Here is a 113,747-nt window from a genome sequence, read left to right on the forward strand (position 1 = left end):
CGGCCACCGCGCCGAGTATCGCGAAGACCCAGAAGGATCGGGCGGGCCGTTCCCGGGTGCGGAGCACGACGGCCACCGCGGTGGCGGCGGGCAGCAGGCCGATCACGACCGCGCCGTGGCTGGCCGGGGCCGTGGTCAGCGCGAACGAGGTCAGCAGCGGGAAACCGGCGACGACCCCGCCGGCGACGATCGCGAGGCGGCCCCACTGCGTCATCGTCGGGGGGCGCTGGCGGGTCGCGGCCAGGGCGATTCCCGCGAGGAGGGCGGCGACGACCGCGCGCCCGGAGCCGATGAACAGCGGTGAGAGCCCGCCGATCGCGATGCGTGTGAACGGGAGGGTGAAGGAGAAGGCGAAGACGCCGAGAAGCCCCCACCAGAGGCCCGCACGAGTCGATAGCACTGTCGATCGCTGAGCGATAACGCTACTGTCTAAATTCATGAGCAAGGATAGCAGTGACCGGATCGTCGCCGGAGTGCGTGCGTGGATCGCATCCGCTTCTCCGGGCGCGCGAGTCCCCTCGAATCGTGCGCTCATGGCGCAGTACGGCGCGAGTCCGATCACCGTGCAGAAGGCGATGCAGCAGCTCGTGCGACTCGGTCTGGTCGAGTCCAGGCCCGGCGCGGGTACGTTCGTGCGGGCCGTGCCCGCCGCCCGTTCGGTCGACTACGGCTGGCAGACGGCCGCCCTCGGCACGGCGCCCGCGGGACTCATCGGCCTGTCATCGACGCAGCGCACCGTCGCCCCCGACGCGATCGGACTGCACTCGGGCTACCCCGCGGTCGACCTGCTGCCGCAGCGGCTCGTGCGACAGGCCCTGGTGCGTGCCGCTCGGTCGGACGCGGCGCTGACCCGTTCGCCCGCCGCAGGCCTTCCCGATCTGCAGGCGTGGTTCGCGGCGGAACTCGCATCCTCCGCCCCCGCGGGGGTCACCCCCGCATCGGCGCGCGATGCCCTGATCATCTCGGGCAGCCAGAGCGGGCTGAGCTCGATCTTCCGTGCCGTGGTGGGTGTCGGCCAGCCGCTGCTGATCGAGTCGCCGACGTACTGGGGCGCGATGCTCGCGGCCGCGCAGGCCGGCGTCGTGCTGGTGCCGATCCCCTCCGGGCCGCACGGCCCCGATCCGGATGACGTCGAGCGGGCGTTCGCGCAGACCGGAGCCCGCGCGTTCTACGCGCAGCCGACCTTCGCCAACCCGACCGGCGCGCAGTGGCCGGTCGCGACGGGGGAGGCCGTGCTCGAGACCGTCCGTCGGCACGGGGCCTTCCTGATCGAGGACGACTGGGCGCACGACCTGGGGATCGACGCCGACCCGCGCCCGGTCGCCGCGTCCGATGACGACGGACACGTCGTGTACCTGCGCTCGCTCACGAAGAGCGCCTCGCCCGCCCTCCGCGTCGCGGCCGTGATCGCGCGCGGACCCGCGCGGGAGCGCATCCTCGCGGATCGCGCGGCCGAGTCGATGTACGTGAGCGGGGTGCTGCAGACCGCGGCCCTCGACGTGGTCACCCAGCCCGCGTGGCGCACGCACCTGCGCGGCTTCCGCGAGCACTTGCGCGCGCGCCGCGACCTGCTGGTCTCGAGCCTCGCCGCGCACGCCCCCTCCGCGCACGTCGAGAGCGTTCCGGTGGGCGGCCTGAACCTGTGGGTGCGGCTGCCGGAGGGGACGGATGTCGCGCGGGTGGTCCGTGAGTGCGAGGTGCGCGGTCTGATCATCGCCCCGGGCTCCGAGTGGTTCCCGGCGGAGCCTTCCGGCTCCTACGTGCGCCTCAACTACGCGAACGCCGACACCGCCCGCTTCGCGGAGGCCGCCGGCATCCTGGGCGCCGTGCTGGACGGGTCCTGAGGGGTCGCTCAGCCCGCTCCGGTCGCAGTTCCTGTCGCCCGCGAGCCGAGGAGGCGGCAGCAACTGCGACCGGAAGGCGGATCTCAGGCTTCGGGGGCGCCGTCCTGCGGCGGGCCGGCGGGGCGGTGGGCGCGACGGCCGGCCACCACGACCGGACGACCGGCACGTTCCTGACCGGGCAGCGGACGGGAGCGGCGGCCGTAGATGAGCTCCGACGAGTCGAGCAGCCACGGCACGAGCGTGATCGACACCCCGTGCACGAGCATGAGCTGGTTGGCGAGACGGCGCGCGCGGCGGTTGTGCAGGAACGACTCCCACCAGTGGCCGACGATGTACTGCGGCAGGTACACCGTCACGACCGACGAGCCGTGTTTCTCGCGGTACTGCTTGATGAACTGGGTCACCGGCTGCGCGAACGAGCGATACGGCGACTCGACGATCACGAGCGGGATCGGCACCAGGTGGTCGGCCCAGTCCTTCTGCAGCTGGGCCGCATCGTCGGAGGCCACGGCCACGTGCACCGCCAGCGTCTTGCCGTGCTTGGCCGCGATCGCGTAGTCGATGGCCTTCACGACGGGCTTCTGCAGTCGGTTGACGAGCACGATGGCGAGGTCGCCGGTCGCGCCGAACTTCGTGGTGTCGTCGATCGCGATCTCATGCTCGACGTCGCGGTAGTACCGCTTCACCCCCAGCATCAGGAAGGCGAGGATCGGGATCGCGAAGAAGACCAGGTATGCGCCGTGCGTGAACTTGGTGATCGTCACGATGACCAGCACGAGCACGGTCATCGCGGCGCCCGTGGAGTTGATGATGAGTCCGACCTTCGCCGAGCGGCGGTCGGATGCCGAGGCGCCGTCGATCCCGGAGTCCTTCGTGCCCTCGACCGGTCCGCGCAGCACGCGTCGCCAGTGCCGCACCATGCCGATCTGTCCGAGCGAGAACGAGACGAACACGCCGATGATGTACAGCTGGATCAGCGTGGTCAGCTTCGCCTGGAAGATCACGAGCACCGCGATCGCCGCGATGCCGAGCAGGATCATGCCGTTCGAGAACACCAGGCGGTCACCGCGGGTGTTGAGCGACTTCGGCGCGTAGCCGTCGCGGGCGAGCACAGCGCCCAGCAGCGGGAAGCCGTTGAAGGCGGTGTTCGCGGCGAGCAGCAGCACGCACGCGGTCGCGGCCTGCACGATGAAGAACGCGATGCTGCCGCCGCCGAAGGTCGCTGCGGCGATCTGCGCCATCAGGCTGGGCTGCGGATTCGTGCAGTCGAAGCCGACGAGGTCGCACGGGTTCTCGGCATAGTGCACCCCGGTGATCAGGGCGAGGGCGGTGAGGCCGGCGAACAGGCAGATGGCGATCGACCCCATCAGCACGAGTGTCGACTGGGCGTTGCGCACCTTCGGGGCGCGGAAGGCGGGAACGCCGTTCGACACGGCCTCGACACCGGTGAGGGCAGAGCATCCGCTCGAGAACGCGCGCAGGATCAGCAGGATCACGGCCGCCTGGCCGAGGCTTTCGGCCTGCACCGAGAACTCGGCGCTCGAGGCGACAGGGGCGTCGCCCAGGAAGGTGCGGATCAGGCCGGTCACGATCATGATGCCGACCGAGCCGATGAACACGTACGTCGGGATCGCGAAGACCAGGGAGGCCTCGCGCACCCCGCGGAGGTTCACGACGATGATGAGGATCACGAAGCCGACGGCGAGCTCGACGCGGAACGGGTCGAGCCCCGGCACGGCCGAGATGATGTTGTCGACACCGGAGGCGACCGACACGGCCACGGTCAGCACGTAGTCGACCAGGAGCGCCGCGGCCACGATCACACCGGGGATCTCGCCGAGGTTCTTCGACGCGACCTCGTAGTCCCCACCGCCCGAGGGATAGGCCTTGATGAGCTGGCGGTAGCTGAGCACGACCACGATCAGCAGCACCACGACCGCGATCGCGACGAGCGGCGTGAACGACAGGAAGGTGAGCCCGCCGATCAGCAGGATCATCACCAGCTCCTGCGGGGCGTAGGCCACCGAGCTGAGCGCGTCGGACGCGAAGATGGGAAGAGCCATCCGCTTCGGGAGCAGCTGGTCGTCGACCTGCTGGCTCGTCAGCGGTTCTCCGATGAGGATGCGCTTGGCGAGCGGCGGTGAGTCCGCGCCCTCCCTGTTTTCGTCTGACACGTCCGGCGACACTACGCCTCCTGATGGCATCCTCACGCGATCCTCACGGAATCCCTACGGTGGGATGCGCGGTCCTCACGGAATCCTTACGCGCAAAGCTACACTGGCACGCGGTGGAAAATCAGGTGCTGCTCGGATTCATCGCGATCGCGATGGGGGCGGCTTTCGGCATCCTCCTGTTCGTGCCCTTCGTGGCGGTCAGCTATCGCCGACGCGGGCGACTCGGCCTCGGACGCACGCTGCTCTGGCTGTCGGCCCTGATCTATTTCTGGGCGGTCTGGACCTACACCCTGCTGCCGCTGCCCGACCCCGACACGATCCGCTGCGTCGGAGCGATCATCGATCCGATGTCGGTCGTGCGCGATGTGCAGAAGGCTTTCGCGGCCCCGGGCAATCCGCTGCGTCAGCCGGCTCTGCTGCAGCTGGTCTTCAACGTGCTGCTGTTCGTGCCGCTCGGCTTCTTCGTCCGAGTGCTCGCCGGTCGTGGGGTGCTCACGGCGCTCGCCGCCGGCTTCGGCCTGTCGCTGCTGGTCGAGACGACGCAGCTGACCGGCGTGTGGGGCGTGTACCCGTGCGCGTATCGCTTCTTCGACGTGGGCGACCTCATGACGAACACCCTCGGCGCGGTCATCGGCTGCATCGCGGCGATCCTCGTCCCGCGATCGCTGCGCGGCGTGAAGGTGAGCCCGGACGCTGATCGTCCCCGTCCGGTCAGCCGCGGCCGCCGCCTGCTCGCGATGCTGTGCGACTTCCTCGCCTACGGGTTCCTGAGCGTGGCGGCCGGGGTGACCGTGCAGGTGTGGCTGGAGTTCGTCGTGGACGACCGCGCCGCGGTGCTCGACGGCGCCCTCGCATCCGCCGCCGCCACCGTCGTCCCCTCAGCACTGTTCCTGGTGCTGATCCTGGTCGGCGGGCGCTCGGTGGGCGACATCGCGGTGCAGCTCCGATACGCGGGATCGCGCCTGCCCTCACCGTTCGCGCGGCTCCTGCGCTGGGCGGGCGGCATCGGCGGGATCAGCGCGCTGCAGCTGCCCGGCGGGTTCTTCGGCCTCGCGGCGGCAGTGCTGTTCCTCGCCGCGATCGTGCTGCCGTTCACGACACGTGACGGTCGCGGACTTCCCGGCGTCGTCTCCGGACAGCACCTCGTCGACGCGCGGGCGGGTGCCGCAGGCGCTGCGCCGAGCGCGCCCGCATCCGCTTCCCCTCCGCGCGACGCATGACCGACTGAGGGTCCGATGCACGCCGCGGGCTCAGCTCTCCGTGTGGGGACGCGGCATGTACCACTCGGTGAACTCCGTCGCCCGCCCGTCGGGAGCGAGCCGGATGATCCAGAGGTTGAGGTAGTCGCGTTCGGCCGGGTATTCCGTGCGCCCCTGGACGACCACGAAGCCGCCGACCTCGTGCAGGACCTCCCACTCGAACGTCCAGGAGCCCGGTTCATCGCCGTCGTCGATCCACCCGGAAACGATCGCCTCGCGCCCTACGCGCGGCTCCGAATCGGGGCTCGTGAGATATCGGGCGTCGTGCGTGAAGAGCGCTCCGATCCGCTCGGGATCGTTCGATCTCCATGCCTCGATGTAGGCCCCGGTCCAGTCCTCGCCTGCGGTCGTCATGTGCTCCGTTCTAGGCCGCGGGGAGGCCGCGTCAACCCGTTCGCGAATCGTGAGGACATCGGGGATCCACAGCGGTTTCCGATCACGAACCCGTAACGTCGATGGCATGACGACTGTTCACGTCACCGAGGACACGATCAACCAGGCCCGCGAGCTGCGCGATGAGCTGCAGCGGTTCCTGCGCGAGTACGAGTTCGGGATGCGCGAGGTCGAGACGAAGATCTCGATCCTGCGCGACGAGTTCACGCACGACCACGCGTACAACCCGATCGAGCACGTGAAGAGCCGACTGAAGTCGCCGGACAGCATCGTCGAGAAGATCGCCCGCAAGGGCATCGACGAACCCGACTTCGACCGCATCCGCGCGGAGATCACCGACATCGCCGGTGTGCGCGTGACCTGCAGCTTCGTCGCCGACGTCTACCGCCTGTTCGATCTGCTCACCGCGCAGGACGACGTCACGGTGCGCACGGTGAAGGACTACATCGCGCAGCCGAAAGCCAACGGCTACAAGAGCCTGCACGCGATCATCGAGGTGCCCGTCTTCCTGTCGACCGGTGCGCTCTCGGTACCGGTCGAGGTGCAGTTCCGCACGATAGCGATGGACTTCTGGGCCAGCCTGGAGCACAAGATCTACTACAAGTTCTCGAACCAGGTGCCCTCGCATCTCGTCGACAGCCTGTCGGATGCCGCGGATGCCGCCGCCGAGCTCGACAGTCGCATGGAGCGCCTGCACCGGGAGGCGCACGGCGTGCCGCAGCGTCAGCTCGCCCCGCCGCCCCCTCCTGCCCCGCCGTCGATCCCGGACGCCCCGCCGGCGATCCCGGACGCCCCGACCGGCCCGCGCGTCGTCGGGGTCTGACCGAAGACGCGCCGAGCACCCGTCCACAACTCCGGAGAAGCTGCGGACGGGCGGCTCCCTGCGTGGCGGTGTTGCGACGGAGCCGCGGTGCTGGGAGCATCGGCGGGTGGTGAGAACGCAGGAAGCCGTGTCCGTGGACGCCGAGCACGACGTCGACGAGTTCGCGCGCGTCGACGACCTCGCCGGGCTCGATCGCGACCGGCAGCGGTGCGAGTGCGATCACGGCGACGACGACGGCTACCAGCCGTGCGGACGCAAGGCCAAGTGGCGCGTGACGGTCGACTGCGTCTGCGGCGAAGGCCACCCACGCCGGGTCGAGATCCTGTGCTCCCGATGCATGCGGACATTGCGGAAGTTCCAAGGACGTGAGGCCGTCACCGTGCGCCGCCTCTGACCGTCGAGCCCGTCTGCCGCGGGATCGTCCCATCCGATCGTGGTTCCGCTCCGAACAACGGGGGATCACACCGGCGACGGTGTCGACGTGATGTCGGACAGGAGACGACCATGGTGCAGCGCCGCAGTGGCAAGAGGTTCCTCGTCTGGGCCGCCCTCGCGGGCGTGATCGGCGGGGGCGTCTTCCTCGCCACGGCCGAGCTGTTCGCACTGCTCTTCGCGCGCGCAGCCAGTCCGATCCTCGCCGTGGGCGGGTTCGTGATCGACATCGTGCCGCAGCCCTTCAAGGAGTTCGCGATCGCCACGTTCGGCGAATACGACAAGATCGCCCTGCTCGCCGGCCTCGGACTGGCTGTGGTCATCGCCTCGGCGATCGCCGGCATCCTGCAGTTCGTACGGCCGCCGCTCGGCGTGATCGCTCTCGTGATCGCGGGCGCACTCTCGACCGCGGCGATCGTGACCCGGGCCGCCGTCGCTCCGCTCGCCTTCCTGCCCCCGGTCCTGGGAACCGTCGTGGGGTCGTTGGTCCTCGTGCTCCTGTGCCGTCGCCTGCGCGGATGGAGGGATTCCGTCGTCGGCGTCGAGAGCGAACGGAAGAGCGACACGTCGACCGCTGGAGACGAGATCGTCCGTGCCGACGACGAGGGCGAGTCCGTCCGCCCCGGAATCGACCGCCGCCGCTTCTTCGTCCTCGCCGCGCTCGCCGGGGTATCCGCACTGGTCGTGGGCATCACCGCCCGCACCGTGAGCATGGCGGTGTCGTCGGTCGAAGCGATCCGTGGTGCGCTCAAGCTGCCCTCCCCGAAGACCACGGTGACCGTGCCGCAGGGCGCCGAGCTCGACATCCCCGGGCTCAGCAAGCTGTTCACCCCGAACAAGGACTTCTATCGCGTCGACACCGCACTCACGGTGCCCTCGATCGATCCGGACACCTGGCGTCTGGTGATCGACGGGATGGTCGACCAGCGTGTGGAGATGAGCTTCCAGGACATCCTCGACATGGGCCTCGATGAGTACGCGATCACGCTCACGTGCGTCTCCAACGAGGTCGGCGGTGAGCTCGTCGGCAACGCGAAGTGGCTGGGGGTGCCGTTGCGCGACGTGCTCAAGAAGGCGGGAGTGAAGTCCGGTGCCGACATGGTGCTCTCACGGAGCGTCGACGGCTACACCGCGAGCACGCCGCTCTCGGCGTTGACGGACGACGACCTCGACGCGATCCTCGCCGTCGGGATGAACGGTGAACCCCTGCCCCTGGAACACGGATTCCCGGTGCGGATGGTCGTGCCCGGCCTCTACGGATACGTGTCGGCGACCAAGTGGCTCACCGAGCTCAAGGTCACCACCTTCGCCCAGGACGAGGCGTACTGGACTCCCCGGGGCTACAGCGCGGAGGCCCCGATCAAGTTCGCCTCGCGCGTCGACACCCCCAAGATCGGCGAGGCGGTCGACGCCGGGAAGATCCCGATCGCCGGAGTCGCCTGGGCGCAGTCGGTCGGTATCGAGCGCGTGGAGGTCAGCATCGACGACGGGGACTGGATGCCGGCGACGCTGTCGACCCCGATCAACGACGACACCTGGGTGCAGTGGTTCATGGAGTGGGATGCCACGCCCGGCACGCACTACGTCGCCGTGCGTGCGATCAACAAGAACGGCGATCTGCAGATCCAGGAGCGTGCGCCGATCGCACCGAACGGTTCGTCGGGCTGGCAGCGTTCACTCATCCGGGTCAACTGAGAGCCGTGCGCGGTCGGCGGCTCGGGCCTAGTGTGGGAGCCATGGGCCCGCTCCCCGCACTCGTGATCACCGTCTCGGACCGATCATTCTCCGGAGAGCGCGAGGATCGCGGAGGTCCGATCGCCGTGGGCCTGCTCCGCGATGCCGGATGGCACTGTCCCGACGCCGAGATCGTCGCCGACGGCGCGGGTTCGGTGGCGGACGCTCTGCGCCGGGCCGTCGCCCGCGGCATCCGGCTGGTGGTGACGACCGGGGGAACCGGTGTCGGTCCTCGTGACCTGACGCCCGAGGGGACGCGGCGCGTGATCACCCGAGAGATCCCCGGGATCGCCGAGGAGCTGCGTCGCAGCGGGCTCGCCGACACCCCGCTGTCCGTGCTGTCACGCGGGCTCGCCGGCATCGTCGATCCTGACGGCACGCTCGTCGTGAACCTTCCCGGTTCGCCGCGGGCCGTCGCCTCCGGCGTCCCCGTGGTGCTCGGCGTCGCCGGGCACATCCTGGATCAGGTGAAGGGCGGAGACCACTCATGAACGACGTGCGCATCGCAGCGGTATCGGAGGAGCGACTCGATCTCGACGCGCACCTCGCCGCGGTCGAAGACCCTCGACTGGGGGCCGTGACGACCTTCGTCGGGCGGGTGCGCGACAACGACCCCGACGCCGAGACACCCGTGGTCGGGCTGGAGTACAGCGCTCACCCCGATGCGGAGGCGACGCTGCGGCGGATCGCCGAGCAGGCCGGTGCCGGCGCGGAAGCCCCCGCCGTGGTGGCCGTGAGCCATCGCATCGGACGCCTCGACGTGGGCGATGCGGCCGTGGTGATCGCGGTCGCCTCCGAACACCGTGCCGAGGCTTTCGAGGTGTGCCGGGCGGTCATCGAGGCGATCAAGAGCGACCTCCCCGTCTGGAAGCGTCAGCTCGAGGTCGACGGGACGTCGTCGTGGAAGGGCATCGGCGGCTGAGCCGCGGGGCCAGCCGTCGTACCTGACGCGCCAGCTGCATGAGCTCTTGCCGCGTGCAGGAGGAAACGCCGGTCATCGGTCCTGCATGCGGCCAGCGTTCCTGCAGGCGGCGTGTGGTCATCCACCCGCGAAGGGCGGGAGCACGTCGATGAGGTCCGCGTCGTCGAGGACGAGGTCGCCGTCGGTGCGCACCCCGTCGACGAGCACCGCGCAGCGCGGCAGGATGTCGACGAGGGCCGGATGCTCGGCGACGACCGCCGCGCGCAGGGCGACGAGTGACCGCTCCCCGCGCTCCTCGACGTCGGTTCCCGCAGCCTCCGCAGCAGCGGCGAAGTAGCGCACCCGCGTCATCGGGGGTCTCCGGGGTCTGCTTCGCCCGGACGGACCCAGTCGCCGGAACGGCCGCCCGACTTCGCCACGATCCGCACGTCTTCGATCACGACGGCGCGGTCGACGCCCTTGATCATGTCGACGATCGCGAGGGCGGTGACCGACACGGACGTCAGCGCCTCCATCTCGACACCGGTGCGGTCGGCGGTGCCCACCGTCGCCTCGATGCGCACGCCGTCGTCGACGATCTCGAGGTCGACGCTCGCCCGATGCACGCCGATCACGTGTGCCAGCGGCAGCAGCGCGGGGGTGGACTTGGCCGCCTGGATGCCCGCGATGCGTGCTACGGCGAGCACGTCGCCCTTCGGCACGGTGCCATCGCGGAGGGCGGTGATCACGTCGGGGCTGCAGCGGACGAAGCCTCGGGCCGTCGCGGAGCGCACGGTCGGCTGCTTCGCGGTCACGTCGACCATGTGCGCGCGGCCCGCCGCGTCCAGGTGAGGAAAGCTCATCCGACCAGCATGACATCGATGACGTCGCCCACGGCCACGGTCTCGACCTCGGCCGGCACGATCGCGAACGCGTGCGCACGGGCGAGTCCGCCCGCGAGGTGCGATCCCGATCCGCCGGCGGTGGCCGGGCGGACGGTGCGGGCCGCGAGGTCGACGACGGCGGGAAGGTACTGGCGTCGGCCCGGCGGCGGCGTCCATGATGCGTCGGCGGTGAACGCGGCGCGCGGTCGGTGGATCGCGGAGCGCCCCTGCATCGCGAGCAGGGCGGGGCGCACGAACACCTCGAACGACACCGCCACGCTCACGGGGTTGCCCGGCAGTCCGAATACCAGAGACCCGTTCTCGAGCACCCCGAAGGCCTGCGGTTTGCCCGGTTGCATGGCCACCGCGGCGAATTCGACTTGTCCGCCGCCGTCGAAGGCCCCACGCACCGGCTCGTAGGCGCCCGCGCTCACGCCGCCGGTGAACACGATCACATCGGCTCCGCGCGCGACGGCCTCGGCGGTCACGGCTCGGACGGCGTCGGCCTCGTCGGGAACCCGCGCGACCAGCACCACCTCGGCGTCGGCTGCGGCGACCAGCTGTTCGAGCAGGGGACCGTTCGAGTCGGGGATGCGTCCGCGGGCGGGGGCTTCGCCCGGCGCGAGCAGTTCGCTGCCCGTCGACACCACGGCCACGCGCGGAGCCCGCGTCACCGAGACCTCGACGATGCCGGCCGCGACTGCGGCGGCGAGCTGGAAGGGTCCGAGGCGCTCGCCGGCGTGAACGACTTCGTCGCCGGCGCGCAGGTCGGCTCCGCGTCGGCGCACGAACACTCCGGGCTTGGCCGGTGCGTGCAGCACCGTCACCTCGCCGAGGGAGTCGGCGAGACCGCCGGCCGTGTCCTCGAAGGGCACGATCACGTCGGCATCGGTGGGGGTGGGCGAGCCGGTCATGATGCGTGCCGCTTCGCCGACGCCGAGAGCAGGGTCGAGGGCGACTCCGGCGGGCAGGTCGGCGACCACGCGCAGGGTGACCGGATTCTCCTCGGACGCGTCGGCGACATCCGCACGTCGTACCGCGAAGCCGTCCATGGCGGAGTTGTCGAACAGGGGGATGTCGTGGGCGGCGGCTGCGGCAGCGGTGAGCGTGCGCCCCGCGGCAGCCGCCACCGGCCGTGTCTCGTGCTCGATGACGTGGACGGCATCGAGCACGCGCGCGAGCTGTTCCTCGACCGTGCGGCGGCCGGTCATGCGCGGGCCCCCGCGGTGGCCTCCGGGGTCGTGGCGGTTGCCGGGCGGATCACGATCTCGTGCTGCCGGGACGTGAGCGCATCGACCATCGCGAGTCGTCCGAGCAGCGGCTCGCCTGCGCCCGTCACGAGTTTGATCACCTCGCCGGCGAGCATCCCGCCGACCTGCACGCACAGGGCGCCGAGCACACCGACCTGGGCGCAGCTGGGGGGTTCGCCCTCGGTGCCGACCGGGAAGAGGTCGGCGAGCACGACCGGCTCTCCCGCGGGCGGGTCCGACCAGAAGACCGTGGCCTGCGCGTGCCACTCCTGCACAGCTCCCCACACGAGGGGAAGTCCGAGCGCTTCGCAGGCGGCGGCCACCTCACGACGGGTCGCGAACGTGTCGCTCGTGTCGACCACCACGTGGGCGCCCGTGAGCAGGCGCTCGGCATTGGACGCATCCAGGCGCTCGGGGACCGGGGTCACGACGGTGTGCGGGGCGAGGGCGGTGATGGCGCGTGCGGCCGATGCGGTCTTGCGCGTCCCGATGTCCTCCACCCGGTGCGCGAGCTGACGCTGCAGATTGGTGAGCTCCACCACGTCGTCGTCGATCACCGTGAGCGATCCGACCCCGGCGGCGGCCAGGGCGAGGAGCACAGGGGATCCGAGTCCGCCAGCGCCGACGATCGTGACGTGAGCGGCGTTGAGGCGGCGCTGTCCCTCCTCGCCGATGCCGGCGAGCACCGCGTGCCGCGCCGTACGGACGAGTTCTTCCGGCTCCAGCACGGGAGCGGGGGCGACGAGAGGCTGCATGGACTCAGCGTATGCCCGTCGGATCGCGACGTCGCGGCTCGCCTGATCGTGCCGCGGCGGATGTTCTGACATCCTCGACTGCAGGGGCACGCGGTACCGCGGCCGACATCGGTGACGATCTTCGAGAGGTGTCGGATGGTGGACTGCGGCGAGAAGACGGGCGCGGAGCAGGGGACCCTCGCCCGCATGCCGCAGGAGTACCGGCGGTCGATCTGAGTGATGTCCGTGCGCACGATGATCGAACGGCTTCCGCCCGCGGGATTCTCCTTCGTGATGGCGACCGGCATCGTCGGCACCTCTTTCGTCGCGATCGGACTGTCCCCGATCGGGGCCGTGGCGTTCGTGCTCGCCGTCGGCGGGTATGCGCTCCTGCTGATCGCCACCGTCGCGCGCGTGCTCCTGGCGCCGGCCGCCGTGCTCCGTGACGCCGGTGACCCGGGCCGCGCATTCGGGTTCTTCACGATCGTGGCGGCGACCGGGGTCACCGCCACCTTGGGTGCGTCGCTCGGGGCCGAGGGGATCCTCCCCGTCGCCCTCGCCCTGGAAGCGCTGCTCTGGGCGCTTCTGACGTACGGGATGCTGCCGTGGCTCGTCACGCACGCTTCCCGGCGGCCCCTGCTCCGCACGGTCGACGGCGGGTGGTTCCTCCTCGTCGTCGCCACCCAGTCGCTGTCGGTCCTGACGAGCGCGACCGCCGGAGGGCACCCCCTGCTGGGCCTTGCGGCGTTCGCGCTCTGGTGCCTGGGGATCGTTCTGTATCTGCTTCTCATGGCGGCGGTGACGGTGCGGCTGCTCGGCCAGGAGATCGCTGCGATCGACGTCGCGCCGACCGCATGGGTGCTGACGGGATCGACCGCGATCTCCACACTGGCCGCCGCGCGTCTGCTGACGGCAGACTCCGCCGTCCTCCCCGGCACGGAGGGAGCGGTCACCGTCGTGGCGATGGCGCTCTGGTCGTTCGGAACGTTCCTCATCCCGTTCCTCGTGGGGCTCGGCATCCGGGATCTCCGCACGCGTCCGGGCGCGCGTCGGTTCACCGTGGGGTGGTGGAGCATCGTCTTCCCGATCGGCATGTACGCCACCGCGACCATCGCCCTCGGCAGGGCCGCAGGCGTCGGGGAGCTGGTCGCCGTCGGCACGCTCGCGGTGTGGTGCGGTGCTGTCGCCTGGGTGCTGGTCAGCATCCTGGCGATCGGTCTCAGCGTCGAGCGTCTGCGATCGAACCGAGCTGCGACGGGTGGGTGAGGCGCCACCACTCGGACGGCTGCTCAATGCTCCCCTTGATCTCGACCGGAGCGGTGACCGTGTTCGGGCCGGCGGTCCAGGTGACGGTGCCCACGGTGGAGCCGTCCCGATAGGTCGGCGGCGTCTCGATGTCCATCGTCACGGTGATCGGCGTGTCCGACCACGTGAAGATCGACGCCGCCTCGCCGATGACCAGGCGGGCGGAGGAGCCCCACGGCGTCGAGATCGTCCCGACCTCCTGGTCGGGGGTGGCGACGGGCACCTCGTGGAAGCCGGAGCGGACGCCGTCCAGGGCGGCGAGCACACCGGCATTCACCGAATCGCGTGACGACCCTCCGAGGATCACGCCGGTCACGGCCAGCGGATCGGTGGTGCCCACGACGAGGGTGGCCGTGTACAGCAGGCTGTAGGTGCCTTCGCCGAGGGTGCCGGTCTTCAGTCCCGTGATCCCGCTGGTGCCGAGAAGGCCGTTGGTGTTGTAGAGCAGGCCCGCTCCGGGGAGCGTGATCGACGGGGTGGCGACGATCTGGGCGATCACCGGGTTCGCGGCGGCGAGCTTTCCGATGGCCACGAGATCGACAGGCGTGCTCGTGTTGCGCGGGCTGATGCCGGTGGGTTCGGTGATGGTCGTGCCGGTCAGTCCTTGGGCGGCGAGCCAATCCCGCGTCGCGCCCAGGAACGCGCTCTGCGACCCGAAGACGTGCGACGACAGCGCCTCGGCATAGTTGCTCGCCGAGGGGATCAGCATGGCCGCCAGGGCATCGCGCAGCGACATCGACGTGCCGGTGGGCATCGGCGCGATCGTGGCGCCCTGCACGTAGTACCGGTCGTAGAGGTCGTGGTCGGCCTTGCCGAACGTGATGGTGGGGCCGGGGTCATCGACGGAGGCGAGCGGCGACGCGTCGAGGATGACGAGTGCGGTGATGAGCTTGGTGATGCTCGCGATGGGCAGGGGTTCGCCGGTCCCGCTCGACGACCAGATGCCACTCGCCCCCTCGCCCAGATAGGCGTCCGCGCCGGCGATGCTGATCGCTGACGCACCCGCCGGTGGCGTGGTGATCGCCGCCGCATCGACGGCCGGGACCTGCGGCGTCTGCGTGGTCACCGCCGGCGGATCCACGGGCGCGGTGAGCGCCCACCCGATGTAGCCACCGGCGGCAGCCAGCAGCAGGAAGATGCAGGCCCCGGTGATGATGAGCCCCCGCCGCCTGCGCTTTCGGCGCACCTCCGGATCGATCCGATCACGGGGGGAGAGGAACTCCTGCTCGTGGGACATCAGTTCAGCGAACTCGGAGAGGTCGTCCGCCGGTGGATTCGGTGCCGTCATGGTGACACTCATCTTGGCCGACCCCTGCCGCACGCGCTATCGGCCATTCGGGGGACACAGGAACGGTCCGTCGACGTGCGGAGCGGAAGGGGTATGGATCATTGCAGACTCGGAGATTTTCGAGGAAAATCTCCGCTTCTGCGGTAGATTCTCTCCATGCAGACGTATCGGATCGCTCGCGCAGCGCAGCTGCTCGGCGTGAGCGACGACACCGTCCGGCGTTGGATCGAACAGGGGCTGCTTCCGGTCACCGATGCCGTGCCCGCCGAGATCCCCGGCGATGCCGTCGCGGAACGGGCCGTCGCGCTCGCGGAGGAGGCGAAGAGTGCCGGAGATGTGCTCTCCAGCGCGCGCAACCGCTTCGTGGGAATCGTCACCCGGGTGCAGATCGACGGGCTGATGGCGCAGGTCGACATCCAATCCGGTCCTCATCGCGTGGTCTCGCTGATGTCTGCCGAGGCCGCGCGCGAACTGCACCTCGGGGTCGGCGCGCTCGCCACCGCCTCCGTCAAGGCGACCCAGGTCGTGGTCGAAGTACCGAAAGGCTGACATGAACCGCACGCTCCGCGCCGCCGCCGTCCTCGCCGCCGTCCTCGCCGCCGCCGCGCTCGCCCTCACCGGCTGTGCGGGTGGCGCCGCGAGCACTCCCTCCCCGTCGGCGACGGCGGAGAAGAGCGGTGTGAGCGGAGAGCTCACGGTCTATGCCGCCGCATCGCTCAGCGGGGCTTTTGATGCGATCGGCGAGGCGTTCATCGCCGAGAACCCCGACGTGCGGTTCACACCCGTCTACGACGGCTCGTCGACCCTCGTCACGCAGATCCTCGAAGGAGCACCGGCTGACGTGTTCGCGTCCGCTGACGAGGCGAACATGGACAAGGCGGCGGATGTGGCGGTCGATCCGACGCTGTTCGCCTCCAACACCCTCGTGATCGCGGTGCCGGCGGGCAACCCGGGCGAGGTGGAGACCCTCTCCGATCTCGCCGACGTGACCACGGTGCTGTGTGCGCCCGAGGTGCCGTGCGGTGCGGCTTCCGCGAAACTGCTCTCGACAGCGGGCGTGACGGTCGACGCCGCCAGTCTCGAGCAGAACGTCACGGCCGTGCTCACGAAGGTCGCCGCCTCCGAGGCCGATGCCGGACTCGTGTACGCCACCGATGTGATCGGACGTGACGACGTCGAGGTGATCGTGCCCAACGGTGCCGACGACGTCGTCAACCACTACCCGATCGCCGCGCTGGCCGATGCGCCGAACGCCGAGGCGGCCGATGCGTTCGTGACGTTCGTGCTGTCGGACGCGGGTCAGAAGATCCTGGCGGACTTCGGCTTCGGGGCTCCATGAGCGTGACCGGCGCACGCGGATACGCTCCGCGCGCGCTCGCTGTTCCGGCCCTCATCGGACTGTCGTTCCTCATCCTGCCGCTGACCGCACTCGTGGCGCGGGTGCAGTGGTCGACCTTCCTCGCCGATGTGACGTCGGAGGCTGCGCTCTCGGCGCTCCTGCTGTCGCTGGGCACCGGCCTGCTGGCCACCGTGCTGTGCATCGTCGTCGGGGTGCCGCTCGCGCTCTACATCGCCCGCTCCGGGCCCCGCCTGGCCGCGGTGCTGCGTGCCGTCGTCACGGTGCCGCTGGTGCTGCCCCCCATGGTGGGCGGCGTCGCGCTGCTCTACCTGTTCGGGCGCGCGGGGTGGCTCGGCGGGCTCGGCCTGTCGTTCAGCACCCCGGCTGTCGTGCTGGCACAGACATTCGTCGCCCTGCCCTTCCTGGTGCTGGCCGTCGAGGGCGCGGTGCGCACCTCGGGCGTGGACTACGAGCGCACGGCGGCAGCGCTCGGAGCCGGACGATGGACGATCCTGCGCCGCATCACCCTGCCGCTCGCCGCGCCGGGCATCGTCGCCGGCGTCGTGCTGTGCTTCGCGCGGGCCATCGGCGAGTTCGGCGCGACGGCGCTGTTCGCCGGGAACCGGCCGGGAGTCACCCAGACGATGCCGCTCGCGATCTACACCGCGTTCAACGGTGCCGGAGTGTCGCAGGGCACGGCGGTCGCCCTCGCCCTGCTGCTGCTCGCCACCGCGATCATCGTGCTGCTGCTCGTGCGCGGCTGGCGACCGGGGGCGGCGCGATGACCCTGGCGAACGGTCTGCCGGCCGAGCGCCGCGCCGCCGTCGAACCGGGACTTCGCGCCGACATCGTGGTCGAGCGCGAGCACTTCGCCGTCGAGGTCGCCGTGCAGGCAGCGGTCGGCGAGACGGTCGCCGTCATGGGACCGAGCGGCGCGGGAAAGTCGACGCTGCTGCAGGCCCTCGCGGGACTCGAGCCACTGACCGCCGGGCAGATCGATGTCGCGGGACGCGTGGTCGACCGCGTGTCCGCGCCCCGCGTGCGGACCACGCCGATGAACCGGGGCATCGTGCTGCTGGGACAGGATGCGCGGCTGTTCCCGCATCTCTCGGTGCGCGAGAACGTGGCCTTCGGCCCCCGAGCTGCAGGGGCGGATGCTGGCTCGGCGCACGACCTTGCGGACGAATGGCTCGCGCGCGTCGGACTCCGCGGTGCCGGCGGACGGATGCCTCGCGAGCTCTCCGGCGGGGAGGGGCAACGCGTCGCGGTCGCCCGGGCTCTCGCCGCGTCCCCACGCGCGGTGCTGCTCGACGAGCCGCTGGTGGCGCTCGACCCGGCGACGGCCGGCGACATCCGACAGATGTTGCGTGATCAGCTGGCCGGGATCACCACGATCGCGGTCACGCACGATGCCGCGGATGCCGTCGCACTGGCGGAGCGGCTCGTGATCATCGAGGCCGGTCGGGTCACACAGAGCGGACCGGTGCGCGCCGTCCTGTCGGCTCCGGCTTCCGGGTTCGTCGCGTCGATCGCGGGGGTCAATCGCGTGGCGGGGGTCGCCGCGGGCGGCGCCTGGCGGAACGGAGATCTGCACCTCACGACCGCGGATGCCGGCTCGCTCGCGCTCGCCGCAGTCGACGGCACCCCTCTCGCTGCGGTCTTCCGCCCCGAGCACGTGCGCGTCGTCGACGCCGCGGATCCGGATGCCTGGCGCACCGAGGTCACGCGACTCGAGCCCACCCTCGCCGGTGTGCGCGTGCAGACCGCGGGATGCGCGGTCGATGTCTCCCTCGCCGACGCTGCCGGGCTCGCGCCGGGAGATGCGGTCCACCTGCGGGTAGACCCCGCGCACGTGAGCTTCGTGCCCGTGCTCTGACGAAGTCGCCGCCGACGCTTCCGGACACTGGCAATCTGCCGGTCGTCGCCACGAAACCGGCCCTGCCCCGGTCGTCGCGGGTTACTCTCAAAAGATGACGGGGAGTGGGGAAGCGCCATGGCGGCCGTACCGGTCGTGATCGGTGTGCGCGCGCCGCGCGTCGATCCGTCTCCGCAGGCCGCCTCTCTCGCAGGAATCGGCGGAGGTCTCGTCGACACGCACGGCCGGGTGCATCGCGATCTGCGCATCTCGCTCACCGATCGCTGCTCCCTGCGCTGCACGTACTGCATGCCCGAGCAGGGCAACGAGTGGCTCGCCCGCACGAGCATCCTCTCCACCGACGAGATCGTCGAGGTGGCCGAAGTGGCCGCGGCCCTCGGCATCCGCACCTTCCGGCTCACCGGCGGCGAGCCGCTGCTGCGGACCGACATCGTCGAGGTGGTGAGGCGAATCTCCCGCATCGAGGGGGAGGGGGGCCCCGTCGAGGTCGCGATGACCACCAACGGCATCAGCCTCGCCCAGAAGCTCCCGGCCCTGATCGATGCCGGGCTCACTCGCCTCAACATCAGCATCGACACGGTCGATCGTCAGCGCTTCGCCGACCTGACCCGGCGCGACCGCCTCGACGATGTGTTCGAGGGCATCGCGGCGGCTGCGGCATCCGAGCTCCGCCCGCTCAAGCTCAACGCGGTCGCGATGCGCGGCGTCAACGACGACGAGCTGGTCGACCTGGTGGAGTTCGCGATGAGCGTCGGCGCGCAACTGCGATTCATCGAGCAGATGCCGCTCGACGCCGGACACACCTGGGACCGGGCCTCGATGGTCACGCGCGAGGAGATCCTCGCGTCGCTCGGGGAACGCTGGCGTCTCGATCCGGTCGAGGGTCGGGGAGGCGCACCCGCCGAGAAGTGGCGGATCGACGGCGGCCCGCATGAGGTCGGTGTGATCGCCTCGGTCACGGCCCCGTTCTGCGGCGCCTGCGACCGCCTGCGGCTGACGGCAGACGGCCAGCTGCGCAACTGCCTCTTCTCGCTCGCCGAGTACGACCTGACCGGGCTGCTGCGCGGAGAGTCGGCCTCCGCCCCGGGCGAGCGCGCCGATGAGATCGCCGCACTGCTGCGCTCGTGCGTGCACGGAAAACTGCCGGGACACGCGATCGACGACCCCTCCTTCCTGCAACCCGCTCGCGGGATGAACGCGATCGGCGGCTGACCACCGCGGCTCCCGTGCAAGGGGTCGTCGGTTCCGATTCGCGCTACGGTCGATCTCGATGACCACCACCACTGTCACCCCCGATTCCCGGATCGACGAAGAGCTCGACGAACTGCCGGTGCTCGATCGCGGCGACCTGCGCTGTGAGTGCAACCACGGCACGGGTGACGACTACCGGGCGTGCGGAGACAAGGCGAGGTGGCGGGTCACGATCGTGTGCACCTGCGGTGGCGGGCACCCGCGTCGGGTCGAGCTGCTGTGCACGCAGTGCCTGGCCAATCGGCGCCGCGATCTCGAGCGCGAGTCGATCACGATCCGCCCGGTCTGAGCGTGGGGCCGCAGCGGCTTCCTATTTCGTATACACACATCGGTGCGGCTCGACGCATCCGCCATCGCCGCCCTGACGGCGCGCGCTGAGGCCGAGGAGTCACCACGCGCTCTGAGGCGATTCGCGCCGCGGTGCGCGAGTGGGCACACGTTACCTGAACTGCACGGATCAGCCCGCAAGCACTACCGACGTGACCAACTCGACGAACTCCAAGTCGTCCCCGCCATCGTCATGTCCGGGGTGAGCGCATCGCCCCGGCCCTCTACGCGAGGAACTCCCGGGCCGCGGCCGACAGCGCGGTGACGCCGACCTCGATCGTCGGGTGGATCTCCGGTGCGAAGAACGGCGAGTGGTTGGTGGGGATGTCCTCGCCCAGGCGGCCCGCGGCGACCGCCTCGGCGAACCGGGCGGGGTCGATCCCGCCCCAGAACCAGAACACGAGGGGTGCCCCGGCGTCGCGGGCGAACCAGGAGACGTCCTCGCTGCCGGTGAACATTCCGGGGTCGATCACGGCCGCCTCGCCCAGGGCGCGCTGCAGCGCCGCGGTCACCCGGACGGTGGCGTCCTCGTCGTTGATGGTGGCCGGGAGGGTGTGGTCGGTGCGGATCTCGGGCTCTCGCTCGGCGCCGGAAGCGGTGGCCTCTGCCCGCACGATGCGCTCGACGCTCGCGAGCACCTTGTCGCGCGTCTCCTCGTTCGGATAGCGCAGGCTGAGCTCGAGCTTCGCCTCGGCGGGGATGATGTTGTTCTTGAGGCCCGCGTGGATCGATCCCACGGTCACGACGGCGACGCCCTGCGGGTCGATCTCGCGCGAGGCGATGGTCTGCAGGCGCATCACGGTGGCGGCGGCCATGACGACCGGGTCGATCGTGGCATGCGGGCGCGAGCCGTGTCCGCCGCGGCCGTGCAGGGTCACGGTGAGTCCGTCGGAGGCGGCCATCTGCGTGCCGCTGCGCACGCCGATCACGCCGGCGGGCAACGGGGTCACGTGCTGGCCGAGCACCACGTCGGGCTTCGGATAGCGGTCGAGGATCCCGTCGTCGAGCATCGCCCGCGCTCCGGCGCCGTACTCCTCGGCAGGCTGGATCAGCACGACGAGGGTCCCCGACCAGTCGGATCGCTCGGCGACGAGCTTCTCGACCGCACCGATCATGGCGGTGACGTGCATGTCGTGACCGCAGGCGTGCATGACGGGAACGGTGGTGCCCGCGGGGTCGACGCCCTTCGCCGTGCTCGCGTAGGACAGACCGGTCTGCTCCTCGACGGGCAGTGCGTCCATGTCGGCTCGCACCCAGACGACCGGGCCTTCGCCGTTGCGCAGCACTCCGACCACGCCGGTCACCCCGACGCCCTCCTCGACCTCGAGTCCCAGATCGCGCAGGTGCTGGGCGGCGATGCCGGCGGTGCGCGTCTCCTGGAACGAGAGCTCAGGATGCTGGTGCAGGTCGATGTAGAGCGCTTCGAGGTCGATCGTCATGGCCCGAGCCTAGCCCGGCCGGCGGTCGTTGCCGAGGGCCCGCGATCGAGGGATCAGGCGGGGTGCACGTAGGTCGGCAGCGCCGGCCCGGGGTGCAGCACGGCGTTCACGATCGCCTGGATCGCGAATTCGCTGGCTCCGCCGAGCTCGACGACGTCGGGGTGCAGGAGCCATTGCAGCTGCAGACCGTCCATCACCGCGAGGATCGCGGCGGCGGCTGCGGCGATCGTGTCGGGATCGCGCACACCCTCCTGGGCGCACAGCTCGTGGAACGCCGCCGTGACCTCTCGACGCAGGGTCGTGTAGCGGTCCTCGAAGAAGTGCCGCGCCGGGTGGTCGTCGGTCACCGACTCGGCGGACAGCACCGTGTAGGCCTGCACGATGCCGGGCCGCTTCTCGTTCGCGAACGCCGTGCGCACCAGGTGCAGGAACAGCTCAGGTCCGTCCGGGATGTGCTTCTCGGCGAGCTCGGCGACGTCGGCCTGGTCGCGATAGGCGAGAACCTCGAGCAGCAGCTTCTGCTTCGAGCCGAAGTGGTGCAGGACGCCGGCGTGGGTGATGCCGACCTGCTCGGCAACGTCGGCGAGAGTGCCGTTGGTCGAGCCCTTGTTGCCGAAGATCTCGACGGCTGCTTTGAGGATCTGCTCGCGTTTCGCGAGGGTCGCCGGGCGCACGCGCACTGTCTGGTCGCTGTCTACCACCGCGGCCTCCTCTCCATCGTCGGGCTGTGCTTGCGATCAAACTTACTACTCGGTAACCTCACGAGAGCTTACTTTCTCGACAGTAAGCAAATCACGACAGTCGGTGGACTCCCGTCCTCCGGCGACGCAGCACAAAGACCCGTGCCCTAGGAGAAGCAATGAAGCTCAGAAAGTCTCTGATCGCCGCGACCGCGATCACCGCCCTCGGCGTATCGGCCCTCGCCGGATGCTCGGCAGGCGGTGGATCCGACGATGGCGCCGGTTCCGCATCCCTCACCATCGCGAAGCCCGACGGCGCGATCACCACCGAATCCAACAACCCCTTCGTCGGCGACTCGTCCGCCTCGAAGTACGGCTACGGCAAGGTGATCTTCGAGACCCTCGCCCTCGTGAACCAGACCGGCGACCGCGGCGTCACTCCGTGGCTCGCCGACAGCCTGGAATGGAACGACGACTACACGGTGCTCACTGTCGTTCCTCGCGCCGACGTCACCTGGAGCGACGGCGAGCCCTTCACCGCCGAAGACATCGTCTACTCCTACGAGCTCGCCTCCACCCCCGCCCTCGACACCGCGGGCCTCCAGCTCGACAGCGCTGCCGTCGACGGCGACAAGGTCGTGCTGACCTTCGCCGCGTCGAAGTACGTCAACCTGGCCCGCGCCCTGCACGTGCCGATCGTCCCGAAGCACATCTGGGAGAACCTCGACGACCCGGCCACCGACCCCGTCAAGGGCGACGACCTGGTGGGCACCGGACCCTACGTCCTCTCGAACTGGTCGACCGAGTCGGTCACGCTCGACGCCCGCGACGACTACTGGGGCGGCGATCTGGCCGTGCCCGAGCTGCACTACGTCTCGTACGGCGACAACACGGCTCTCACCACGGCCCTCGCGAACGGCGACGCCGACTGGGCGCAGGCGTTCATCCCGCAGATCGAGGAGCAGTTCCTCTCGGCCGATCCCGAGCACAACAAGTTCTGGGCGGCTCCCACCACCGGTTCCGCGACGCTGTTCATGAACCTGCAGCAGAAGCCGTTCGACGACCCGGCCTTCCGTCAGGCGCTCGCCTGGGTGATCGACCGCGACGCCTACGTCGACATCGCCCGCGAAGGCGCCAGCGAGGCCGTCTGGTCGGTGACGGGACTCTCCTCGATCCTCGACGACGAGATCCAGCCCGAGTTCCAGGGCAAGGAGTACGCGGTCGACGCCGAGAAGGCCCGCGAACTGCTCACCACCGCCGGGTACACCTGGAAGGACGACGCGCTGATCGACCCCGACGGCGCACCCGTCTCGTTCACGCTCTCCGTCCCCTCCGGCTGGAGCGACTGGAACACCGCGCAGGAGCTGATCGCCGAAGACGTCACGGAGGCCATCGGCGCCGAGGTCAAGATCGACATGCCCGACTGGGGCGGCTGGGCCGATCCCCGAGACAACGGCACGTTCTCCGCGATCATCCACTGGCTCGAGGACAGTGGCACGGCCTACGGCCTGTACACCTCGACCATGGACCCGCGATGGATCTCGGACGGGAAGGCCGGCTTCAACTTCGGTCGCTTCGACGACCCGACGGCGACGGCCGCGCTGAACTCCTACGCCAACGCCTCGTCGGACGAGGAGCGCACCGCCGCGGTCGACACGCTGCAGACGATCTTCTCCGAGCAGGTGCCGGCCATCCCGCTGGGCGCGCACCCGCTGCTGGGCGAGTTCAACACCCGCAACTACGTCGGATGGCCTTCGGAAGAGGACCCGTACGCGTCTGCCGACCCGACTCAGCAGAACATCGTGCAGATCCTCACGAAGCTGAAGCCCGCCGAGTAAGCAGCATCCTGCCGGGGAGCCCGCCTCGACGACGGTGCGGGCTCCCCTGATCAGGTCGACGAAGGACACCCTCATGCCAGACCCCCTGCTCAGCGTGCGCGACTTCTCGGTCGTGTACGACGTCGATCCGCCCGTCGAGGCGGTGAAGAACGTCACCCTCGAACTGCAGCGCGGCGAGATCCTCGGTCTCGCCGGTGAGAGCGGATGCGGCAAGACCACGCTCGCCTACGGTGTGCAGCGCCTGCTGCGGGCACCCGCGGTCATCACCGGCGGCAGTGTGACCTTCCACGATGTGACCGGGGTCGACATCGACATCAACGCCCTCGGCGTGGATGCCATGCAGCGGTTCCGCTGGGACAAGGTCTCGATGGTGTTCCAGGGGGCGATGAACGCCCTCAACCCGGTGGCGACGATCGGTTCGCAGCTGGAGGACGTCTTCGAGATCCACCGCCCGGACATGAACCGCAAGCAGCGGCGCGCCGAAGCCGAGGAGCTGCTGGAGATCGTGAAGGTCGGACGCCAGCGCGTGCGCTCCTTCCCGCACGAACTGTCCGGCGGCATGCGCCAGCGCGTGATGATCGCGATGGCCCTCGCGCTGCGTCCGCAGCTGATGGTCATGGACGAGCCGACGACCGCCCTCGATGTGCTGGTCCAGCGGGAGATCCTCAAGCAGATCTCGCAGCTGCGGCACGAATTCGGCTTCTCGGTGATCTTCATCACCCACGACCTTCCGCTGCTCCTGGAGATCAGCGACCGGATCGCGATCATGCGGGAGGGCGAGATCATCGAGCTCGCGACCGCGGAACGCATCTGGACGCAGCCCGAGCACGAGTACACGAAGACACTGCTGTCGTCGTTCCCCCGGCTCACCGGGGAGAGAGGGGTGCTGGTGCGATGACCACCCTCGAATTCCGCGGTGTCACCAAGGCCTACAACGTGCGCGGGGCGGGCCAGATCAAGGCCCTCGACGACGTGAGCTTCACCCTGACCTCCGGGCGCACGATCGGGCTGGTCGGCCAGTCCGGGAGCGGCAAGTCGACGATCGCGAAGATCCTCACCCAGCTTGAGACCCCGACCAGCGGAGAGGTGCTGCTCGACGGCACGCCCATCCCTCGTCGTGGCAAGGGGCTCCGGAAGTACCGGCAGCAGCTGCGCATGGTGTTCCAGGACCCGTTCGCCTCGCTCAACCCGTACCACTCGATCCGCTATCACCTGGAGCGGCCGATCCGTCTCGACGACGTCGTGCCGAAGAAGCAGACGGAGGACGAGGTGCGCCGGCTCCTCGCGCGCGTGCGCCTGGACGCGGACGCGGTGATCGATCGACGCCCGCACGAGCTGTCGGGTGGCCAGCGGCAGCGCGTGGCCATCGCCCGTGCCCTGGCCTCGCGCCCCTCGCTCCTCGTCGCCGACGAGCCCGTGTCGATGCTCGACGTGTCGATCCGCCTCGGCGTGCTGAACCTGCTCGCCGATCTGCAGCGCGAAGAGGGGCTCGGCGTGCTCTACATCACCCACGACCTCGCGACCGCCCGCCACTTCAGCGACGAGATCATGGTCCTCAACCAGGGCCGCGTCGTGGAGTACGGCGCCGCCGACGACGTGATCCTCAACCCGCAGGACCCGTACACGCGGGAACTGCGATCCGCTTCCCCCGACCCGGACACCTTCTTCGCGCAGGCCGCATCGAACGGAGGCACCCTGTGAGCACCGCATTCCCCCAGCTCGACGACAACGACCTGGTCGCCCGCGACGCCCTGGAGGTCGGCACCACCGCCACCGCGGCGGAACGCGGACGGCGACGTGTGCCGTGGCGCTTCTTCGCCGGCCGAGCCGCCTTCTACCTGTTCACCCTGTGGGCGGCCATCACCATCAACTTCTTCCTTCCGCGCCTCATGAAGGGCGACGCGGTCAGCTCGTACCTCGCGCGCAACCGCAACGTGAGCCCCGAGGCCGCCGATGCGCTGCGCATCCTGCTCGGCATCGACACCGACAAGTCGATCTGGCAGCAGTACCTCGAGTACTGGGGGATGCTGCTGCGCGGAGACCTCGGCATCTCGACCCTGCACGGTCTGCGGCCCGTGGCGGAGGTGCTCGCCGCCGCCCTCCCGTGGACACTGGGTCTCGTCGGCATCGCGACCATCATCTCCTTCACGATCGGCACGATCGCCGGGGCCGTCGTCGGCTGGAAGCGCGGCAGCAAGCTCGACGCGATCATCCCGGTGACCACGTTCTTCAACACCATCCCGTACTTCTGGCTCGGACTCATCGCGATCGCGATCTTCTCCTCGACCCTGAAGTGGTTCCCCTCATCGCACGCGTACGACAAGGGTCAATCCCCGGAGTGGAGCTTCGACTTCATCGGCCAGGTGATCATGCACGGCACGCTGCCGGCGCTGACGATCGTGGTCGCCTCGCTGGGCGGATGGGTGCTCGGCATGCGCAACATGATGCTGACCGTGCTCGACGACGACTACATCACCGTGGCTCAGGCCAAGGGCATGCCCAACAAGCGCGTCCTCTGGGGCTATGCCGCTCGCAACGCCGTGCTGCCGCAGATCCAGAGCTTCGCGCTGTCGATCGGCTTCATCGTCGGCGGCACGATCGTGATGGAGATGGTGTTCAGCTATCCGGGCGTCGGCAAGCTGCTGCTCGACGCGACCAACGCCAAGGACTTCGCTCTCATGCAGGGCGTGTTCCTCGTGATCACGCTGTCGGTGCTCGTGGCCAACATCCTCGCGGATGTCGTCTACGCCTACCTCGACCCGCGCACGCGCCAGATGGAGTCCTGACATGACCGTTCCCACCACCGCCGCGAGCACCGCGCCCGACGGGTCGGCCGTCGTCTCCGGCATGCCGGAGACCGCGACCCTGCGCACCCCACCGGCGGGCGCTCCGCCTCGCAAGACGTTCTGGTCGCAGCTCGCCCAGGCGTTCGCGATGTTCCGCAACCCCAAGTCGATCGCCGGGCTCATCATCCTCGGAGTGTTCGTGCTCATCGCGATCCTCGCGCCGTGGATCTCACCCTACGGGCCGACGCAGAAGGATCGCACGGCGTTGCGGCAACCGCCCTCCTGGGAGCACTGGCTGGGGACGACCCACATGGGGGAGGACGTGCTGAGTCAGATCATCTACGGCACCCGCGGTGTGATCGTCGTCGGCTTCCTCGCCGCCTTCATCGCCACGATCATCGCGATCACCATCGGTGTGATCGCCGGCTACGTACGCGGCTGGAAGAGCGAGTCGCTCTCGGCGCTGACGAACGTGTTCCTGGTGATCCCCGGCATCCCGCTCATCATCATCATCGCTTCGCAGTTCGAGAACCCGCCGCTGATCGTGATCGCCGCGGTGCTCGGCATCACCGGGTGGGCCTGGGGCGCTCGCGTGCTGCGCGCGCAGACCATGTCGCTGCGCAACCGCGACTTCATCCAGGCAGCACGCGCGAACGGCGAACCGCTGCGCCGCATCATCACGGTCGAGATGCTGCCGAACCTCATGGCGCTCATCGCATCGAGCTTCGTCGGCACGGTGACCGCCGCGATCCTCGGCCTCACCACGCTGGCGTTCATCGGGGTGATCCCGGTGAGCAATCTGAACTGGGGCACGATCCTGTTCTGGGCGCAGCAGAACGGCGCCTTCCCGCGTCTGTGGTGGTGGTACGTGCCCGCAGGGCTCTGCATCGCGATCATCGGTGTGGCCCTCTCTCTCATCAACTTCGGCATCGACGAATACGTCAACCCGCGCCTGCGCTCGGCCGGCGAGCGGGCCAGGGCGATGAAGAAGAAGGGGCTGAACGTGAACGACGCCGTCACGGCCGTCCGCAGCGTGCCCCTGCCGAAGACGACCTCCGATCCCGTAACGTCGGCGACCTCGCCGGACACCTCCGATTCCTCGAAGACCTCGACCCCGAACTCGACCCAGAACTCGACCCAGAACACGAAGTGATGACCTCTCAGACCCTGACCACCCAGCTCCCGTACCAGGACCCCGCACTCTCGATCCCCGAGCGGGTGGCCGACCTCCTCAGCCGCATGACGCTGGAGGAGAAGGTCGGGCAGATGCTCCAGCTCGATGCCCGCGACGACATCGACGACCACATCGCCCGCCGTCACGCCGGATCGATCCTGCACACCTCGCCCGAGCGCATCCTGCGGGCGAACGAGCTCACCGCGCAGACCCGGCTCCGCATCCCGCTGCTGGTGGGAGAGGACTGCATCCACGGCCACTCGTTCTGGCCCGGTGCGACGATCTACCCGACGCAGCTCGGCATGGCCGCATCGTGGGATTCCGACCTCGTCGAACGCGTCGCCCGCGCGACGGCCGAAGAGGTCGCGGTGACCGGCATCCACTGGACCTTCTCGCCGGTGCTGTGCATCGCCCGCGATCTGCGCTGGGGCCGCATCGACGAGACCTTTGGCGAAGACCCGTTCCTGATCGGAGAGCTGGCCTCGGCGATGGTGCGCGGCTACCAGGGCGACGGACTCGACGACCCGACCGCGATCCTCGCGACCGCCAAGCACTTCGCCGGGTACTCCGAGACCCAGGGCGGGCGCGATGCGAGTGAGGCCGACATCTCACGGCGCAAGCTGATCTCCTGGTTCCTGCCGCCGTTCGAGCGCGTCGCCCGCGAGGGGTGCCGCACGTTCATGCTCGGCTACCAGACCACCGACGGAGTGCCGATCACGACCAACGATTGGCTGCTCAGCGATGTGCTGCGCGGCGAGTGGGGCTACACCGGCACGCTCATCACCGACTGGGACAACGTCGGGCGCATGGTGTGGGAGCAGCGGATCCAGCCCGACATCACGCACGCGGCTGCTGCGGCCGTGCGGGCGGGCAACGACATGATCATGACCACGCCGGCCTTCTTCGAGGGTGCGCTCGACGCCGTCGCTCGGGGCATGCTCGCCGAGGACGCCTTCGACGCTGCGGCCGCCCGCATCCTGACCCTGAAGTTCGAGCTGGGCCTGTTCGAGAACCCGCGCCTGCCGGGCACGGAACTCGACGCCGTGGTGGGCAGTGCCGCGCACGCCGAGCTGAACCTCGAGGTCGCCCGCCGTTCGCTCGTGCTGCTCGAGAACGACGGCGTGCTGCCGCTCGATCCCACCTCCGCGCTGAAGGTCGCGGTCACCGGTCCGCTCGCCGACGACGCGCAGACGCAGCTCGGCGACTGGGCCGGCGGCTCCGGGCAGGCGGGCTGGCTCGACGGTCAGCCGCGCGAGATGATCACCACCGTGCTCGACGGGCTGCAGGCGATCGACGGTTGGACCGTCACGCGCGCCCGCGGCGCCGACATCCTCACTCTCGAAGAAGACCCGCAGGGGCCGTTCTTCCCCGACAAGCAGCCGCGTCCGCCGGTCGTGAAGGCTTGCGAGCCGGATGCCGCGATGATCGCGGAAGCCGTCGCCGCGGCATCCGAGTCCGACGTCGTCGTCGCGGTCGTGGGTGATCGGATCGAGCTGGTCGGCGAGGGGCGCTCCACCGCGACGCTCGAACTCATCGGCGGGCAGAACGCCCTGATCGATGCGCTCATCGCGACCGGCACGCCCGTGGTCATCGTGCTGCTGGCCTCGAAGCCGCTCGTGCTCCCGGCATCGGCCTCGAAGGCTGCCGCCGTGATCTGGGCGGCGAACCCCGGCATGCAGGGTGGCCGTGCGCTCGCCGACATCATCTCCGGCGCGGCCGAGCCGTCCGGGCGCCTGCCGATCTCGTTCGCGCGCCACGTCGGTCAGCAGCCGACGTACTACAACCAGATCCGCGGACAGCACGGTGACCGCTACGCCGACCTCACGCAGTCACCGGCCTGGGCGTTCGGCGAGGGGCTGTCGTACACGACGGTCGAGTACTCCGACCTGACGCTCGAGGCGACGACGCTGGGGGAGTCCGACACGATCGTCGGTCACGTCACGGTGTCGAACACGGGCACTCGGCCGGTGCGCGAGACCGTGCAGGTGTACGTGCGCGACTCCGTGACGAGCGTGAGCTGGACCGACAAGGAGCTGAAGACCTTCCGCCAGGTCGACGTCACCCCCGGCGCATCCGTGCGGGTACGCCTGGAGCTGCCGGTCGCCGACTGCACCATCGTCGACGCCGCGGGCAACCGCATCGTCGAGGCCGGCGCGTTCGAGCTGCTGGTCGGCCCGAGCTCCCGCGAAGAGGTGCTCCTCTCCGCCGACTTCGAGGTGCGCTGACCCGCCGCGGCGGGCGAGCGCACCTCGCGATCGACCCGGTCTGCTCGGTTCAGGCCTTCTGGAAGTCGGAGGGCTTCCAGGTGCCGTCGAACGCGGGGGCGCCTGGGCCGTAGATCCGGAAGTAGGCGAACCACTGCGAACCGGGGGTGGTCTGCAGCCATGGCACCTCATCCCGGGGTCGATCGGGACCGAAATGAAGGGTGATCCCGCCGGATCCGTCGGGCGCGAGGTCGTCGCGCAGGCTTGTCAGCACGGGCTTGAACTGCGGGGTGTTGATCTCCGAGCGGGTGTCGAGGTCATAGAGGGTGACAGACCAGAACTGAGCGGCGGGCACGGGTGCGGGAACGGTCAACGTGTACGACGTGGCCCCATCCAGTGCGGCCCCGTCCGCATCGACCGCGGCGAGCCAGTAGAGCGAGCCGGCGCCCTCCTTGTGCATGAACATCTTGTCGGTTTCGAGGGTGGCCTGGTAGAACCAGCGCTCCCGCACCGAGAGGTTGAGGAAGTTCTTCTCGTAGTACCCGAAATCTCCCTCGGAGTAGACCACCCACTCCCAATTGCGGTCAGGCCAGACGAGCCGTTCCGGTGCGTCGTCGGCGAACGCCGCCACCACGAGCTGCTCGTTCCCCTTCTCGGCTGCCTCGGACAGGATCGAGACGAGTTCCGCGTCGGGCGCGAAGGGGCGGTCTGCCCGCAGGCCGAGGTCGGCGAGCATGCCGTACTGGTTGTAGAGCGCGGGGGACGGCACATCGATGTCGAGTGCGCGCTTGAGGGCATGCCAATAGTCGATGGTTCCGTCGACCACGCAGGGGTTCGCGACGGCCTTGCGGTCGGACATGTCCACGAACACGTTCGGTGCCGGGTTCTCCGCGTCGGCCCAGGGGTAGACCTTCAGCGTGCGCAGCAGGGCCTTCCCCTTCTCCGGGTCGGGGAACGGTGCGCGCGCGCAGATCAGGAACCTGTTCGTCGGGGGGTGCTTGACGATGTAACCGGACTCGGGCAGGGGTCCGTCGTACCCCGGGGGGACGAACAGGTACTTGGCGCCCTTGCCCTCGTCCTCGCCGACGACGCCCATGTTGGTGACGAACTGGAAGTTCGTGTCATCGATCACGCCGATCAGCGGACCGGCGGGGAGCTCGACGACGACGGGGCCGTCGGTCGTGTCGCCCAACCCGAGTCCGTAGGGGGTGTCCGAGTTCTGGGTGAGGGTGACGAGGTCCGGCGTGGTGAGCTGGATGAGGAGACCGCGGTTGGCGGGCGCCCCGAGCTCTTCGATGGACTCGAAGTTCAGCACCATCGACACCGTCGGATAGAAGAACTTGTACGCCTCGACAGCGCGGTTGAGCAGCGCGTCGCGGCGGATCCTGACGATCTCTTCGGTGGTGGGGAGCTTCTTCATCGGCGGTGTCCCTTCATGGCGTTTCCGCGATCATGTCAGAGACCGTCCGCGCGGGAAAGAGGCGTCAGTCCCGCAGGCGCTGGGGGCCGGCGCCCTGGGTGCCCAGGGCGTCGTCGGGGTTGAGCAGGCCGCACGCCTTCATCGACAGGCACCCGCAGCCGATGCATCCGGTCAGTTCGCGCTCGAGGCGCTCGATGCCCTCGCGACGCTTCTCGAGCTCGCGCTTCCAGCGTCTCGACGCCCGTTGCCAATCGGCGTGGCTCGGAGTCTCGGTCAGGGGCACGTCGGCGAACGCGGTCTGCACGTCCGACAGCGGGATGCCGAGGCGCTTCGCGACCGTGATGAGCGAGACACGACGCAGCATGTGCCGGGCGTAGCGGCGCTGGTTGCCGGGCGTGCGCGTCGAGGCGATCAGGCCGAGCGTCTCGTAGAAGTGCAGGGCGGAGGCGGCGACCCCGGTGCGTCGGGTCATCTCGCCGATGGTCAGCGGCTCGTCGGGTGCGTGCGGACTCATCCGGTGTGCTCTCCCTCCGTCTGCCGTCCTTCGATTTGACCTCAAGTGTACTTGAGGTTTTACGGTTGAGGGGTGGCTCGGAGACGGGCCGAACGAACGAATGAGGACAGCGTGACCCGGACGAAGACCCCGCGATGACCTATGTGATCGCCCTGCCGTGCGTCGATGTGAAGGACAAGGCCTGCATCGACGAATGCCCCGTCGACTGCATCTACGAGGGCGAACGCTCGCTCTACATCCACCCGGACGAATGCGTGGACTGCGGTGCCTGCGAGCCGGTGTGCCCGGTCGAGGCGATCTTCTACGAAGACGACCTGCCCGACGAGTGGCAGGACTACTACAAGGCCAACGTCGAGTTCTTCGACGAGCTCGGGTCGCCGGGAGGCGCCGCGAAGACGGGGATGCTCGCCTTCGACCACCCGATCATCGCCGCGCTCGCACCACAGGGGGAACACGCATGACCAACGCCGAACCGCGCATCGCCGTCGTCGGCGCGGGGCCCGCGGGCATCTACGCGGCCGACATCCTGCTCGACCGGGTGCCGACCGCATCGATCGACCTGTTCGAGAAGCTCCCGGCACCGTATGGTCTCGTCCGCTACGGCGTCGCGCCCGACCATCCCCGCATCCGCAAGATCACGGATGCCCTGCACGAGGTGCTCGTGAACCCGCGCATCCGGCTGCGGTGCAACGTCGAGGTCGGCGTGGACATCGAGATCGACGAGCTGCGTGCCGCGTACGACGGAGTGATCGTGGCCACGGGGGCCGACCTCGATGTCGCTCTCGACATCCCGGGCATCGACCTGCCCGGCTCGTTCGGCGCGGCCGACTTCGTCGCCTGGTACGACGGGCACCCCGATGCGCCGCGCACCTGGCCGCTCGCCGCCGAGGCGGTCGCGGTGCTCGGCGCCGGCAATGTGGCGCTCGACGTGACGAGGATCCTCGCCAAGCATGCGTCGGCGCTGACCCACACCGACACCCCGGATGCCGTGCTCGACCAGCTCGCTGCCAGCCCGCTGCGCGACGTGCACCTGTTCGCCCGTCGGGGCCCGGCCGATGTGCGTTTCTCGGCCATGGAGCTGCGCGAGCTCGCCGAGCAGGACGACGTCGATGTGATCGTCGACCCGCACGAGCTCGCCCTCGACGAGCACGCCGAGCGGATGGTGGCGCAGTTCTCGCAGCGCCGTATCGTCGTGCGCACCATGACCGAATGGGCAGCCCTCGATCCCGCGAGCCGCAGCGCCTCGCGCCGCATCCACCTGCACCTGCGGCAGCGTCCGGTGCGCGTGCTCGGCACGGACGCGGTCACCGGTATCGAGATGGAACGCACCGCATCCGACGAGCTGGGCCGCATGGTCGGCACGGGGGAGCTGCTGCGCTATGACGTCGGAGCCGTTTACCGCGCAGTGGGCTACCGCTCGACACCTGTTCCCGGGGTGCCGTTCGACGCCGCTCTCGGCGTCGTGCCGCACGTCGAGGGTCGCGTCGTCGATGCGGACGGAGCGCCGATCCCGCGACTGTACGCGACCGGTTGGATCAAGCGCGGTCCGGTCGGGCTGATCGGGTCGACCAAGTCGGATGCCGCGCAGACGATCGGCCACGTCGTCGATGATCTCGATGCGATCGAGCGCGAGGCGCGCGACATCGATCCGATCGCCCATCTCTCGCAGGCGGTCGACCTCGACGGCTGGCTGCGCATCGACGCCGCCGAGCGCGGGGCCGGAGCGGAGCGCGGTCGCGAGCGGACGAAGCTCGTCGAGCGTGATGAGATGCTGGCACATGCGAAGCAGCAGCAGATGATGGAGGCAGGTCGATGACCGCGACACCCGTACCCACGCCGATCGGCGAGGCGCTCAAAGCCGCCTTCCGCACCCACCCGGCGGGAGTCGCGATCATCACCGCGAGCACCCCGGAAGGGCCGGTCGGTCTCACCGCGTCCAGCGTCGCCTCGGTGGCGGTCGATCCCGCGGCGATCGTGTTCTCGGTGACCCGTGCCACCGGTTCTGCAGGAGCGATCCTCGGTGCCGACACCTTCGTGGTGCACCTCATCGACGACGAGCACTCCGATCTCGCCCAGAGCTTCGCGGTCAGCGGGTCCGAGCGGTTCACGCCCGAGCAGGGATGGGCCACGCTGCCGACCGGCGAACCGCACCTCCCCGAGGCCAGGGTGGCCCTGCGCTGTCGTCCGATCCAGACGGTCGCCGTCGGTTCGTCGACCGTGGTCATCGCCGAGGTCATCGAGGTGCTGCCTGGTCTCTCCGGGCGCCCTCTGGTGTACATCGATCGCCGTTTCCACGCACTTCCACACGACAACAACCACTGAAAGGAAGACGTCATGACCACGCTCTACACACTCCCCGAGCTGCCGTACGACTACTCGGCCCTCGAGCCGCACATCTCGGGCAAGATCATGGAGCTGCACCACTCCAAGCACCACCAGGCCTACGTCACGGGGGCGAACACCGCACTCGAGCAGCTCGCCGCCGCCCGCAGCGCGGGTGACCTCGCGAACGTGAACAAGCTCGAGAAGGACCTCGCCTTCAACCTCGGCGGCCACATCAACCACTCGGTGTTCTGGCAGAACCTCTCGCCCGAGGGCGGCGGAGCACCCGAGGGTGAGCTCGAGGCTGCACTGGTCGACGCCTTCGGATCGATCGACGCCTTCCGCGCCCACTTCACCGCGACCGCACTCGGTGTGCAGGGATCCGGTTGGGCCGTGCTCGCCTGGGACAGCGTGGGCGCGCGTCCCGTGATCTTCCAGCTGTTCGACCAGCAGGGCAACGCGCCGCTCGGCGTCACCCCGCTGCTGCAGCTCGACGTCTGGGAGCACGCCTACTACCTCGACTACCTCAACGTGCGCGCCGACTACGTCAAGGCGTTCTGGAACCTCGTGAACTGGCCCGATGTGCAGCGCCGCTTCGAGGCCGCCCGCACGGCGACGAAGGGTCTCATCGTCGCGAGCTGACCCGCGCCGCCGGTCACGCGAGGGAGAGGAACAGCTTCTCCAGTTCGGCCATCGACACTCCACGGGTGTCGGTGGCCGCTTGCGTCTCCGCCTCGGACTCGGTCATGCAGTCCTTCATGGCGGAGGCGATGATCTGGAAACCCGCCTTGTCGAGAGCCGACGTGACGGCGGCGAGCTGTGTGACCACCGCCCGGCAGTCGCCACCCTCTTCGACCGCGGCGATGACGGCGCCGAGCTGTCCTCGGGCTCGCTTGAGACGGTTGGCGATCCTGCGCTGGGTGTCGGCATCTGCGGATGACATGGTCGCTCCCTGGGTGTCGGCTGGACTCCCCAATATACCCCCGGGGGTATAGTGGGGACCGATACCCACGGGGGTATCGGTGAGGAGACGATGAAAATGTGCCGAGCGGTCCGTTGCAAGACCTGCGGCAAGACGACCTGGGCGGGGTGCGGTCAGCACGTCGACGCCGTGCGGCGAACGGTGCCTGCCGCGCAGTGGTGTTCCGGACACCCGAAGGAGCAGGCGCAGGGCGGCTTCTTCTCGCGGATGTTCCAGCGATGACCACGGTGCAACCGCTCACCGTGGTCATCGTCGGTGGGGTCGCCGGGGGCATGTCCGCCGCCGCACGCCTGCGCCGCCTCGACGAGCACGCGCAGATCATGGTGTTCGAACGAGGGCCCGAGGTCTCGTACGCGAACTGCGGCTTGCCCTATTACGTCGGAGGGGTGATCGCGGAACGCGAATCGCTGCTCCTGCAGACGCCGGAATCTCTGCGCAGCCGCTTCCGACTCGATGTGCGTGTGCGTCACGATGTCACGCGAATCGACACTGCGCAGAAGCTCGTCGAGGTCATGGACATCGACTCGGGGCGCCGCTTCACACAGAGCTACGACAGGCTGATCCTCGCCACCGGCGCGCGCCCCCGTCTGAACGAGCCCTCCTCGGGCATCCGTACGCGCAGTCTGCGGACGGTCGAAGACGCGGATGCGATCGACGCCGCGCTCTCGCGGGCGGGCGTTCCGGTGGTGGTGGTCGGCGGAGGCTACACGGGCCTGGAAGCGGTCGAGAACCTCGTCGCTCGCGGCGCATCCGTGACGCTGGTGCAGCGGGGATCCCACCTCCTCTCCCCGCTCGATGCGGAGATGGCCGCACCGATCACCGCCGAGGTCCGCGCGCACGGCGTCGATGTGCGCCTCGGCGTCGAGGTCGTGCGTGCCGTATCCGGGCGGGTCACGCTGAGTGATGGGGCATCCGTCCCCGCCGAACTCGTGATCGATGCCTCCGGAGTCGTACCGGAGACGGCGCTGGCCGAAGGTGCCGGCATCCGGCTCGGTGAGACCGGCGGCATCGCGGTCGATTCGATGTGCCGCACGAGCGCCCCCGACGTGTTCGCGGTGGGCGACGGCGTCGAGAAGCTCGACCTCGTGGGCGGCGACACGGCTCTCATCACGATGGCCGGCCTCGCGAACCGACATGGACGCATGGTGGCCGACCTCATCGCGGGGAGGACGGAGACGGCGCGCCCCGCGCTCGGCACCGGGATCGTCCGCGTGTTCGGGGTCGACGCAGCGAAGGTGGGCTGGAGTGAACGGCAGCTCCGGGCCGCAGGACGTGACTTCTACGTCGTGCATGTGCATCCCGGATCCCACGCCGGCTACTACCCCGGCGCCGAGACGCTGTCCATGAAGATGCTCGCCGACCCGGCCTCCGACGTGATCCTCGGTGTGCAGGTCGTGGGGCGAGACGGTGTCGACAAGCGGATCGATGTGGTGGCGACCGCCATGCAGGCCGGCATCACGGCCGCCGCGCTCGCGAATCTCGAACTCGCCTACGCCCCGCAGTTCGGCTCGGCGAAGGACGCGGTCAACATCCTCGGCTACGTCGCCGAGAACACCCGCTCCGGCACGACTCCGACCATCCAATGGCATGAACTCGCTGAGGAGCAGCGTGGGGGAGCGACACTGATCGACGTGCGCTCGACGGCCGAGCATGCTGCCGGCGCGATTCCCGGCGCCGTCAACGTGCCGCTCGACGAGCTCAGAGAACGGCTCGACGAGGTTTCCGATGGACCCGTCATCGTGCACTGCCAGGTCGGATTGCGTGGGCACATCGCCACGCGGATCCTCCGGCAGCGAGGCGTGGACGCGCGCAACCTCGACGGCGGCTATCGCACCTGGCGCGACGCCACCCTGTGTGAACGCTAGAGCAGGCGGGAGGTGGTCCCGCGCACGTTCAGCTCGTAGGGCAGCGCCGACGGGATGTGCACGGCGTCGGGGGTGGCGAGCTTCGCCAGCACGGCATCGGCTGCCCGCTCGCCCTGTCCGAGCGGGAACTGATCGACCGTGGTCAGGCGGAAGAACTCGCCGAGTTCATGCCCGTCGATGCCGACGATCGACAGCTCCTCGGGAACGCTGAAGCCCAGGTCTCGGGCCGCGAGGAGTGCGCCGATGGCCATCTCGTCCGAGGCCGCGAACACGGCGGTCGGGCGGGGGCCCGGGCGGCCGAGCAACTGCTTCGCCGCCCGGTAGCCGCCCTCGACCGTGAAGTCGGCGGGCTCGAGGAAGGCATGGTTGAGGGGGATGCCCGCCTTCGCCAGCGCCTTCTCGAACCCCAGGCGGCGGTTGGTCGGGATGTGGAAGTCGATGTCGAACTCCGGGTTCGCCCCGATGTGCGCGATATCGGCGTGGCCCAGGCTGATCAGATGCTCGGTGGCCAGTTGCGCGACCGCGACGTCGTCGACGGTGAGGGTGTCGAGCTTCGGGTTCGGACCGCCGATCGCGATCACAGGAAGTCCGAGGTCGAGCAGATACTGCGTCTCGTCCTCGTCGAGCTCGATCGACACCGCGATCACGGCGTCGACGCGCTGTCGGCGCAGGAAGGTGTCGAACACGTGCCGACGTACGTCCTTGTCGGCAGTGATGTTGTACAGCGTGATGTCATAGCCCTCGCGCATGAGGGCGGCGGAGACGCCGGAGAGCACCGTGCTGAAGAACCACCGGTCGAGGAAGGGCACGATCACCCCGACGTTGCGGGTGCGACCCGAGGCCAGGCTCGACGCCCGCGACGAGACGACATAGCCGAGCGACTGCGCCGCGGCCTGCACCCTCTCCTTCGCGGACTCCGATACGTGACCGCGTCCGCTCAGTGCGCGGGAGACGGTCGCGGTGGAGACTCCGGCGAGCCGGGCGACCTCATCGATGCTGGCCATGTGTTCCTCTGTCGAAAGTGCTCCGGTCGCGATTCCTGCCGGTTCACGCGGGCGTGAGCGACAGGAATCGCGACCGGAAGGGCGTGTCAGGCCTGCGTCGCTGTGGTGTACCAGACGGCGGTGTCGACCGGGATCGACGCGCCTTCGAACGGCTGGCTCTGCAGCATCACGAAGGCGTCGGCCGGCAGCTCGATCGGCGCCGTGCCGAGGTTCGCGACGACGTGCACGTCACCACGTCGGAAGGCGACCGCGTCGGGACCGGCGTCTTCCCAGACCAGCGAGCCGCTGCCGAAGCCGTGCTCGCGGCGCGCGGCCAGCAGACGCTTGTACAGAGCGAGCGTCGATGCGGGATCGACCTCTTCGACGTCGCGGGCGTAGGCCGCCCAGTCTGCGGGCTGCGGGAGCCACGAGAGACCGGTGTCGTTGAATCCGAAGGCCGGAGCCTCGGCCTCCCAGGGCAGGGGCACGCGGCATCCGTCACGACCGTAGCGCTCGCCGTTCGTACGGAACCAGGTCGGGTCCTGACGGTACTCGTCCGGGATCTCCATGGCCTCGGGCAGGCCGAGCTCTTCGCCCTGGTACAGGTACGACGAACCGGGCAGTGCCAGCATCAGCGTGGTCGCGGCGCGGGCGCGGGACAGGCCGATCGCGGTGTCGGGCTTGCTCGGGGTGTTCGGGCCGATGCCCTCGCCCTGGGGGTTGTCCGCCGTCAGCGCGAGGCGCGAGGCGTGGCGCACCACATCGTGGTTCGAGAGCACCCAGGTGCTCGGGGCGCCGACCGCGCCGAAGTCGTCGAGCGACTCCCGGATGACGTCGCCGAGGGCCTTCGCGTTCCACGGCGTCATCAGGTACGGGAAGTTGAACGTCTGGTGCATCTCGTCCGGACGCACCCACAGGGCCGTCTGCTTGAGCGTCGGCATCCAGGCCTCGCCGCACAGGGCGCGGTCGCCGTCGTACTCGGCGAGCACCTTGTGCCAGTCGCGGTAGATGTCGTGCACGCCGTCCTGGCCCCAGTACGGCACGTTCGACTCGCCGCCGCCCATGGAGTCGGCATCGCTCGGGGGCGTGTAGTCGGGCAGGCCTTCGGCCTTGATCATGCCGTGGGCCACGTCGACGCGGAACCCGTCGACACCGCGGTCGAGCCAGAAGCGCAGGATGGAGCGGAACTCCTCGCGCACCTCTTCGTTGGTCCAGTCGAAGTCGGGCTGGGTGGCGTCGAAGATGTGCAGGTACCACTGGCCCGGCGTGCCGTCGGCCTCGACGACGCGCTCCCACATGCCGCCGCCGAACACGGATTCCCAGTTGTTCGGCGGGAGCTCGCCGTTCTCGCCCTTGCCGTCGCGGAAGATGTAGCGCGCGCGCTCGGGGCTGCCCGGGCCGGCCTTCAATGCCTGCTGGAACCAGACGTGCTGGTCGGACGAGTGGTTCGGCACCAGGTCGACCACCACGCGGATGTTGCGGGCATGGGCGGCCTCGAGCATGTCGTCGAAGTCGGCCAGCGTGCCGAACAGCGGGTCGACGTCGCGGTAGTCGGCCACGTCGTAACCCGCGTCGCGCTGCGGGCTGGTCATGAACGGGCTCAGCCAGATCGCGTCGACGCCGAGCTCCTGCAGCGCATCGAGTCGGCTGGTGATGCCCGGCAGGTCGCCGATGCCGTCACCCGAGGCGTCCGCGAAGGATCGGGGGTAGATCTGGTAGATGACGGCGCTGCGCCACCACTCGGAACCGGGGGCTGCGATCTGCTCAAGCTGTGCCATGGGAACAGGCTAGTGCAAACGCTTACATTCATGCCAGAGCGGGGATCGAATCGGTTCGGTGCCGCGGATTCCGCCGGCCGAGACCGCGCCACTTGCATGACGGTCGGCCATTGCATGATCGTCGAGCGTCCGTGGTCAGGCATCCGTCGCGGTCTCATGCCGGTGTCGCCGGCGGTGCGATCGCAGGCGGGGAGTAGGGTGAGGCATCCGATGAGTGGAGGCTGTCATGGTTCCCGAGATCAACTACTGGGCGGTCCTGCTGGCCACCGCGTCGAGCATGCTCGTCGGCTCGGTCTGGTACGCCCCGAAGGTGTTCGGCACGCGCTGGTCGAAGCTCGCGAACGTCGACATGGATCGTCCTGCGGCCACAGCGGCCTGGCCGATCATCACCACGGTCATCGTGAGCTTCATCACGGCCTGGGTGCTCGCCGGCGCCTCGTCGATCGCGTGGCACTTCTACGGCGGATCGTACTTCTGGGGCGCCGTCGTCACCGCTGTCACGCTGTGGGCGGGGTTCACGGCCGCCCGTTTCATCACGCACGACGCGTTCGAGGGGCGCTCGACCCGACTCACCACACTGAACATCGCGCACGAGCTGGTCACGGTCGTCGTCATGGCGATCATCATCGGCGTCTGGCCGCCGGCGCTCGCCTGAGGTACCGCTCCGCCTCCCGGGGGACCGGCGAACCGGTAGCCGGGTCGGTTCGGGGGACTCGCCGATCGGAGAGTCATCTCTAGACCTTCGCCGCTTCTGCGAGCGCATGCGGGGTGCGAGGCTCGTTGGGTGACCTGCCGGTCACCCGCGTGCTGCGGACCCGCGCGCGGTTCAGACCGAGGGGTCTCGATGTCCGGATCTTCGCGCCGATCGGCGCCGTGGGCGGTCGCCGCCGCGCTCGTCGCCGCAGTTGTGCTGGTGGGCGCGGCTCCTGCCGCGTGGGGAGCCATGCGCCCGTCGGATGACCAGGCATCCGGTGCGAGTGGCCTGGATCCCTCGCAGTCCGTCGCGCTGGCCTACGAGTTCCTGGATACGCGCGTCGACCAGTTCTGCGATGGAGCCGGACACTGTCTGCCGCGCAGCTACGAGGGCGGATTCTTCACCACTCCGAGCTGGGACTTCACCCCCTCGTTCGTCTACGACGATGCGCTCGTGATCATCGCGTACACCGCCAGGGGGCTTCCGGACGATCTCCGTCGCGCGCGGGCGATCGGCGACGCCCTGCTCTTCGTGCAGGAGAACGACCCGATCGGCGACGGCCGCACACGGGCGTCGTACGAACCGCACGGGATCCGCGAGGGGCGGGTGGAGATCACCGGCCCCGGCAGCTTCACCGGGAACCAGGCGTGGGTCGGATTGGCTCTCGCGCGTCTTGCGCACGCCACCGGAGATTCGCGGTACCTCGACGGCGCGCTGCGTGTGGGCCAGTGGATCCAGGACAACACGGCCGACATGGTCCGAGCCCCGTACGGGTACACCGGGGGTCAGCTCGAGGACGGCACGTCGCTGACCTGGAAGTCCACCGAGCACAACAGCGACGTCTCGGGGTTCTTCACGCAATTGGCTCAGCTCACCGGCGACCCCGTGTGGTCCGATCGGGCAGCGGTCGCCGCCGACTTCGTCGCGGCCATGCAGAGTGCGGACGGCCACGTCGACACCGGCACGGGCCTCGACGGTTCGACCATCAACACCCGTCCCATTCCGCTGGATGCGCAGACGTGGAGTTCACTCGCCACGGGCGACCCGCGCTACGGCGCCGCGCTGGACTGGACGCTCGCGAACCTGATCGCCACCGACGGCCCGTACACGGGCCCCTCGATCAGCGAGGTCGATGTGTCGAAGGCCTGGTTCGAGGGGAGCGGACACCTCGCGCTCGCTCTCACGCTCCGCGACGGCCCGGGAGACGCCGACCGGGCCGAGACGTTGCTGAGCAGCATCCGTCTGGCGCAGCGCGATGCTCCGAACGGTGACGGCAAGGGGATCGTCGCGACCTCGAACGACGGTCTCGACTCGGGTTTCGGCGACCTCTACTACGCCAGCCTGCACACGGGCGCGACGGCCTGGTACCTGCTCGCGGCGGCGGGGGACAATCCGTTCACCCTGCCTGCCGACTGACCTGCCGACTGACCTGACGGCGGACCGGCCTGACGGCGGACCGGCCTGACGGCGGACCGGCCTGAGGATCGACCGGCCTGAGGTTATGCGGCGACGCGGGCGACCGCAGCGATGGCGCTCGTGAAGAAGTCGAGTCCGTCGACGCCGCTGCGCATGGCGACAGCGGTGTCGGGGCCGAAGCCCGCCTCGGTGGCGTGCTCGGGGTGCGGCATGAGCCCGACCACGTTGCCCGCCTCGTTGGTGAGACCGGCGATGTCGCGGAGCGATCCGTTCGGGTTGACTCCGGCGTAGCGGAAGGCCACGAGCCCCTCGCCCTCGATACGGTCGAGGGTCTGCTCGTCGGCGATGTAGCCGCCGTCGGCGTTCTTGAGTGGGATCACGATCTCCTGGCCGGTGCGGAACGCATTGGTCCACGCGGTGTCGGAGTTCTCGACCGTGAGCTTCTGGTCGCGACGCACGAAGTGCTGGTGGTTGTTGCGGATCAGGCCGCCGGGCAGCAGGTGCGCCTCGACGAGCATCTGGAAGCCGTTGCAGATGCCGAGCACGGGCATTCCCTTCGCGGCGGCATCCTTGACCTCGCTCATGATCGGCGAGAGCGCGGCGATCGCGCCGGCGCGCAGGTAATCGCCGTAGCTGAAGCCACCGGGGAGGACGAGCGCGTCGACGCCCTCGAGGTCGTGCGAGCCGTGCCACAGGGCGACCGGCTCTGCGCCGGCGATGCGCACGGCGCGCTGGGCATCGCGGTCGTCGAGCGAGCCGGGGAAGGTGATGACGCCGATGCGGACGGTCACTCCGCGACCTCGATGCCGACGACGTCCTCGATCACGGAGTTGGAGAGCACCTCGTCGGCGATGCGCCGGGCCTCGGCGAGAACCTCGTCGGTGACCTCGCCTTCGACGGTGAGCTCGAAGCGCTTGCCGATGCGGACGTCGGTGAAGCCCTCGACGCCGAGGCGGGCGAAGGCGCCGGAGACGGCCTTCCCCTGCGGGTCGAGCAGTTCGGGCTTGGGCATGACGTCGACGACGATGGTGGGCATGACGGCTCCAAGAGTCGCGGGCGGACGGGCGCATCCAGTCTACTGCCCTCGGCTCACCCGCCCACTCGCCCCCTCGCTCCTCCGCCCCCTCGGTGCCGAGTGCACGACATCTCGCCGAGTGCACGGCCGGTGTGCGGGGGGATGCCGTGCGCTCGCCGAGTACCCGTGCACCCGACGAGCAGTGCGTGGGGGCGTGGGGGCGTGGGGGAGAGGGGGCTATGCGGAGTGGAAGACGGTGTGGAGGTCGCCGACCGCCTCGCGGCCGCCGAGACCGTCGATCTCGAACAGCACCGAGATGCCGATGACATGGCTGCCGAGGCGCTCGACGAGCTCGCGTCCGGCCGCGAGGGTTCCTCCGGTGGCGAGCACATCGTCGATCAGCAGCACGCGGGATCCGGGGGGCAGGTCGTCGTGCATCTCGATCGTGGCGGTGCCGTACTCGAGGGCGTAGTCGACGGATGCCGCGGGGCGCGGCAGCTTGCCGGCCTTGCGGATCGGGATGAGTCCGACGCCTGCGGCGATGGCGGCAGCGCTGGCGAGGATGAAGCCGCGCGCCTCGATGCCCGCGATCACGTCGAACTGGCCGGCGAAGGGTTCGATGATCGCCTCGGTCGTCACGCGGAGGGCCTCGGCGTCGGCGAGGAGTGGCGTGATGTCGCGGAAGATGATGCCCGGTTGCGGGTAGTCCGGCACGTTGCGGATCAGGGCTTCGGCGCGGACGAGGGCAGGGGAGAGCGTGGCTTCGGGCACTGCCCAAGGGTACCCCGCGGCGGCTGGGTTGACACCGTGGGAGCGCTCCCATAGAGTGACTGCTCAGTTCGTGGGAGCGCTCCCACGACGTCCCGACGCACCACTCACCGCACGACCACCACAAAGGAGTGAACTGTGAACACACGTGCCCGCAACCGGATCCTCGTGACTGCCGCCGTGGCATCCGTCTCCGCTCTCGCCCTCGCCGGCTGCTCCGGCAGCACCGGCGATTCCACGGAGGGGAGCGCCGATGAAGAGGTCACATTGACCGTCACCACGTTCGGCACCTTCGGCTACGAAGATCTCTACAAGGAGTACGAGAAGGCCCACCCGAACGTCACGATCGAGGCGACCAACATCGACACCGGCGGCAACGCCCGCACGGATGCGTTCACCAAGATCGCCGCCGGCTCCGGCCTCAGCGACATCGTCGCAGTCGAAGAGGGCTGGCTCGGCGCGATCATGGACGTCTCCGACACCTTCGTCGACCTGCGCGACTACGGCATCGAAGACCGCAAGGACGACTGGGTCGACTGGAAGTACGGCCAGGCGACCGACGCCGAAGGCCGCGTCATCGGCTACGGCACCGACATCGGCCCGAGCGGCATCTGCTACAACGGCGCTGCGTTCGAGGCGGCCGGGCTCCCGAGCGACCGCGAGTCGGTGGCCGAGCTCCTCAACGGCGACTGGGAGAACTACTTCCAGGTCGGTGCCGACTACACCGCGAAGACCGGCAAGGCCTGGTACGACCACTCCGGCTTCGTCTGGAACGCCATGGTGAACCAGCTCGACGAGGGCTACTACACGACCGACGGCAAGCTGAACGTCGAGGACAACGCCGAGCTCAAGGAGCGCTTCGAGCTGCTGGGTGCCGCGACCGAGGGCGGCCAGTCCGCCGCACAGACGGCCTGGGACTGGAACGGCGGCAAGTCGTTCGTCGACGGCACCTTCGCGACCTTCGTGTGCCCGGGCTGGATGCTCGGCGTCGTGCAGGGCCAGGTCGAGGCCGGCGGCGGCGATGCGTCCACCGGATGGGACTTCGCCGATGTGTTCCCCGGCGGCGCGGCCAACTGGGGTGGCGCGTTCCTGTCGATCCCGGAGACCTCGCAGCACAAGAAGGCGGCCGCCGAGCTGGCCGACTGGCTGACGCAGCCCGAGCAGCAGGTGAAGCAGTCCGCCGCCGCGGGCAACTTCCCCTCGACGATCAAGGCGCAGGAGACGCTCGCCGCGGATGCGACGCCGAACGCGTTCTTCAACGACGCGCCGACCGGGGCGATCCTCGCCGAGCGCGCCAAGGGCGTCGTCGCCCAGTTCAAGGGTGCCGATGACTCGGTGATCCAGGAGAACGTCTTCGGTCCGGCGCTCAGCAGCCTCGACCGCGGCGACACCGACACCCAGGGCGCCTGGGACCAGGCCATCGGTCTGCTGAACGACCTCGTCGGCTGACATCCCCCTTCCGGTCGCAGTTCCCGCCGTCGCCACCCCACGGCCGGCGGCAGGAACTGCGACCGGAACTCCTCGGAACCCCGGGACAAGGACACCCCATGACACTCACCGCCCCGCCCGCGGAACAGCAGCGCGCGGCATCCCCCGCGAAGGATGCCGCACCGAAACGCTCCTGGCGCCACCGCGTCTCACGGTTCGACCAGAACGCCTCGCCGTACTTCTACATCTCGCCGTTCTTCCTGCTGTTCGGGCTGGTCGGCCTGTTCCCGCTGCTCTACACGGTCTGGGTGGCGGTGCACGAGTGGGACCTGCTCAAGGGCGAAGGCGAGTTCGTCGGGGTCGGCAACTTCGTCGAGATCCTCGGCGACGCGATGTTCTGGAACTCGATCGGCAACACCCTGAGCATCTTCCTGCTCTCCGCGATCCCGCAGCTGGCCGTGGCCCTCGTGATCGCCTACCTCCTCGACCGGGGCCTGCGCGCCCCGACGTTCTGGCGCATGAGCGTGCTGATCCCGTTCGTGGTCACCCCGGTCGCGGTCGCCATCATCTTCTCGAGCATCTTCAACGAGGCCGACGGTCTGGCCAACAACCTGCTCAACCTCATCGGCATCGCGGACCAGGAGTGGAAGCACAACACCGCGCTGTCGCACATCGCGATCGCCGTCATGGTGAACTTCCGCTGGACGGGCTACAACGCCCTCATCCTGCTGGCCGCGATGCAGGCCGTGCCGCGTGACCTCTACGAGTCGGCGGCCCTCGACGGGGCCGGCGCCGCGCGCCGCTTCTTCTCGATCACCATCCCCACGATCCGTCCCACCCTGATCTTCGTCATCATCACGGCGACGATCGGCGGGCTGCAGATCTTCGCCGAGCCGCGCCTGTTCGACGTGTCGACCGCCGGCGGCATCGGCGGCAGCGACCGGCAGTTCCAGACCACCGTGCTGTTCCTCTGGGAACTGGCGTTCTTCCGTCGCAACCTCGGGGAGGCATCGGCCGTCGCCATCCTGCTGTTCCTGCTGATCGTCGGGATCGGCGTGATCAACTTCCTCATCTCCCGACGGATCTCCACAGGAGACGCCCCGAAGAATCGTGCGGCCCGCCGCCGCGCGCACACCACCGACGCGGCCGCGACCGCGGCGGCCGCCGGAACGACGATCGCCACCACGACCGAGGAGAACGCGCGATGACCGCCACGCAGGCGCTGAGCGTCCCCGAGAAGATCCGCCGTCGCCGGAGTGCATCGTCCGGCACCGCCGGGATCGGCAGCCGCCCCGGCTTCCTCACATACGGGCTCCTGGCCGCGTTCATCATCGGCAGCGTGTATCCGCTGTGGTGGTCGGTCGTCGTCGCGAGCGGCACGAACGCCACCCGCGGTGAGACGCTGCCGATGATCCCCGGGGGCAACTTCTTCACGAACGCGGCCAAGGTCTTCGACGCGATCCCGTTCTGGTTGGCGCTGGGCAACTCGTTCCTGATCTCCGGCATCATCACGCTCTCGGTCGTCACCTTCTCCACGCTCGCGGGCTACGCCTTCGCCAAGCTCCGGTTCCAGGGCCGCGACGGGCTGATGATCTTCGTGATCGCGACGATGGCGATCCCGACGCAGCTGGGCATCATCCCGCTGTTCATGCTGATGCGCGAGCTCGGCTGGACCGGTTCGATCGGTGCGGTCATCGTGCCGACACTCGTCACCGCGTTCGGCGTCTTCTTCATGCGGCAGTACCTGGTCGATGTGATCCCGGACGAGCTGATCGAGGCCGCCCGTATGGACGGCGCCAACCAGTTCCGGACCTTCCTGACCGTCGGACTCCCCGCAGCCCGCCCCGCCATGGCTATCCTCGGACTCTTCACCTTCATGACGGCGTGGACCGACTACCTGTGGCCGCTGATCGTGCTCTCCCCGCAGAACCCGACCCTGCAGACGGCGCTCAGCCAGCTGCAGTCGGGCTACTACATCGACTACTCGATCGTGCTCGCCGGCGCGGTGCTCGCGACCCTCCCGCTGCTCGTGCTCTTCGTGGTCGCCGGTCGGCAGCTGGTCAGTGGCATCATGGCTGGCGCGGTGAAAGGATGACCCCTATGACCCGCTCCTTCCCCGAGAACTTCCTGTTCGGCGCCGCGACCGCGGCGTACCAGATCGAGGGGGCGGCGTTCGAGGACGGGCGCACGGCCTCGATCTGGGACGCGTTCTCGCGCGAGCCGGGCGCGGTGATCGGTGCCGAGAACGGCGACGTCGCCTGCGACCACTACCACCGCTACCCGCAGGACGTCGCGCTCATGACGCGGCTCGGGCTGCAGACGTACCGCTTCTCGACCTCGTGGTCACGGGTGCGTCCGGACGGTGGAGCCGTCAACACGGCGGGCGTGGACTTCTACGAGCGCCTGGTCGACGAGCTGCTCGCCGCCGACATCCTGCCCTGGTTGACGCTGTACCACTGGGACATGCCGCAGGCCCTGCAGGAGGCCGGTGGCTGGACGAACCGCGACACGGTCGATCGCTTCCTGGAGTACGCCGGCACCATGCACGACGCGCTCGGCGACCGGGTGAACGTGTGGACCACGTTGAACGAGCCGTGGTGCTCGTCGTTCCTCTCGTACACTGCCGGCGAGCATGCGCCCGGGCACACCAGCATCGCGGAGGGGCTGCTCGCCTCGCACCACCTGCTTCTCGCACACGGCACGACCGTGCAGGAGTTCCGCAGACGCGACGCCTCGCTCAACCTCGGCATCACCCTGAACCACACGGTGGCCGACCCCGCAGACCCGCAGAATACGGCCGATGTCGATGCGGCTCGTCGGGTGGACGGACAGTTCAACCGCTGGTTCCTCGACCCGATCTACCGCGGCAGCTACCCCGCCGACATCGTCGAAGACATCCGCGCGGTCGATGCCGACGCGGTCGCGCAGTTCGAGGCGGCCGTGCAGGACGGCGACCTCCAGCTGATCTCGCAGCACATCGACACGCAGGGGGTGAACTACTACCACGGGGACCTCGTATCGGGCGCTGCTCCGGCTGAGGGGCCGGTCTCCGCGGAGCCCGAGACCGAGCGCGTGCGGCGCAGCCCCTACCCGTCGAGCGACGGCATCCACGCGGTCGAGCGGGGGCTGCCCCGCACCGCGCAGAACTGGGAGGTGCAGCCGGAGGGGCTCACCCGTGTGCTGCAGCGGATCTGGAACGAGTACGCCGAGCCCGCGGGCACCGTGCTCTACATGACCGAGAACGGGGCGGCCTACGACGATGCCGTGGTTGTCGAAGACGGCGAGACGCGCGTGCACGACGCCGAGCGCACCGAGTTCTTTCGCCTGCACCTGGGCGCGGTGCTCGATGCCGCGGAGGCGGGTGTCGATGTGCGCGGCTACTTCTACTGGTCGCTGTTCGACAACTTCGAATGGGCGTGGGGATACGACAAGCGGTTCGGCATCGTACGCGTCGACTACGACACCCAGGAGCGAACGCTCAAGGACTCGGGTCGGGAGTACGCCCGCATCATCGGTGCCCGCGCGCTCTGACCCCGCTGACCGCCCCTCGAGTCGCGCGAATGGCCGTATCTGCGGCCGAGAAGCGATCATTTGCGCGACTCGAAGCGGGGCGGTCGTCGTCGCACGCGTGAACCGGTGAGAATAGGGCGATGGAAGAGTGCGTACGCTGATGTCGCCCCGAGCGACCATCGAAGAAGTGGCATCCGCTGCGGGTGTCTCCCGGTCGACAGTGTCGAGGGTCGTGAACGGGTCGACGGCCGTGAGCCCGGAGGCCCTCGCCGCGGTGCGCGCGGCGATCGACGAGCTGAACTACGTGCCCAATCGGGCCGCGCGCTCCCTGGCATCACGCCAGACCCACGCCATCGCGCTGATCGTCCCCGAAGACACCACGCGCTTCTTCGGCGACCCGTTCTTCGCGGCCATCGTCGCGGGCATCACAGGTGCACTCGGCGGCTCGGACTACCTGCTCAACCTGTTGATCGCGAGCGATGACCCCGGCGACAAGATGACCAGCTTCGTGCGCAACGGTGGTGTCGATGGCGCCTTGATCGTCTCGCATCACACGAGCGACGCGTTCATCGACCGGATCGCGGATGCCGTACCGGTCGTCTTCGGCGGCCGCCCCGTGCGCCGTCACGATGGGGACTACGTCGTCGACGTCGACAACGTGGCAGGAGCGAAGCACGCCACTCAGCGGTTGATCGACATCGGCCGCACACGCATCGCGACGATCTCCGGTCCGCTCACGATGGTCGCCTCGGAAGATCGTGTGCAGGGGTTCCGCGCCGCTCTGGCGGATGCCGGCCTCGCCCCGTACGCCGAGGAGGAGGGCGACTACAGCGAGGCGAGCGGTGCGGAGGCCGCCAGGCGTCTGCTCGACGGCGGGCGTCCGGATGCGATCTTCGTCGCGAGCGACCTGATGGCCCGTGGCGCCCTGACCGCCCTCCGCTCGGCGGGTGTGCGCGTGCCGGAGGACATCGCGCTGGTCGGCTTCGACGACTCCTCGGTCGCGCTCACGACCGATCCGCAGCTGACCACGATGCGCCAGCCGATGTACGCGCAGGGTGAGGCCATGGCCCGGATCCTGTTGTCGCGGCTCGCGGGGGAGGACCCGCCGACCACGACGATCCTGCCGACGGAGCTCGTGATCCGGGCATCCGCCTGACGAGTCGCATCCGGCTCCCACTCATCGGCGGATGGGGATGAACACGGCTGTGGCCCTGGCGCCCCCTCCGGGCCAGGCCCACAGCCGTGGGTCTTGTGGTCAGTCGACGAACGTACTGAGCAGGTCGCCGCCGAACAGAGAGAATGCGGTGAGCCCTGCCGACAGCAGCAGCACCGCGGTCGTGCCCGCGACTGCGAAGACCGAGATTCCGCGACCACCCAGTCGCTGACCGCGCAGCCCGACCGCCACACCCGCTCTGGCAGCGATGTCGCCGGCGTTGTCGTCGCGGTACAGCTCAGTGCGTGCGGCGAAGCGGCGGTGGAACTCCTCGGCCAGGGTGAGCGCCGCCGTCATGGTCTCGGCACGGTCGAACCGTGTCCCGGACGGCAGGTACACGTAGAGACGGTCGGATACGAGCTCGATCTCGGCGCCGGAGCCGAGGTCGAGCACGCGGGCCATCAGATCCGGCGTGAAGATGTAGAGAGCGTCCTGCTGATAGCCCTCCGGCACGAGGAGGCGGAACGTCTTCGCGAACTCGCCTTCCAGATCCATGCGCGCGGCGCCGCGGCCGAGCCCGAGCGTCGGAATGATGCTGCGCTTGCGGTTCGCGAGCACGATGTGCGGCACGGATGCCGGCAGCGGCAGCTCGATGAAGGCGAACGGCCGCTGGATCGTGGCGCGCTCCTGCCCGTGTGACACCGAATGATGCATGCCCAACTCGAACGGCATCCGCGTGTCGTCACAGGCGATGACCGCGCGCTCCCGCCCGTGCACCACGCGGGCGAACGCGGCGCCGGGGCGACGGGTGCGCTCGAGCATGTCGGCGTAGGCCCATCCGTTCTGCCAGGCGAACGCGGCGACCTTCACCCGCCGGCTCAATCCCACCGCCCACCACAGGAAGCCGACCGCGGCGAGCACGGTGTATCCGATCACGAACACGCCCAGGATCGGCGCGACGGCGAGGATGTCGCTGCGGCCGAGGAACCACAGCCCAGTGAGCATCGCGGCGGCGAACAGCAGCACGACCACCAGGATCACCAGGAAGCGGCGATGCGGCGGGATCCCGCAGATGCGCTCGTAGGTGCGGATGTCGCGCAGGCCCGCGCTCCGTCGCAGCGGTTCCAGGTCTACGGTCACAGGCTCCATGACAGCGTCGCCCACGGGCCGTTGCGCTTCTCGGACGCTGCGGCCTGGAAATCGGACCAGCCGTCGCCGAACTTCTCGAACGACTTCTCATCGACGTTGCCGTCCGTCCAGTGCATGACACGTCCCACGATGTAGCTCAGGCCGAAGTCGGCCCATGATTCGAACGCCGGGCGCCCTTCGACGTTGATGCGGTGGATGATCGCGCGTGCCTCAGCGACGTCGCCGTGTCCGAGCGCGACACCCCAGGTCGTCATGGCCACGGCCTGACCCAGGCCGTAGCCGTCGAGGGTCTTCACGAAGAGCCCGGGGGTGACGATGTCCTTGCCCACGCGCTTGCGCACCTCGGTCTCGGCGTACTCGATCGAGGTGACGAAGGCGCGTGCATCGCGCTTGTCGCCGCCTTCCTGCACGATGGCGGCGAGCCATTCCTTGGCCTTCGGCGTGCGACCGAGGCGCTGGGCGAGTTCGGTGCGCACGGCGAGGTACAGCATCCATACCTCGCGACGGCGGCGGACGGTGCTCAGGCGCTCGATGTTGGCGAGCCATTCGTCTCGTGTGTGCACGCCCCACTGGTCGACGAGGACCTTCTTCTCGCGGTCGTCGAGGAGCGAAGCGGTCGGATCGTTCCAGAAGCCCGAGGGCAGGTTCACGATCTGCAGGAAGCCGAGCGCGATCTCATCGGCCTCGACCCCGGTGGTGGGGTGCTCGGGCGAGGCCTTGACCTTGGCGGCCGGGAGGATCCAGATCACGAGGAAGAACAGCACGACGACCCCGACGATCGTCCACGCCCACCACTGGCTCACGAGCCATTCGAAGATCGAGGTGACGCTGTTGAAGTCGACGCTCGCGAAAGAGTGCATGGGTGCTCCTGGGAAGGGTGAATCCGTGTCGGTTCATAGATTGAACGAACATTCAGTGAGTAATCTATACGGCAGGGGGGCGATTTCGAAAGACGGACCGGCGGGACTCAGGAGGTGGATGCCACGTGGCGCGCTCCGACGAGCAGAACCGGTTGGCCCGCGAGCGTGCCAGGGAGAACATCCTGCAGGCGGCGATCGAGACGTTCAGCGAACGAGGCGTCGCAGGGGCGAGCATCGCCGAGATCACGAAGCGTGCCGGCGTCGCCCAGGGGCTCGTGAACTATCACTTCGGTGGCAAGGAGCAACTCGTCGCCGCCGTGATCGATCGCTGGTTCGAGACCGTGCTCGGCTTCGCCCGCGTCGAGGGCACGCCCGACGAGATGCTCGCCGCGGTGATCGACGGTGCTCTCACGGCCACCGCCTATGCGATACCGCTGCAGCGCGCGGTGCTCGCGATGCAGCAGCAGCCGGCCACGCATCGACTCTTCGCGGAGTCGGAGGCCCGACACGAGGCGGGCGCCACCGCGGCGGAGGACGCGGTCCGTGACCTCTTCCGCGCGCGGGGGGCCGAGGACCCGGCGCTCGAAGAGGTGATGCTGCGCAGCACGATCGAGGGTGTCTTCGTGAAATCCGCCGTCTTCGGCGACACGTATCCGCTCGAGGAGGCCCGCCGCTGGATGTTCCGACGGTACGGACTCCCCGAGCCCACGGCGTCCATCGCGCCACCGGCTCCGCTGCGTGACGGTGAGCCGCGGCCGCGGGCCACGGCGGCTCTGCGGGGGCGCGAACAACTGCCGGGTGACTCCGCCTGAACGACGGACGAACGCGGGGCCCGGTCGAGAACGACCGGGCCCCGCTGATTCCGACGTGCTGACCGGTGTCAGTTCCCGTAGAGGGAGACGACTCCGGCGGTGTCGACGCTCGTCATCGACAGGTCGTCGGACGATCCGTTGCACTGCGGGTAGTGCATGATCGACGAGGAGTCGTACGGCGTCAGAGGACGCCAGTTGTTGTCCTCGAAGCAGGTGCCGGCCTCCGGGCGGGTGTGCTCGTGGCGGAAGCCGAGCACGTGGCCCAGTTCATGGCCGAGCACGTTCGTCGGGGTCCAGGACGAGCCGGGGGTCCAGATCGAGTCATCGATGAGGACGTTCTGCAGACGCGGTGCGGTGCTCGGGAAGAAGGCCCTGGCGATGTACTGCGTCGTCTGCACCGGCTCCACCGAGAACAGGACGGCGTTGTTGCGCGTCGTGCAGTTGGCATCGGCGCTGCTGTCGTAGATGAAGTCGATCTTCGAGGATGCGGCTTCCCAGAGGGCAGCACCGCTTTCCATCGCGTTCACGACGTCGGCGTGACGTGCGCCGAAGGCGGTGCTGACGCAATAGGTGAGGTTCGCCACCTGCGCGTCGGACCACTTGTCGTCGATGCTGTTGACGGTGTTGACGATGAGACCGTTGGTCACGGGGTCGGCGCCGAGGAGCTGCTCGTAGAACGAACGCAGTTCGCCCTGGTTGGAGATCACCTCGTCTCCGTTGACGACGTAGGCACCGTCGACGTCTCGGTAGGTCGACGCCTCGAACTCCTGGAAGGTGGGGATGTCATCGGCGTCGGGTGCGGAATTCGCGGCAGCGGGGATGACCGTGCCGAGGCAGAGCGCAGCAGCCGCGGTAGCGGCGAACGCCAGTTTTCTCGTGAGTCGCAAAGTAGTAGTCCTTTTCGATCTGAACGATTCCGCGCGCCCCCTCGGCACGCGGCCCCCGGCGGAAAGGTGAGCAACTCTGCGCAGCCGATCCTGTCGAAGTGCGCTCACGGTAAGCATGGCTCTCACGCGATGGCAAGGCATCTCCCGGCACGTTCACAGATTTATGCACTCAGGTCAAAAATACCGAACGTCGTTCTGGTCGAAGGTGGTGTGCGTCCCGGCGAGACGTCGGGGGTCAGGCGTGGCCCATGCGGGCGAAAGCCCCCAACACACTGCGCTCCGATGCGGTGAGGTAGCGCTCGAGTTCTTCCGCAGCGGCTTCGGGCCCCTGTTCCAGCAGAGCCGTGAGCACCGCGCGGTTCCGACGGACGTACGGCTCGTGCAGCGACCTCGGCTCGTCGATCTCGAGGAAGACGAGACGCAGCTCGGCGGCGACATCGCGGTAGGTGCGGGCGAGCCGTGCGCTGTCGGCGAGGGCGACGATCGCGTCGTGGAAGGCCATGTTCGCGCTGCCGATGCGTCGCCAATCCTCGTGCGGCAGCTGCTCCTCGGCCTCGGCCAGGGCTTCGCGCATGAGCTGCACGGCGGGGTGCTCGGGCTCGGACTGGCGCAGTGCGGTGCATTCGATCACGCGGCGGGCCCGATAGATGTCGATCACGTCGGCGATGGTCGGTGACGCCACCGAGACCCCGCGGTGGGGGATGTGCTCGACGAGGCCCTGCTCGGCGAGCACACGGAAGGCTTCGCGAAGCGTGTTGCGCGAGACGTCGAACTGCTCGGCGAGGGCTGATTCCGAGAGTCGTGACCCCGGTGCGAAGTCGCCGTCGATGATGCGCTGACGGAGGACGTCGGCGAGCGGGCCCTGCTGGTTCATGCCTTCATCGTAGGCGGCAGCGCCGCAGGATCGTCTGCGGTCGCAGGAGGGAAATCACACGAAAGCAACCGTTCTGTAGCACGGCCGTAACATGATTGTTGAACAATCAATGCCTATCCGTTCTACACTGGGGGTCACCCGACACCCACCAACGACGATGGGAACCCCCCGCATGTCAGAGCAGACCACCGCCTCCCTCTCCCCGGAGGACGAAGCCCGCCTCTCGTCCGCCAAGAAGCGCGCGGGCCGCAGTGCCGTCATCGGCGCGATCTTCCTCATGGCCACCAGCGCCATCGGCCCCGGCTTCATCACGCAGACCGCCACGTTCACAGCGACGATGGGGGCCGCCTTCGCGTTCGCGATCCTCATCTCGATCCTCGTCGACATCGCGGTGCAGCTGAACGTCTGGCGCATGATCACCTCGTCCGGCAAGCGCGCCGGCGAACTCGCGAACAGCGCCATCCCCTTCTCCGGACACCTGATCGCCGTGCTCGTCGTGATCGGCGGGCTGGCCTTCAACATCGGGAACATCGCCGGTGGCGGACTGGGACTCAACGCCCTGCTCGGCATCGACCCCAAGCTCGGCGGCATGGTCACCGCGGCCCTCGCGATCATCATCTTCCTGGTGAAGAAGGCGGGCCCCGTGATGGACATCGTGCTGGTCGTGCTGGGAATCGCCATGATCGTCATGACCGTGGTCGTGGCCGTGATCGCCCAGCCGCCGATCGGCGAGGCGCTGCGCCAGACCTTCGTGCCCGACGAGCTGAACTTCGCCACCATCACCACCATCGTCGGCGGCACCGTCGGCGGATACATCACCTACTCCGGCGCCCACCGCTACCTCGACTCGGGACACACCGGACCGGAGCACGCCGGCCCCGTCATGCGCGCGGCGACCAACGGCATCCTCGTCACCGGCGTGATGCGCTACGTCCTGTTCCTCGCGATCCTCGGCGTCGTGGCCTCCGGCGTCACGCTCGACCTCTCCGGGCAGGGCGCGAACCCCGCGGGTCAGGCGTTCGGCGCGGTGCTCGGCGACGCCGGCCTCCGCATCTTCGGTGCGATCTTCTGGGCCGCGGCGATCAGCTCGGTCATCGGTGCGGCCTACACCTCCGCCACCTTCCTCTCCACCTTCACCACGAAGCTCAAGGGCGGGTGGCCGCTGCAGCTCGCGACCGTCGCGTTCATCGTGGTGTCGCTGGCGGTGTACCTCTCGATCGGTACCGCTCCTGCGGCGATCCTCGTGTTCGTCGGCGGCTTCAACGGCCTGATCCTGCCGATCGGACTCACGGTGTTCATGTACATCGGCTGGTTCCGTCGCGACCTGCTCGGCTCGAAGAAGTACCCGATGTGGCTGCTCGTCGCCGGTACGCTCGTGACGCTGCTCACCTGGTACATGGGTATCGTCTCGGTCGGCCCCATCTTCGCCTTCCTCGGAATCGGAGCGTGATCGCATGACATCGATCGACCTGAACTCGGACCTCGGCGAGAACGTCGCCGACCGGATCGTCAGCGACGACGCGAGCATGCTCCGCCTCGTCACGAGCGCGAACGTGTCGTGCGGTTTCCATGCCGGCAGCCCCGAGGGGATCCGCGAGACGCTCGCGGCTGCCGTGGCGGACGGCGTGGTGATCGGCGCGCACCCCGGTTACCGCGACTACGAGAACTTCGGACGCACGAAGGTCGACATCGACTCGGCCACGCTGCAGGCGCACGTCGAGTACCAGCTCGGCGCGCTCATCGGGCTCGCCTCCGCGGTGGGCGGCCGGGTCTCGTACGTCAAGCCGCACGGCGCTCTCTACAACACGATCGCCCGCGACGAGCGGCAGTCGAAGGACGTCGTGGCCGCGATCCGCGCGATCGACCCTGGCCTGGTGCTGCTCGGGCTCTCCGGAGGCGTCGTGCTCGACGTGGCCGAGCGGGCAGGGCTCGCCGTCGCCGCCGAGGCGTTCGCGGACCGCGCGTATCAGCCCGACGGGCAGCTCGTCTCGCGCACCGAGGAGGGCGCGGTGCTGCACGACCCGGCAGCGGTCGCCGAGCGCATGGTGCGCCTCGCCGCCGACGGCGTGATCCGTGCGATCGACGGCACCGATGTGCCCGTGGTCGCGCAGTCGATCTGCGTGCACGGCGACAGTCCCGGCTCGGTGGCCATGGCCGCGGAGACCAAGCGGATGCTGCAGGAGGCGGGAATCACGATCGCCCCGTTCGCGGGCGCCTGACATGACCGTTCTCGCCACCGCCGACCAACTCGCCGACGCACGCGCTGCTCGCGCCGCGATCCGGGCCGGTCACGCCGAGCCGACCAGCGGAGTCGCGGTCGGGCTGACCCAGGCGAACCTCATCGCGGTGCCGGCCGACTGGGCCTTCGAGACGCTGCTCTTCGCGCAGCGGAACCCGAAGCCGTGCCCGGTGCTCGAGGTGATCGAGCAGGGCGCGGTGGAGTCACGGCTCGCGCCCGGCAGCGACATCCGCACCGACATCGGCCGGTACCGCATCTGGCGCGACGGGGAACTGGTCGAGGAGGTCGCCGACGCGACTGCGGCCTGGGCGGAGCATCCCGACCTCGTGGCTTTCCTCATCGGATGCAGCTTCACCTTCGAATCCGGACTCGTACAGGCAGGGATCCCGATCCGCCATCAGGAGCTCGGCCGGAACGTGCCCATGTACCGCACCTCCGTGTCGTGCGTGCCCGCCGGACGACTGCGCGGAGAGATGGTCGTCTCGATGCGTCCGATCCCCGCGGCTCGCGTCGCGGATGCCGTGCAGATCTCCGGCCGCACTCCCGCGGTGCACGGCGCTCCGGTGCACATCGGCGACCCGGCATCGCTCGGCATCCACGACCTGGCGCATCCCGACTTCGGGGATGCTCCCGAGGTGCGCGACGGCGAAGTGCCCGTCTTCTGGGCCTGCGGTGTCACCCCGCAGGCCGCGATCATGGCCTCGAAGCCGCCGTTCGCGATCACGCACGCGCCCGGGTACATGTTCATCACCGATGTTCCGGATGCGGAGTACCTCGTCTGATGCGCATCCTCACGGCATCCGATCACGCTCTCCTCGTCGAGGCATCCGACCTCGACGAGGCGATGCGCCTGAACCTCGCGTGGGAGGGCGTGCCCGGCATCGTCGAGCGCATCCCCGGCGCCCGCACCGTGCTCGTGCGCTTCGATCCGGTGCGGGTCTCGGCCGCCGATCTCTCAGCGGTGCTGGCCGCGACCGAGATCGACACCGCGCATCCGCCGGGCACCGGCGAGGTCACCGTACCGGTGCGATACGACGGCGAAGACCTCGACGAGGCGGCATCGCTGTTGGGCGTCTCGGCGGAGGAACTCGTCAACAGGCACCTCGCCGCGGACTGGCGGGTGGCGTTCTCCGGTTTCGCCCCCGGCTTCGGATACGTCGTGAGCAGCGATCCCCTGTTCGACGTGCCGCGCCGATCGTCGCCGCGCACACGCGTGCCCGCCGGCTCGGTCGCGCTCGCCGGGCAGTTCACCGGCGTCTACCCGCGCGAGAGCCCGGGCGGATGGCAGCTCATCGGACGCACGGACGCCGTGATGTGGGACATCGAGCGGAACCCTCCCGCGCTGCTGTCGCCCGGGACGGCGGTGCGGTTCGCGCAGGTGCGGGAGGCCGCTCGGCTGGAGGGCGGTCACCCGGGCCGAAACGGAGACGACCCGACGCACGCACCGCGCGTCGCGGCGCAGCACTCCGCGACGGATGCAGATGGTCTGGGTTTCGGCGCGGGAGTCGCCGTCGAGGTGGTCCGCCCGTCGCTGCAGCTGCTCGTGCAGGACGCCGGGCGCCCGGGCTATGCGGCACTCGGCGTCTCGGCATCCGGGGCTGCGGACCGCCGGGCCATGCACGACGCGAACCGTGCCGTGGGCAATGCACGCGACGCCGCGGTGCTCGAGAGCGTCGGAGGAGCCGTCCTGCGATTCCGGGGAGCCGGCGTCGCCGCGGTCGCCGGCGCGATCGGCGCGCTCCGCCTGACCGAGGTCGGCGGCACCGTTCGTTCCGTGGCGCACGGTGAGCCCTTCGCCACCGTCGATGGCGACGAACTGACCCTCGGTCACCCCGAGCGCGGGCTGCGCTACGTCGTCGCCGTGCGAGGAGGCCTGGATGCGGTGCCCACGCTGGGCAGCCGTGCGGTGGACACCCTCGCCGGGCTCGGCCCGGAAGCGCTCGTGGCGGGTGCCGTCGTCCCGGTGGGCGGCGCGGCGCCGCATCCCGTCGAGCCCGATGCGCTGCCGCGCGAGCTCCCTGCCTCGGGAGAGCTCGTCGACCTCGAGATCACGCTCGGCCCTCGGGACGACTGGTTCACGGGGCACGCGCTCGCGACCCTCACCGGACAGGAGTGGACCGTCACGCCGCGTTCGGATCGCGTCGGCATCAGGCTCCAGGGGGAGGTGCCCCTGGAGCGCGCGGTCGGTGGCGAACTGCCGAGCGAGGGTGCTGTCACGGGGGCCGTCCAGGTGCCGCCCGATGGGCAGCCCGTCCTGTTCCTGCCGGATCATCCGCTCACCGGGGGATACCCCATCATCGGCGCCCTCACGGACCGCAGCCTCGACCTCGCCGGTCAACTGGCTCCGGGAGTGCGTCTTCGTTTCACCGTCAAGGAGTCCTCATGACCACCGTGTCGACCGAGCCGACCACGCAGAGGGTCCTGATCGCCAACCGCGGGGAGATCGCGGTGCGCGTCGTCCGCGCCTGCGCCGAGGCCGGATACACCTCGGTCGCGGTCTATGCGGATCAGGATGCCGACGCCCTGCACGTGCGCCTGGCCGATGAGGCCGTGGGCCTGGGGGCAGCAACGGGGGCCGACACGTATCTTTCCATCGAGGCGCTGCTCGCCGCCGCGCGCCGGGCGGATGCGACCGCCGTGCACCCCGGATACGGCTTCCTCTCGGAGAGCGCCGCGTTCGCACGGGCCGTCGAGGATGCCGGGCTGGTCTGGATCGGGCCGTCGCCCGAGAGCATCGACGCACTCGGCGACAAGATGACCGCTCGCCGTATCGCGCAGCGGGTCGGAGCGCCGCTCGCCGCCGGTACCGACCAGCCGCTGGCCGGGCCTGAGGAGGCGGTGGCGTTCGCCGAGGAGCACGGACTCCCCATCGCGATCAAGGCGGCGTTCGGCGGTGGCGGCCGCGGGCTCAAGGTGGTGCGCGAGCTGTCCGAGGTCGCGGCGGCTTTCGACGCGGCCACTCGCGAGGCGATCGCGGCATTCGGTCGCGGAGAGTGCTTCGTGGAGCGCTTCCTCGAGAGCCCGCGGCACATCGAGGTGCAGGTGCTCGGCGACGGGCGCGGCGGTGTCGTGGTGGTCGGCGACCGCGACTGCTCGATGCAGCGTCGGAACCAGAAGCTCATCGAGGAGGCGCCGGCGCCGGGACTCTCCGTCGAACAGCGGACGCGTTTCCACGACGCGGCACGGTCGATCTGCGGCGAGGTGGAGTACCGCGGGGCCGGCACCGTGGAGTTCCTGCTCGCGGCCGACGGCACCATCTCGTTCCTCGAGGTGAACACAAGGCTTCAGGTGGAGCATCCGGTCACCGAGGAGGTCACCGGAACCGACCTGGTGCGCGAGCAGTTCCGCATCGCGTTCGGGGAAGGTCCGTCCTTCGTCGAGACGCCGGCACCCATCGGGCACGCGTTCGAGTTCCGCATCAATGCCGAGGACCCCGGGCGGGGCTTCCTGCCGAGCCCCGGTCGTGTCGAGAGACTGCGGATCCCCGGCGGACCCGGCGTGCGCTGGGACAGCGGCATCGAAGAGGGCGATGTCGTGCATCCGGCCTTCGACTCGATGATCGCCAAGCTGATCGTGCACGCCGAGTCCCGCGATGCGGCCATCGTGCGGGCGCGGCGGGCTCTGCGTGAGCTGACCGTCGTGGGGCCGGCGACGGTGATCCCGTTCGACGTGATGGCGCTCGACGAGGAGGCGTTCGGCACGGCGACCTTCGCGGTGCACACGCAGTGGATCGAGAGTGCGCTGCTGCCGAAGCTGGAGACGCAGTCGCGGCCGGCGGCCATGTCGGACTCCGCACTGCAGCGCTTCCCTGTCGAGATCGACGGCCGACGCGTGATGCTGGGTCTCCCGGCCGGCCTGCTGTCGGGCCTCGGTCGTCCGGCTGCCCCCGCGCCCGCAGCGCCCACGTCCGACCCGACCGAACTGCGCGCACCGGTGCCGGGCACGCTGGTGCGCTGGCTCGTCGACGACGGCACCCAGGTCGCGGAGGGAGAGCCGGTCGCGGTCCTCGACGCCATGAAGATGGAGACCACGGTGACCGCCCACAGATCCGGATCGCTGTCTCAGCGGGTCGAGCTGTCCGCGATGGTCGCCGCCGATGGGGTGCTCGCGGTCATCGACTGAGCGTTCTGGCGCACCACCCGAAACGCAGAGATCCCGGATGCCTCACGAGAGGCATCCGGGATCTCCGTCTGTGCGCGGCGCGGCCTACTCGGGGTCGCCGCCGAGCGGACCGACCGCCTCGAGCGGCTTCGGGTCGTCGGCACCGGTCTTGCGCAGGCGCGCGATCAGGTTGCCGAGGTGGTAGATCAGGATCGCAGCCACCGTGGCGATGACGATGCCGTCGAGTTCGAAGCCGGAAGCCTCGTCCTTGATCATGAAGCCGCCGACCGCCATGATCAGCGCGACGGCCGCCGTGTACTGGTTGACCGGGCGCGAGAAGTCGACGCGGTTGTCGACCCAGATCTTGATGCCGATGACCCCGATCAGACCGTAGAGCGCCGTCGTCACGCCGCCGAGCACACCGGCGGGCACCGAGTTGATGACTTCGCCGAACTTCGGGGAGAGGCTGAGCAGGATCGCGGCCGTGCCCGCCACCCAGTAGGCGGCGGTGGAGTACACGCGGGTGGACGCCATCACGCCGATGTTCTCGCCGTAGGTCGTCGTGCCGGAACCGCCGAAGAATCCGGCGAGGGTCGTCGAGACGCCGTCCGCGATCAGCGCCTTGCCTGTCTGCTGGTTCACCGTCGCGTCTCCGGTCATGGTCGCGACGCCGCGGACGTGGCCGACGTTCTCGGCGATCAGAACGAGAACGACCGGGAGGAACATCGCAAGCGCCGTGAGCGTGCCGGGCTCGGTGAAGTTCGGGAACGTGAAGGTCGGAAGGCCGACCCAGTCCGCCTTCTCGACTGCTGCGAAGTCGAGCTCACCGCGGAACGCCGCGAAGATGTACCCCGCGATGACGCCGAGGAAGATCGAGATGCGGCCGAGGAATCCGCGGAAGACGACGGCGAAGAGAATGGTGATGGCGAGGGTGAAGGTCGCGGTCACCGGCGCTGCGGCGTAGTTGTTGTGCGCTGCGCCCGCGAGGTTGAAACCGATGAGGGCGACGATCGTTCCGGCGAGTACCGGCGGCAGGAAGCGGTCCACCCACTTCACCCCGACCGTGTGCACCACGACGCCGATGATCGCCAGCAGCACGCCGACGGCGACGATCCCGGCCAGGGCGGTGCCCATGTTCGCGGACGCGGTCGCTGCGGTCACCGGCGCGATGAACGCGAACGACGAACCCAGGTAACTGGGCAGCTTGTTGCGGGTGACCAGCAGGAACAGGATCGTGCCCACACCGCTGAAGAGCAACGTGGTGGCGACCGGGAACCCGGTGATGATCGGCACCAGGAACGTCGCGCCGAACATCGCCACGACGTGCTGGAGACCGATCGCGATCGTCGCGGGCCAGTTCAGGCGCTCGTCGGGACGGACGACGGCACCGGGCTCGACCGTGCGGCCGTTTCCGTGCAGCTTCCACAGGGCCATGCGGGCTCCTCAAGGTTCGGGGGATGGCAGGAGTGCTGGAGCAACACTACCGATTCCTGAGTTTTTCCTGAGCGCGGGCGCCGACCTGCGCTCAGGTGCAGGAGCGGATGAAGGATGCATGAGGGGCGCGCAGCCGATGGTCATGCATCTGTCCGGTCGTCATGCATCCGTCCGCGGACCGGTCCGCGGACCGGTCCGTGACGAGTGGCCTCGACGGTCGCGAGTCAGGCGCCGAGGCGCTCGATCAGCTCGCGGTAGCGGTCGGCGGTGCGCGCGACCACGTCGTCCGGAAGCAGCGGCGGCTCGCCCTGCTGGTCCCAGTTCGCGGCCAGCCAGTCGCGCACGATCTGCTTGTCGAAGCTGGCCATCCGCTCGTTCGGCGTCGTGCCGGTGCGCCAGGCCTCCGCATCCCAGTACCGGGAGGAGTCGCTCGTGAGCACCTCGTCGGCCAGGCGCAGGGTGCCGTCGGCATCCGTCCCGAACTCGAACTTGGTGTCGGCGAGGATCAGGCCCTTCTCCTCGGCGATGGCGGCCGCAGCCGTGTAGATCGCCAGGGAGGTGTCGCGTAGTTCGGCCGCCCGCTCGGCGCCGACGAGCTCGACGGCGCGCTCGAACGTGATGTTCTCGTCGTGCTCGCCCATCGGGGCCTTGTACGCCGGGGTGAACAGCGGCTCAGGCAGCCGATCGCCGTTCTGCAGGCCGGCCGGGAGCGGAATGCCGCACACGGTGCCGCTCTCCTGGTACTCGACCCAGCCGGAACCGGTGATGTAGCCGCGCACGACGCACTCGATCGGCAGCATCTCGAGCGACTGCGCGAGCATGGCGCGATCGGCGACGGCCTCGGGCAGCTCGCCCGCGGCGATGTGGTTGGGGAAGTCGGAGAGCTGGGCGAACCACCAGCGGCTCAGCCGTGTCAGCAGGGCGCCCTTGTCGGTGATGCCGGGGGAGAGCACGAAGTCGAAGGCGCTCACGCGGTCGGAGGCCACGACGAGGATGCGGGTGTCCGCCGGGTCTTCCGAGGCATACAGGTCGCGGACCTTGCCCGAGTAGATGTGCCGCCAGCCGGGAATGCTCTGTGCCGTGCCTTCTGAAGGTGTGCTCACCCGCCTATTATCCCGGTTCCGTGCGACCGCGATCGCCCGCGTCCGTGGGTCGCGCCGACGGGTGTCGGAGCCGGTGTCTAGCGTGGAGGCGTGGCTGACGACATCTTCACCGACCGGCTCCGTCTGTCGCGGGCGGTGGAGGCCGACCTCGATGCGATCTTCGCGATCCAGAACGATCCGCGGGTGTGGACGCACTTCCCGAGCCTTCGACACACCGACCCCGCCGCGACTCTCGACATGATGAGGCGTTGGGACCGCAGCTGGGAGCAGGCGGGACTCGGATCATGGGTGGCACGTCTGCGCGACACGGGCGAGATCATCGGGAACGGCGGCTGCACGCTGCTTCGCGGCGAGGTGTGGAACGTCGGCTACCGCATCGCGGCCGACCAGCACGGGCACGGGTATGCGACCGAGCTGGCGCGCGCCGGGATCGAGCAGGCGCGGCTCATCGACCCCGATCGCCCGGTCATCGCCTATCTCGTGGAGCACAACCGCGCGTCGGCGCACGTCGCGGAGAAGCTGGGCCTCGAGCTCGTGCATCGTGCGCCGGATGTCGGCAACCCCGATCCTGCGGTGATGCGGCTCGTCTACGCGGACCGACCCCTCACCGCGACGCAGCTCGCGGCCGCTCTGGGCTGATCAGCTGAGGGGCCGCGGATGTCGGTCTTGTCGGTGTCCGTTGGGGGGCGTATAGTCCACATGGACTATTTGAGGTGGGGACATGAAGAAGGATGCCGTCGACCGACTCACCCCCATGGGGGTGATGGTGCTCGCGCTGCTGCGCGAGGGCGACATGCACCCCTACGAGATGGTGCGGCTCATGCGGGCCCGCCACGATGATCGCCTGATCACGATCACCAACGGGACGCTCTACCACACGGTGTCCCGGCTGCATCGTGCCGGGCTGATCGATGAGCTCGGCATCGACCGCGAGGGCAATCGTCCGGAGCGCACGACCTACTCCCTGACGGATGCCGGACGTGACGCGGTCGTCACGTGGGTGCGGCGCGAGCTGCCCCGCATCGACCGACCCGCCGACTTCCGCATCGCGCTCGCCGAGGCCCACAACCTCGAGAGGCCGGAGGTGATCGACCTCCTGCAGGAGCGGCGGGTGGCGCTCGTCGGCGATCACGCGCGGCACCGCGACGGCCTGCGGACGGCCAGGGAGAAGAGCGTGCCCGAGCAGGTGCTCGTCGAGATCGAGCGTCAGGAGGCACTGCTGGACGCCGAGCTGCGCTGGCTCGACACCCTCCTGGACCGCCTCCAGACCGAAGTCCTGCCGTGGGGTCCCACGGCATTCCAGAACTCAGACCGCTACCGCGCTCAGCGAAAGGCCGCACAGCAATGACAGATACCCCTCGCGACGGAGACCGCCCCCCGGTGTCCACGCCCTCGACATCCGGTCCGTCGACCGGCACCTATTCCGTGGGGCACAAGCCCACGAGCCCTTGGCCCGCCCTCTGGGCGCTGGTCATCGGCTTCTTCATGATCCTCGTCGACACCACGATCGTGTCGGTCGCGAACCCGGCCATCAAGGCGGCGCTCGACCCGAACACGAACAATCTCGACAACGTCGTGTGGGTCACGAGCGCCTACCTGCTCGCCTATGCGGTGCCGCTGCTGATCACCGGACGTCTCGGTGACCGCTTCGGCCCGAAGAACATCTACCTGATCGGCCTCGCGGTCTTCACCCTCGCGTCGCTGTGGTGCGGACTGTCGACCACACTCGAGGGCCTGATCGTCGCCCGCGCGGTGCAGGGTCTCGGAGCGGCGTTCATGACGCCGCAGACCATGGCCGTGATCACCCGCACCTTCCCGCCCGAGCGCCGCGGCGCCGCGATGGGTCTCTGGGGGGCGACCGCTGGTGTCGCGACTCTCGTCGGTCCCCTCGTGGGCGGTCTGCTCGTCGACGGCTTCGGCTGGGAGTGGATCTTCTTCGTGAACATCCCGGTCGGCATCGTCGCCTTCGTGCTCGCCTGGCGTCTGGTGCCCAAGCTCGCGACGCATCCGCACCGGTTCGACATCGTGGGTGTGGTGCTGAGCGCCGTGGCGCTGTTCCTCATCGTGTTTGGACTCCAGGAGGGCGAGAAGTACGACTGGGGTGTGATCTGGGGGCCGATCTCGGTATGGAGCCTGATCATCGTCGGCCTCGTGGTGCTCGGGCTGTTCATCTTCCAGCAGGCCAAGACCCGCAGCGAGCCGCTGGTGCCGCTCGACCTGTTCCGCGACCGCAACTTCTCGGGCGCGAACGTGGCGATCGCCGCCGTCGGCTTCACGGTGACGAGCATGTCGCTGCCGATGATGTTCTTCCTGCAGACCGCACGCGGACTCACGCCCACCGAAGCGGCACTGCTCCTGATCCCGATGGCGGTGCTCTCGGGGGTGCTCGCCCCGGCCGCGGGGAAGCTCCTCGACCGGGTCGATCCGCGCATCATCCTCATCCCCGGCCTGCTCTGCGTCGCCGGAGCGCTGGTCTGGTACTCGGCACTGATCAACATGGACACCCCGATCTGGATGTTCCTGCTTCCCTCTGCGCTGATGGGCATCGGCAACGCCGGCATGTGGGGTCCGCTCGCCACCACGGCGACGCGCAAGCTGCCGCCGCGTCAGGCGGGGGCGGGCGCCGGCATCTACAACACGACCAGGACCATCGGGTCGGTGATCGGCTCGGCATCCATCGCCGCGTTCATGCAGTCGCGTCTCGAGGCGAACCTCCCGGGCCTCGCCGACGCCCCGGCGGGCATCTCGACCGGCGGATCGCTGCCGCCCCAGGTGGCCGAAGGGTTCGCGGCGGGGATGTCGCAGTCGATCCTGCTGCCGGCGTGCGTCATGGCGGTCGCCCTGATCGCCTCGCTGTTCCTGGGTCGTTACGACAAGACGGCGGCGGCGGCACCCGCGGCCGTGCGGGCCGAGTAGTCGAACCCGGGGAGGGGTCGTGTCCGTCGGTTTGCGCACGCGGCCCCTTTCTGGTGTCATCGGGCGATGACGATCGCACTCTCTCGACCGACCACCGACCTCTTCGAATCCTGGGCCGCCGCAGTGGGCGAGTTCGAGGGCGGACACGTCGACGGGGGCGGTCTCGAGAAGGGTTTCGTGCCCGACCGGGCCGCGTTCGAGGAGTTCGTCGAGCGCGCAGAGCTGTACGCCACACCCGGTGCGGTTCTCCCGGAGGGCCACGTGCCCTGCGATTACTACTGGATCACCGAGGGGGACCAGGTGGTCGGCTTCCTCTCCTTCCGCCGCGAGCTCAACGACTACCTGCGTCGCTTCGGTGGCCACATCGGCTATTCGGTGATCCCTTCCCGTCGCCGCGAAGGGATCGTGCGCGAGGCGATGCGGCAGATTCTCCGCCAGGCGAAGGCGGAGGGGTACGAACGCGTGATGCTCACCTGCGATGACGACAACATCGGGTCCATCCGCACCATCGAGGGGGCCGGTGGCGAGCTCGAAGACGTGATCGATGCGCCGGAGGCCGGGCGGCCTCGCGTGCGCCGGTACTGGATCGATATTTCGGGGACCCGACTCGCCGCGAGCTAGGGTAGATCCTCGGCGGTCGTCCGGTCGCTGCTGTCGACCCGAGGAGCACACGTCGTGATCCGAAATCCATCCGCCGCGGCGGGCCGCCTGCGCCGATCGATGCGCACCGCCGGTGCGGCCGCGCTCGTCGCCTTCGTCGCCGTCGGAGCGCTCCTCGCCGGAGCCGCCCCCGCCACCGCCGCGAGCGACGGCGACAAGTACGTCATCGGCACCGACACGACCTTCGCGCCGTTCGAGTTCACCGACAAGGACGGCAACCTCGTCGGCATCGACATGGACCTGCTCCGCGCGATCGCGAAGGACCAGGGCTTCGAGGTCGAGATCCGCCAGCTCGGATTCGACGCCGCGGTGCAGGCGCTGCAGTCGAACCAGGTCGATGCGGTCATGGCCGGCATGTCGATCACCGAGGAGCGACAGAAGACCTTCGACTTCAGTGAGCCCTACTTCACCAGCGGCATCCAGCTGGGCGTTCTCGAGTCGAGCGACATCCAGTCGCTCGACGACCTCGACGGCAAGGCCGTGGCCGTGAAGACCGGCACGCAGGGGCAGACCTTCGCCGACGAGAACAAGGACGAGTACGGCTTCAAGGTCACCCCGTACCAGGACACGACCGACATGGTCGACGCTGTGAAGGCCGGCCAGGCGGTCGGCTACTTCGAGGACTTCCCGGTGCTGGCCTACGGCATCCAGCAGGGTTCCGGCTTCCGCCTGATCGGTGAGCCCGAGCTCGGCGGCGAGTACGGCTTCGCGGTGAACAAGGGGCAGAACCCCGAACTGATCGAGATGTTCAACGCCGGACTCGCGAACCTCAAGTCTTCGGGCGAGTACGACAAGATCGTCGACACGTACCTGGCGGGCGGCGAGGAATCGTCGCAGCCGACCGACATCATCTCGGTCGCGGTGCAGTACTGGCCCGCGCTCATGGAAGGCCTGTGGCTCACGATCCTCGCGACGATCGTCGCCATCGTCGCCGCCTTCATCCTCGGGCTCATCTTCGGCTTCGGCCGGGTCTCGAAGTTCGCACCGTTCCGCTGGATCGCGACGGCCTACGTCTACGTGTTCCGCGGGACGCCGATCCTCATCCAGGCGTTCTTCGTGTTCTTCGCGATCCCGCAGCTGTTCCCTGGCCTCACGTTCAACCCGTTCGTCGCCGGAGCGATCACGCTCTCGCTCAACACGGGCGCGTACATGACCGAGATCATCCGCGGAGGCATCCAGGCGGTCGATCCCGGACAGAACGAGGCCTCGCGCTCGCTGGGTCTCGGCCACTGGAAGACCATGCAGAAGGTCGTGCTCCCGCAGGCGTTCCGCATCATGATCCCGTCGTTCGTCAACCAGGGCATCATCACGCTGAAGGACACCTCGCTGATCAGTGTGATCGGCCTGGCGGAACTGACGTTCGTCTCTCGCCAGATCATCGCCTCGACGTACCTGTCGGCGCAGGTGCTGACGATCGTCGCCATCATCTACTTCGTCGTGATCACGCTGCTGACGCTGCTCGCGAACCGCCTGGAGAGGACGTTCAACGCATGAGCAAGATCGTGGTGCAGGACCTGCACAAGTCGTTCGGAGACAACGAGGTGCTCAAGGGCATCAACCTCTCGGTGGAAGACGGCGAGGTCGTCGCGGTCATCGGTCCGTCGGGGTCGGGCAAGTCCACGCTGCTGCGCTGCCTCAACAAGCTCGAGGAGCCCACGTCGGGGCACGTCATCATCGACGGCGTCGACCTGACCGACAAGAGCGTGAAGCTCGACGAGGTGCGCCAGCGCATCGGCATGGTGTTCCAGCACTTCAACCTGTTCCCGCACATGACGGTGCTCGAGAACATCACCCTCGCGCCGGTCGAGTGCGGGAAGATGACGAAGGCCGAGGCCCGCGAGCGGGCGCTGTCGCTCCTGGAGCGGGTCGGTCTCTCGGAGAAGGCCGATGCGAAGCCCGCATCCCTGTCCGGTGGTCAGAAGCAGCGCGTCGCGATCGCGCGTGCGCTCGCGATGGACCCCGAGATCATGCTGTTCGATGAGGCCACGAGCGCGCTCGACCCCGAGATGGTCGGTGAGGTGCTGCAGGTCATCCGCGACCTGGCGTCCGGCGGCATGACCATGGTGCTGGTGACGCACGAGATGGGCTTCGCGCGCGAGGTCTCCGGCCGCACGGTCTTCATGGACGGCGGTGTCGTGGTCGAGGAGGCCCCGCCCGCCGAGCTCTTCGGCTCGCCCAAGAACGAACGCCTGAAGGACTTCCTCTCCAAGGTGCTCTGAGCGCGGCGCACATCCGCGTCGCGCACATCCGCGTCGACTTCCCGTGTACTCGCCGAGTGCACGGGAAGTTTGCGTTGAGAAGCCGTGCATTCGGTAGCTTCCCGTGCACTCGGTGCGGTGCGGTGCGGTGCGGTGCGGTGCGGTGCGGTGCGGGATGGGGTGAGCTACTCGCGAACGGATACGGGGTGGCGGCGGATGGTCGCGCTGACGAGGGCGGCGACCGCGCACAGTCCGGCGGCGGCGAACCAGGCGAACGTGTACTGGCCGGTGTGGTCGCGCACGATCCCGGCGAGGACCGAGGCGATGCCGGCGCCGATCTGGTGGGCCGCGAACACCCAGCCGAACACGAGCGGGCCCTTGTCTCCGAAGACCTCACGGCAGAGCGCGATCGTCGGTGGCACGGTCGCGACCCAGTCGAGCCCGTAGATCACGATGAACACGATGATGCTGGGTTGCACCTCGGCCGAGAGCAGGCTCGGCAGGAACAGCAGACTCACTCCGCGCAGCGCGTAGTAGGCGGCGAGCAGGATGCGCGGGTTCACCCGGTCGGTGAGCCAGCCGGAGAACACGGTGCCGACGATGTCGAAGACGCCCACCACGGCCAGCAGCCCGGCCGCGGTCGTCGTCGCCATCCCATGGTCGTGCGCGCTCGGGATGAAGTGCGTGCCGATCAGTCCGTTGGTCGTCGCTCCGCAGATCGCGAAGCCGATCGCCAGTGCCCAGAAGGTCTTGGTGCGAGCGGCCTCCCTCAGGGTGGAGATCGCGAGTTTCGCCGCACCCCACGCCGTGCCCCGAGGAACGGGATCCGCCGCCATGACGGGCGTGGTCTCGCCGTACCGGGCGACCCCGAGGTCGCTCGGTCTGTTGCGCAGGAAGATCCAGACGAGGGGCGCGACGGCGAGGGCGCCGCCTGCGATGATGAGCGACGCCCCGCGCCATCCGACGTCTTCCGCGGCAGCCGCGATCACGGGGAGGAAGATCAGCTGCCCGGTCGCACTGCCGGCGGTGAGCACGCCGGAGACGAGCCCGCGCCCGGTCGCGAACCAGGTGTCGGTGATGGTCGCGGCGAACACCAGGGCCATCGATCCGGTGCCGAGCCCGATCAGCACACCCCAGGTCAGGATGAGCTGGCCGGGAGTCGCCACGAAGACGCTCAGCGCCGCGCCCGCTCCGATGACGAAGAGTGCGACCACCGTGACCGCGCGGATGCCGAAGCGCTGCATGAGGGCGGCCGCGAACGGGGCGATGAGGCCGTACAGCAGCAGGTTGATCGAGACCGCGAGCGAGAGCTCCGCCGTGGTCCATCCGAACTCCTCCTCGAGCGGCACCATGAGCACACCGGGCGCGGCGCGGAACCCGGCGGCGCCGATGAGCGCGATGAGGGCCACCATGGCCACGGTCCAGGCAGGGTGGAAGCGGCGCTGCCGTCCGGTCAGGGGCTCTTCGATCGGACCGTCGAGCGATTCGGCGGTCATGCCGCGTCTCCGGCGAGAAGGGCGAAGGACTCCCCGCCCATGCTGCGCCGTGCCCACCGGGTGCTGCCGGCGTCGAGCGGTGCCGCGCATGTCGCGCACCAGTCGACGGAGTCCGAGACATCGCCGCAGCGGCCGCAGCTCACGGTCAGTCCCCACGGCCCGTCGGGGTCGGTGATGCGAGCGAACCGCGCGTAGGCGTGCAGGATCGGGAGCGTCTCGCGTCCGGCGGCCGTGAGTCGATAGCCGCTGCGCGCATCGTCGGGGTCTTCGCGAGCGATGAGGTCGGCCTCGCCCATCGCGGTCAGGCGACGGGAGAGCACCGAGTCGGCGGCGCCGGTGGCGTCACGAAGCTGATCGAAACGCGTGCGGCCGGAGAAGAGCTCGCGCAGGATGAGCAGCACCCAGGGGTCGGCGAGCACGTCGGCGGTGCGGGCGATGGGGCAGGTCGCAGAGGACCAGTCGGAGCGGAGCGGCATCCGCTAACTTTCTTGAAGAAAGTCCCCCGTGTCAATCGCGGATCCGCACGTTGGCAGGATTCCTGCCCGCATTCGCCCGAATTCGCGCGACCGCACCTCACGTATCCCCGCTCGTGGTGCTCCCGAGTGCACGGGAACTCGCCGAGCGAACGGGGTATCCGCGTCGGGAAGCCGTGCACTCGTCGAGACCCCGTGCGCTCGGCGGAGGGGGCACACAGAGGGGGCGGGACGGGCCGGGGCGGGACGGCGGGGCAGGGGCGGGGCGCGGAGGGCTACTCGGCGACGCGAGCGGCGATGTCGGTGCGGTAGTGGGAGCCGTCGAGATGAATGCGGGCGATCGCCTCGTACGCGCGGTCGCGCGCGGTGCGGAAGTCGGAAGCCACCGCCACCACGTTCAGTACACGGCCTCCCGTCGCGATGAGCGATCCGCCGGGAGCATCCGGGCTCGCGGTCGCGGCGTGCACGATGCGGACGCCCTCGACGGCTGCGGCTTCCGCGAGGCCCTCGATCGGGCGGCCGGTCTGCGGTGCCTCGGGGTATCCCTCGCTGGCCAGCACGACCGTGATGGCGACATCGTCGCTGAAAACGGGATCCGGCTGATCCTCGAGGGTTCCCGAGGCCGCGGCGAACAGCAGGTCCGACAGCGGGGTGACCAGTCGCGGGAGCACGATCTGCGTCTCCGGATCTCCGAAGCGCGCGTTGAACTCGATCACGCGCACGCCGGCGGGGGTGAGGATCAGGCCCGCGTAGAGGAGTCCGATGAACGGCGTGCCCTCTGCGTCGAGCTGGCGCACCACGGGAAGTGCCACGTCGCGCGTGACCTCGTCGACGAAAGCCTGCTCGCTGCCGAACTGCTCGGTGAGCCAGGGCAGCGGCGAGTAGGCACCCATGCCACCGGTGTTGGGGCCGGCGTCGCCGTCGAGTGCGCGCTTGAAGTCCTGGGCGGGGCTGAGCGCACGCACGGTGTCGCCGTCGCTCAGGAAGAACAGGGAGACCTCGGGACCGGACAGGAACTCCTCGATCAGCACCGGGCCGGCGGGAAGATACTGCTCGGCGTGCGCGAGCGCCTCGGCGCGGTCGGACGTGACGATGACGCCCTTGCCCGCAGCCAGACCGTCGGCCTTCACGACGTAAGGAGCGCCGAGATCGTCGAACGCGTTCTCGACCTCTGCCGTGGTGGCGGCGCGCACGGCACGGCCGGTGGGCACGCCGGCGGCATCCATGACCCGCTTCGCGAACGACTTCGAGCCCTCCAGCTGCGCTGCGGCCTTGCCCGGTCCGAACACCGGGATGCCGCGGACGCGCAGGGCATCCGCGACTCCGGCGACGAGCGGAGCTTCGGGGCCCACCACGACGAGGTCGATCGCGTGCTCATGCGCGAACGCGGTGACTGCGCCGCCGTCGAGCGGATCGAGCGAGACGGGGCTCGCATCCTGTGCCATGCCGGCGTTGCCGGGAGCCACGAAGATCTCGTGCTCCGTCTGCTCAGCCCGCAGGGCGAGGATGATCGCGTGCTCACGGGCACCGGAACCGAGGACGAGAATCTTCACCCGTCCAGACTACCGAGGGTCGCGCTCCGGGTTTCGGTGGGGCTCAGAGGTCGACGGTCCGTTCGACGGCAGCATCCCAGGTCACGGTCCAGCCGGCCGCGTCGAAGAGCGCATCGAGCACCATCGCGGTGAAGCCCCAGACGATCGTGCCGTCGACGTCGAACGCCGGGCCCCGGAACGTGTGCCCCATGCGGGTGATCGTCGAGGTGAACCGGGTCTCGGGGGCGAGCAGTTGCGCGACGGGAACCCGGAACACCTCGACCGTCTCGGCGTGATCGACCGCCACGACCCGCGACGGCGACTGCCACCATGCCAGGACGGGCGTGACGAGATGGTTGCTCGCGGCGAGCGGGATCTCCGGCAGCGTGGCCAGGATCTCGACTCCCGCCGGATCGAGCCCGGTCTCCTCCTCGGCTTCGCGCAGCGCCGTGGCGACGACGTCGGCATCGTCCGGCTCCACGCGTCCACCGGGGAATGAGACCTGACCGGGGTGGGACGAGAGGGTGGGCGCGCGTCGCTGCAGCAGCACGTCGAGGTCACGGGCGACGGCCGCGTCGGTCGTGGGGGCGGGGATGCGATCGAGCACGCCGAACAGGATGAGCACAGCCGCATCGTGCGCGCTCTGCGGGTCGGCGAGTGGCGGGATCCGCACGCCCCACGAATGGTCGGCGACTGCCGCGAGCAGCTCGGCGCGGGCGCCCTGGGGATGCATGCTCATGCGTCCGAGCATAGGACTCGTCGCGCGCGGTCGGTCGTAGTCTGGAGAGATGGCCAGGAAGATCGACATCGTCGACGGACGCGCGGCTCTCGATGCCGTCCGCTCCGCGGATGCCTCGGGCGTGAAGCCGCAGCGCACCGATCTCGCCACCGCCGTGCGCTATCTGCTGCAGCTGCTCGACGAGAAGGCGCCGGGCAACAGCGTGGAAGTGCGAGTGCCTCCCTTCGGTGCGGTGCAGGTCATCCAGGGTCCTCGACACACCCGTGGCACGCCGCCGAACGTGGTGGAGATGGATGCGGCGACCTGGATCGCCGTGTCCACCGGCACGGAGCGATGGGCGGATGCCGCAGACGGCGGACGCATCCATGCTTCGGGCACGCGCGCCGACTTGAGCGACGTGCTGCCGGTGCGTCCCTAGCGCAGCCGCACGGGACGCGCCTGAGGCACACGGAGCCGCCCCGCGGTCACCAGGATCGCGGGGCGGCTCCGTGTGGCCGGCGGTCGCGTGTCAGGCCAGCTGCGACCGGAACGCCTTCGCAGCACCCATGAGCTCTTCCACCCGTGCGCGGTCGGCGCGGTTCTCGAACCTGCCGTCGTGCTTGAAATAGGTGCCCACGACGGCCCCGTCGGCCACTGCCAGCTGGTCGGCGACGTTGGAGGCGCGCACTCCGGTGTTGACGAATACCGGCACGTCTCCGGCGTTCTCCTTCACGATGGCCAGCGACTGCGTGTCAGTGGGGGCGCCGGCGGTGAGCCCGGAGACGCAGAGGGCATCGGGGTTGGTCGCGAACACCGTGGAGCGGGCGATGGACCCGAGGTCGCGCTCGGCGAGGTAGGCCGCCGACTCCGGCACGATGTTGAACAGCAGCTTCACGTTCGATGCGCCGATGCGGTGTCGGTGGCGCGCGACCTCACCGACGTTCGTGTTCCAGAGGCCGAAGTCGCTGGCGTAGACGCCGGTGAAGATCTCACGAACGAACGCCGCATCGGTGGCGGTGGCGAGATCGATGGAGGCGCGGCCGTCCCAGAGCACGTTCACGCCGAAAGGCACGGCGAGGTCGCCCTGCAGCGCGCCGATGATGCGAGCCATGCTGATCGCGGTGATCGGCTCGGTCTTCGTGAGGTACGGGAGGCTGAATTCGTTGGAGATGAGCACGGCATCGACGCCGCCGCTCTGCAGCGCGTCGAGCTCGCCCTTGGCGCGATTCACGATCGCGGCCATTCCGGCCGCGGTGTCGTAGCCGGGGTCGCCGGGGAGCGGGGCCAGATGCAGCATCGCCACGATCGGCTTCTGCGTGCCGAACACCTCGGGGAGCCAGTTGGGCATGTCTTTCCTCGTTTCTTCGGAATGGATCACAAACTCTGTGAAAGATTCACGATGAGCAAAGCACAAGTTACTCATTCACACAAGCGTGTCGCCTAAGGTGGGATCTGCCACACGAGGAGGTCGGGATGGAAGCCCATGAGCGCCGCGCGCTGATCGAACAGCGGGTCCTCTCTGATGGGGAGGCCGAGTTCAAGGCCCTCGCGCTGGAGTTCGACGTCTCCGAGATGACCATTCGGCGCGACCTGGAACTCCTCGAGGAGCGCGGCAGCGTGCGCCGGGTTACCGGTGGTGTGATCGCCGCCCACGGGACGGCGGTGGAGCCCGGATTCAACTCTCGGGCGTTGATGGGCGCACGCGAGAAGATCAATATCGCGGCAGCGGCCGTCGCCCATCTCAATCACGGCGAGACCGTCGTCCTCGACAGTGGCAGCACCGCCCTCGCGGTGGCCAGGGCCATCGTCGGCAAAGGCCTCGGACTCACGGTCGTCACGCCGAGCATCCTCGTCGCGCTCGAGCTCCATGACGAGCCGAACACCACGATCCTCGTCACCGGCGGGAGGGTGCGTCCCGGCGAACTCAGCCTGGTCGGAGCCGAGTCGATCGAGGCCTTCAAGCGCTACAACTGCGACGTCTACGTCATGGGCGTCTCCGGCGTCGATGGCAAGCGCGGTCTCTCCGACTACAGCAACGAGGAGGGAGCGGTGAAGCGCGCGGCGATCGAAGCCTGTGACCGCGTCATCGTCGTCGCCGACGCGTCGAAGCTCGGCCGGGTGCACCTGACGAATGTCGCGGGTCCCGGCGAGGTCGACCTGCTGGTCACCGACGGAGCGGTGGACCATCCCGCGCTCGTCGGCCTGCGTGCGGCCGGTGTGCAGATCGAAGCCGTTCCCGCGCTCTAGCTGCGTCGTTCCTTCGGTCTCGCCGTTGCGCAACGGTTGCGCAACGGGTGTGAGATTTCGCATTGACAACCGGCGGGATCACGTTTTACTGTTCCACAGCGATGAGATTTCTTCCCATTCCTCCGTGGGGGTGGTGGAAACTAACACTGGTTCACACACGAAGGAGTGGAACATGCGTAAGACGAAGTTGCTTGCAGGTGTCGGATTCGGTGCCGTGGCGATGCTCGCCCTCGCCGGCTGCGGTCAGGTCGGCGGCACCACCGGTGGTGGCGATACCGGCGGAAGCGCGGAAGACGGCGCGATGGTCACCGTAGTCAAGATCTCGGGTGTCGGCTGGTTCGACCGTATGGAGGTCGGCGTCAAGGAGTTCGCCGAGGAAACCGGGATCGACGCCCGCCAGGAGGGTGCGGACGACGCCAGCCCCGAGAAGCAGATCCAGATCATCCAGGACCTGATCGCCCAGTCGCCCGCCGCGATCACGGTCGTCCCCAACTCGCCAGAGGCGCTGGAGTCCGTGCTCAAGCAGGCCAGGGACCAGGGGATCATCGTCGTCGCCCACGAGGCTGCAGGCATCAAGAACGCCGACATCGACATCGAGGCGTTCGACAACCGGGCCTATGGCGCGAAGATCATGGACAACCTCGCCGAGTGCATGGGCGACTCGGGACAGTACGTCTCCTTCGTCGGAGGCCTCACGGCCAAGACCCACATGGACTGGGTGGGCGGCGCCTACGACCAGCAGCAGGCGGAGTACCCCGACCTGACACGTGTCGAGGAGCCGGTCGAGAGCAAGGAAGACGAGAACGTCGCCTATCAGCGGGCGAAGGAGCTGCTCGCGAAGTACCCCGACATCAAGGGCTTCCAGGGGTCGGCCGGCACCGACGTCGCCGGTATCGCCCGCGCCGTGCAGGAGGCCGGTCTGGAGGATCAGGTCTGCGTGATGGGCACCAGCATCCCGTCCGTGGCGAAGAAGTACATCGTCGACGGCTCGATCGACAAGATCTTCTTCTGGGACCCGGCGATGGCCGGCAAGGCGCAGCTCAAGATCGCGCAGCTGCTCGTCGACGGCGAGAAGATCACCGACGGCACCGACCTCGGCATCGAAGGCTACAACTCGCTGAAGAAGCTCGACGGCTTCGACAACGTCTACGTGGGTGACGCCGCCGTCATCGTCGACAAGGACAACGTCGACGACTACGACTTCTGACCCGACGTCCACCACGACTCAGGGCGGGGTCGCCAGCGTGCGGCCCCGCCCCGGAGGAAGAACATGAACGCAGAACAGGCGCAGCCGGCGCCCGAGGCGGGGCACGCACCCGAGCCCAGGCCCGTTCTCGAGGTCACAGGGGTGCGGAAGGTGTTCGGTGGGGTCGTCGCACTCGACGACGTCGCGATCACCCTCTACCCCGGGCGGGTGCACTGCCTGGCCGGCGAGAACGGATGCGGCAAATCCACGCTCATCAAGATCATCAGCGGGGTCGAGAAGCCGGAGGCGGGGGAGATCCTGCTCGATGGCGAACCGCTCACCCATCTCTCGCCGACGCAGGCCCTGCGCGCCGGCATCCAGGTCATCTACCAAGACTTCTCGCTCTTCCCCAACCTGACCGTGGCCGAGAACATCGTGCTCCCGGCCGCGATCGCCGCGCGGCGCAAGCTCTACAGCTCGAAGAAGCGTCGTCCCGAGGCGCAGCGCATCGTCGAGGAGCTGGGGCTCACCCTCGACCTCGACACCGATGTCGAACGGCTCTCGGTCGCCGACCGGCAGCTCACCGCGATCTGCCGGGCGCTCGTGCAGGATGCCAGGGTCATTTTCATGGATGAGCCGACCACGGCTCTCACCCACTCCGAGGTCGAGCGACTCTTCACTCTCGTGCGCCGACTGCAGCAACGCGGCGTCGCCCTGGTGTTCGTCAGCCACAAGCTCGACGAGGTATTGCAGGTGTCGCAGGACATCACGGTGCTGCGTTCAGGGCGCCTGGTCGCGAACGGTCCGGCCGACGAGTTCGACGTGGCCTCCCTCACCCATGCCATGACCGGCCGTGCGGTGGATGACTCGCGCGTCGTCGTCGAGGTCGACGAGGAGGCTGAGCCGCTGCTGCGTGTGGAGCACCTCGATCTGCCTGGCGCCTTCACGGATGTCTCCTTCGACCTGCAGCCGGGCGAGATCCTCGGCCTCACCGGATTGCTCGGCTCGGGCCGTGGTGAGATCGCCGATGCGCTGTTCGGCCTGCTCACTCCACAGTCCGGAACCGTCACCGTCGGCGGCCGCGCCGTGCGACCAGGCAGCATCCGGGCATCCGTCGACGCGGGCATCGGATACGTGCCGGAGGACCGGCTCACCCAGGGCCTGTTCCTCGACAAGTCGATCTCCGACAACATCATCGCGGGCTCCCTGAGCGAGCACGCGGTCGGCAAGGTGCTGCTGAGTCGAAAGCGCACCGCCGAGACCATCTCCCGACTGTTCTCGCGCCTGCGCATCAAGGCGCCGAGCGTCGAGGCGCCCGTGCGATCGCTGTCCGGCGGCAATGCGCAGCGCGTCGTACTGGCCAAGTGGCTCGCGACCAAGCCGCGGGTGCTGATCCTGAACGGACCGACGGTCGGTGTCGACGTGGGGTCGAAGGAAGAGATCCTGCAGATCCTCCGCGAGGCAGCGAACGACGGGATGGGCGTGATCATGATCTCCGACGACGTGCCCGAACTCGTCTCGCTCTGCAACCGCGTGCTCGTGGTGCGCCGCGGCGAGATCGTCTCACGACTGGCCGGCGACGAGATCGCCGCGCCTCGAATCCAGGAGGTGATGGCCGCGTGAGCGCCACCGACGCCCGCATCCGCCTTCCCCGCATCGGACGCATGTCGAACGAGCTCGTGCTCGCGAGCATCATCCTCGTCCTGGTGATCGTGATGTGCGCCGTGAACCCCGCCTTCTTCAGCGTGCACACGCTGTTCTCCATCCTGCGCTCCACTCTGGTGCCGATGGTCTTCGCGCTCGCGGTGCTCTTCGTGATCATCTCCGGCGGCATCGATGTGTCGTTCGCGGCCATCGGCATCTTCGCCGCCTACACGACCGTGTCACTCGCCCAGGGCGGAACCCTCGACTTCGGACTGATCGGCATCCTCGCGTTCGCGATCGTGATCGGTGGCGCCCTCGGGTTCGTCAACGGCATCGTGATCGCCCGGTTCCGGCTCCCCACCCTGATCGTGACTCTCGCGACGCAGGGCATCTTCAAGGGCGTGCTGCTCGCCTACATCGGCTCCAAGTACATCGCCGAGCTGCCGGATGGCGTCTCCTGGCTGTCGACGGCGAACCTCATCTCGATCGAGTCGACCCGCGCCTATCTGCCGATGCTGATCGTGCCGGTCGTGCTGCTCGTGATCGGTGCCGCGTTCGTTCTGCGCCGCACGATGTTCGGCCGCGGCATCTACGCCATGGGCGGCGACCTGGAGGGGGCGCGACGGGCCGGCTTCCCGGTCGTGCGCCTGCAGATCATGCTCTACGTGCTCGTCGGGGCGGTCGCCGCGATCGGCGGACTCATCCACGTCGTGCTCGGGCGCAGCGCCAACCCGCAAGACCTGGTCGGCACCGAGCTCGACGTGATCGCCGCGGTCGTGCTCGGCGGGGCCTCGATCTTCGGCGGACGCGGCACCGTCACCGGCACCGTGCTCGGCGTGCTGCTGGTGCAGATCATCAACAACAGTCTCATCCTGATGGGCGTGCCCACGGCCTGGCAGCGTGCCGCCGTCGGGTTCCTGCTGGTGATCGGCGTGGGGATCCAGGCCGTCATGGCCCGCCGCGCCTCTCGTCGGACGTTCGTCCTCGACACGGTGAAGGAGTGACCATGCCTCAGACGACCCCTCCCGGGCAGTTCGCCCGGATGAACGACCAGGTCGATCGGTCGGTGCGGTCATTGCTCGGCCGTATCCACGTGAATCGTGGCGTCGGCCGGATGCTGGTGCTGTTCGCACTCGCGTTCGGACTGTTCGCGATCCTGAACCCGAGGGTCTTCCTCAATCCGATCAACCTGCAGAACATGATGGTCGCCTCGCCCGAGGTCGGCATCCTCGCCATCGCCATGGCGCTCGCCATGCTCACCGGAGGGATCGATCTGTCACTGGTGGCGATCGCGAACCTCTCGGCGATCACCGTCAGCACGATGTTCACGGCGATCGCCAGCAGCGATCCGGCGACCGCCGAGTCGATGGGCGGCCTCATCGCCCTGGTCGGCGTCCTGGTCGGCGCGCTCGCGGGAGCCGTCAACGGCTTCCTGATCGCGACGGTAGGCATCACGCCTATCCTCGCGACGCTGGCCACGATGCAGATCTTCAACGGCATCGCGATCGTCTGGACCGGGGGCACCACGCTCTACGGCGCCCCGGCGGTGCTCTCCACGGTCGGGCAGGCGACGGTCGGCGGCATCCCTCTTCTGTTCCTCGAATTCCTCGTGGTCGCTGTTCTGATCGGGGTGCTGATCACGCGTACGCCGTTCGGACGACGCACACAGCTGCAGGGGGCGAACTCGACGGCCGCGATGTACTCCGGCATCCGCAGCACGAGCGTGCTCTACGGCACGTACGTGACGACGGGTGTGCTCGGCGGCATCGCGGGTCTGGTGTTCCTCTCCCGCAACCCGACGGCGAGCGCCGACTACGGCACGTCGTACGTGCTGCTCGTGATCGTGATCGCGGTGCTCGGCGGCACGAACCCCACCGGCGGGTTCGCGACCATCACCGGAGTGGTCCTCGCGACGCTCGTGCTGCAGGTCGTGCAGTCCGGCTTCACGGCGATCCGGCTCTCGGCCTACGAGTACGCGATCGCGCAGGGGGTGATCCTGATCGCGGTGATGGTGTTCGATCAGGTGAGGGTCAAACGAAGGCCGCGCCGGGCACCCAGCAGTCAGACCGAGACGATCGCGCTCGCAGAGATCCCCCGGGCCTGACCCGCGCATCCGAAAGGCATCCTGATGGAACTGTTCCTCGGCATCGATGTCGGAACCTATGAGACCAAGGGCGTGCTGATCGATGCCACAGGTCACGTGCACGCCGAGGCGCGCGTCCGGCACGGGATCAGCACTCCCGCGCCTGGCATGGTCGAGCAGGATGCCGATGCAGTGTGGTGGCACGATGTCGTCGAGGTCGCCTCGACGCTACGGAAGGCGATGCCGGATGCCGTGATCGCCGCGGTCGCCTGCAGCGCGATCGGTCCGTGCGTGCTGCCGGTCGATGCCGAGCTGCGTCCGCTGCGCCCGGCCATCCTCTATGGGGTCGACACCAGGGCCACTGCGGAGATCGACATCCTCGAGACGCGCCTCGGGCGCGAGGAGATCTTCCGGCGGGCGGGCAATGCGCTGACGAGTCAGTCCGCGGGCCCGAAGATCCTGTGGATCGAGCGCAACGAACCAGCAGTCGCCGCACGCACCCGGTGGTATCTCACCAGTCAGAGCTACCTGGTCGCGCGCCTTACCGGCGAAGTCGTGATCGACCACGCGACGGCGGGGTACTTCCACCCCGGCTATGACCTCGCTCGGCTCGACTGGGGCCTCGATGGGATCGACGACCTGATCCGCCCGGAGACTCTGCCGCGGCTCGGGTGGTCGACGGATGTCGCGGGCACGGTCACAGCCGCGGCGGCCATGGCGACCGGCATCCCCGAGGGCACTCCGGTGCTGGTGGGCACGACGGATGCCGTCGCCGAGGCGGTCGGCGCATCGGTCGTGGCCACCGACGACCTGATGCTCATGTACGGATCGAGCGGGTACTTCATCCGCGTGACCGACGAGCCGCATGCGGATCCGCGGCTGTGGGCGGCGCCGTTCGCTTTGCCCGGGCGTTATGTCCTCGCTGCCGGAACCTCGACGGCGGGCACGGCGACGCGATGGATCGCCGACATGCTCGGACTCGACCACGGCGACGGCGACACGGCGATGTTCGGGCGCCTGATGGAACTCGTGCGCTCAGCGCCGCCGGGCGCGAACGGCGTGCTGCACCTGCCGCATTTCAGCGGGGAGCGCACACCCCTGCACGACCCCGATGCCAGGGCCTTGTTCAGCGGTCTCACGCTCGCGACCGGTCGTGCCGATCTCGCCCGTGCGGTGGTCGAAGGGGTCGGGGAGTCGATCGCGCTCGCGGTCTCCGCATTGCTCGATGCCGGTGCTGCCGAGCCGCGCGTGGTCGCGATCGGCGGCGGAACGCACAACGAGGTGATGGTGCAGACGGTCAGTGACCTGACGGGTCTTCGTCAGCAGACCGCCGCGACGCTCGGGGCGGCCTACGGGGATGCGATGCTCGCGGCGATCGGCCTGGGTGCCGTGACGGAGAAGCAGGCCGCAAGCTGGGTCGCCTTCTCGGGCGAGGTCGTACCCCAGGAGAATCCCGCCCCGCAGTTGCAGGCCGCCTACGAGAGTTTCCCGAAGACGTACCGCGCCCTGCGCGCGCTGAGAGAGGTGGACTGATGAGCAGGTGGCAGGAACTGGCGGAGCATCTCGCCGAGGTGAACGAGGTCGGCGAGGGCACGAAGGTCTCGGTGTTCGCGACGACCTCCTCGGTGCTCGATGCCGTGGACGCCTTCGTGGAGGAGGTGTATCGCCGGGGCGGGATGCCCCAGGTGCTGCTCGTCGAGGAGAAGTACGACCGGTTCGCGCTCGAACACGGGAGCGAGTCGCTGCTGCGTGAGGCCGCACCGCTCGAGCTGGCTTCGATGGAGTGGGCCGATGTGCACGTCTCGTTCCGAGGTATGGAACCGCCGGCGGAGGAGATCGACGGCGCCAGGCTCAGCCTGCAGCGCGAGGGCAAGGGCCTCGTGTCGACCGCACGCTGGCAGGGCACCAAGTGGACTCTCGTGCGCATCCCCACTCCTGAGTGGGCGGCGCTCATCGGTGTGCCCCGCGCGCAACTGGAGCGGGAGTTCTTCGCCGGCACGCTCGCCGACTGGGCCGCGCACCGCGCGCACCTCGAACAGCTCTGCGTCGAGTTGAAGAGCACGTCGGTCGTGCGCATCCTCGACGACGACACCGATCTGCGCCTGAACTGCGCCGGCCGCACCTGGGTGCCGTTCGCGGGGGAGGCGAATCTGCCCGACGGCGAGGTCGCCACCGCTCCGGTGGAAGACGGCGTCGACGGGCACATCACGTTCCCCGGTTCGTTCTGGTTCGGCGGGGCGACCATCTCCGACCTCCGGCTCGAATTCGTGGCAGGGCGGGTGGAGAAGGTGTCGGCCACCCGCGGCCTCGACCTCGTGGAGCGCATCCTCGAGGCCGACGGCGCCCGCCGCGTGGGCGAGCTCGGTATCGGCACCAACCCGCATGTGCAGACGATGACCGGCGACCTGCTGATCGACGAGAAGATCCTCGGCACGGTGCACATCGCGCTCGGCCGCTCCTACCCGCAGTGCGGGGGCAAGAACGAGTCGGCCATCCACTGGGACATCGTGAAGGACCTGCGGTCCTCTGGCAGGCTCGAGGCCGACGGGCGGGTGCTCATCGACCGCACGACCTACGATCCGATCCTCTCCGGGCAGGAGCACTGACATGCGCAAGATCATCAACGACCCTCAGACGTTCGTAGACGAGACGCTCGAAGGCATCCTCCTCGCGCACCCCGACGAGCTGCGGGCGGTCACGGCGGACCGACGTGCGCTGGCGCGGACGGATGCTCCGGCACCGGGGCGCGTCGGCATCGTCACGGGTGGCGGTTCGGGGCACCTGCCGTTCTTCCTCGGCTACGTCGGTCGCGGCCTGTGCTCGGCGGTCGCCGTGGGGAACGTCTTCTCCTCGCCGAGCTCCGCCCAGATCCATGCCGCGTCCGTCGCCGTGCACTCCGACGCCGGACTCCTCTACCTCTACGGAAACTACGGCGGCGACGTGCTGAACTTCGACATCGCCGCCGAGCGCTGCCGTGCCGAGGGCATCGAGGTGCGCACGGTGCTCGGTGCCGACGACATCCAGTCCGCGCCGACCGATCGCGCGGACTCCCGCCGTGGTGTGGCAGGGCTCGTGCTCGTCTACAAGGTCGCGGGGGCGATGGCCGACCGCGGGGCCTCCCTCGACGAGGTCGAGCGGGTGACCCGCAAGGCGTCGGAGTCGACCCGCACCATGGGGGTCGGCCTGTCGCCGACCGTGCTCCCGGCAGCGGGGGAGGAGACCTTCACGCTCGATGAGGGCGAGATGGAGATCGGTGTCGGCATCCACGGAGAGCGCGGCACCCACCGCGGCCCGTTGGAGACGGCAGATGCGATCACCGACCGGTTCCTGGCTGAGATCGGGACGGAGCTCGACCTGACCGAGGGGCGCCGAGTGGCCGTGCTCGTGAACGGGTTGGGCTCGACGCCGCTCGAAGAGCTCTACGTGATGTATCGGCGGGTGCATCACACGCTCGCGGACGCCGGGGTGACCATCGGCTACCGGCTCATCGGCGAGTACGTCACAAGCCTGGAGATGGCCGGAGCCTCGCTGTCGATCATGCAGCTCGACGACGAGTTGGAGGAGCTGCTGCACGACCCGGCGGGATCACCGTTCTTCCGTCAGGGGGCGGCTCCGGTGGGGCGCGTGCTCATGGCCGAGACCGCCGTTGACGAAGACGCGGCCACGGTCGAGGTGACCCTGGCCGGATCCCGCAGCGACCTGCGCGACCTGCTCCTGACCGTGCTGCCGCAGATGGAGCGGCACCGCGAAGAGCTCCGCACCCTGGATGCCGCGCTCGGCGACGGCGACCTCGGTGTCACGGTCGCGGTCGGCAGCGCGGCGGTCGCCGATGCACTGCGACAACTTCCGGATGACCTCGACGCCCGCAGCATCCTGCGCGCGGCGGGTGATGCGTTCGCCGCAGCGAACCCCTCGACCTTCGCGGCTCTGCTCGGAAGCGGCCTGCTCGCCGCTGCGGAGCAGGTGCCGCAGGGGATCCACCTCGATCGCGCTGGCCTCGCCGACATCGTGCAGACGGTGGCGGCGAGGATCGGCGCGCAGGGCGGGGCCGTGCGCGGCGACAAGACCGTCATCGACGTGCTGCTCCCCGTCGCGGAAGCGCTGGAGGCCGGAGCGGATGCGGCCGGAGCATCGGAGGCGGCGCTCGCCGCGGTCACCGAGAGCAGCGGATGGCAGTCTCGGCGTGGTCGCGCGGGCTGGCAGCAGGAGCGCTCGGTCGGTCACGCGGATCCCGGCTCGGTCGCCGTGGCACGGTTCCTCGAGGAGGTCGTGAGAGAGCAGCAGGGCACAGGTCAGACCGGCGTCTAGGGCGCGGTGCGGGTCAGCCCCGCCGGCGACTCGCGATCTCGTCGGCGAGCTCCTGAACACGGACGGGGTCGGCGTCTTCGGCGAGGGCGACGTAGTGGTCCATGACCGCCGGACGGTAGCGCACCGGCATCGTCTGCCCGGGTGCGAGCCGGGTGAGCGCGGTGATCGTGAGGTCTTCGTCCGCGATGCCGCGGAACGAGATGCCGTCGGCGGTCTCCACATCGAGCATCAGGACCACGCGGGGACTGCCGTCGCTGCTGACCTCCCGCCAGTCGACGAGAACGCCGAGCGCGAGCGTGCCTGTGCGCAGTTCCGCATTGCGCCTGCGTGCCTCACCGCTCAGGAGCGGGTTCGGGGCGACGCCGGGGAAGTCGGGTCCGACGCCGAGCGATTTCCGACTCAGGTCGGGACGGAGCTGCTCCATCAGGTCGTCGAGCTTCTGCTTCCTCTTCTTCGAACCGAACACCAGAGCCCTCCCTCGCGCCGGTGCCCGGATCTCGGCCTGGCGCTTCGCCTCACCGCGATTGTAGGGGCGCCGGTCCCCGTCCAGCCCCGTTCGGGTGAGAGATCGCGGGCTTTCGGATCGGTCTACGCGACCGGCAGGTGCGGTGGATGGGCGACGATGCCGCCCCGCATAGTCGCCGGACGCTTCACGATGAGCCCTGCCTCTTCGGCGATGAGCGCGCCCGCTGCCCAGTCGAACTCGTACAGGTCGGTTTCGATGAAGGCGTCGACGCTGCCCTCTGCGACCAGGCACAGTCCGAGCGCGGCAGACCCGATGCTGCGCAGATCCGTGAACGCCGACATGCGCGTCGGGAGCTCCGCGAGCTGCCGCGCCCGCTGCTCGGGGTCGTAGGAGAACCCGACGGCGAGCAGCACGGGAGTGGCGTCGGTCGCCGGTCCGCGCAGCCGTCTCCGGATGCCGCCAGACTCGCGGTACGCGCCGAGTCCTGACCCCGCGGAGTAGACGTGATCGAGCTCGGGCGCATGCACGACGCCGGCGAGCCAGACACCGGAGTCCACGTCCTGCACAGCGACGGACGACCCGTAGTGCGGCAGCCCGCGCACGAAGTTCGATGTGCCGTCGAGCGGGTCTATCGACCAGTGGAGCGCGGAGCCGCCGCCGGTGGTCGCATACTCCTCACCCGACACCTCGTCGTCGGGGCGGTGCTCGGCGAGCACGGCGCGGATAGCGCGTTCGGCCCGCAGATCGATCTCGGTGACCACGTCGCCGGATGCGCCCTTGGTGCGGAGTCCCAGTCCATCGGAGGAGGCGTCGCGATCCCTCGCCGCCTCGGCGAGCACGGCGGCTCCGGCTGAGGCCGCGGAGAGGGCGATGTCGAGCAGGTCGGATGCAGACGGCATGGCGATATCGGTCCTCCGGTGGGCGATCCTCCAGCGTAGCGCCGGCCGGCTCACGCGGAGGGTGTCAGGCGCGGTCGTGGAGGGTGATCCGGTAGCCGTCGGGGTCGGCGAACGTGAAGGTGCGGCCGAACGGTCCGTCGATCGGGTCCGCGACGATCGTGTGGCCGTCGGCGAGGAGTGCATCGTGGATGGACTGGACATCAGTGGCGTGAAGCCAGATCGCGGTGCCGATGCCGGGCTGGGCGACACCGGTCAGGTCGGTGCCCGGGGCGATGTCCCGGAGGGCGAACGCGATCGGAGTCGTCTCGAAGACGACGGCGTGCGGAGGCCCGGCGGGTGAGCGGACGAGGCCGAGGTACTGCTCGTAGAACGCCTGCGAGGCGTCGAGGTCGCGTGCCTGAAGGGAGATGAAGTCGGGGCCGGTGACGGGCATGAGGCAAGTCCTTCCATTTGTGTCAGTTTTCTGACACGGGTCAGCGTATGTCAGAATACTGACATGAGTCAAGACCACGACGGGATCGACCTCGACACCTCACTGGGCTACCTGCTGAAAGAAGCGTCCAGCGCCCTGCGTGCCGCGATGGAAGAGGTGCTGCGCCCGCTCGGGATGACCATCACCCACTACTCCTGCCTCGAACTGCTCTCTCAGCGACCCGGCTTGTCGAACTCCGAGCTCGCGCGCGGCGCATTCGTCACGCGACAGTCGATGAACGTGCTGCTGCAGGCGCTGGAGCGGGACGGGTTCGTGACCAGGCCGGCGGAGGCCCCGGTCGGCAAGGCTCTCCCCGCCCGCCTCACCGACCGCGGTCGTGAGAGTCTCGCGAAGGCGACTGCCGCCGTCCGCTCGGTGGAGGTCCGGATGCTGTCCGGGATCACCGAGGACGAGCAGGCGGGAGCGCTGAAGATCCTCCGGAGCATGATCCGCTCGCTGCGGGAGGAGTCCTAGCCCCGGGCGGATCAGCGTTGCGCGACCACCATTGGAACCCCGGTCACCGGGTGCGGGAACACGTCGACCGCCTGGCCATAGACCTGCTCGATCCGCTCGGCGGTCAGTACCTCGGCCGGAGTGCCCGTCGCCGCGACCCTGCCCTCGGCGAGCAGCGTGACGCGGTCGGCATGCGCGAGGGCGGCATTGAGGTCGTGCAGCACGATGGCGACCGCGATCCCGGCATCCGCGCGTCCGCGGATCAGCCGCATGACGTCTTCGTGGTGCTTCAGGTCGAGAGCTGCGGTCGGTTCGTCGAGCAGCAGGAGGCCGGTGCTCTGGGCGAGCACGCGGGCGAGGGCGACCCTGGCGCGCTCGCCGCCGGACAGCGACGGCACCGCACGGGCCCGGAGTGCCGTGACCTCGGTCTGCGCCATCGCTGCGGACACCCGTTCATCGTCGTCGTCGGCCGCCGGTGTGCGGGCCCAGGGAGTCCTTCCCATCCGCACGACCTGCTCTGCACTGAACGGAAACGTGACGGTGTTCTCCTGCAGGAGCACAGCCCGCTGCTGGGCGAGCGTGCGCGGCTTGACGCGCTCGATCGGCTGGCCGTCGAGCTCGACCGCGCCGGCCTGTGCTGTGATATCTCCGGCGAGCACTCCGAACAGGGTGGATTTGCCCGCCCCGTTCGGCCCGACGAGAGCGTGGACCTCTCCGGAGCGGATCGCGATGGACGCGTCGTCGAGGATCGTCCGCCCTTCGCCGACGCGCACGGTGAGTCCCGACCCGCGGAGCCTGACGGTCATGCCCACCCTCCCGAGCGACGACGGGTGCGCACGAGCAACCACAGGAAGAACGGGCCGCCCACGAGCGAGGTGATCATGCCGATCGGCAGGTCGGCGAGCGGCACGGCCGTGCGGGCCACGAGGTCGGCGACCGCGATGAGCAGTGCGCCGCCGAGTGCCGAGGCGATCACGAGCGGCACGTGGGCGGGGCCGATCATCATCCGCATCAGATGTGGCACGACGAGACCGGCGAATCCGATGATCCCGGCGAAGGCGACCGCCGCGCACACCAGCAGCGCGACCGTCACGATCACCACGATCCGCAGCAGCTCGACATTGACGCCGAGGTGTCGCGCGGTGCGCTCGCCGAGGGCGAAGAGGTCCAGGCTCGGTGCGACGATCAGCGCGACCACCACGCCGATCAGCACGAGCGGCGCGACGAGCTGGATGTTCGACCACAGCGCGCCGTTCAGCGAACCGAGCTGCCAGAACACGATCTGCTCGCGGGTGGATGTGGTGCCGAGGAAAGTGAAGAAGGCCATGCCGGCACCGGCGATCGCATTGATGGCGATACCGGTGAGCAGGAGGGTCACGACCTCGGTGCGACCTCCGGAGCGACTGATGAAGTACACCGAGAACACCGCGACCAGGCCCCCGAGGAATGCGAACGCGGGCGTGGTCCACATGTCGAAGGTCGCGAGCCCGAACGTGATGCTGGCCGCTGCGCCGAGCGCCGCGCCCGAGGAGACGCCGACCACGCCCGCGTCCGCGAGCGGGTTGCCGAAGATCGCCTGCATGAGCACACCCGAGACCGCGAGGGCGGCGCCGACGAGGAGGCCGAGCACGATGCGGGGCATGCGCAGGGTGAAGATCACGCCGTAGTCGGTGGAAGCCGACGGAGCCCACGCGGTGTCGACCCCGACGCCGCGCAGGAGCACGCCGATGAGGGAGGCGGGGGAGAGGTCGTACTGCCCGCTCGTGATCGACACGATGCACGTGATCGCGAGCGCGATCACCAGGCCCACCGTCACCAGGGTGAAGCGCAGACCCCGGTGCCTCGTCGGAGTCGGGGTGACGACCTCCCCGGTCACTTCGCGGGCTCGGGGGCGTACAGGGCGCGGGCCAGAGCGCCGATCACGTCGGCGGTGCGCGGACCGAAGCTCAGGATCTCGCTGTCGGCCATGTCGATCACGCGACGGTTCGCACCGGCGGGGGTCTGCGCCACGGCGGGGATCCGCTCGATCAGCCCGTCGATGCCGCCCACGGATTCGAGCCCGTCGGTCATCATCACCAGCACGTCGGGCTGCGCGGCGACGAGGGCCTCGGCGGTCATCGGCTTCATGCCCTCCCACCCGATCTCGGCCGCCACATCGACCCCGCCCACCGCGTCGATCAGCGAGTCGGCCCCGGAGTCCTCTCCGAAGATGTAGTAGACGTTCGCGCTTCCGCGGACGTAGAGGAACAGCATCCGGGCGCGATCGGCTTCGTCGGCGGGAACGACCTCGGCGATCTCCGCGAGCGTCTCGTCGACCGAGGCGTCCAGTCGATCGATGAGCGCTTCCCCGCGGCGAGGCACGCCGAGCGCGGTGGCGATCTCGGTCACGAGTGCGTCGGTGGTGTCGAGCCGACGGTCGCTGGAGATCACGACGACGGCGATGCCCGCGTCGCGCAACTGCTGACGCACCTCCTTCGGGCCGATCGTGGTGTCGGTGAGGACGACGGTCGGGGCCAGCTCGAGGATCGCCTCGGCGTTGAGCGTGTGGCCGGTCTTGGTCACGACGGGAAGGTCTTCGGTGCCGGCGAAGACGGTGGAGGCGTCGCGACCGACGACCTGATCGCCGAGCCCGAGCGCGAAGACGGTCGACGCGATCGTGCCCGAGATGTCGATCGGGAGGATCCGGTCGATATCGGTGATCTCGATCTCGTGGCCTTCGCTGTCGATCACCGTCACAGGCAGCGTCGGAGCGCTGTCGTCGTCGACGGGCTCGATCGCATGGGTCGAGAGGCAGGCAGTGGATGGGCCGATGTGCGCGCGGACGTCGTCGATCAGATCGAGTGCGGCGAGCGGGACGGATGCCTGGGGGCAGTCATCGTCGGCGACGGCGACGGCGGCCGGTGCGGCCGCGCCTCCCGGCTCGGCGCAGGCCGTGAGTCCGACGGCCAACGCGGCGACGAGGAGAAGGGCGGAAGCGCGACGCATTAGGCAAGGCTATCCTAAAACTTGACGCGCGCTGATTCCCCCCTCTACGCTCGGGTTCGGCGGCTTACTTAGCTAAGCCTAACCAAAACCCAACCTTCGCCCGACTGCATTGCGGCACCGCCGGCGCGCGTGTGCTTCTGCGCGCCCGGAGCCGTGGAGAACCGTGAACGCCACAGCCACAGCATCCCCGGGGAGCGCACGCATACGCGTGCTGCTCGCCGCCTTCGTCTCCTTCCTTCTCATCGCCGCCGGCGCCGTGATCGTGCCACCCGCGCACGCCGCCGGCGCGACGGTCACTGCCACGGTCGCCTCCGCAGGCACCTCCGGAGTGAGCGTGCAGGTGCAGGCGAGCGGTCTCCCCGAAGTCGAGGGCGCATACGCGGCGCTCATCGTGAAGGGGACGGAGGCGGGCCTCTCCGGTGGTGGCGGGTACGCCGCCTTCGTGATGCCGACCGTCGCCGGAGGGGCGAGCACGTTCACGCTCGACGCACCGGCCGGCTCGCTGGACCGCACGAAGACCTATGAGGTTCTCGTCTGGCAGAAGCACTCGAACCCGAACGAGACCACGATCTACGGCCGCGGCGACGTCGGCATCTCGGCCGGGCAGTGGGACGCGGTGTTCGGTGCCGCCCCCACGGATCCGGAGACCGACCCCGGTACGGATCCGGGGACCGACCCCGGTACGGATCCGGGGACCGACCCCGGTACGGATCCGGGGACCGACCCCGGTACGGACCCGGGGACCGATCCTGGCACGGACCCGGGCGAGACCCCGAAGTCGGCGGCGATCGAGGTGTTCCTCGCCGACGGCACGACTCCGGCCGCCGGTGTGGCGCTCAAGGCCGGTGACAAGGTCGTCGTGAAGGGCTCGGGTTACGACCCGGCCGCGAACCTCGGGACCGAGGGCCGTGGTGTGCCGATCCCCAAGAACCTCCCGCAGGGGACCTACGTCGTGTTCGGCAACTTCGCCTCGGCATGGCAGCCGTCCACCGGCGCCGCTTCGGCGACGCGATCCTCCGGAGCGCAGACGTGGGCTCTGGCCGAGGGCGTGCTGAACCAGGTTCCCGCGCAGTACCAGAGCGCGATCCGCGCGCAGTGGGTCGACATCGCGGCCGACGGCACGTTCCAGGCGACCGTGACCCTGAAGGATGCCGCGGCGACGCCGGGGTCTTACGGGATCTACACGTATGCGGCCGGTGGCGTGATCAACGCCGACCAGGAGCGCAGTGTCGCCCTGAACTACACCGAGACTCCGACGGTCTCCACAGCCGTGAAGACGGCGACGGCGACGAACGGTCTGACCGTCACGGCCTCCGGGACCAAGCTCGGAGCGATCCCGGGTGCGTACGTCGCGTTGATCGAGAAGGGCACCGAGGCGAACGTCACCGGCAGCGGCGGGTTCCTGGCGATGCAGTACGTGCGCCCGATCTCCGGCGGCGCCTTCACGGTCGACCTGACCGCCGCCGCCGACAAGCTCGACCGCACGAAGTCCTACGAGGTCATCGCGTGGAAGCAGCACTCGAACCCCGATGCGAGCACGATCTATGCACGCTCGACCATCGCCGTCACCGACGCACAGTGGGAGAGCCTGCAGCCGGCTCCGGTCTCGGCGGCGATCGAGGTGTTCCTCGCCGACGGCACGACTCCGGCCGCAGGTGTGGCTCTCAAAGCCGGTGACAAGGTCGTCGTGAAGGGCTCGGGCTATGACCCGACCGCGAATGTCGGTGGACGCGGGATGCCGATCCCCCAGCACCTTCCGCAGGGCACCTACGTGGTCTTCGGCAACTTCGGCTCGACATGGCAGCCTTCGACGGGTGCGGCATCGTCGACCCGATCGGTGGGCGCGCAGGCCTGGGCTCTGGCCGAGGGTGTGCTGAACCAGGTTCCCGCGCAGTACCAGAGCGCGATCCGTGCGCAGTGGGTCGACATCGCCGCCGACGGCACGTTCCAGGCGACGCTGACGCTGAAGGACGCCGCGGCGGCCCCCGGTTCCTATGGGATCTACACGTATGCCGCCGGGGGAGTGATCAATGCCGACCAGGAGCGCAGTGTCGCCCTGAACTACGGCGACACCTCGGTCATCACCTCCACGGTGAAGTCGGCGAGCATGAAGGACGGCCTGACCCTCACGGCTGCGGCTTCGAAGCTCGGTGCGATCACCGGTGCCTACGTCGCTGTGATCGAGAAGGGCACCGAAGGGAGCGTCACCGCAGGCGGCGGGTTCCTCGCGATGCAGTACGTGCAGAAGATCACGGGCGGCACGTTCACGGTGGACCTGACGGCTGCGGCCGACAAGCTCGACCGCACGAAGGCGTATGAGGTGATCGTCTGGAAGCAGCACTCGATGCCCGATGCGAACACGATCTACGCTCGCGGCACCATCACAGTCAGTGACGAGCAGTGGGACGCGCTCTTCCCGGCGGGGCCGACTGTGAGCACGACGGTCAAGGTTGCGACCGCGAAGGACGGCCTGACCGTCGCAGCAACGGCCACGAACCTCGGCGAGATCCCTGGAGCCTATGTCGCCCTGATCGAAGCCGGCACCGAGGGCAACGTGAGTGCCGATGGTGGGTTCCTCGCGATGCAGTACGTGCAGAAGGTCACGTTCGGCGCCTTCGCGGTCGATCTCACGACCGCGGCGAAGAACCTCGACCGCACGAAGTCGTATGAGGTGATCGTGTGGAAGCAGCATTCGATGCCCGATGTGAGCACGATCTACGCCCGCTCGACGGTGACGATCACCCCGCAGCAGTGGGACGACCTGTTCGGCGTGAAGGTGCCGGAGGAGCCGGAGAAGCCGGTCACCCCGACGACTCCGCCCGCGAACGTCCCTGGCGGATCACTCCGCTGGGCGATCTCGTCGTCGTTCACGAACTACATCACGGGTGACATCGCGAAGGGCTCCATCGCGGTCTCCGACGGCGCGACCCGTTCGGGCGGGCAGTTCCAGTTCGGTCAGACCGTCGGCGGCGACTTCGACGTGAACACCGGCCTCGGCAGCGTCGTCTATCGCGGCTCGGTGCGCTTCACCGGTCACCAGGGCGTGCTCGATGTGACCGTGTCGAACCCGCAGATCCGCATCACCTCGGCATCGGCGGCGACGCTGTACGTCACGAGCGGCGGCGCACAGGTGCCGTTCGCGACGCTCGATCTCTCCAACGCGGCGCGCATCGCGGCCAACGGCGCCGTGACCTACACGGCGGCGCCCGCGGCGCTGACGGATGCCGGTCGAGACCGCGTGCTCGCCGGCTACGGCACCGCGCTGAACCCGGTGACATTCACGATCGGCTCCGTCGCGGCGGCGCCGGCCGGTTCGAGCGGAACGGTTGCTGCCGCTGTCGTGAAGCCGAAGACCACCCTCCCTGCTGCCCCGCCGGCGACCGAGGGCATCCAGGCAGACGACGAGAACCTCGCAGCCCTCGGAGCGGGCCAGCCGGCCACGGTGTCGGCATCCGGGTTCCGCGCGAACGAGCAGGGCATCAAGGTCGTCGTGTACTCGACGCCCGTGCTGCTCGAGACGGTGACGGCCGACGCGAACGGCGTCGCGACCTGGTCGGGTGCGCTGCCGGCAAGCCTCGAGGACGGCGAGCACACCCTCACGTTCCAGGGCTCGGTGAACCGCGGTCTCGTGTTCACCCTGAACAGGGCGAACACCACGATCGGTGTGTGCACGGTCGAGGGCGCAACTCTCAAGTGGGGATACAAGGAGTCGTTCCGCACCTACATCGAGGGCATCGCGAAGGGCGGGTGGACGCTGACCGACGTGGCCTACCAGTACCCCGACTACGTGTGGGAGAACGGCACCGGATCGTTCGACGACAAGACCCTCGCGGGCCTCGTGACCTACGGCGGCAGCATCACCTTCACGGGTCACGACGGTGCGCTCAACACGACGCTCGGGAATGCGGCCGTCGAGCTCGCTGGGGACAAGGGCTACCTGGTCTTCGACGTGACCGGTACGACGCAGGGCGGCGAGAGCATCGACCAGAAGGGCGTTCGCCTCGCGGAGTTCGCGCTCGGCGACGCGGCGGTCGTCGACGGCGTGCTGACGCTCGACGCAGTCCCGACCACGCTGACCGAGGCCGGAGCATCCGCATTCGGCACCTACGCCGCAGGCGAGCAGCTCGACCCGGTCACCGCCGTGATCCCGGTGGGCGCGGCCTGCGGCGTCGCGGAGGAGAAGCCCGCCTCCGACTCCGAGGCCACCGCCGCGGTGACCACCGCGACCGAGCCCGCGGCATCAGACGGCGCCCCCGTGTGGCCGTGGATCGTGGGCGGCCTGATCGTCGTCGCCCTCGCGGCGACCGGTGGTGTGCTCATCGCCCGCCGCAACCGCACGGAAGAGACCGCGCAGACGACGACCGAGGTCTAGTCGAGACGCGATACGGACGGCCCTCCCCGCAGCGGACGCGGGGAGGGCCGTTCTTCCGCGATGCCCCGGGTACGCGACACGCGTCTGCGGTGGGACAATGGATGCATGGCCCCCACCGATTCCCACCAGACCGTCGAAGCGACCGTGCGCCGTGTGCCGCGGTACGGCGTGCTCATGGGCATCGGCGTCGTGGTCGGCGTGATCGCCGCCGGCATCCTCACCTGGACCGGCAGCTTCGACGAGTCGCAGGCCCTCGACGTCGTCTACCCGCCCGGTCAGGTGTTCGGCTTCCTGCTGCTGTGGACGGTGCCGATCGGCATCGCGCTCGGCGGCGTCACCGGTCTGATCCTGGAGCGCATCGCCCGCCGTCACGACCGCGTCGTCCGGGTCGACCGCGAAACCGTCGTCGACGAGGACTGACCCCTTCACCTGCCGCCGAGTGCACGGCGTACCGCCGAGTGCACGGCTTCTTCGCGCAGCTATCCCGTGCACTCGCAAGCAATCCGTGCACTCGCGGGGACGGTGGATCCCGGAAGCTGCGGGGGCTAGGCCAGCTCGGCGATCACCGGACGGATCGCGGCGTCGAACGCCACGACGTCGCGGCGCAGACCGTCGGTCACCGCGACCGTGAGCGCCCCGATCCACCAGATGCCGCGCTGCGAGAACGGCAGCACCTGCACGTTGAGCTCGAACGAGTGCGCGCGTCGGCCGACTTCGCGCTCGAACTCCGCGATCGCACTCGCATAGGCGCGGTATGCGTCGCCTCCGGTGTGGCTCTTCATCGAACTCACGTAGCGGTCGTGCGCGGCGCGCGCGTAGAGCAGAGCCGACGTCGCCTGCGGGGCGATGGCCGCTGTGAGCTCCTCCGCACCGTGGGCGGGCAGGGCGACCAGGGTGTCGAACCCGTCGATGAGCTCGAGTGGCACGTCGGAAGGATGCGCGCGCGGCTCGACCGTCATGTCCCAGTAGTCGCGCCACTGGGCCTCGATCGTGGGGGAGGCGTCGACGGCATCCGGCGCGCGGACGGCGAGTTCGCGGAGGCTCGGCAGGTCCTCCGGAACCCGGATGCCGAGGCGCTGCCGCAGCGCGAGCGCGACGAGCACGGGTACGCTCGCGTCTTCGCGGATGAGCCACTGCGGCTTGTCGGCCATGGCCCCATCGTAGGCGGCTCGGGGCTCCGGATCCGAGGTCCGACTTCGCGGAGAGTCGGACCGGCCGTGGGCGGTAGGCTGGAGACGTGGCTGCCTCCCCCACCAATCCCTATTCCGAAGCCGGCGTCGACACCGCTGCAGGTGATCTCGCCGTCGAGCTGATGAAGTCTTCCGTGCGCGCGACGCACGGTCCCGAAGTGCTCGGCGGTGTCGGCGGTTTCGCCGGCCTGTTCGATGCCAGCGCGCTGCGCGACTTCCGTCGCCCGCTGCTCGCGACCAGCACCGACGGCGTCGGCACGAAGGTCGCGATCGCGCAGGCGATCGACAAGCACGACACGATCGGGCAGGACCTGGTCGGCATGGTCGTCGACGACATCGTCGTGGTGGGCGCCAAGCCGCTCTTCATGACCGACTACATCGCGTGCGGCAAGGTCGTCCCGGAGCGGATCGCCGACATCGTCCGCGGCATCGCCCAGGCATGCTCGGCCACCGGCACCGCGCTGGTCGGCGGAGAGACCGCGGAGCACCCGGGCCTGCTCGGCCCCCGCGACTACGACGTGGCGGGAGCGGCGACCGGAGTGGTCGAGGCCGATGCGATCCTCGGTGCGGAACTCGTGCAGGACGGCGACGCGGTGATCGCGGTCGCCTCCAGCGGACTGCACTCCAATGGCTACTCCCTGGTTCGTCACATCGTGACCCGCGCGGGCATCGGCTACGGTGACAACGCCGCCGACTTCGGCACGACCTGGGGTGAAGCGCTCCTCGAGCCGACCCGCCTCTACACGCTTCCCCTGCTGCGCCTGATCGAGCAGCTCGGCGGCTCCACGGGCACCGGCGGCGTGCACGCCCTCAGCCACGTCACCGGCGGAGGCATCGCGGCGAACCTCGCGCGCGTGCTCCCGCAGGGCAGTTGGGTCGAGGTCGACCGCAGCAGCTGGTCGCCGAGCCCGGTCTTCCGCGTGCTCAGCGATATCGCCGGGTCCACGCTGGAGTCGGCGGAGGGCACCTGGAACCTCGGCATCGGCTTCCTCGCCGTGGTCGCCGCGGAGAAGAAGGATGCCGCGATCGCGGCGCTGAACGCCGAGGGCATGCCCTCGTGGCAGGTCGGGACCGTCGGCTTCGGGCCGCGTCCGGCCGGCGAGTTCGAACAGGGCGCCAAGGGCGTCGACGGTGGAGCAGTGCGCCTGGTCGGCGCCTACGCGGACGGAGCGAAGTAAGAGCCCATGTGCGGCATCGTCGGAATGGTGGGCTCTGCCCCGGTCAATCAGGACATCTACGACGCACTCCTGCTGCTGCAGCACCGCGGCCAGGATGCGACGGGAATCGCCACCGCCGAGGCGAACGGCGTGATGCACAACGCCAAGGCGCAGGGAATGGTCCGCGAGGCGTTCCGCACCCGCGACATGCGAGCCCTGCTCGGCAACGTGGGTCTCGGCCACGTGCGCTACGCCACCAAGGGCACGGCCTCGAACGAAGAGGAGATGCAGCCGTTCTACGTGAACGCACCGTACGGCATCATCCTCATCCACAACGGGAACCTCACCAACACGCGTGAGCTCACGGCCGACATGGCCAAGCGCGATCGCCGCCACCTCAACTCCTCCAGCGACACCGAGCTGCTGCTCAACGTGCTCGCCGGCGAGCTGCAGAACACGACCTCGACCGTCGACCTCGACCCCGAGCGGGTGTTCGAGGCCGTGGCGCGCACGCACGAGCGCATCGAAGGCGCCTACGCCGTGATCGCCGTCATCGCCGGCTACGGACTGCTCGCCTTCCGTGACCCTTTCGGCATCCGTCCGCTGATCCTGGGTCGTCGTCCCTCGACCGTCCCCGGCGCCGAGGGCAAGGACGAGTGGGTCGTCGCGAGCGAGTCGCTCGTGCTCGAGAACGGCGACTACGACGTCGTGCGCGAGGTCGAGCCGGGCGAGGCGATCTTCATCACCAACGACGGAGAGCTGTTCTCGAAGCAGTGCGCCACGGCCGCCACTCTCGCACCGTGCGCCTTCGAGTACGTCTACCTCGCCCGTCCCGACTCCGTCATGAACGGCATCTCGGTGTACGAGTCGCGTCTGCGCATGGGCGACCGGCTCGCCGACACGATCGCCAAGCACGTGCCGATGGACAAGATCGACGTGGTCATGCCGATCCCCGACTCGTCGCGCCCTGCGGCGATGGAGGTCGCCCGCAAGCTCGGCATCGAGTACCGCGAGGGCTTCTACAAGAACCGCTACGTCGGCCGCACCTTCATCATGCCGGGACAGGCGGTGCGCAAGAAGAGCGTGCGCCAGAAGCTCAACGCCATGTCGACCGAGTTCCAGGGCAAGAACGTGCTCCTGATCGACGACTCGATCGTGCGGGGCACCACCTCCAAGGAGATCATCCAGATGGCGCGCGATGCCGGCGCCGCCTCGGTGACCTTCGCTTCTGCTGCGCCTCCCGTGCGGCACCCGCACGTGTACGGCATCAACATGCCGTCGCGCCACGAGCTCATCGCGCACGGGCGCACGATCCCCGAGATCGCCGAGGAGCTCGGGTGCGATCACCTGGTCTACCAGGAGGTCGAAGACCTCAAGGCCGCGATCATCGAGGGCTCGGCGCTCACCGATCTCGACATGAGCTGCTTCGACGGCCGGTACGTGACCGGCACCGTCTCGGATGAATACCTGGCCTGGGTGGAGGGGTCACAGACCTCATGACGATGCCGAGTGCGCGACCGCTCTGGCAGGGTCGGGCTCTCGCACTCGTGGGGATCGTCCTGGTGGCGTTCTCGCTGCGCTCGGCGGTCGCCTCCCTGTCTCCGGTCATCGACCACGTCGCCGAGGACTTCCCGGTCTCGCCGGTCGTCGTCGGCCTCATCGGTGCCGCACCGCCGGTCTGCTTCGCGATCTTCGGTCTGCTCACGCCGCTGTTCGAGCGTCGATTCGGCCTGGAGCGGATGGCGGTCGCCGCGATCACGCTCATGGCTCTGGGCCTGCTGCTGCGCGGCCTCGCGTTCGATTCGACGACTCTGCTCGCGGCCACCGCGGTCGTGTTCGCGGGCGTCGGCTCGGGCAACGTGCTCCTCCCGCCGCTGGTGAAGAAGTACTTCCCGGATCGGCTCGGGGTGATGATGACCATCTACTCGACCACGATGGCGGTGTCGACGTTCCTGCCTCCGCTGGTCGCCGTGCCGGTGGCCGACTCTCTCGGCTGGCGGGTGTCGCTGGGGATGTGGGGCATCGTCGCGGGTATCGCGCTGGTGCCCTGGGTGGCACTGCTGCTGAAGAACGGCTCGCGGGCGGTCGAGCCGGTGAATCGCGATCCGGTGAAGAACGAGCTCCTGGCCCCCGACCCGACCGACGGCGTCGACGACGTGCAGGATGCGGTGGCCGTCGCGACCGGTCCGATCTCGACCACCCCGGCGAACCGCCGGTACTTCGCCCGGCTGTGGCGGCTTCCGCTCGCCTGGGCGCTCGCGATCGTCTTCGGGGCGTCGTCGACCATGGCGTACGTCTCGTTCGCATGGATGCCGACCATGCTCGTGGACATCGGTGACGTCACTCCGGCGACCGCGGGCTTCCTGCTCTCCCTCTTCGCGCTGATCGGTCTCCCGTGCTCGCTGCTCGTGCCGATCCTCGTCGTGCGCTTCCAGGCGACGCGCCCGCTCTTCTTCGTCGCGGTCGGCGGAGGGCTGGTGGGGCTCGCCGGCTTCCTGTTCGCGCCGACCGTGGCCCTGCCGCTGTGGGTGAGCATCTTCGGCCTCACAGCCATCATGTTCCCTCTGAGTCTGGTGCTGCTCAGCATCCGCGCCCGCACTCCGGAGAGCGCAGTGGCGCTGAGCGGCTTCGTGCAGAGCATCGGCTACGCCATCGCGGCGACTTTCCCCCTGCTGGTCGGACTGCTGCACGAGACGACCGCGGGCTGGCGGATTCCGCTGCTCGTCATCGCGGGTGTGCTGATCGTCGCGATCCCCGCCGGCATCGTCGCGGGGCGGCGGCGCACCGTCGAGGACGAGTGGGAGCACCGGCACGGTCGCTGGTGACACCGTGGGCCGGCGCCTGCGCGACGTCACTCGGCCATGCGTTCCCCGGCGGGGGAGAGCACCCACCAGATGCCGCCGACGCCCTGACCGTTGACGTCTCCTGCGGCGGCATCACCGGCGAAGTAGTAAAGCGGCCAGCCGTTGAGGGTCACCTGAGTGGAGCCGTCGGCCGTGGTGATGGTGCCGACTTCGCCGGTCACGCCTTCGACGGCCGGCGCGTCGCTCTCGACGGTCAGCGGCGGCCAGTTCGTCAGGCACTCGCCGGTGCACGAGCCCTTCCCCGAGCCCTGCGTGTCGTTGTCGAACATGTAGAGCGTCTTCCCGTCGGCGTCGACGACGATCTCGCCGAGATCCGAGTCCGCGGTCATCAGAGTGCCTGAGCCGGACGACGATCCCGAGGTGGGGGCGCTCGATCCGGAGGACTGGCCGTAGGCGCCGCCCGTGTCCTGCGCCCCACCGCCGGAGCTTCCGCCGGTCGACGTGCAGCCGGCGACGACGAACGTCATGAGCAGCGCGGCGACGGCCGCGGTCTTCGAGACTCTCGAGAGCATGGTGAACCTCCTGTGCAGGACCGCGGGTGCGGTCATGGGGTACACGAGAGGCGACGGGGAAAGGTTCAGGGTCCGTCGAGCGCCGATCGCATCAGCACGGTTCCGGAGTCGACGGCACGGATCTCGACGGCGGCGATGTCGGACGCCGGGAGTTCGGTGCCGGCGCTCAGGCGCGCCGTGGTTCCGGGGTGCGCGCGCCAGGTCGACAGCACGCTCTCGGTGCCGTCGTCGCTCACCACCACCAGCGCGTAGGCCCATCCATCCGCGGGCGCGTCGCCTTCGCTGCCATAGTCGCAGATCATGTCGAGTCGGGTTCCCCAGGCGACATCGGTGAGGCTGACGGATGCGGTCAGCGGCGCGTCTCGAAGCTGCTCGAGCGCGATCGTGGTCGACGGTGGACGCAGAGTAGAGATCACGGGCACCGCCACGGTGGCCACCACGATCGCGGCGGCTGCGGCGATGCCGACGATCCGCGCACGGCGACGGCGTCGGGCGCGCTCGGTGGCCAGGGACAGCACGCGCGCGCGGTGCTCCGGGGCCGGAGTCTCGACACCCGCTGCCTGCAGCAGCGATTCCGCCCGCTCGGGGGGTACCCGGGAGAGCAGGCCGGGGATCGGCGTGATCTCGGCGATGGCCGCGCGGCACTCGGCGCACTGCGAGAGGTGCGCCTCGTATTCGGCGCGATCGGCGGCGCTGAGAGCTCCGAGTACGTAGGCGGCATCCCCGTCGGCATAGCGCCCGTGGTCGGCGTTCATCGCGTCACTCCCTTCTCCTGCAGCCCGAGACGCAGCGCGCGCAGGCCGTAGTGCAGCCTCGACTTCACGGTTCCCTCCGGGATCGTCAGCTCGTCGGAGATCTCCGACACGGTGAGCCCTCGGTAGTACGCGCGGATCACGACCTCGCGATGCGCCTCGGAGAGGGCCGAGAGCGCCTCTTCGATGAGGATCGCATCGAAGATGGCGTCTGTCGCGTCTCGCATGGCGGAGTCCGGGGGTTCATCCGTCGTGATCTCCCGGCGGTGGTGGGCGCTGCGCACCTCGTCCACGACCAGGTGTCGGGCGACCGTGTACATCCAGGATCGTGTCGATTCTGGATCGTCGGCGAGGATCCGCGGAGTGCGCCAGGCGCGCAGCAGCGTCTCCTGGACCACGTCGTCGGCACCCGCTCGATCCCCGGTGAGGTGCACGACATAGCGCCAGATCGGTGCCGCATGCGCGTCGTAGAGCGCGCCGAGACGCGCCGCATCATCCTTCGGCATCCGCCACCTCCTTCGGTCCTCTCCGAAGACACGAGACAGCCGGGCGAGAAGTTCATCTGAACCTCGCGCGATGTCATCCCGTGTCCTGAGTATGGACCTCTTCGAGATCGACGGCCTCCCGCTGCATCCGCTCATCGTCCACGCGGTGGTCATCCTCGTGCCGCTCACGGCGCTGGCACTGATCCTCGGCGCCTTCCTGCCCGCCGCGCGCAAGAGGCTCGGCGTCGTCACACCGATCGCCGCGCTGGTCGTGCTGGTGCTCGTGCCCATCACGATGCTCGCGGGTGAGGCGTTGGCGCAGCAGGTGGGACCGGTGCCGGCCGTCGTCCATCATGCGGCTCTCGGCGGGCTCCTGTGGCCATGGGCGCTGGCGATGTTCGTCGTCGCCGCGGTGCAGTGGTGCTGGTGCCGCTTCACCGAGGGGCCTCGCAGGACAGCGCGCATGATTCTGGCCGCATTGGCCGTGGTGAGCGGCGCAGGGAGCACGGTCATAATCGTGCTCATCGGCGAGGCCGGCGCCCGGGCGGTGTGGGGCGGGTGAGAACAGCTTCTGTCGACGTCGGAGGGGCGGCGGTGACGTCGTCTGTCGTGTCTTCGGTCACGTCGGGAATCCGGCTGTATCGATATGTCCCCACGCTCTTCAGCTGGGTCAGCGCCTGGACCAACGCGCGTAGCTCTCTCAGTGGGACAGCCCTCATCGAGATCTCTCGTGTGCCTCTGTCGGCAACGGTGACCTTCATCGTGTTCGCAGGGAGCCATCGGCCCACGGGGCTGACGACGGATTCGTAGTGAAGGATCGAAGAAGCTCGGAAGAGAAGCCGCCTACGGAACAGGATTCCTCGATGGATCTCCACGACCCCGTCGGGTGAGAGGAAGAACCGGGACGGTGCGCGCACGCTCCACAACGCGATGACGATGATCAGAGCTGTGCCTGCTACCACCGACCACGCCGCTCCGATCAACGACTGGACGATGATGATCGCCCCGATCCAGATCGCACCGATGGCGATCACGCCGAAGAGCCTCGACCGCGCGATGAGTGTGCCCTGCCGATGATTCGGGAAGACACTCTGAATCGCTGAAGTCGCTTCTCGGGCCGTGGCATGAGGAGACAAGAAGTTCTGTGGGTCTCCCTCACCCGATCCGCCCGACACGCGCACGATGCTGCGATGAGCCAGACGAAACAGAACGGGCTGCTGCAGATCGAGCAGGGTGATGTCAGCGCAATCGATCGTGCGCGTCCTGGTCGACAGCAGTCCCTGTCGGGTCTCGATCAGTTCCGCCGTCCGCCGGATCCGGAAGTTCGACATCTCCACCATCCTGGAGATGACCCCTGTCGCGATCGCCAGCGCACACGTGCCTGCCAGGGCGACCACCATCATCGCGACCGGCAACCGGATCAGTCGTTCCCAGAGAAAGAGGGAAGTCTGAATGATGTCGCGTTCCAAGAACTGCGAGAGCAATCCGATCGCGGCGATGGCGAGGGGGAAGATGACGTACCACCGCGAATGCGTGAAGGCGTACAGCCAGATCTCGGCGCCCGTGAACTCCTCCGTGTCGTCGAAGAAGTCGACATCGCGGGCGCCCGCCTCGCGGGAGCTTTCGATATGGGTGCGGAGTTCTGCGATCGCCGCAGGGGCGAGTGCTCTGAAATGGATGTCGTTCGCCTGCCCCGTACCGTGGGCGACTCGGAGTTCGGATCGCCCGAACAGGCGCAGAAGCCAGGGGGTTTCGACATAGACGCCCCGCACACTCGACCAGGGCACCTGCAGCGAACTCGAGCTGACATAACCTGACCGGTACGTGAGCTCGGATTCGAGGGGCTGATACGTCGTGCTCCGCCACTCGGCAACCGCGAAGACGAGTCGCACGACGAACCCGACGAGCAGGATCAGATACACCACGAGTGGCACGGGCTTGCCGACCAGTGCGCTGATGAGAAGGGAGACGGCGGTGCCGACGATGCCGCCGAGGAGGGCGCGAACACCGACGATCGCGATCATGACGCGGCTGTTCCTTCTAACCATGAGCATCGGGAGCATGGGCCGATCGGACTTCGCGTTGCAGATCGATGAAGGCGTCGTCGGTGACACCGTCGATGTCGACGTACGATCCGGGAACCCGCAATCGGACCTTCACGAGCCCGACGGACCGCATGATCGGTCCCTGGCGCCGCTCGACGATCAGGATCTGCTGCATCGGCAAGAAGTTCTCTCGCTGGAAGACGACGCCCTCCGAGGTATGGATCCCGTCAGAGGAGACGGAGTATCGAAAGCTCCGCACAGCAGCCGGCGTCAGCCAGGTGAGCTCGATGAGCGCGACGACTATGGCGAGTCCGAGGACCGCGAAGACGATGGGGATCCGCATCGCAGGGATGCCGAGCACGAGCCCGACTGCAGCGATGAGGAGTATCGCCCAGAGTATTGCGCTCCGCAGAACGGCGACGACCACGGCCTTCGGTGCCAGTTGCATCAATTCGCTTTCGGTCTCGCGATGAGTTCTGTCTCGCGATGAGGCGGGCGGGAGGGGGTCGCGGATGCGCCTGGCGCTACGCGGAGCGCGGCGGTGCGGTGGACGAGCGCACGATGAGCTGAGGGTCGGTGGAGGGCATCTCGCCGACCGCATCGTGTCCCTCGATCTGAGCGATCACCCGGAGCGCGGCCGCGCGGCCCATCGCCTCGAAGGGTTGGCGGACCGTGGTGAGCGCGGGGGAGGCGTAGGCGGCGAGGGCGATGTCGTCGACGCTCACCACCGAGACGTCGTCGGGAACGCTGCGACCGGCCTCGTGCAGCGCGCGGATCAGTCCGAACGCCATCTCGTCGCTGCTGACGAACACGGCCGTGGCCTCGGGGATGGCCGCGATCGTGCGACCGGCGCGGTAGCCCGACTCGGGCGTCCAGTCGGCGGGGATCAGCGGCGGGGGAACGATTCCGCGGTCGCGGAGCGTCTGTTCCCACGCCTCGCTGCGCTGCTGCGTCTCGGTCCAGTAGTCGTCGCCGGAGACGTGCCAGACGGTCTTGTGCCCGAGATCGAGCAGGTGCTCGACGGCGAGACGCGCGATCGCGCGCTGGTCGACGGCGAGAGGGGCGTCTTCGTCGAGAGAGGTGCGCTCGCTGCGGGTTGCGGGGGTGCGTTCGGTGCGCGCCCGCATGGCCGGACTCTCGAGCTCGACCGGCACCCCGAGGATGATGCCTTCCGCGCCCTGACGCTCCAGCCGGTCGAAGGCCTCCAGGAACGCCTCGGCCGACGCATGGTCGGCGACGGCCGCCGTCGAGACGGTGTATCCGTTCGCCGCAGCCGCCTGCTGGATGCCGACACCGAGGGCCGCTGACGAGTATCGGTCGGTCGAGACGACGATCACACCGAGCACACGGGTGCGGCCGGAGGCGAGGGATGCGGCGGCGGCGTGCACGCGATAGCCGAGCTCTTCGACCGCTGCGAGCACGCGCCTGGCGGTGTCGGGGCGCACGTTGTCCTGCCCGGACATGACGCGCGACACGGTCTGCGTGGAGACTCCGGCGAGCTGGGCGACATCGACCTGGCTGGGGGCGCGGTCGTCTCTCGGGCGACGAGGTGACATGTGCTCAATGGTAGCGATCAATCGGCGTGAATCCAGGAGGCGGCGAGTCGTGTGATGCGATAATGTGAACGCAAACACTCGTGCTTGGAGCGCTATGTCTGACCTTCTCGCCTCGGCTCTCGACGACTCTTCCGTCGCCGTCGACGCCCCGGCCGCCGCGTCGCCGATCGGCGCGCCCACCATGACCTGGCGCGACGGGGAGATTCTCCGCGACGGCGCCGCCCACCGCATCCTGGCGGGCTCGATCCACTACTTCCGCGTCCATCCCGACCAGTGGGAGGACCGCCTCCGTCGACTCGCCGCGATGGGCGCGAACACGGTCGACACGTATGTCGCCTGGAACTTCCATGAGCGCGTCGAGGGGGATGCGCGCTTCGACGGCTGGCGCGACATCGAGCGCTTCATCCGCCTCGCCGGAGACGTCGGACTCGATGTCTTCCTCCGCCCCAGTCCCTACATCTGCGCCGAGTGGTCCAACGGCGGCATCCCGTTCTGGCTGTCGGGGCGGGTCGCGGCGCTGCGCACCAGCGACGCCGGCTTCCTCGCGGCGGTCGATGCGTGGTACGACGCGCTGATCCCCCGCCTCGTTCCGCTGCAGGCGTCGCACGGCGGACCGATCGTCGCGATCCAGATCGAGAACGAGTACGGCTCGTTCGGCAGCGATTCCGCCTACCTCGCACACCTGCGCGATGGGCTCCGTCGCCGCGGGATGGTCGAGATGCTCACGACCGCCGACGGCATCACCGGCGACATGATCGAGCACGGCAGTGTGCCGGGTGCGATGGCGACCTTCACCTTCGGTACCGGCGTCGCGCGGGCGGTCGAGCTGCGTCGCGAGGGCGATGCGCTCATGTGCAGCGAGCTGTGGGGCGGCTGGTTCGACCACTGGGGCGAACGGCACCACGTGCGCTCCGCCGCGAGCACCGGCGGCACGATCGCGGAGTTGCTGGCTGCGGGCGGATCCGTGAGCCTCTACATGGCGCACGGCGGCACGAACTTCGGCCTCTGGAACGGGGCGAACCATGACCAGGTGCTGCAGCCGACGGTCACCAGTTACGACTCGGATGCACCGATCGGCGAAGACGGCACGCTGAACGAGAAGTTCCATGCGCTGCGGTCGATGTTCGCGCCGTTCCATGCGGGTGAGCTCCCTCCGATCCCCGCCGATCCGCAGCGGCAGAGCGCCGCGACCGCACCGCTCGAACCACGGGTTTCGCTGGGGGAGCTGATCGCGACTCTCCCCGTGACCGGCGACGTCTCGCCGCGACCGCGCACGTTCGAAGAGCTCGGTGCTGAAGACGGTCTGGTCGCGTATCAGGCGGACGTGTCTTTTCCCGCCGAGGCCGTGCTCACGATCGACGGACTGCATGACCGTGCCGTGGTGTCCCTCGACGGGCTGCGGCTCGGCGTGCTCGAGCGCGATGGCGATACCTCGCTCTCCCTGCCCGTAGGCGGCGGCGCCGGGCGGCTCACGATCGTGGTCGAGAGTCTCGGGCGCATCAATTACGGTCCGTACACGGGTGAGGGCAAGGGCATCATGCGCGGCGTGATGATCGGCCGCCGGCTCGTCAACGGGTGGACGCATCGCCTCATCCCGCAGGATGCTCCTGCCGTGACCGCGCATTCGGCGACTACCCACTTGGCGACTCCCCGCTCGGCGGCTTCCGGCTTGCCGGCGGACGCCTCCGACGGCCTCGCCGTCGCCTCGTTCGACGTCGCCGAGCCGCTCGATGCCTGGCTGGCGTTCCCCGCGGGATCGAAGGGGATGGTCTGGCTGAACGGGTTCCTCCTGGGGCGGTACTGGAAAGTCGGACCGCAGGAGACGCTCTACGCGCCGGCACCGCTCTGGAAGGTCGGCCGCAACGAGATCGTGGTGCTCGATACCGATGGCCTTGGATCGAAGGTCGAGATCCGTGAGGAGCCCTCCTTCGGAGAGACCGAGGAGTTCATCGGCTCCTGAGCCGGAACGTCAGAAGAGCCGCCTCGCACCGTGTGCGCGGGGCGGCTCTTCTCGTTTGTGGCGGATGACTTTTGGCCAATGTTTGCGCTCGCTTATAACGGAGCCTTGATATACCAGACTCCGTCTGCATATTGTGATAGCGCAAACATCGAGGTGTGTCATCGATGATCATCTGCGACGCATCGGGGCGTCTGTGCTCCCGGACGTCGCTCCGACCGAGAGGCAAGACGTGTCGAAACCTTCCCGACCGCCCCGCGCGGCCGTCGCCCTCAGCTCCCTGCTGGCGACGGCGCTCGCGTTCGGCGGCGTGCTCATCCAGGCGCCGGCTGCGCAGGCTGCCGATCTGATCCCCGTCCCCAAGACCGACTACCGCCTGCACGGGGTGTCGAGCGAATCGGACCCCTACCCGGCTCCGCCATCGGTCGACGGCACGGCGCTCGCCGCCTTCGATGGTGATTTCGGTACGCAGTGGGTCTCGCGCTACACGGAGAAGGCGCCGTTCCCGCACTGGCTGTCCATCGACCTCCAGCGCTCCGTCTCCGTCAAGGCGCTCGACTACTCGGGCAAGCTCGGACAGCGGATCGACGCGAAGAATGTCGAGGTCTACGTGACCGACGACGCCCAGGCTGCCACCCTCTCGCCGGCGGACGGCGGGTGGGGGGCCGCGGTCGCGACGGCGACCCTGCACGCGCCGACGTCGAACAGTGAGAAGCAGCGCATCTCGCTCGACACCGCGGTCGAGGGTCGGTACGTCGCGCTGCTGATCATCGATGCGCAGGACATGACCGGCAATGGTGCCGGTGGGGGTGAGATCGAGATCCTGTCGGACCAGGAGCTGCCTCCCATCGTCACCGAGCCGGAGGTCCCCGACACCGACGAGAAGGTCGAGATCGCCGACGGCGGCACGACTGCGGTCGTCTCGACCGAGTTCCCCCGCATCGCCGAGTACCGGGTGGGGGACGACAGCATCACCGGGCAGCGCACCTCCGCGAAGACCTGGTCCGTGAACGGGACGAGCTACCCGTCGGAGACCACCTCGACCTCCTCCGCGACCGGAGTCGACTACGTGTCGAAGCTCACCGGCATCGACGTCACGGTGCGCAGCAGCATCCGCGTCGCGAAGAACGGCACCGTCGGGTTCGAGGTCACCGCCGTCGAAGGCTCGGCCACCGTGACCTCGCTCGGGCTCCCGGACAACGCGTTCCTCTCCGCGAGCGCTGCGGACGGCGGGGCGGCGCTGGATCGCACGGTGATCAGTCCTGACAGCACCAAGAACGCCGACGAGCACATCGCGGTGAACGCATCCACGGCGACCGGCCAGAAAGGGGCGGCATTCGCGTTCCTCGGCAACGGAGCGCTGGTCGGCAGCGTGATCACCAATGCGACGACCCAGGCCTCCGGGGGGACCGCCTCCTGGAACACCCGCCTGACCACGCGCGTGACCGAGGCATCGGGGCGCACGGCCGAGATCGGATCCAGCGCCTGGCTGGTTCACCCCACCACCGCCGTCGACAGCCGCGTCACCACCTACGCCCTGCCCCAGGTCACCGTCCTCCTCGCCGCCGACCGCAACGGCGACGCGACCGTCGACTGGCAGGACGCGGCGATCCGCTATCGCGAGGTCGACACCCCGCGTCTCGGTGCCGACCGGGTCGCGGAGCGTGTCGTCAGCCGCATCCCCTTCAATTTCGCGTCCAGTGCGACGAACTACTTCGACCTCGTGCTCGACAACACCAAGCGCATCGCGAACCAGACCGACGGCCTCGGCCAGTGGGTGCTCAACAAGGGCTACGGCAGCGAGGGCCACGACTCGGCGAACACCGACTACGGCGGAAACTACAACGAGCGTGCCGGAGGTCTCGACGACCTGAACACCCTCGTCGACGAGGGCGCGAAGCTCAACGCCGACATGAGCGTGCACGTCAACGCCACGGAGATCTACCCCCAGGCCAACGCCTTCGACCCGGCGATCCTCGACGGCGGCGCCCCGTACAAGAAGGGGTGGGCATGGCTCGACCAGTCGTACTACATCAATCAGCAGGCAGACCTCGGCACGGGTCGTGTGCTCGATCGTTTCCAGCAGCTGCGTGACGAGGTACCGGGGCTCAGCGGTGTCTACATCGACGTCTACTACTCCAACGGCTGGGTCGCCGAAGAGCTCGCGGACGAGCTGAACGGCATGGACCTCGAAGTCGCGACCGAATGGGGCGACAAGTTCGTCGACAACACGGTCTGGTCGCACTGGCCGAACGACCTCGCCTACGGCGGCAAGGACAACAAGGGCATCAACTCCACCATGGTGCGCTTCATCCAGAACGGACAGGCCGACATCTGGAACGACGACGCCCTGTTGGGCCAGCAGCGGCTGATCGACGCCGAGGGATGGCAGGGCAACCGCAACTGGGACGGCTTCATGGGCAACATCTGGACGCAGAGCCTGCCGACGAAGTTCCTGCAGCACTTCGATCTGCTCACGTACGAGGCGGGTGCCGAGGCGACGCTGACGGATGACGTCGCCGTGCGCATGGACGGAAGCACCAGGGTCGTCACGATGGACGGGGCGACGGTGCTGCGAGGCGACTCGTACCTGCTGCCGTGGCAGTCGCTGGAGTCGAACGAGCAGGCCGGGTCGCCCGTCGACGCCGACAAGATGTACTTCTACTCCGCATCCGGCGGCGAGAAGACGTTCGGTCTCACCGACGCCTTCCGCGGCAACACGGCCTTCGACGTCTTCGAGCTCGGCGACCAGGGACGCGTCAAGGTCGGCACGGTCAACGCGACGGGCGGTGAGCTCACGCTCACGGGAGACAAGGGCACGGCCTATGTCGTGGTGCCGCAGGGCGGGGCGCAGCGCGCAGCCGTCGACTACCACGACGCCGGTCTCGATGACCCGGGTTTCAACTCCGGTTCGCTCGACGTCTGGAACCCGCGAGGCGAGGTGACGATCGAGCGCACGGATCAGGGAACGGCGAAGACCGAGTCCCGCGGCGACAACATCGCTGTGCTCGGCGCTGCCGCATCGTCCATCACCCAGACCGTCACCGGCCTGAAGCCGGGAGAGCGGTACTCGTTCTCGGCCCAGGTGCAGATCGAGCCGACGGCGACGAGAGACGTCACGGTGGCGGTCGACACGGGGAACGGGGTCGTTCCGGCCACCTGGAACCTCTCCCCGACGGAGAACCGCATGGTGTCGGACTCGAAGGCCGGGCTGGGATACCAGCGAGGATCGGTCTCCTTCCTGGCACCGGCGTCCGGTCAGGTGGATGTCTCCGTGTCCGCCGTGGCGGGTGAGCCGAAGGTGCGGGTCGACAACGCGCGCATCATGCGCGATACGACTTCGCCTCGTTCCGAGGGCACCGTCTACTCGAACGACTTCGAGGGCAACCAGGCCGGCTGGGGGCCGTTCGTCTTCGCAGGCGACCCCGGCGGCATCCGCACGAGCATCTCGCGCCGCAACGAGCCCTACACGACGAGCGAATGGCGGAACACCGCCATCCCGTTCGACTCGGGGGCACTGGCCGGGCTCGCGGTCGACTCCACCCTGTCGGGGGATCACTCGCTGATGTCGCACTCGGAGTACAGCGGTCTGATATATCGCACCGACCCGACGCTCGTGCCGTTGCAGGCAGGGCACTCCTACCGGATCGGCTTCGACTACCAGGCCGGGGCGAGCGGAGCATACCGCTGGCTCACCGGGACGGATTCCGTGGCGGGTGGCAAGGTCACGTCGACCACGCTCAGCCGCACGGGGATCACCCAGGCGCTGGAGACGGCACAGTTCTCGCAGGACGTCGTCGTCGGATGCGGCGACTACACCTGGGTGGGACTCGAGCGGGTGGGAGGGCCGGAAGTGGACTTCGTGCTCGACGACTTCACCGTCATCGACCTCGGTCCCACCACCGGCGGCACCCCGTGCGCGACCGTGTCGGGCGAAGCGGGCGTCCTGAGCCCCGGTGCGCAGACCGCGTTCACGACCACCTTCACGAACAGCGAGTCCATCGCCGTCGAGAACATCGGCGTGCAGCTCGAGCTGCCGGAGGGGTACGCGGTGGAGGTCGCCGACGGCTCATCGAACCTGTTCGAGACGGTCGCTCCCGGGGACAGTGTGGACACCACGTGGCTGATCACCGCGCCGGCAGCCGCAGCCGGTACGGGCATCGGAATCGGGATCGCGGCGACGTACCTCGCGGATTGCGACGTGCGCACCGTCCGCACGACGCAGGAGGTGTCGGTGTCCTCGCGGGCACGCATCCCCAACTCGCAGATCACGGTGTCGGCGAGCTCCGAGGAGACAGCCGGTGAAGACGGCGCCGCCGCCAACATGATCGACGGCAACGCCGGCACCTTCTGGCACAGCCGATGGAGCGTCGACGCGACCTCGTATCCGCACGTGATGACCTTCGATCTCGGTGCCGCCGAGAAGATCGACGGCATCTCGTACCTGCGTCGCAACGCGAACCAGAACGGGCCGATCAAGGGCTATGAGGTCGCGGTCTCCGCGGACGGGCAGGCGTACACGCCGGTCACGTCGGGGGAGTGGCAGAACCTCGCCGACTGGCAGGACGTGGACTTCGCCGAGACCACAGCCCGCTACATCCGGGTCACCGCGACCTCATCGATCTCGGGGACGCAGTTCGCCTCGGTGGCCGAGATGGCCGTCTACGGCTCCTCGGCTCCGCAGGCGGGCCATGCGCCCGCGACGCGTCCGGCCGACGACCTGAGCGCGTGCAACCCGGCGATCGATCCGAAGATCGGTCTCGACACCGACTCGGTGCGCGCCGGGGAGACGGTGGGCGTCGCGCTCACGGGCTTCGGTCCGCGCTCGACGGTGTCGGTGTGGCTCGACGGCGCGAAGCTGACGGATGCGACGGTCGATGAGAAGGGCGCGCTGTCGACGAGACTGCTGATCCCCACCGACGCCTCGCTCGGGAAGCACCGGGTGATCGTCCAGGACGCGTCCGGTGCGGAACTCGCCAGCGCTCCGTTGAAGGTCAAGAAGGCGAAGCCGGGGAAGAAGGCGACCGTCACGGCCTCCATCGGCTCGGTGGTGGCGGGAGGGAGTCTGACCGTGCAGCTGAGCGGGTTCGAGCCGGACGCGGTGGTGCAGCTGTGGCTGCATTCCGAGCCGGTGCGGATCGGCGAGGTGACGGTGTCCGCCGACGGCGACGCCGTGGCCACGGTCTCGATTCCCGCGGCGACGCCGGCTGGAGCCCACGCTCTCGTCGCGACCGACGCCCAGGGCGTGGAGCTGGCGCGCGGGGACCTCACGGTCACGGCCGGTGCTGCCGCTAGCGCCGGTGGCCTCGCGACGACCGGTGCAGACGGAGCCATCTGGGCAGGGGCGGCGGTCGCCGGTCTGGCCGCGATCACGCTCGGCCTCGTCCTCTGGCTGCGGAGACGCCGACTGAGCTGACGCACCGCCCGAACGGCCCGGAGTGCTCCTCCGGGCCGTTCGCCGTCTCTACCGCGCCCCGCCCCGCGTCCGCCCGCCCCGCCCCGCGTCCGCCCGCCCCGCGTCCGCCCGCCTCGCGTCCGCCCGCCTCGCGTCCACCCGCCCTCGCCCCGCGTCCACCCGCCTCGCCCCGCCGAGTCCACGGCTCGTTGTCGAGTGCACGGCTTGTACGCGTGGAGATTCCGTGCGCTCGCCAGCTTCCCGTGCGCTCGCTGAGCCTCCGACCCGGCTTGCCCTCCGACGCCGCACACCCCGCAGCCCCCGCACACCCCGCAGCCCCCGCACACCCCGCAACCCCCGCACACCCCGCAGCCACGCAGCACCGCACATCCACCGCGCGCAGACGTCCGCCCTCGGCCGATGGGCCGAGGGCGGACGTGAGGGATGAGACGGGGGATCAGCCCTTGACCGCGCCGGCGGCGAGACCGGAACGCCAGTACTTCTGCAGGGCGAAGAACAGCAGCACGAGCGGGATGACGCCGAGCAGGGCGCCGAGCATGACCGCACCCTTGTCCGGGGCGAAGTAGCTCACCATGCCGTAGAGACCGAGGGTCACCGGCTTCAGATCCTGACTCGAGATCATCATGAGGGGAAGCAGGAAGTTGTTCCACGTCGCGACGAAGATGAACAGGAAGATCGTCACCATCGCCGGCCCCAGCAGGCGCATCACGATCGTGAAGAAGATGCGGGCCTCGCCGGCGCCGTCGATGCGAGCCGCTTCGAGCAGTTCGGTCGGCACCGACGACTGGGCGTAGACCATGCCGAGGAAGACACCGAACGGAGACACCGCCGAGGGGATGATGATCGCCCAGACGGTGTTGGTCAGTCCGAGCGCCTGGAACTCGATGTACAGCGGCACCGTCAGCAGCGCCACCGGGAGCAGGAGCCCGGCCATGATCACGCCCACGGCGATGCGCTTGCCGGGGAACGCGAACTTCGCGATCGCGTAACCGGCCATCACGGCGAACAGGGTGCCGATGACGCCCGCACTCACCGAGTAGAGCATCGAGTTGCCGACCCAGCGCCAGAACAGACCCTGGGTCCAGTTCATCAGGCTGTCGTAGTTGGTGCCGAGGTTCCAGTCGGCGAACCAGAAGCCGAAGGTCGAGGTGAGGTCGGTGTTGTTCTTCGTGGAGGCGACGATGAGCCAGTACACCGGCACCAGGAAGTACAGCGTCGCGATCACGAGCGCGATGATGCCGAACGCGCGCGCGACCGGGGTCGGGGCGATCGAGGGCGGCGGAGCATCCACGTCGCGCGGGCGACGGGGGCGTCGGCGCGTGGATGGCTCGGTGGTGATGAGGCGCGTGGTGGTCATGCGTCGCCCTTCCGGCGCTGCAGCAGCGCGTACACGATCGCGAGCACGCCCGCGATCAGAGCCATGAGCAGGGAGTATGCGGATGCCGGGCCGCTGCCGGACGGTG

106 protein-coding genes and 1 pseudogene (2 of these 107 cut by a window edge) are annotated in these 113,747 nt (G+C 69.0%); 63 read left to right on the plus strand and 44 right to left on the minus strand.

Annotation, left to right across the window (positions count from 1 at the left end; genetic code table 11):
* On the minus strand, positions 1-439 hold the beginning of the coding sequence (locus MST3598_RS02075) for a DMT family transporter (protein ID WP_029260064.1). Its footprint begins 494 nt before the window's first position; the window shows 439 of its 933 coding nt (coding positions 1-439); its start codon is at positions 437-439; the stop codon falls past the left edge of the window.
* Here MST3598_RS02075 and MST3598_RS02080 point away from each other — a divergent pair.
* The gene (locus tag MST3598_RS02080) at positions 438-1,844 is read left to right on the plus strand and encodes an aminotransferase-like domain-containing protein (protein WP_029260063.1); all 1,407 of its coding nucleotides are present in this window, start codon (positions 438-440) and stop codon (positions 1,842-1,844) included. The two genes, MST3598_RS02075 and MST3598_RS02080, sit on opposite strands and share 2 nt — an antisense overlap.
* An 83-nt stretch (positions 1,845-1,927) precedes the next feature.
* On the opposite strand, the gene MST3598_RS02085 is transcribed toward MST3598_RS02080, so the two are convergent.
* On the minus strand, positions 1,928-4,048 hold the full coding sequence (locus MST3598_RS02085) for an APC family permease (RefSeq protein WP_029260062.1): 2,121 nt from the start codon (positions 4,046-4,048) through the stop codon (positions 1,928-1,930).
* A gap of 83 nt (positions 4,049-4,131) precedes the next feature.
* Here MST3598_RS02085 and MST3598_RS02090 point away from each other — a divergent pair, with 83 nt between their 5' ends.
* Positions 4,132-5,238, plus strand: coding sequence for a VanZ family protein (locus MST3598_RS02090; RefSeq protein WP_096359381.1), 1,107 nt, complete (start codon positions 4,132-4,134; stop codon positions 5,236-5,238).
* Between the two features lie 30 nt (positions 5,239-5,268).
* On the opposite strand, the gene MST3598_RS02095 is transcribed toward MST3598_RS02090, so the two are convergent.
* Positions 5,269-5,631, minus strand: coding sequence for a nuclear transport factor 2 family protein (locus tag MST3598_RS02095; protein ID WP_029260060.1), 363 nt, complete (start codon positions 5,629-5,631; stop codon positions 5,269-5,271).
* A gap of 106 nt (positions 5,632-5,737) precedes the next feature.
* Here MST3598_RS02095 and MST3598_RS02100 point away from each other — a divergent pair, with 106 nt between their 5' ends.
* The 5 genes from MST3598_RS02100 (at position 5,738) to MST3598_RS02120 (ending at position 9,581) form a co-directional block, all read left to right on the plus strand.
* A complete protein-coding gene (locus tag MST3598_RS02100) occupies positions 5,738-6,493 on the plus strand; it encodes a GTP pyrophosphokinase (protein ID WP_029260059.1) in 756 nt (251 codons plus the stop codon).
* 106 nt (positions 6,494-6,599) lie between these two features.
* Positions 6,600-6,887: a hypothetical protein gene (locus tag MST3598_RS02105; RefSeq protein ID WP_136023941.1), complete on the plus strand. Its 288-nt coding sequence runs from the start codon at positions 6,600-6,602 to the stop codon at positions 6,885-6,887.
* A 110-nt stretch (positions 6,888-6,997) separates the two neighbouring features.
* Entirely contained in the window at positions 6,998-8,620 is a 1,623-nt protein-coding gene (locus tag MST3598_RS02110; protein ID WP_029260057.1) for a molybdopterin-dependent oxidoreductase, read from the plus strand.
* 41 nt (positions 8,621-8,661) lie between these two features.
* Positions 8,662-9,150 (plus strand): MogA/MoaB family molybdenum cofactor biosynthesis protein, encoded by a 489-nt coding sequence (locus tag MST3598_RS02115; RefSeq protein ID WP_029260056.1) that lies wholly within the window; start codon positions 8,662-8,664, stop codon positions 9,148-9,150.
* Positions 9,147-9,581, plus strand: coding sequence for a molybdenum cofactor biosynthesis protein MoaE (locus tag MST3598_RS02120; RefSeq protein WP_029260055.1), 435 nt, complete (start codon positions 9,147-9,149; stop codon positions 9,579-9,581). The genes MST3598_RS02115 and MST3598_RS02120 overlap by 4 nt, the downstream gene beginning before the upstream one ends.
* A gap of 117 nt (positions 9,582-9,698) precedes the next feature.
* Here the strand turns inward: MST3598_RS02120 and MST3598_RS02125 are convergent, their stop codons facing one another.
* Genes MST3598_RS02125 through MST3598_RS02140 form a run of 4 tightly spaced genes read right to left on the minus strand, consistent with a single transcriptional unit; the run spans position 9,699 to position 12,449 of the window.
* Positions 9,699-9,932: a MoaD/ThiS family protein gene (locus MST3598_RS02125; protein WP_029260054.1), complete on the minus strand. Its 234-nt coding sequence runs from the start codon at positions 9,930-9,932 to the stop codon at positions 9,699-9,701.
* Complete coding sequence (moaC, locus tag MST3598_RS02130) at positions 9,929-10,423, minus strand: cyclic pyranopterin monophosphate synthase MoaC (protein WP_029260053.1); 495 nt, start codon at positions 10,421-10,423, stop codon at positions 9,929-9,931. The genes MST3598_RS02125 and moaC overlap by 4 nt, the downstream gene beginning before the upstream one ends.
* Positions 10,420-11,655 carry a molybdopterin molybdotransferase MoeA gene (locus MST3598_RS02135; protein WP_029260052.1) on the minus strand — a complete coding sequence of 412 codons (1,236 nt, stop codon included), beginning with the start codon at positions 11,653-11,655 and terminating at the stop codon, positions 10,420-10,422. The genes moaC and MST3598_RS02135 overlap by 4 nt, the downstream gene beginning before the upstream one ends.
* Positions 11,652-12,449 (minus strand): HesA/MoeB/ThiF family protein, encoded by a 798-nt coding sequence (locus MST3598_RS02140; RefSeq protein ID WP_029260051.1) that lies wholly within the window; start codon positions 12,447-12,449, stop codon positions 11,652-11,654. Before MST3598_RS02140 ends, MST3598_RS02135 begins: the two co-directional genes overlap by 4 nt.
* 219 nt (positions 12,450-12,668) lie before the next feature.
* Between MST3598_RS02140 and MST3598_RS02145 the strand changes: the two genes are divergently transcribed.
* On the plus strand, positions 12,669-13,694 hold the full coding sequence (locus tag MST3598_RS02145) for a tellurite resistance/C4-dicarboxylate transporter family protein (RefSeq protein ID WP_029260050.1): 1,026 nt from the start codon (positions 12,669-12,671) through the stop codon (positions 13,692-13,694).
* Here the strand turns inward: MST3598_RS02145 and MST3598_RS02150 are convergent.
* A complete protein-coding gene (locus tag MST3598_RS02150) occupies positions 13,648-15,021 on the minus strand; it encodes a D-alanyl-D-alanine carboxypeptidase family protein (protein ID WP_029260049.1) in 1,374 nt (457 codons plus the stop codon). The genes MST3598_RS02145 and MST3598_RS02150 overlap by 47 nt on opposite strands.
* A 156-nt stretch (positions 15,022-15,177) precedes the next feature.
* Between MST3598_RS02150 and MST3598_RS02155 the strand changes: the two genes are divergently transcribed.
* From MST3598_RS02155 to MST3598_RS18810, 7 genes and pseudogenes are all read left to right on the plus strand, one after another.
* Entirely contained in the window at positions 15,178-15,570 is a 393-nt protein-coding gene (locus MST3598_RS02155) for a TOBE domain-containing protein (RefSeq protein WP_021199267.1), read from the plus strand.
* A gap of 1 nt (position 15,571) precedes the next feature.
* Positions 15,572-16,360, plus strand: a complete 789-nt coding sequence (modA, locus tag MST3598_RS02160; RefSeq protein ID WP_029260048.1) for a molybdate ABC transporter substrate-binding protein — start codon at positions 15,572-15,574, stop codon at positions 16,358-16,360.
* Positions 16,357-17,145 carry a molybdate ABC transporter permease subunit gene (gene modB / locus MST3598_RS02165; RefSeq protein ID WP_021199265.1) on the plus strand — a complete coding sequence of 263 codons (789 nt, stop codon included), beginning with the start codon at positions 16,357-16,359 and terminating at the stop codon, positions 17,143-17,145. Before modA ends, modB begins: the two co-directional genes overlap by 4 nt.
* Entirely contained in the window at positions 17,142-18,236 is a 1,095-nt protein-coding gene (locus tag MST3598_RS02170) for a sulfate/molybdate ABC transporter ATP-binding protein (RefSeq protein WP_051671175.1), read from the plus strand. Before modB ends, MST3598_RS02170 begins: the two co-directional genes overlap by 4 nt.
* Positions 18,237-18,353: 117 nt before the next feature.
* Entirely contained in the window at positions 18,354-19,448 is a 1,095-nt protein-coding gene (gene moaA, locus MST3598_RS02175) for a GTP 3',8-cyclase MoaA (RefSeq protein WP_021199263.1), read from the plus strand.
* A 58-nt stretch (positions 19,449-19,506) separates the two neighbouring features.
* On the plus strand, positions 19,507-19,776 hold the full coding sequence (locus MST3598_RS02180) for a hypothetical protein (protein ID WP_029260046.1): 270 nt from the start codon (positions 19,507-19,509) through the stop codon (positions 19,774-19,776).
* 113 nt (positions 19,777-19,889) lie between these two features.
* Positions 19,890-19,934 (plus strand): annotated as a pseudogene (locus tag MST3598_RS18810) (hypothetical protein); the annotation flags it as partial.
* 104 nt (positions 19,935-20,038) lie between these two features.
* Here MST3598_RS18810 and MST3598_RS02185 read toward each other — a convergent pair.
* Both MST3598_RS02185 and MST3598_RS02190 read right to left on the minus strand, forming a co-directional pair.
* A complete protein-coding gene (locus MST3598_RS02185; RefSeq protein ID WP_021199259.1) occupies positions 20,039-21,253 on the minus strand; it encodes an amidohydrolase in 1,215 nt (404 codons plus the stop codon).
* Positions 21,254-21,306: 53 nt separating this feature from the next.
* A complete protein-coding gene (locus MST3598_RS02190; protein ID WP_021199258.1) occupies positions 21,307-21,954 on the minus strand; it encodes a TetR/AcrR family transcriptional regulator in 648 nt (215 codons plus the stop codon).
* 158 nt (positions 21,955-22,112) lie between these two features.
* Here MST3598_RS02190 and MST3598_RS02195 point away from each other — a divergent pair, with 158 nt between their 5' ends.
* From MST3598_RS02195 to MST3598_RS02220, 6 genes are all read left to right on the plus strand, one after another.
* Positions 22,113-23,771: an ABC transporter substrate-binding protein gene (locus MST3598_RS02195; RefSeq protein ID WP_029260045.1), complete on the plus strand. Its 1,659-nt coding sequence runs from the start codon at positions 22,113-22,115 to the stop codon at positions 23,769-23,771.
* A 73-nt stretch (positions 23,772-23,844) separates the two neighbouring features.
* Positions 23,845-24,669, plus strand: a complete 825-nt coding sequence (locus MST3598_RS02200) for an ABC transporter ATP-binding protein (protein ID WP_021199256.1) — start codon at positions 23,845-23,847, stop codon at positions 24,667-24,669.
* Entirely contained in the window at positions 24,666-25,472 is an 807-nt protein-coding gene (locus MST3598_RS02205) for an ABC transporter ATP-binding protein (protein ID WP_029260044.1), read from the plus strand. Before MST3598_RS02200 ends, MST3598_RS02205 begins: the two co-directional genes overlap by 4 nt.
* Entirely contained in the window at positions 25,469-26,557 is a 1,089-nt protein-coding gene (locus MST3598_RS02210; protein ID WP_021199254.1) for an ABC transporter permease, read from the plus strand. The genes MST3598_RS02205 and MST3598_RS02210 overlap by 4 nt, the downstream gene beginning before the upstream one ends.
* A 1-nt stretch (position 26,558) precedes the next feature.
* On the plus strand, positions 26,559-27,710 hold the full coding sequence (locus tag MST3598_RS02215) for an ABC transporter permease (RefSeq protein WP_029260042.1): 1,152 nt from the start codon (positions 26,559-26,561) through the stop codon (positions 27,708-27,710).
* Positions 27,710-29,956, plus strand: coding sequence for a glycoside hydrolase family 3 N-terminal domain-containing protein (locus MST3598_RS02220; RefSeq protein WP_029260041.1), 2,247 nt, complete (start codon positions 27,710-27,712; stop codon positions 29,954-29,956). The genes MST3598_RS02215 and MST3598_RS02220 overlap by 1 nt, the downstream gene beginning before the upstream one ends.
* A gap of 49 nt (positions 29,957-30,005) precedes the next feature.
* On the opposite strand, the gene MST3598_RS02225 is transcribed toward MST3598_RS02220, so the two are convergent.
* On the minus strand, positions 30,006-31,355 hold the full coding sequence (locus MST3598_RS02225) for a DUF1214 domain-containing protein (protein ID WP_029260040.1): 1,350 nt from the start codon (positions 31,353-31,355) through the stop codon (positions 30,006-30,008).
* A 64-nt stretch (positions 31,356-31,419) separates the two neighbouring features.
* Positions 31,420-31,869, minus strand: coding sequence for a redox-sensitive transcriptional activator SoxR (soxR, locus tag MST3598_RS02230; RefSeq protein WP_021199250.1), 450 nt, complete (start codon positions 31,867-31,869; stop codon positions 31,420-31,422).
* Between the two features lie 134 nt (positions 31,870-32,003).
* Here soxR and fdxA point away from each other — a divergent pair, with 134 nt between their 5' ends.
* From fdxA to MST3598_RS02250, 4 genes are read left to right on the plus strand one after another with little or no spacing between them, the layout of a single operon-like run.
* Positions 32,004-32,330 (plus strand): ferredoxin, encoded by a 327-nt coding sequence (gene fdxA / locus MST3598_RS02235; RefSeq protein WP_021199249.1) that lies wholly within the window; start codon positions 32,004-32,006, stop codon positions 32,328-32,330.
* The gene (locus MST3598_RS02240) at positions 32,327-33,685 is read left to right on the plus strand and encodes an FAD-dependent oxidoreductase (RefSeq protein ID WP_029258809.1); all 1,359 of its coding nucleotides are present in this window, start codon (positions 32,327-32,329) and stop codon (positions 33,683-33,685) included. Before fdxA ends, MST3598_RS02240 begins: the two co-directional genes overlap by 4 nt.
* On the plus strand, positions 33,682-34,191 hold the full coding sequence (locus MST3598_RS02245; RefSeq protein WP_021199247.1) for a flavin reductase family protein: 510 nt from the start codon (positions 33,682-33,684) through the stop codon (positions 34,189-34,191). Before MST3598_RS02240 ends, MST3598_RS02245 begins: the two co-directional genes overlap by 4 nt.
* Positions 34,192-34,203: 12 nt before the next feature.
* Complete coding sequence (locus MST3598_RS02250) at positions 34,204-34,833, plus strand: superoxide dismutase (RefSeq protein WP_029258808.1); 630 nt, start codon at positions 34,204-34,206, stop codon at positions 34,831-34,833.
* Between the two features lie 13 nt (positions 34,834-34,846).
* Here MST3598_RS02250 and MST3598_RS02255 read toward each other — a convergent pair whose 3' ends face one another.
* Complete coding sequence (locus tag MST3598_RS02255; RefSeq protein ID WP_029258807.1) at positions 34,847-35,134, minus strand: metal-sensitive transcriptional regulator; 288 nt, start codon at positions 35,132-35,134, stop codon at positions 34,847-34,849.
* Between the two features lie 257 nt (positions 35,135-35,391).
* On the opposite strand from MST3598_RS02255, the gene MST3598_RS02265 reads away from it, so the two are divergent.
* Positions 35,392-37,038 (plus strand): FAD-dependent oxidoreductase, encoded by a 1,647-nt coding sequence (locus MST3598_RS02265; RefSeq protein WP_096359383.1) that lies wholly within the window; start codon positions 35,392-35,394, stop codon positions 37,036-37,038.
* Here MST3598_RS02265 and MST3598_RS02270 read toward each other — a convergent pair.
* Complete coding sequence (locus MST3598_RS02270; protein ID WP_029258805.1) at positions 37,035-38,042, minus strand: LacI family DNA-binding transcriptional regulator; 1,008 nt, start codon at positions 38,040-38,042, stop codon at positions 37,035-37,037. The two genes, MST3598_RS02265 and MST3598_RS02270, sit on opposite strands and share 4 nt — an antisense overlap.
* 86 nt (positions 38,043-38,128) lie before the next feature.
* A complete protein-coding gene (locus MST3598_RS02275) occupies positions 38,129-39,799 on the minus strand; it encodes a glycoside hydrolase family 13 protein (protein WP_029258804.1) in 1,671 nt (556 codons plus the stop codon).
* A 226-nt stretch (positions 39,800-40,025) separates the two neighbouring features.
* On the opposite strand from MST3598_RS02275, the gene MST3598_RS02280 reads away from it, so the two are divergent.
* Together MST3598_RS02280 and MST3598_RS02285 are read left to right on the plus strand one after the other, a co-directional pair.
* Positions 40,026-40,454: a DUF1761 domain-containing protein gene (locus tag MST3598_RS02280; protein WP_021199241.1), complete on the plus strand. Its 429-nt coding sequence runs from the start codon at positions 40,026-40,028 to the stop codon at positions 40,452-40,454.
* 189 nt (positions 40,455-40,643) lie between these two features.
* Positions 40,644-41,909, plus strand: a complete 1,266-nt coding sequence (locus tag MST3598_RS02285; RefSeq protein WP_029258803.1) for a hypothetical protein — start codon at positions 40,644-40,646, stop codon at positions 41,907-41,909.
* An 83-nt stretch (positions 41,910-41,992) separates the two neighbouring features.
* On the opposite strand, the gene purQ is transcribed toward MST3598_RS02285, so the two are convergent.
* The 3 genes from purQ to MST3598_RS02300 all read right to left on the minus strand — a co-directional run bounded on the left by purQ (position 41,993) and on the right by MST3598_RS02300 (position 43,695).
* Entirely contained in the window at positions 41,993-42,700 is a 708-nt protein-coding gene (gene purQ / locus MST3598_RS02290) for a phosphoribosylformylglycinamidine synthase subunit PurQ (RefSeq protein ID WP_029258802.1), read from the minus strand.
* Entirely contained in the window at positions 42,697-42,945 is a 249-nt protein-coding gene (gene purS, locus MST3598_RS02295; protein WP_017204254.1) for a phosphoribosylformylglycinamidine synthase subunit PurS, read from the minus strand. The genes purQ and purS overlap by 4 nt, the downstream gene beginning before the upstream one ends.
* A 216-nt stretch (positions 42,946-43,161) precedes the next feature.
* Positions 43,162-43,695 carry an adenine phosphoribosyltransferase gene (locus MST3598_RS02300; protein WP_029258801.1) on the minus strand — a complete coding sequence of 178 codons (534 nt, stop codon included), beginning with the start codon at positions 43,693-43,695 and terminating at the stop codon, positions 43,162-43,164.
* Between the two features lie 135 nt (positions 43,696-43,830).
* Here MST3598_RS02300 and MST3598_RS02305 point away from each other — a divergent pair, with 135 nt between their 5' ends.
* From MST3598_RS02305 to MST3598_RS02325, 5 genes are all read left to right on the plus strand, one after another.
* Positions 43,831-45,141 carry an ABC transporter substrate-binding protein gene (locus MST3598_RS02305; protein ID WP_021199237.1) on the plus strand — a complete coding sequence of 437 codons (1,311 nt, stop codon included), beginning with the start codon at positions 43,831-43,833 and terminating at the stop codon, positions 45,139-45,141.
* A 98-nt stretch (positions 45,142-45,239) separates the two neighbouring features.
* Positions 45,240-46,328 carry a carbohydrate ABC transporter permease gene (locus MST3598_RS02310; RefSeq protein ID WP_021199236.1) on the plus strand — a complete coding sequence of 363 codons (1,089 nt, stop codon included), beginning with the start codon at positions 45,240-45,242 and terminating at the stop codon, positions 46,326-46,328.
* Positions 46,325-47,215, plus strand: a complete 891-nt coding sequence (locus tag MST3598_RS02315) for a carbohydrate ABC transporter permease (protein ID WP_021199235.1) — start codon at positions 46,325-46,327, stop codon at positions 47,213-47,215. The genes MST3598_RS02310 and MST3598_RS02315 overlap by 4 nt, the downstream gene beginning before the upstream one ends.
* A 5-nt stretch (positions 47,216-47,220) precedes the next feature.
* Complete coding sequence (locus MST3598_RS02320; protein WP_172889122.1) at positions 47,221-48,651, plus strand: GH1 family beta-glucosidase; 1,431 nt, start codon at positions 47,221-47,223, stop codon at positions 48,649-48,651.
* A gap of 139 nt (positions 48,652-48,790) precedes the next feature.
* Positions 48,791-49,786, plus strand: coding sequence for a LacI family DNA-binding transcriptional regulator (locus MST3598_RS02325; RefSeq protein WP_021199233.1), 996 nt, complete (start codon positions 48,791-48,793; stop codon positions 49,784-49,786).
* A 99-nt stretch (positions 49,787-49,885) separates the two neighbouring features.
* Here MST3598_RS02325 and MST3598_RS02330 read toward each other — a convergent pair whose 3' ends face one another.
* On the minus strand, positions 49,886-50,923 hold the full coding sequence (locus MST3598_RS02330; RefSeq protein ID WP_029258799.1) for a hypothetical protein: 1,038 nt from the start codon (positions 50,921-50,923) through the stop codon (positions 49,886-49,888).
* Positions 50,920-51,792, minus strand: a complete 873-nt coding sequence (locus tag MST3598_RS02335; protein WP_029258798.1) for a DUF1266 domain-containing protein — start codon at positions 51,790-51,792, stop codon at positions 50,920-50,922. Before MST3598_RS02335 ends, MST3598_RS02330 begins: the two co-directional genes overlap by 4 nt.
* Positions 51,793-51,917: 125 nt before the next feature.
* Here MST3598_RS02335 and MST3598_RS02340 point away from each other — a divergent pair, with 125 nt between their 5' ends.
* Positions 51,918-52,604, plus strand: coding sequence for a TetR/AcrR family transcriptional regulator (locus tag MST3598_RS02340; protein ID WP_021199230.1), 687 nt, complete (start codon positions 51,918-51,920; stop codon positions 52,602-52,604).
* Positions 52,605-52,672: 68 nt separating this feature from the next.
* Here the strand turns inward: MST3598_RS02340 and MST3598_RS02345 are convergent, their stop codons facing one another.
* On the minus strand, positions 52,673-53,491 hold the full coding sequence (locus tag MST3598_RS02345; RefSeq protein ID WP_021199229.1) for a matrixin family metalloprotease: 819 nt from the start codon (positions 53,489-53,491) through the stop codon (positions 52,673-52,675).
* A 235-nt stretch (positions 53,492-53,726) separates the two neighbouring features.
* Positions 53,727-54,365 (minus strand): GntR family transcriptional regulator, encoded by a 639-nt coding sequence (locus MST3598_RS02350; protein WP_021199228.1) that lies wholly within the window; start codon positions 54,363-54,365, stop codon positions 53,727-53,729.
* A gap of 172 nt (positions 54,366-54,537) precedes the next feature.
* On the opposite strand from MST3598_RS02350, the gene MST3598_RS02355 reads away from it, so the two are divergent.
* Genes MST3598_RS02355 through MST3598_RS02375 form a run of 5 tightly spaced genes read left to right on the plus strand, consistent with a single transcriptional unit; the run spans position 54,538 to position 60,726 of the window.
* Positions 54,538-55,815 carry an NRAMP family divalent metal transporter gene (locus tag MST3598_RS02355; protein ID WP_021199227.1) on the plus strand — a complete coding sequence of 426 codons (1,278 nt, stop codon included), beginning with the start codon at positions 54,538-54,540 and terminating at the stop codon, positions 55,813-55,815.
* 4 nt (positions 55,816-55,819) lie between these two features.
* On the plus strand, positions 55,820-56,584 hold the full coding sequence (locus tag MST3598_RS02360) for a LamB/YcsF family protein (protein ID WP_021199226.1): 765 nt from the start codon (positions 55,820-55,822) through the stop codon (positions 56,582-56,584).
* A gap of 1 nt (position 56,585) precedes the next feature.
* Positions 56,586-57,386, plus strand: a complete 801-nt coding sequence (locus tag MST3598_RS02365) for a putative hydro-lyase (RefSeq protein WP_029258796.1) — start codon at positions 56,586-56,588, stop codon at positions 57,384-57,386.
* On the plus strand, positions 57,386-58,990 hold the full coding sequence (locus MST3598_RS02370; protein ID WP_029258795.1) for an urea amidolyase family protein: 1,605 nt from the start codon (positions 57,386-57,388) through the stop codon (positions 58,988-58,990). Before MST3598_RS02365 ends, MST3598_RS02370 begins: the two co-directional genes overlap by 1 nt.
* The gene (locus tag MST3598_RS02375; RefSeq protein ID WP_029258794.1) at positions 58,987-60,726 is read left to right on the plus strand and encodes an acetyl/propionyl/methylcrotonyl-CoA carboxylase subunit alpha; all 1,740 of its coding nucleotides are present in this window, start codon (positions 58,987-58,989) and stop codon (positions 60,724-60,726) included. The genes MST3598_RS02370 and MST3598_RS02375 overlap by 4 nt, the downstream gene beginning before the upstream one ends.
* Positions 60,727-60,810: 84 nt before the next feature.
* On the opposite strand, the gene MST3598_RS02380 is transcribed toward MST3598_RS02375, so the two are convergent.
* Both MST3598_RS02380 and MST3598_RS02385 read right to left on the minus strand, forming a co-directional pair.
* Complete coding sequence (locus MST3598_RS02380) at positions 60,811-62,139, minus strand: uracil-xanthine permease family protein (protein WP_029258793.1); 1,329 nt, start codon at positions 62,137-62,139, stop codon at positions 60,811-60,813.
* A 224-nt stretch (positions 62,140-62,363) separates the two neighbouring features.
* Positions 62,364-63,242, minus strand: coding sequence for a phosphoribosylaminoimidazolesuccinocarboxamide synthase (locus tag MST3598_RS02385; protein WP_029258792.1), 879 nt, complete (start codon positions 63,240-63,242; stop codon positions 62,364-62,366).
* A gap of 90 nt (positions 63,243-63,332) precedes the next feature.
* Here MST3598_RS02385 and MST3598_RS02390 point away from each other — a divergent pair, with 90 nt between their 5' ends.
* From MST3598_RS02390 to MST3598_RS02415, 6 genes are all read left to right on the plus strand, one after another.
* Positions 63,333-63,881, plus strand: coding sequence for a GNAT family N-acetyltransferase (locus MST3598_RS02390; protein ID WP_029258791.1), 549 nt, complete (start codon positions 63,333-63,335; stop codon positions 63,879-63,881).
* Positions 63,882-63,963: 82 nt separating this feature from the next.
* Positions 63,964-64,590: a PadR family transcriptional regulator gene (locus tag MST3598_RS02395; protein WP_021199219.1), complete on the plus strand. Its 627-nt coding sequence runs from the start codon at positions 63,964-63,966 to the stop codon at positions 64,588-64,590.
* Positions 64,587-66,158, plus strand: coding sequence for an MFS transporter (locus MST3598_RS02400; protein ID WP_269320226.1), 1,572 nt, complete (start codon positions 64,587-64,589; stop codon positions 66,156-66,158). The genes MST3598_RS02395 and MST3598_RS02400 overlap by 4 nt, the downstream gene beginning before the upstream one ends.
* Positions 66,159-66,224: 66 nt before the next feature.
* Positions 66,225-66,779 (plus strand): GNAT family N-acetyltransferase, encoded by a 555-nt coding sequence (locus MST3598_RS02405; RefSeq protein WP_029258789.1) that lies wholly within the window; start codon positions 66,225-66,227, stop codon positions 66,777-66,779.
* 54 nt (positions 66,780-66,833) lie between these two features.
* Positions 66,834-68,312, plus strand: a complete 1,479-nt coding sequence (locus MST3598_RS02410) for an amino acid ABC transporter substrate-binding protein/permease (RefSeq protein WP_021199216.1) — start codon at positions 66,834-66,836, stop codon at positions 68,310-68,312.
* Positions 68,309-69,037 carry an amino acid ABC transporter ATP-binding protein gene (locus MST3598_RS02415; protein ID WP_029258788.1) on the plus strand — a complete coding sequence of 243 codons (729 nt, stop codon included), beginning with the start codon at positions 68,309-68,311 and terminating at the stop codon, positions 69,035-69,037. Before MST3598_RS02410 ends, MST3598_RS02415 begins: the two co-directional genes overlap by 4 nt.
* 164 nt (positions 69,038-69,201) lie before the next feature.
* Here the strand turns inward: MST3598_RS02415 and MST3598_RS02420 are convergent, their stop codons facing one another.
* The 4 genes from MST3598_RS02420 to MST3598_RS02435 all read right to left on the minus strand — a co-directional run bounded on the left by MST3598_RS02420 (position 69,202) and on the right by MST3598_RS02435 (position 73,256).
* Positions 69,202-70,512: an MFS transporter gene (locus MST3598_RS02420; protein ID WP_029258787.1), complete on the minus strand. Its 1,311-nt coding sequence runs from the start codon at positions 70,510-70,512 to the stop codon at positions 69,202-69,204.
* A complete protein-coding gene (locus MST3598_RS02425; RefSeq protein WP_051670962.1) occupies positions 70,509-70,988 on the minus strand; it encodes a winged helix-turn-helix transcriptional regulator in 480 nt (159 codons plus the stop codon). Before MST3598_RS02425 ends, MST3598_RS02420 begins: the two co-directional genes overlap by 4 nt.
* A 272-nt stretch (positions 70,989-71,260) precedes the next feature.
* Positions 71,261-72,538, minus strand: coding sequence for a phosphoribosylamine--glycine ligase (gene purD / locus MST3598_RS02430; protein ID WP_021199212.1), 1,278 nt, complete (start codon positions 72,536-72,538; stop codon positions 71,261-71,263).
* A gap of 43 nt (positions 72,539-72,581) precedes the next feature.
* Positions 72,582-73,256, minus strand: coding sequence for an NUDIX hydrolase (locus MST3598_RS02435; protein WP_081859751.1), 675 nt, complete (start codon positions 73,254-73,256; stop codon positions 72,582-72,584).
* A gap of 49 nt (positions 73,257-73,305) precedes the next feature.
* On the opposite strand from MST3598_RS02435, the gene MST3598_RS02440 reads away from it, so the two are divergent.
* Positions 73,306-73,674 (plus strand): sterol carrier family protein, encoded by a 369-nt coding sequence (locus MST3598_RS02440; protein ID WP_021199210.1) that lies wholly within the window; start codon positions 73,306-73,308, stop codon positions 73,672-73,674.
* 90 nt (positions 73,675-73,764) lie between these two features.
* Here the strand turns inward: MST3598_RS02440 and MST3598_RS02445 are convergent, their stop codons facing one another.
* Positions 73,765-74,583, minus strand: coding sequence for a BtpA/SgcQ family protein (locus MST3598_RS02445; protein WP_021199209.1), 819 nt, complete (start codon positions 74,581-74,583; stop codon positions 73,765-73,767).
* 125 nt (positions 74,584-74,708) lie between these two features.
* Here MST3598_RS02445 and MST3598_RS02450 point away from each other — a divergent pair, with 125 nt between their 5' ends.
* The 8 genes from MST3598_RS02450 to MST3598_RS02485 all read left to right on the plus strand — a co-directional run bounded on the left by MST3598_RS02450 (position 74,709) and on the right by MST3598_RS02485 (position 84,703).
* Positions 74,709-75,482, plus strand: coding sequence for a DeoR/GlpR family DNA-binding transcription regulator (locus MST3598_RS02450; RefSeq protein WP_021199208.1), 774 nt, complete (start codon positions 74,709-74,711; stop codon positions 75,480-75,482).
* Positions 75,483-75,654: 172 nt separating this feature from the next.
* Positions 75,655-76,689, plus strand: a complete 1,035-nt coding sequence (locus MST3598_RS02455) for an autoinducer 2 ABC transporter substrate-binding protein (protein WP_021199207.1) — start codon at positions 75,655-75,657, stop codon at positions 76,687-76,689.
* A 63-nt stretch (positions 76,690-76,752) separates the two neighbouring features.
* Positions 76,753-78,291 carry a sugar ABC transporter ATP-binding protein gene (locus tag MST3598_RS02460; RefSeq protein WP_021199206.1) on the plus strand — a complete coding sequence of 513 codons (1,539 nt, stop codon included), beginning with the start codon at positions 76,753-76,755 and terminating at the stop codon, positions 78,289-78,291.
* Positions 78,288-79,316 carry an ABC transporter permease gene (locus MST3598_RS02465; RefSeq protein WP_231494425.1) on the plus strand — a complete coding sequence of 343 codons (1,029 nt, stop codon included), beginning with the start codon at positions 78,288-78,290 and terminating at the stop codon, positions 79,314-79,316. The genes MST3598_RS02460 and MST3598_RS02465 overlap by 4 nt, the downstream gene beginning before the upstream one ends.
* 2 nt (positions 79,317-79,318) lie before the next feature.
* Complete coding sequence (locus MST3598_RS02470) at positions 79,319-80,416, plus strand: ABC transporter permease (RefSeq protein ID WP_051670961.1); 1,098 nt, start codon at positions 79,319-79,321, stop codon at positions 80,414-80,416.
* Positions 80,417-80,440: 24 nt separating this feature from the next.
* Positions 80,441-81,928, plus strand: coding sequence for an FGGY-family carbohydrate kinase (locus tag MST3598_RS02475; protein ID WP_036271524.1), 1,488 nt, complete (start codon positions 80,441-80,443; stop codon positions 81,926-81,928).
* The gene (locus MST3598_RS02480; RefSeq protein WP_051670959.1) at positions 81,928-83,001 is read left to right on the plus strand and encodes an aminopeptidase; all 1,074 of its coding nucleotides are present in this window, start codon (positions 81,928-81,930) and stop codon (positions 82,999-83,001) included. The genes MST3598_RS02475 and MST3598_RS02480 overlap by 1 nt, the downstream gene beginning before the upstream one ends.
* Position 83,002: 1 nt before the next feature.
* Complete coding sequence (locus MST3598_RS02485; protein WP_029258780.1) at positions 83,003-84,703, plus strand: dihydroxyacetone kinase family protein; 1,701 nt, start codon at positions 83,003-83,005, stop codon at positions 84,701-84,703.
* 13 nt (positions 84,704-84,716) lie between these two features.
* Here the strand turns inward: MST3598_RS02485 and MST3598_RS02490 are convergent, their stop codons facing one another.
* The 3 genes from MST3598_RS02490 to MST3598_RS02500 form a co-directional block, all read right to left on the minus strand.
* Positions 84,717-85,169, minus strand: coding sequence for a hypothetical protein (locus MST3598_RS02490; protein WP_029258779.1), 453 nt, complete (start codon positions 85,167-85,169; stop codon positions 84,717-84,719).
* 122 nt (positions 85,170-85,291) lie between these two features.
* On the minus strand, positions 85,292-86,068 hold the full coding sequence (locus MST3598_RS02495; RefSeq protein WP_051670958.1) for an inositol monophosphatase family protein: 777 nt from the start codon (positions 86,066-86,068) through the stop codon (positions 85,292-85,294).
* Between the two features lie 64 nt (positions 86,069-86,132).
* Positions 86,133-86,501, minus strand: coding sequence for a VOC family protein (locus MST3598_RS02500; protein WP_029258777.1), 369 nt, complete (start codon positions 86,499-86,501; stop codon positions 86,133-86,135).
* Positions 86,502-86,564: 63 nt separating this feature from the next.
* Between MST3598_RS02500 and MST3598_RS02505 the strand changes: the two genes are divergently transcribed.
* Entirely contained in the window at positions 86,565-87,014 is a 450-nt protein-coding gene (locus MST3598_RS02505; protein WP_029258776.1) for a MarR family winged helix-turn-helix transcriptional regulator, read from the plus strand.
* 11 nt (positions 87,015-87,025) lie between these two features.
* Here MST3598_RS02505 and MST3598_RS02510 read toward each other — a convergent pair whose 3' ends face one another.
* The 3 genes from MST3598_RS02510 to MST3598_RS02520 are packed head-to-tail and all read right to left on the minus strand — an operon-like array spanning position 87,026 to position 89,978.
* Positions 87,026-87,799 carry a heme ABC transporter ATP-binding protein gene (locus MST3598_RS02510; RefSeq protein WP_029258775.1) on the minus strand — a complete coding sequence of 258 codons (774 nt, stop codon included), beginning with the start codon at positions 87,797-87,799 and terminating at the stop codon, positions 87,026-87,028.
* Positions 87,796-88,869: a FecCD family ABC transporter permease gene (locus tag MST3598_RS02515; RefSeq protein WP_096359385.1), complete on the minus strand. Its 1,074-nt coding sequence runs from the start codon at positions 88,867-88,869 to the stop codon at positions 87,796-87,798. Before MST3598_RS02515 ends, MST3598_RS02510 begins: the two co-directional genes overlap by 4 nt.
* A complete protein-coding gene (locus tag MST3598_RS02520) occupies positions 88,866-89,978 on the minus strand; it encodes a heme/hemin ABC transporter substrate-binding protein (RefSeq protein ID WP_029258773.1) in 1,113 nt (370 codons plus the stop codon). Before MST3598_RS02520 ends, MST3598_RS02515 begins: the two co-directional genes overlap by 4 nt.
* 163 nt (positions 89,979-90,141) lie before the next feature.
* Between MST3598_RS02520 and MST3598_RS02525 the strand changes: the two genes are divergently transcribed.
* Complete coding sequence (locus MST3598_RS02525; RefSeq protein WP_157749849.1) at positions 90,142-94,350, plus strand: HtaA domain-containing protein; 4,209 nt, start codon at positions 90,142-90,144, stop codon at positions 94,348-94,350.
* Positions 94,351-94,455: 105 nt separating this feature from the next.
* Positions 94,456-94,770: a hypothetical protein gene (locus MST3598_RS02530; protein WP_021199192.1), complete on the plus strand. Its 315-nt coding sequence runs from the start codon at positions 94,456-94,458 to the stop codon at positions 94,768-94,770.
* A gap of 125 nt (positions 94,771-94,895) precedes the next feature.
* On the opposite strand, the gene MST3598_RS02535 is transcribed toward MST3598_RS02530, so the two are convergent.
* The gene (locus MST3598_RS02535; protein ID WP_021199191.1) at positions 94,896-95,501 is read right to left on the minus strand and encodes a hypothetical protein; all 606 of its coding nucleotides are present in this window, start codon (positions 95,499-95,501) and stop codon (positions 94,896-94,898) included.
* A gap of 86 nt (positions 95,502-95,587) precedes the next feature.
* On the opposite strand from MST3598_RS02535, the gene purM reads away from it, so the two are divergent.
* From purM to MST3598_RS02550, 3 genes are read left to right on the plus strand one after another with little or no spacing between them, the layout of a single operon-like run.
* On the plus strand, positions 95,588-96,718 hold the full coding sequence (gene purM, locus MST3598_RS02540; RefSeq protein ID WP_029259549.1) for a phosphoribosylformylglycinamidine cyclo-ligase: 1,131 nt from the start codon (positions 95,588-95,590) through the stop codon (positions 96,716-96,718).
* A 6-nt stretch (positions 96,719-96,724) separates the two neighbouring features.
* Complete coding sequence (gene purF / locus MST3598_RS02545) at positions 96,725-98,197, plus strand: amidophosphoribosyltransferase (RefSeq protein ID WP_021199189.1); 1,473 nt, start codon at positions 96,725-96,727, stop codon at positions 98,195-98,197.
* Entirely contained in the window at positions 98,194-99,522 is a 1,329-nt protein-coding gene (locus MST3598_RS02550; protein ID WP_021199188.1) for an MFS transporter, read from the plus strand. The genes purF and MST3598_RS02550 overlap by 4 nt, the downstream gene beginning before the upstream one ends.
* 26 nt (positions 99,523-99,548) lie before the next feature.
* Here the strand turns inward: MST3598_RS02550 and MST3598_RS02555 are convergent, their stop codons facing one another.
* The 3 genes from MST3598_RS02555 to MST3598_RS02565 form a co-directional block, all read right to left on the minus strand.
* Complete coding sequence (locus MST3598_RS02555; RefSeq protein WP_029259548.1) at positions 99,549-100,073, minus strand: COG4315 family predicted lipoprotein; 525 nt, start codon at positions 100,071-100,073, stop codon at positions 99,549-99,551.
* A 65-nt stretch (positions 100,074-100,138) separates the two neighbouring features.
* Positions 100,139-100,828 (minus strand): anti-sigma factor family protein, encoded by a 690-nt coding sequence (locus MST3598_RS02560; RefSeq protein WP_021199186.1) that lies wholly within the window; start codon positions 100,826-100,828, stop codon positions 100,139-100,141.
* The gene (locus MST3598_RS02565; protein WP_021199185.1) at positions 100,825-101,331 is read right to left on the minus strand and encodes a sigma-70 family RNA polymerase sigma factor; all 507 of its coding nucleotides are present in this window, start codon (positions 101,329-101,331) and stop codon (positions 100,825-100,827) included. The genes MST3598_RS02560 and MST3598_RS02565 overlap by 4 nt, the downstream gene beginning before the upstream one ends.
* Positions 101,332-101,401: 70 nt before the next feature.
* On the opposite strand from MST3598_RS02565, the gene MST3598_RS02570 reads away from it, so the two are divergent.
* Entirely contained in the window at positions 101,402-101,872 is a 471-nt protein-coding gene (locus MST3598_RS02570) for a DUF2231 domain-containing protein (RefSeq protein ID WP_442922160.1), read from the plus strand.
* On the opposite strand, the gene MST3598_RS02575 is transcribed toward MST3598_RS02570, so the two are convergent.
* From MST3598_RS02575 to MST3598_RS02585, 3 genes are all read right to left on the minus strand, one after another.
* The gene (locus MST3598_RS02575) at positions 101,832-103,334 is read right to left on the minus strand and encodes a PH domain-containing protein (protein WP_029259546.1); all 1,503 of its coding nucleotides are present in this window, start codon (positions 103,332-103,334) and stop codon (positions 101,832-101,834) included. The two genes, MST3598_RS02570 and MST3598_RS02575, sit on opposite strands and share 41 nt — an antisense overlap.
* Positions 103,335-103,350: 16 nt before the next feature.
* Entirely contained in the window at positions 103,351-103,803 is a 453-nt protein-coding gene (locus MST3598_RS02580; protein ID WP_029259545.1) for a PH domain-containing protein, read from the minus strand.
* Between the two features lie 76 nt (positions 103,804-103,879).
* On the minus strand, positions 103,880-104,911 hold the full coding sequence (locus tag MST3598_RS02585) for a LacI family DNA-binding transcriptional regulator (protein ID WP_021199181.1): 1,032 nt from the start codon (positions 104,909-104,911) through the stop codon (positions 103,880-103,882).
* A gap of 94 nt (positions 104,912-105,005) precedes the next feature.
* Here MST3598_RS02585 and MST3598_RS02590 point away from each other — a divergent pair, with 94 nt between their 5' ends.
* Together MST3598_RS02590 and MST3598_RS02595 are read left to right on the plus strand one after the other, a co-directional pair.
* On the plus strand, positions 105,006-106,871 hold the full coding sequence (locus MST3598_RS02590; RefSeq protein WP_029259544.1) for a glycoside hydrolase family 35 protein: 1,866 nt from the start codon (positions 105,006-105,008) through the stop codon (positions 106,869-106,871).
* 229 nt (positions 106,872-107,100) lie between these two features.
* Positions 107,101-112,284 carry an endo-alpha-N-acetylgalactosaminidase family protein gene (locus tag MST3598_RS02595; protein ID WP_029259543.1) on the plus strand — a complete coding sequence of 1,728 codons (5,184 nt, stop codon included), beginning with the start codon at positions 107,101-107,103 and terminating at the stop codon, positions 112,282-112,284.
* 436 nt (positions 112,285-112,720) lie between these two features.
* Here MST3598_RS02595 and MST3598_RS02600 read toward each other — a convergent pair whose 3' ends face one another.
* Positions 112,721-113,641 (minus strand): carbohydrate ABC transporter permease, encoded by a 921-nt coding sequence (locus MST3598_RS02600; RefSeq protein WP_029259542.1) that lies wholly within the window; start codon positions 113,639-113,641, stop codon positions 112,721-112,723.
* Positions 113,638-113,747, minus strand: partial view of a carbohydrate ABC transporter permease gene (locus tag MST3598_RS02605; RefSeq protein ID WP_029259541.1) — the end only. It continues 868 nt past the right edge of the window; 110 of the gene's 978 nt are visible here — the last part of the coding sequence; its start codon lies beyond the right edge, outside the window — the gene reads right to left on this strand; the stop codon is at positions 113,638-113,640. Before MST3598_RS02605 ends, MST3598_RS02600 begins: the two co-directional genes overlap by 4 nt.

The sequence above is a fragment of the Microbacterium sp. TPU 3598 genome (assembly GCF_002356155.1).
GTDB classification, from domain to species: domain Bacteria; phylum Actinomycetota; class Actinomycetes; order Actinomycetales; family Microbacteriaceae; genus Microbacterium; species Microbacterium maritypicum_A.

Bases quoted from the DNA above. Each gene is read 5' to 3' on its own strand.
- MST3598_RS02080 (WP_029260063.1), top strand. From the start codon at position 438: ATGAGCAAGGATAGCAGTGACCGGATCGTCGCCGGAGTGCGTGCGTGG.
- MST3598_RS02085 (WP_029260062.1), bottom strand. From the start codon at position 4,048: ATGCCATCAGGAGGCGTAGTGTCGCCGGACGTGTCAGACGAAAACAGG.
- MST3598_RS02095 (WP_029260060.1), bottom strand. From the start codon at position 5,631: ATGACGACCGCAGGCGAGGACTGGACCGGGGCCTACATCGAGGCATGG.
- MST3598_RS02100 (WP_029260059.1), top strand. From the start codon at position 5,738: ATGACGACTGTTCACGTCACCGAGGACACGATCAACCAGGCCCGCGAG.
- MST3598_RS02110 (WP_029260057.1), top strand. From the start codon at position 6,998: ATGGTGCAGCGCCGCAGTGGCAAGAGGTTCCTCGTCTGGGCCGCCCTC.
- MST3598_RS02115 (WP_029260056.1), top strand. From the start codon at position 8,662: ATGGGCCCGCTCCCCGCACTCGTGATCACCGTCTCGGACCGATCATTC.
- MST3598_RS02120 (WP_029260055.1), top strand. From the start codon at position 9,147: ATGAACGACGTGCGCATCGCAGCGGTATCGGAGGAGCGACTCGATCTC.
- MST3598_RS02125 (WP_029260054.1), bottom strand. From the start codon at position 9,932: ATGACGCGGGTGCGCTACTTCGCCGCTGCTGCGGAGGCTGCGGGAACC.
- moaC (WP_029260053.1), bottom strand. From the start codon at position 10,423: ATGAGCTTTCCTCACCTGGACGCGGCGGGCCGCGCGCACATGGTCGAC.
- MST3598_RS02135 (WP_029260052.1), bottom strand. From the start codon at position 11,655: ATGACCGGCCGCCGCACGGTCGAGGAACAGCTCGCGCGCGTGCTCGAT.
- MST3598_RS02140 (WP_029260051.1), bottom strand. From the start codon at position 12,449: ATGCAGCCTCTCGTCGCCCCCGCTCCCGTGCTGGAGCCGGAAGAACTC.
- MST3598_RS02145 (WP_029260050.1), top strand. From the start codon at position 12,669: ATGTCCGTGCGCACGATGATCGAACGGCTTCCGCCCGCGGGATTCTCC.
- MST3598_RS02150 (WP_029260049.1), bottom strand. From the start codon at position 15,021: ATGACGGCACCGAATCCACCGGCGGACGACCTCTCCGAGTTCGCTGAA.
- MST3598_RS02155 (WP_021199267.1), top strand. From the start codon at position 15,178: ATGCAGACGTATCGGATCGCTCGCGCAGCGCAGCTGCTCGGCGTGAGC.
- modA (WP_029260048.1), top strand. From the start codon at position 15,572: ATGAACCGCACGCTCCGCGCCGCCGCCGTCCTCGCCGCCGTCCTCGCC.
- modB (WP_021199265.1), top strand. From the start codon at position 16,357: ATGAGCGTGACCGGCGCACGCGGATACGCTCCGCGCGCGCTCGCTGTT.
- MST3598_RS02170 (WP_051671175.1), top strand. From the start codon at position 17,142: ATGACCCTGGCGAACGGTCTGCCGGCCGAGCGCCGCGCCGCCGTCGAA.
- moaA (WP_021199263.1), top strand. From the start codon at position 18,354: ATGGCGGCCGTACCGGTCGTGATCGGTGTGCGCGCGCCGCGCGTCGAT.
- MST3598_RS02180 (WP_029260046.1), top strand. From the start codon at position 19,507: ATGACCACCACCACTGTCACCCCCGATTCCCGGATCGACGAAGAGCTC.
- MST3598_RS02185 (WP_021199259.1), bottom strand. From the start codon at position 21,253: ATGACGATCGACCTCGAAGCGCTCTACATCGACCTGCACCAGCATCCT.
- MST3598_RS02195 (WP_029260045.1), top strand. From the start codon at position 22,113: ATGAAGCTCAGAAAGTCTCTGATCGCCGCGACCGCGATCACCGCCCTC.
- MST3598_RS02200 (WP_021199256.1), top strand. From the start codon at position 23,845: ATGCCAGACCCCCTGCTCAGCGTGCGCGACTTCTCGGTCGTGTACGAC.
- MST3598_RS02205 (WP_029260044.1), top strand. From the start codon at position 24,666: ATGACCACCCTCGAATTCCGCGGTGTCACCAAGGCCTACAACGTGCGC.
- MST3598_RS02215 (WP_029260042.1), top strand. From the start codon at position 26,559: ATGACCGTTCCCACCACCGCCGCGAGCACCGCGCCCGACGGGTCGGCC.
- MST3598_RS02220 (WP_029260041.1), top strand. From the start codon at position 27,710: ATGACCTCTCAGACCCTGACCACCCAGCTCCCGTACCAGGACCCCGCA.
- MST3598_RS02225 (WP_029260040.1), bottom strand. From the start codon at position 31,355: ATGAAGAAGCTCCCCACCACCGAAGAGATCGTCAGGATCCGCCGCGAC.
- soxR (WP_021199250.1), bottom strand. From the start codon at position 31,869: ATGAGTCCGCACGCACCCGACGAGCCGCTGACCATCGGCGAGATGACC.
- fdxA (WP_021199249.1), top strand. From the start codon at position 32,004: ATGACCTATGTGATCGCCCTGCCGTGCGTCGATGTGAAGGACAAGGCC.
- MST3598_RS02240 (WP_029258809.1), top strand. From the start codon at position 32,327: ATGACCAACGCCGAACCGCGCATCGCCGTCGTCGGCGCGGGGCCCGCG.
- MST3598_RS02245 (WP_021199247.1), top strand. From the start codon at position 33,682: ATGACCGCGACACCCGTACCCACGCCGATCGGCGAGGCGCTCAAAGCC.
- MST3598_RS02250 (WP_029258808.1), top strand. From the start codon at position 34,204: ATGACCACGCTCTACACACTCCCCGAGCTGCCGTACGACTACTCGGCC.
- MST3598_RS02255 (WP_029258807.1), bottom strand. From the start codon at position 35,134: ATGTCATCCGCAGATGCCGACACCCAGCGCAGGATCGCCAACCGTCTC.
- MST3598_RS02265 (WP_096359383.1), top strand. From the start codon at position 35,392: ATGACCACGGTGCAACCGCTCACCGTGGTCATCGTCGGTGGGGTCGCC.
- MST3598_RS02270 (WP_029258805.1), bottom strand. From the start codon at position 38,042: ATGGCCAGCATCGATGAGGTCGCCCGGCTCGCCGGAGTCTCCACCGCG.
- MST3598_RS02275 (WP_029258804.1), bottom strand. From the start codon at position 39,799: ATGGCACAGCTTGAGCAGATCGCAGCCCCCGGTTCCGAGTGGTGGCGC.
- MST3598_RS02280 (WP_021199241.1), top strand. From the start codon at position 40,026: ATGGTTCCCGAGATCAACTACTGGGCGGTCCTGCTGGCCACCGCGTCG.
- MST3598_RS02285 (WP_029258803.1), top strand. From the start codon at position 40,644: ATGTCCGGATCTTCGCGCCGATCGGCGCCGTGGGCGGTCGCCGCCGCG.
- purS (WP_017204254.1), bottom strand. From the start codon at position 42,945: ATGCCCACCATCGTCGTCGACGTCATGCCCAAGCCCGAACTGCTCGAC.
- MST3598_RS02310 (WP_021199236.1), top strand. From the start codon at position 45,240: ATGACACTCACCGCCCCGCCCGCGGAACAGCAGCGCGCGGCATCCCCC.
- MST3598_RS02315 (WP_021199235.1), top strand. From the start codon at position 46,325: ATGACCGCCACGCAGGCGCTGAGCGTCCCCGAGAAGATCCGCCGTCGC.
- MST3598_RS02320 (WP_172889122.1), top strand. From the start codon at position 47,221: ATGACCCGCTCCTTCCCCGAGAACTTCCTGTTCGGCGCCGCGACCGCG.
- MST3598_RS02325 (WP_021199233.1), top strand. From the start codon at position 48,791: ATGTCGCCCCGAGCGACCATCGAAGAAGTGGCATCCGCTGCGGGTGTC.
- MST3598_RS02335 (WP_029258798.1), bottom strand. From the start codon at position 51,792: ATGCACTCTTTCGCGAGCGTCGACTTCAACAGCGTCACCTCGATCTTC.
- MST3598_RS02350 (WP_021199228.1), bottom strand. From the start codon at position 54,365: ATGAACCAGCAGGGCCCGCTCGCCGACGTCCTCCGTCAGCGCATCATC.
- MST3598_RS02355 (WP_021199227.1), top strand. From the start codon at position 54,538: ATGTCAGAGCAGACCACCGCCTCCCTCTCCCCGGAGGACGAAGCCCGC.
- MST3598_RS02360 (WP_021199226.1), top strand. From the start codon at position 55,820: ATGACATCGATCGACCTGAACTCGGACCTCGGCGAGAACGTCGCCGAC.
- MST3598_RS02365 (WP_029258796.1), top strand. From the start codon at position 56,586: ATGACCGTTCTCGCCACCGCCGACCAACTCGCCGACGCACGCGCTGCT.
- MST3598_RS02370 (WP_029258795.1), top strand. From the start codon at position 57,386: ATGCGCATCCTCACGGCATCCGATCACGCTCTCCTCGTCGAGGCATCC.
- MST3598_RS02375 (WP_029258794.1), top strand. From the start codon at position 58,987: ATGACCACCGTGTCGACCGAGCCGACCACGCAGAGGGTCCTGATCGCC.
- MST3598_RS02380 (WP_029258793.1), bottom strand. From the start codon at position 62,139: ATGGCCCTGTGGAAGCTGCACGGAAACGGCCGCACGGTCGAGCCCGGT.
- MST3598_RS02395 (WP_021199219.1), top strand. From the start codon at position 63,964: ATGAAGAAGGATGCCGTCGACCGACTCACCCCCATGGGGGTGATGGTG.
- MST3598_RS02400 (WP_269320226.1), top strand. From the start codon at position 64,587: ATGACAGATACCCCTCGCGACGGAGACCGCCCCCCGGTGTCCACGCCC.
- MST3598_RS02405 (WP_029258789.1), top strand. From the start codon at position 66,225: ATGACGATCGCACTCTCTCGACCGACCACCGACCTCTTCGAATCCTGG.
- MST3598_RS02415 (WP_029258788.1), top strand. From the start codon at position 68,309: ATGAGCAAGATCGTGGTGCAGGACCTGCACAAGTCGTTCGGAGACAAC.
- MST3598_RS02420 (WP_029258787.1), bottom strand. From the start codon at position 70,512: ATGACCGCCGAATCGCTCGACGGTCCGATCGAAGAGCCCCTGACCGGA.
- MST3598_RS02425 (WP_051670962.1), bottom strand. From the start codon at position 70,988: ATGCCGCTCCGCTCCGACTGGTCCTCTGCGACCTGCCCCATCGCCCGC.
- MST3598_RS02435 (WP_081859751.1), bottom strand. From the start codon at position 73,256: ATGAGCATGCATCCCCAGGGCGCCCGCGCCGAGCTGCTCGCGGCAGTC.
- MST3598_RS02440 (WP_021199210.1), top strand. From the start codon at position 73,306: ATGGCCAGGAAGATCGACATCGTCGACGGACGCGCGGCTCTCGATGCC.
- MST3598_RS02445 (WP_021199209.1), bottom strand. From the start codon at position 74,583: ATGCCCAACTGGCTCCCCGAGGTGTTCGGCACGCAGAAGCCGATCGTG.
- MST3598_RS02450 (WP_021199208.1), top strand. From the start codon at position 74,709: ATGGAAGCCCATGAGCGCCGCGCGCTGATCGAACAGCGGGTCCTCTCT.
- MST3598_RS02455 (WP_021199207.1), top strand. From the start codon at position 75,655: ATGCGTAAGACGAAGTTGCTTGCAGGTGTCGGATTCGGTGCCGTGGCG.
- MST3598_RS02460 (WP_021199206.1), top strand. From the start codon at position 76,753: ATGAACGCAGAACAGGCGCAGCCGGCGCCCGAGGCGGGGCACGCACCC.
- MST3598_RS02470 (WP_051670961.1), top strand. From the start codon at position 79,319: ATGCCTCAGACGACCCCTCCCGGGCAGTTCGCCCGGATGAACGACCAG.
- MST3598_RS02475 (WP_036271524.1), top strand. From the start codon at position 80,441: ATGGAACTGTTCCTCGGCATCGATGTCGGAACCTATGAGACCAAGGGC.
- MST3598_RS02480 (WP_051670959.1), top strand. From the start codon at position 81,928: ATGAGCAGGTGGCAGGAACTGGCGGAGCATCTCGCCGAGGTGAACGAG.
- MST3598_RS02485 (WP_029258780.1), top strand. From the start codon at position 83,003: ATGCGCAAGATCATCAACGACCCTCAGACGTTCGTAGACGAGACGCTC.
- MST3598_RS02495 (WP_051670958.1), bottom strand. From the start codon at position 86,068: ATGCCGTCTGCATCCGACCTGCTCGACATCGCCCTCTCCGCGGCCTCA.
- MST3598_RS02500 (WP_029258777.1), bottom strand. From the start codon at position 86,501: ATGCCCGTCACCGGCCCCGACTTCATCTCCCTTCAGGCACGCGACCTC.
- MST3598_RS02505 (WP_029258776.1), top strand. From the start codon at position 86,565: ATGAGTCAAGACCACGACGGGATCGACCTCGACACCTCACTGGGCTAC.
- MST3598_RS02510 (WP_029258775.1), bottom strand. From the start codon at position 87,799: ATGACCGTCAGGCTCCGCGGGTCGGGACTCACCGTGCGCGTCGGCGAA.
- MST3598_RS02520 (WP_029258773.1), bottom strand. From the start codon at position 89,978: ATGCGTCGCGCTTCCGCCCTTCTCCTCGTCGCCGCGTTGGCCGTCGGA.
- MST3598_RS02530 (WP_021199192.1), top strand. From the start codon at position 94,456: ATGGCCCCCACCGATTCCCACCAGACCGTCGAAGCGACCGTGCGCCGT.
- MST3598_RS02535 (WP_021199191.1), bottom strand. From the start codon at position 95,501: ATGGCCGACAAGCCGCAGTGGCTCATCCGCGAAGACGCGAGCGTACCC.
- purF (WP_021199189.1), top strand. From the start codon at position 96,725: ATGTGCGGCATCGTCGGAATGGTGGGCTCTGCCCCGGTCAATCAGGAC.
- MST3598_RS02550 (WP_021199188.1), top strand. From the start codon at position 98,194: ATGACGATGCCGAGTGCGCGACCGCTCTGGCAGGGTCGGGCTCTCGCA.
- MST3598_RS02555 (WP_029259548.1), bottom strand. From the start codon at position 100,073: ATGCTCTCGAGAGTCTCGAAGACCGCGGCCGTCGCCGCGCTGCTCATG.
- MST3598_RS02560 (WP_021199186.1), bottom strand. From the start codon at position 100,828: ATGAACGCCGACCACGGGCGCTATGCCGACGGGGATGCCGCCTACGTA.
- MST3598_RS02565 (WP_021199185.1), bottom strand. From the start codon at position 101,331: ATGCCGAAGGATGATGCGGCGCGTCTCGGCGCGCTCTACGACGCGCAT.
- MST3598_RS02570 (WP_442922160.1), top strand. From the start codon at position 101,402: ATGTCATCCCGTGTCCTGAGTATGGACCTCTTCGAGATCGACGGCCTC.
- MST3598_RS02575 (WP_029259546.1), bottom strand. From the start codon at position 103,334: ATGATCGCGATCGTCGGTGTTCGCGCCCTCCTCGGCGGCATCGTCGGC.
- MST3598_RS02580 (WP_029259545.1), bottom strand. From the start codon at position 103,803: ATGCAACTGGCACCGAAGGCCGTGGTCGTCGCCGTTCTGCGGAGCGCA.
- MST3598_RS02585 (WP_021199181.1), bottom strand. From the start codon at position 104,911: ATGTCACCTCGTCGCCCGAGAGACGACCGCGCCCCCAGCCAGGTCGAT.
- MST3598_RS02590 (WP_029259544.1), top strand. From the start codon at position 105,006: ATGTCTGACCTTCTCGCCTCGGCTCTCGACGACTCTTCCGTCGCCGTC.
- MST3598_RS02600 (WP_029259542.1), bottom strand. From the start codon at position 113,641: ATGACCACCACGCGCCTCATCACCACCGAGCCATCCACGCGCCGACGC.